Genomic DNA, 108,924 nt, shown 5'->3' with positions numbered 1-108,924 from the left:
TCGAGGTGCTCCGGGGTCACTGCGACGACCTCGGCACCGACTACGACGCGATCGAGAAGACCATGCTCTTCCAGGGTCCCTCGGTCGAGGACCCGGACGCGTTCCTGAAATCGATGGAGGAGTACGCAGCTCTCGGCATCACGCTCGTCGGGCTGATGCCCACGCCGTACGTCGACCCGGTGCCGTGGACCACCTCGCTCGTCGACCTGGTGCCGCGATTGAAGGAGATCTGAGCCCCACCGTGCGCGGCACGCCGTGTTTTCGTTTGATTAGGTATCGAATGGGTCGGCTACCTAGTATTTCCGAGTCTTGCGTCTCAATTCTCGGGGAGTGCGTGCGTGAGGATCCGGAAGAGCGTCTCGGCGCTGAGCATCACTACCTCGGTGGCGATCGTCGGTGCCGTTCTCGGCAGCTCGATGAGCCCTGCCACCGCGGCGGCCACGTCGCTGAACCCGATGAGCGTCAACGGTGGCTTCACGATCGTCACGACCGCCGACGCCACCCTCGGCAACTCTGAGCTGGAAGGGTCGGTGGCCGTTGGCGGTGACGTACGTTTCCCCAACGGCACCTACCCGATCATCCACACCTCGGGCCTGACGCCTCCGGACTATGACATCCCGGTCATCGACGGGGATCCCACCCGCCTGCTGACCGGCGGCACCTTCGTCCCCGGCGACAACGGCGAGGTCACCGTCGACTCCCGTGGCTACGTCGATGCCGCCCAGCGGGGGTTCGTCAAGATCGGCGACCTCGCCGACCTGCAGGTCACCGAGCGCGGCGCCGGCGCGGTCTGGATCGCCGACGGCCCCTCCGGCACCCAGCAGGGCATCTACGACCCCAACCAGCCCTACAACGGTGGCGAGCCCGGCTCCCGTGTCGGTGCTCCGGGGGCGTACGACGCCTACTTCGCCGGCCTGGAGATCTCTTCCGACGAGGCCACCGAGTGCCTGGCCGGCCTCACCCCTGTCGAGAGCGACCAGGTGCACGTGAGCACGCTCGCGCCGGGCGGCAACGCCGCCGAGATGACCGTCGACATCGAGGCGGGCAAGACCAACGTCCTCGAGATCCCGTACGCCCAGCTCAGCACCTTCAGCGTGCTGCGCACCACCGGTGCGCCGCTCGCGGCCGACACCCCGCTGGTCGTCCGCGTCGTCGGTGCTCCCGACGGTGCCACGATCGACCTGCCGCAGTTCGCCGGCACCGAGAGCCCCAGCGCCGACCAGCCCAACCCGATCGCGCCGTACGTCCTCTACGACTTCTCGTCCTACCCCGAGGGCACCGCGCTCACCATCGGTGGCGACACCCTGGTCTCGGGCTCCGTCTACGCCCCCGGCCTCGACCTGACCGTCGACGTCGGCACCCCCGTCGAGGGCCAGATCTTCACCGACACCCTCACCACCGGCGGCGGCGAGATCCACCACTACCTGTTCCTCGGCGACGTGGACTGCGGCTCCACGGTCGAGCCGACCCCGACCGAGTCTCCGTCCGAGTCGCCGACTGAATCCCCGTCCGAGTCGCCAACAGAATCGCCCTCGGAATCGCCGTCCGAGTCCCCGTCGGAGACTCCCTCCGAGTCCCCGAGCGAGACGCCCTCGGAGTCGCCGTCGGAGACTCCCTCCGAGTCCCCGAGCGAAGCCGTCCCTTCGACACCGGGACCGTCACCGGAGACGACGCCGAGCGGTGCGACGCTTCCCGACACCGGTGGTCCGTTCAGCGTGCCCGTGGTGATGAGCGGCGTCGCGTTGCTGGCTCTCGGCCTGCTGCTGATGCTGCACGCCCGCCGCGAGCGCAGCTGACCGCGGTCACGCGCGGCGCAGCGTCGCGGCGATGACCGCGCGGGTCTCGGCAGGGTCGATGACGTCGTCGATCTCGAACATCCGGGCGGCGTTGAGGGCGCTGGCCTGCTTGCGGTACTCCTCGGTGAGCACGGCGACGCGCTCCTCCCGCTCGGCCTCCGGCATCTCGGCGAGCTCGGCGGCCAGGGAGAGGCGTACCGCACCCTCCAGACCCATCGGGCCGAGGTGGGCGTCGGGCCAGGCGACGGTGAGCAGCGGGCGATGGGTGCTGCCGCCGAGCATCGCCTGTGCGCCGAGCCCGTAGCCGCGGCGCAGGATCACCCCGACCAGCGGGGTCGAGAGCTGGGCACCGGCGACGACCATCCGCGAGGCGTGCCGGACCAGGCCGCCGCGTTCGGCCTCGGGGCCGACCATGAACCCCGGGGTGTCGACCAGCGAGACCACCGGGAGGCCCCAGCGTTCGCAGAGCGCGAGGAAGTCGGCGGCCTTGAGGGACGCGTCGCTGGTGAGCGCTCCGGCGAGATGCGTCGACTGGTTGGCGATCACCCCGACCGCGATCCCGTCGATCCGCGCCAGCGCGGTCACCAGCTCGGGGGCATACGCCTCGCGGAGCCAGGTGACCGAGTCGATGTCGGCGAGCGCCTCGACCACCGGTCGTACGTCGAAGGCCTCGCGGTCGTTGCGGGGGAGGAGCGTCCGCAGGTCGGCCTGGTCGAGGGCCTCGCCGCCCTCGGCGGCCGGCTCGAGGTAGGAGAGGATGGTACGTACGGCCTCGACGGCGCCCGCCTCGTCCTCGACGAGCAGGTCGATGACGCCGTTGGCGGTCTGGTCCTTGACCGGACCGATCTCCTCGGGCGCGAAGCTCCCGAGCCCGCCTCCCGCGATCATCGCCGGCCCGGCCATCCCGAGGTTGGCGTCCGGGGTGGCGATGCGGAGATCCGCACAGCCGGCGAGGACCGCGTTGCCGGCGAAGCAACGTCCGGAGACCACGGCGATCCGCGGCACCATGCCCTCCAGCTCTCCCCAGAGCGCGAACGAACCGACATCGAGCGCGGAGACCAGTGGGATGTCCGTGTCGCCGGGACGGCCGCCGCCGCCCTCGGTGAAGAAGACGGCCGGCAGCCGCATCCGCCCGATGACCTCGATCAGCCGGTCGGACTTGCGATGCCCGCGCATGCCCTGCGTGCCGGCCATCACCAGGTAGTCGTAGGACAGCACCGCGCAGGGCGTGCCGGCGACGGTCGCCGTCCCGCCGATGATGCCGTCGGCGGGCGTCTCGACGACGAGGTCGGCCAGGTCACGGCGCCGTTCCTGGGCCGCGGTGATGAACCTCCCGTACTCGACGAACGAGCCGGGATCGACCAGGTCGGCGATGTTCTCCCGGGCCGTACGCCGCCCCTTGGCGTGCCAGCGGGCGACCTTGTCGGATCGCGCCGCGTCCGTGGTCAGGAAGCGGCGCGCGTGCAGCTCGGTCAGTCCGGTGGCGGGTGCGTCGTCGGTCACGGAGCACATGGTGCCACGTACGTTCGAGGCGTCAGGGGGTGACGATCGCGAACTCGGGATCGGGTGCCTCCAGGACCTCCAGCAGCTGCTGGAGCACACCGACGTCGCCGGTGTGCTCGATCCCGTCGAGCCGCCGCGCGCCGAGCAGCCCGGCGAGCTGGGGACGGGTGAGCCTCAGGGTGAGGCCGGCTGCCGGGTCCGGGGCGCCGTCGCGCCGGTGCACGAGCACACCGTTGTGCAGCCGGGCGTGCCACCAGCCTCCCTCGGAGGTGTCGTCGTGGTCGAGCAGATGCCAGTCGATGCGAAGGTCGAGGTCCCACGCCCTGGGCCCGTCGACCCGGATGGCGAGGGAGTCCAGCAGCTGGGAGACCGAGAGTGCGGCGAGCAGACCACGGCCGCCGCCGCGCGGGGCCGCCTTCGGTCCGTCGACGAGCTCTCGGGCGCCGGTCAGGTAGATGTTGCGCCAGGTGGCGTTCTCCGCCCCCTGCCCGAGCCTGGTGTACGCCGCCGCCAGGAGCTCACGGGCCGACTGCTCGCCCGGATAGGCGAAGACGACGTGGTTGAGCAGCGTCACCGCGAACCGCAGGTCATCGGTCTCCCCGGTCGCGACGATCTCGCGGGCCCGGGCCACCGCGGCACCGGCGCCGCCGAGCAGCCGCACCCAGCGGGTCGCCTCCTCCCGGGGCGGCAGCTCCCACAGGTGCGCCGGGTTGGCGTCGTACCAGCCCAGATAGCGCTGGTAGATCCCCTTCACGTTGTGGCTCAGGGACCCGTAGTAGCCGCGCGTCGACGGCTGCGCGTCGAGCACCGGCGGCAGGACCAGCTCCTCGGCGATCTCCTTCGGCGTCAGGCCGCGGTTGATGAGACGTACGGTCTGGTCGTGCAGGTAGGCGTAGACGTCGCGCTGCCCGGCGAGGAAGGCCTCGATCCGCTCGGCACCCCAGGTCGGCCAGTGATGGGTCGCGAACGCCACGTCGACCCGGGAGCCGAAGAGCGAGATCGCCTCGGTCAGGTAGCGCGCCCACAGCCGGGCGTCGCGCACCTCGGCGCCACGCAGGGTGACGATGTTGTGCAGGGAGTGGACGGCGTTCTCGGCCAGGAGCAGCGCCCGCCGCCCGGGGAGGTAGATGTTCATCTCCGCCGGTGCCTCGCTGCCCGGCGTCAGCTGGAACTCCATCTCGACCCCGTCGACGACGCGCGTCTCTCCGGTGCGGGTGATGGAGTCCGTCGGCGCGGCCAGCCCGATGGTGCCGGACGCGAGCCGCGGACCGAGGCCACAGCCGACGTGTCCCTCCGGCGCGATGGGCAGCATGCTGCCGTACATGAAGCCCGAGCGTCGGCCCATCGCCGGACCGACGTAGACGTTCTCCGAGACCGCGTGCTCCAAGAACCCCTCCGGCGCCAGGACGGGTACGTCACCAGCGGCCGCCGCGAGCACGGCGGCGATCCCGCCGAAGTGATCGGCGTGCGGGTGGGTGAGCACCACCCCCGTCACCGGCCGGTCCCCGCGATGCTCGCGATAGAGCCCGAGGGCGGCGGCCGCGGTCTCGGCCGTGGTGAGGGTGTCGATGACGACGATCCCGCGCTCGCCCTCGATGATCGTGAGGTTGGCGAGGTCGAGGCCACGGACCTGGTAGATGCCGTCGGTCACCTCGAAGAGGCCCTGCAGCGAGGTGAGCCGGCTGTGCTGCCACAGCCCGGGATGGACGGTGGCCGGGGCCGCGGAGTCGAGGAACGCGTCGGCGTCCGCATCGAAGGCGACGCTGCCGTCGGCCCTGGCCACGACGCCGGGCTTCAGCGCGGCGACGAACCCGCGGTGGGCGTCGGCCGCTTCCTGATCGAAGTCGGTCATCATGCCCCCAGCGACTTAACGAGATCGCGGATGACGCCGTTGCGCTGGATCTCGGAGGAGCCGGTCAGCACTCGGAACATCCGCAGCCGCCGCCAGATCACCTCGATCTCCGCGCCCCGGACCATCCCGGCCTTGCCGTGCAGCTGCAGCGCCGCGTCCGCGATCTCGAAGGACCGCTCGGCCACGAACAGCTTGCACATGAACGACTCGATCCGCGGGCGTTTCCCGGCATCGAGGTCGGCCAGGGCGTCGTAGGTCATCGACCGAGCGGCGTAGTAGTCGGTGGCCATGTCGGCGAGCCGGTGCTGGATCGCCTGCTTCTCCAGCAGCAGCCCGTCGAAGACGGTGCGGTGCGCCGCGAAGTCGAGGGCCAGCGCGAGCGCCCGGCGGGCAGCGCCGAGCGCGGTCGGGCAGTGCAGGAGCCGGTTGGCGGTCACCCGGCCGAGCGCGATCCGAAGCCCCTGGCCGACCTCGCCGAGCAGGTTCTCCTGTGGCACGAAGCAGTCCTCGAGCACGACGTCGCTCTCGATGTTCTGCCCCGAGAGCGGCAGCTCTCCGGGCAGCACCCGGCAGCCGGGGGAGTCCAGGTCGACGAAGAACGCGGCGTACGACTCCTCCTCGCCTGCCATGCGCGCCACCAGGATCGCGAAGTCGGCGAAGGTGCCGCCGGTGCTGAACACCTTGCGCCCGCTGACCAGGAAGCCGCCCGGTGTGGGGGTCGCGGTGGTCCGCATCCGGCGTACGTCGGAGCCGGCGTCGTCCTCGGTCATCGAGAAGCAGCAGGCGCGCTCACCACGGACGACCGGCATCAGGTACTTCTCGATCTGATGTTCGCTCGCGTGTTCGAAGATCGCGCCGACGCGGAGCGGTCCACCCATGTCGCCGAGCACGCTGGTGGCGAGCTGGCGGCCGGAGGCGCCGATCTCCTCCTTGAGCGCGGCCAGCTCGGTGAAGCTCAGGCCCTGCCCGCCGAGCGACTCGGGCAGGTGGATGCCGTAGAAGCCGAGCTCGCGGCTGCGTTGCCAGACCGGTTCCAGCATCGAGCGGTCCAGCGGCGTCTCCGGGCCCAGGCCGAGGCCGCGCTCGTAGTCGGCGAGCTCGCCCTCGAGGTAGTCGCGCAGCCGGGTGACCAGCTCGTCCAGGCGCGGGTTGTCGGGGTAGGACGGGGTGAGGGAGAAGGTCATCTCAGCCGACCTTCCGCTCGGTGCCCGCCCAGTCGCGCTCGCGCAGCGCCCGCCGGTCGATCTTGCCGTTGCGGTTGAGCGGGAGCGCGTCGGCGAACTCGATGATCCGCGGCACCTTCACCCCCGAGAGACGGGTGCGGCAGAAGTCGCGCAGCTCCTCCTCGGTGATGGTCTCGGTCGCGCCGGGGGTGAGGCAGACGTACGCCTTCACCGTCTCGCCCCACTTCTCGCTGGGCACGCCGACGACGCAGGCCTCGCTGACCGCCGGGTGCTCGTAGAGGACGGCCTCGACCTCGGAGCAGTAGACGTTGTAGCCGCCGGAGATGATCATGTCCTTCTTCCGGTCCACGATGAAGACGAACCCGTCCTCCCGGATCCGACCGAGATCCCCGGTGTGCACCCAGCCGTCGCGGAAGGTCTCGGCCGTGGCCTCGGGTGCGTGGAAGTACTCCCGGACACAGTCCGGGCCGCGCGCGACGATCTCGCCGATCTCGCCGGCCGGCAGCGGGCGGTGGTCGTCGTCGATCACGATCACCTCGGTGTCGTAGACCGGACGCCCGCAGGAGAGCAGCAGCTCCGGGTCCGACTCGATGCCGCGCACGACGTCCTCGGAGCTGAGGAAGGTGATCGCGCTGGTGGTCTCACCCTGTCCGTAGCCCTGGTTGACCACCGGGCCGAACGCCTCGACGGCCTCGCGCAGCCGCACCGGGCTGACCGGGGCACCACCGACGGTGAGGCTCTGCAGCGCGGACAGGTCGCGATCGCGCAGCGTCGGTGAGGCGAGGACGAGGTTGAGCATGACCGGCACGACGAAGGTGTGGGTCACCCGCTCTCGCTCCAGCGTGTCGAGGTAGGCCTCGACCTCGAAGGCCGGCAGCACGACCACGGCCGCGCCGCGGAAGAAGCAGCCGAGGATCACCATGCCGCTGGCGTGGGTGATCGGGCCGGGGGCGAGGTAGACGGCCTCGGCGGAGAGTGAACCGTAGGGATTCATCGCCAGCTTGCGCATGTTGGCCAGCCGGTTGCCGACGGTCTGGACCGCCGCCTTCAGCGTGCCGGTGGATCCGGAGGTGAAGTTGAGGACGGCCGGTGCGTCCTCGTCGACGTCGACGGCGACCGGGTCGGCGGAGCCTTCGGCGAGCAGGGCGTCGTACGCCGTCGTGCCGGTGTCCGCGGTCGCGCCGTTGTCGAGGTCGACCACGAGGCAGTCCAGGCTGTGGGCGTCGACGATCTTGCGGACCAGCTCGAGGTGGGCGCCGCCGGTGAAGACGATCCTCACGGCGGCGTCGAGAAGCACGTGCTCGACCTCGGCGGCCGCCAGCCGGGCGCTGATCGGGACCCGGAGCGCACCCGCCTTGCAGATCGCCATCTCCGCGACCACCAGCTCGCCACGGTTGGTGGCGAGGGTGGCGACGGGTGTGCCGGGGGCACAGCCGCGGGCGATGAGGGCGGCCGCGAGCCGGTTGGTGTCGTCCTCGAGCTGGCGGTAGGTCCATCGGTCGGTGCCGGAGACCAGGGCGGTGGCGTCGGGGGTGAAGGTCGCGGTGCGGGTGAGATAGCTGCCGAGATTCACGGATGCCCTCCTGGTTGTCGGGGTCGCTGCTGTGAGCGCGGTCACCCGAGATAATAGACAGAGTGTCCAGAAACAGTCCAGCCGTTCGGGAAAGTGCTACAACAGTGCGCATGACGGTGGTAGAGGACCGGCGCAGCCGGCGAACGCGAGGAGCGCTCCGTGATGCGCTCGTCTCCCTGGTGCTCGAGCGTGGCTACGCCGCGGTGACGGTGGAGGACATCGTTGCCGCGGCCGATGTGGGCAGGGCGACCTTCTACACGCACTTCAAGGACAAGGAGGCGCTCTATGACCACGTGGTCTCCTCGGTGCTCCTGGACCTGAAGGAGCGGCTGGCCGAGGTGCTGGCTCCGGAGGATGCCGGATTCACCGGGGAGCCGGTGGCCGAGGTCTTCCGGCATGCGACCGAGCAGCCCGACGCGTACCGGATGATCCTGCGGGGCGAGGGAGACGGCCGCGGTCTACGGGCGTTCGAGGACGCCTGGAGCGCCACCGCCTTCGAGATCTTCACGGCCCGGGTCAAGGCCAATGCCGTGCGCCCGCGGGTCGATCTCCAGGTGCTGGCCCGCGCCTGGGTCGGCGAGCAGATGGCGGTCCTGCTGTGGTGGCTCGATGCTCCCGACCCCCGGCCGGCGACCGACCAGGTCGTCGAGACGCTCGTCGAGCTCTCGCGTCGGGGTCGCTTCTGGGCGACGGGATTCGACCCGGACGGGAGCTGATCGGACACGGTGTCTTGTGTGGCGCGGGTCACTGAGTTTACAGTCGGACGCGACGACCGTTACTAGACGCTCTGTCTAACATCTTGAAGGGCGGATCTCCCGTGTCCTACCGCACCCTGCTCACCGAGTACCCAGTCGGAGCACGCCGTCGCGTGCTGCTGGCTGTCGTCGTGCTCGCCCTGTTCATCTCGGCATTCGAGGGCCAGCTCGCTCCCGTTCTGCCGTTGCTGCTCGACGACCTCGGGATGTCGCTCAAGACGTACGGCCTCATCACGGCCGCGTCGCTGGTCTTCGGCGCGCTCGCCGGCTACCTCGGCGGCGAGCTCGCCGACCGCGTCGGCCGGGTGAGGATCCTGGTCCCGTTCATGTTCCTCTCTGCCGCCGCCTGCCTGTTCATGGCGACCGCGGACTCGGTGGGTCACTTCGCGCTCGCCAGGATCGCGCTCGCCTTCGTCGAGGGCGTCGCCGTCGCCGGCACCCAGCCGCTGATCCGCGACTTCACGCCGCGGATGGGTCGAGCGCAGGCGTTCGCGTTCTGGAGCTGGGGCTCGGTCGGTGCCAACTTCTTCGCCGCCGCCGTGGCCTCGGCGACGCTGGGCGTCTTCGGCAACCAGTGGCGCTCCCAGCTGTTCATCATGGCCGGGGCCGCTCTGGTCGGAGCCGTCGTGATCGCCCTGACCCTGCGCGACCTCGCCCCGGAGGTCCGGCGCGCCGTACGCGTCACCGAGCGCGACTCCCACACCGTCGAGGTGCCGCCGGGCGGGAAGGGCCTGGGTCTCCTTCTCGCGCGCCGTGCCTTCTGGACCCATGTGCTGGCGATGTCGTTCCTCTATGTCCTGCTGGCCACCATGAACGCCTACGCCCAGACGATGCTCGTCCAGCAGTTCGGGGTCTCGGTGCGCGCCGCCTCGGCGATGACGATGGCGTTCTGGCTGAGCAACCTCGCGTTGAGCCTGGTCTTCGCCCGCCTCTCCGACCGTACGCAGCGACGCAAGGCCTTCATGGTCGGCGGCGGCATCGCCGCGGCGATCTTCCTCGGCGCCTTCCTGGTGCTCATGGGCCGGGGGAGCGAGGCCTCCTCGAGCGCGGTGGTCGTCCTGTTCATCGGCATCGGTGTCGCCCTGGCCGCGACCTTCGGGCCGTGGATGGCGAGCTTCTCCGAGCATGTCGAGGAGGTGCACCCCGACATCCAGGGTCGCGCCTTCGGGCTCAACCACCTGCTCAACCGCACCTTCATCCTGGCCACGGTGCTCTTCGCGCCGCGCGTGGTCGAGGCGACCGGCGGCTGGGAGCGCTGGATGACGATCGCCTGGGTGGCGACGGTGCTCTTCGCGGTCACCGCGGCGCTCGTCCCCGGCGTCACCGGTCGCCACTTCCGGACCGACGCGGACGCCGAGGCCGTCGCGCAGCCTGCGTCGTGAGCCCCGCGCCCCGCGGCCGGGTCGACAGCTGGCTCTACAGCGAGACCGAGGAGCCCGACGTCAGGTTCACCCTGGCGAACGAGCGTACGTTCCTCGCCTGGATCCGCACTTCGCTGGCGTTCCTCGCGGTCGCCGTCGCCGTCGACACCCTGAAGGTCGGCGGCGGCACGGCGCTGGCCGTGCTCGCTCCGCTCAGCCTCGCACTCCTCGCGGCCGGCTGCGCGGCCTGGTCCTGGTGGAGCTGGGTGCGCAGCGAGCGCGCGATCCGCCGCAGCGCCGCCCTCCCGACCCGCCGGGCACCGCTTCCCCTGGTGTTCGGCGTGCTCGGCTCGGTCGCGCTCGTCTCGCTGGCACTGCTGGTGTGAGCGGGGGAGACCCGGGGCTGCAGCCCGAGCGGACCGAGCTCGCCTGGCGGCGTACGCATCTCGCCCTGGTGGTCGCCGCCCTCGTCGTGGTCCGACACCCGCTGGCGGGCGATCACCTGGGCCTGCGGGTCGGCTCGGCGGCGCTGGTCGCCGCGCTGGCCGTGGTCTTGCTCGTCGGACGCCGCCGCGTGGGGGTGACCGCGGTCGTCACCGGAGCTCTCGCGGTGATCGAGATGCTCGGGATCGTCCCTTGAATTCGTCGCCACGTAGGCGTAAGCATGATTACATGCTTACAAACGAGTTGCGCGGGTGGTTCAGCGGACGGCTGCCCGATGGTGTGTACGACGAGATCGTCGATGTGGTGGTCGACCGCGAGGAGATCACCGTCGTCGGACGGATCAAGGAGCCGAAGACCGCCGAGGGCGCTTCGGACGAAGAGCGAGCAGCAGCCAACGAGGGTCGGGCGAGCGAGTTTCGCGAGCGCACCCGCGAGGACCGGATGGCCGTCGCGCGGCAGGCGGAGCGACGGTTCGACCGGAAGGTCTCCTGGGGCGTGGAGGTCGGGGGAGAGCGGCACATGTTCACCACCGTCTCCGCGCCGGTGATGACCCGACTGCGTCAGCCCGAGCGTGCGGTCCTCGATCTGCTCGTCTCCGGCGGTGTCGCCCGGAGCCGCAGCGATGCGCTCGGCTGGTGCGTCAAGCTCGTCCAGCAGCACTCGAGCGAGTGGCTCGCCGAGCTCCAGCAGTCGCTGGTCAACGTCGAGCGCGTGCGTGCGAACGGCCCCGACAAGAGCTGAGGCTGCCGGCCGTCCACGCTCGGCGTCGGCTCAGCCGCGGGCGCGCTCCTGAAGGGCCTCGATGATCGTCGGGCAGATGTCGGTCTCATAGAGCCACTCGATGCTCTGGATGCCGCCCGGACTGTCGGCGTTGATCTCGAGCACCTTGTCGCCGACCACGTCGATCCCGACGAAGAACAACCCGTCGGCCGCGAGCTTGGGAGCCATCGTGTCGACGATGTTCTTCTCTCGAGCGCCGATCTCGAGCAGTTCCATCCGCCCGCCCTTGCTGATGTTGGCGCGCGGGTCGTTGCCCTGAGAGATGCGTCGGAACGCGGCGTACGCCCCATCGACCTCGATCAGCTTGCCGTCGAGCAAGAAGATCCGAGAGTCGCCCTCCTCGCCGCCCTGCACGAACTCCTGGGCGATCGCATAGCCGTCGGCGAAGACCGCTTCGATGATCTGGGCCAGGTTGGTCTCGTTCTCGTCCTTGACGACGAAGACGTTGCGTCCCTTGCCGCCGTAGAGGGGCTTGACCACGGACTTGCCCACGTCGGCGACGAACCGTCTGATCGCCCCGGCGTCGCGAGTGACGAGGGAGCGCGGCCGAATACTCTGGGGGAACTCCTCGAGATAGAGCTTGCTCGTCGCGCGGCTCAGCGTCACCGGGTCATTGACCACCGTGACACCGCGAGCGGCCAGCATCTGCCCGAAGACGGTGCCGAGCGGGCCGGCCCACGGTCGCTCCTGCATATCGGTGGCCTCTTCGTTGCGCAGGAACAAGGCATCCAGGGAGTCCATCACCAGGTGCTCCGCATCGCGTTCCTTGATCCGGGCCAGGAAGGTCTCGAGTGTGTCGTCGTCCATGAACTCGGCCCGGCGCGCACGGGCGAGGAGCTGCTGAGTCGTGTCGAACTCGACATCGCCCGCGCCGACGTACCAGACCTCGTGCGAACCCTGGGCGGCCGCCCTCGCGAGTCGTGTGGTCGCCATCTCGGGGTGTTCGACGGCGATCTCGTTGACGAAGAACGCAAGCTTCATCTCTCTCCATCTCCTTCATTGAGGTCGGTGACCTGCATGCCGCCGGCCATCCGGTCGAGGCGCTCCCGCGCGCCGGGCACCTCGAGCCACCGCGGGCGCACCCACGGTGGCTCGAGTACGCCGCGGTCGAGCAGGTCCTGCACCAGGTCGACGTGGTCCAGCGCGAGCTTGCCGACCAGGAGCACGTCGAGGTCGATGCCCGAGGCAACGGCCTCGAGGATGCGGCTGATCCCGCGCAGGTAGATCGCGTCTCGCACCATCCCGCCGGCGACGATGACTCGGACCGCCACCGACCATGCGGTCTGCCGGGGGATCCGGTGTCTGCTCTCCAAGGTGTCGAAGATCTCCATGAAGGTCGCGCCGGTGAGCAGGAGATCGACGGCGATGACCCGCGCCGCCAGCACCCGCAGCCGCCGCGGGTCCAGCCCGCCGGTGACGTACTCGGCGATCAGGGCCAAGCCCTCCTGGGTCTCGTCGTAGCCGGGGAGGCCGACGGTCAGCATCTTCAGCGGCTGTCGCGCGCCGTTCTGGTAGGTGACGACATGCGTACCGACCTCGTGATGAAGCAGCGGCTCGACCCGGTCGGCGCGGAAGCTCGCCGCCTCCGGGATCAGCAGCTGCCCCGAGGACACCATCAGCTCGGAGACGTCCTCGCGCACCTCGACAGCGACAGGAAATTCGGGGTACGCCGCCCGATAGTGCTCCAGCTCGCCGCGTGCCGCGTCAGCGAAAGCCCCCGACGTCACGTTCCCGCGAGCCGGGGCCGGCGGCTCGATGTCGGCGAGCAGTTGCTCGGCCGACGCCACGAGGCTGGGGGACGGGTCGCCGAAGAGCTGCCGCGACCCGTGCACGAACTTGGTCGTGTCACGGTCCTCCAGGGCGGTGATCTGGCGCGCTATCTCATCTCGCTTGGCCCGGAACAAGGCGTGCAGGGCAGGGTCGGCGACGTCCTCGACCTCGAGGTTGTACAGGTCGCGTCGTACCAGGTCAGGGTCGAAATCGAGCTCGCGGAGCCGCAGCGTCGGCGCTACGGTGAAGTCGCTCCGCTTGAAGTCGTCCCACGCCTCCGCTGCGTTGAGCGGGGTGAGGTTCAGCAGCAGGTCGACCTGGCGCTCGATCTCGGTGAGCCGGGCGTCGATGCCGAGAGCGGGCGCCATCTCTTGAGTCGAAGCAGTCATACCCGAGCGGGTACCCAGATCCCGAGACGATCATCCCTGCTCAGATCCGTCGGCGGCGCTCAGGGTGTCGATCGCGAGCAGCGCCAGTGCCGCTGCTTGGTCGCCGAGCACGCTGTCGTCGAAGGCGGCGTCAGGGGAGTGGTTGGGCGCGGCCGCTTCGCTCGGGGCGGCGCCCAGCAGGACCATCGTGGTCGGGACCTGCTGGCTGACGAAGGAGAAGTCCTCGGCACCCATCGTCGGCCGAGGCACCTCGACCACCCGCGGCCCGAAGGCGTTACGGAGCGTCGCCATCGCCCGCCGGGCGGTCGTCTCGTCGTTGACGACGCTCGGGTAGCCGGTGTCGAGCGCGACCCTCGCGACCAGCCCGTGCGCCGACGCGATGCCCTCGACCAACTGGGGGAGCTCCTCCTCGATCCTGGACAAAGTGTTCGGTTCGACGGTGCGTACGGTTCCGGTCATCTGCACCGACTCGGGGATCACGTTGTCGATGCCCGTGCCCGCCGTCAGGTTGGTCACAGAGATGACGACCGGGTCGAAGGAGTCGAAACGGCGTGCGGTGTAGGTCTGCAGTGCCAGCACGATCTCGGCCGCGATCGGAACGGGATCGCGGGTTTCGTGCGGCCGGGACCCATGCCCGCCGCGACCCGCGAGGTCGATCCTCAGGTGCGTCGAGCTCGCCGTCACCGTGCCGGGCCGGGTGAGGAAGACCCCACGAGGCGCGTTGCCGACGTGGATCGCGTACGCCGCGACCGGCCGGCTGCCGGCGGCGTCGAGCACACCCTCCTCGATCATCAGCCGGGCGCCGCCGTGACCCTCCTCGCCCGGCTGGAACATCAGCACGACGCTTCCGGCCAGCTCGGAGCGGTGCTCGGCGAGCAGCCGTGCTGCGCCGACCAGCCCGGCCACATGCAGATCGTGACCACAGGCGTGCATCGCACCGTTGGTCGAACGGTAGGAGACCTCGACCGCCTCGGTGATCGGGAGTGCATCCATGTCGGCACGGAGCAGGACGGCCGGCCCCGGCCGCCCACCGCGCAGAACCGCGGTCACCGACGACAGCGACCGCCCCTCGGTGATCTCCAGGTCCAGACCGGACAGCGCCTCGAGCACCCGGCGCTGGGTCCGGGGCAGGTGCAGACCGAGCTCGGGCTCGGCGTGGATGCTCCGCCGGAGCTCGACCAGATCGGGTGCGAGCGCGTCGGACGAGGCCATGATCTGTGCCCGAAGAGCACTGTTGCTGGACACCATGTCCAGAAAAGTATCAGACGACGGTGGCGCCCGTCAGCGCCCAACCGATCACCATGCGGTCCGGATGACCGGCCGTCGGACAGGATGGGCGCATGGACTCTGAGAGTGCGCGGCGCTCGGCCGCCTTCGTCGGAATGGCCACACTGCCGATCGGGGCGGCGATCCTTCTCAAACCGGAGTGGGTGGGGCGCTCGCTCAAGCTCGGCGACCATCCGGTGGCGCTGCGGGTGATCGGCGCCGCCGACCTGGCGCTCGTGCCCGGGCTGCTGGCAGGTCGGCGCAGGCTGCCGTGGATGGTGGCCCGCGCCGGGCTCAACGTGGCGATCGCGGCGTACTGCGCCCATCTCGCGCGCAGCGAGGGCACCGTCGCGCCCAAGATCGCGGCATCCGCGCTGGTGTTCGCGACGGCTGCCGACACCCGGACGATCCTCGCCCTGCACCAGGACGAGAATCGTCCCTAGGGCGCGATGTTCTGGTTGTGGCTGAACAGGTTTCCCGGGTCGTAGGCCCGCTTGACCTTCTTGAGCCGCTCGTAGTTGCTGCCGTAGGTGTCGGTGACGCGACCCTGGTCGTCCTCGGACATGAAGTTCACGTATCCGCCGGCCTCGGAGTGCGGCGTGAGGGCGGCGGCGTAGTCGCGGACCCACGCGATGTGGGCGGCGTCCTCCGAAGCGTCCGGCCACGCCGAGACGATGACGGTCGAGAACGTGGCGTGACGGTAGGAGAACGCGGTGTCCGTCGCGCCGACCCGGGAAGCAGCACCGTTGATCGGGTACAGGTGCATCGTCGAGCTCGCGTTCGGCGCCTTCGGGCCGTGGGCCAGGTGCACGTCGATCGCCTCGTCGGTCAGCTCGGTGACGTAGTTGCCCTTCCAGTAGCTGCGTACGCCGCGGGGGAACAGGTCGTCGAAGGCGCTGTTGAGCCAGGGGTACGGCATGGGCGCGACCATCTCGCCGACGCGCGGCGCGAGGTCGCGGAACGGCTGCATCGCCGCCTCGCCCTCCTCGACCGGTCCGCTCCAGTGGACGACGGCGACACAGAACGTGTCGCCGTGGCGCTCTTCGGGCAGGAAGGGGAGGGGAGGGGCCACCTGAAACGCCGGGAAGCCGCCACAGCGCTCGTCGGCCTCGGTGACCCAGGTGCGAAAGTGGCGCAGCAGGTCGCCGGCGTGCTCCAGCTCGTAGAAGAAGAGCCCGACCACCGGCTGGTCCACGGGATGCAGGTCGAACTCGAAGGTGGTGACGACCCCGAAGTTCCCGCTGCCTCCGCGCAGCGCCCAGAACAGGTCGGGGTTCTCGGACTCGCTGGCATGGCGCAGCTGCCCGTCTGCGGTGACGACGTCGGCCGAGCGAAGGTTGTCGATCGAGAGCCCGAAACCGCGCGTGAGGTAGCCGATGCCGCCGCCGAGCGTCAGACCGGCGACGCCGGTCGTCGACACGATCCCGCCGGGCGTGGCGAGGCCGTGCGCATGGGTGGCTTCGTTGAGGTCGGCGAGCGTCGCACCACCGCCCACACGAGCAGTTCGTGCGTCGGCGTCGACCTCGACGGTACGCATGGGGGACAGGTCGATGACCACGCCGTCATCGATCGTTCCGAAACCTGGCGCGCTGTGCCCGCCGCCGCGTACGGCCAGCGGGAGGCCGTTGTCGCGTGCGAAGTTCACGGCAGCGCTGACGTCGGCGGCGTCCTCGGCCAGCACGACAGCGGCCGGACGGCGGTCGATCATCCCGTTCCAGACCGCTCGAGCGGTCTCGTAGTCGGAGTCGTCAGGCGTGACGACCCGACCTCGTACGTGTTCTCTGAGTTCGTTGATGGTTGTCATGAATCCAGCGTCATCTGCCGCATTCGCAGCAGCCCATCCTGATGCGCCACGTCATCGAGTTCCGGTACACGGCTCCGCAAGCCGGAGACCACCCGGGTCGTCCCGGTTGCCCAGTCGTCCGATGATCGCGTTCGCGACCAGGAGGGCGGCGAGGCCGATTCCGGCCGAGCTCAAGATCCCGAGCGCCGGCGTCAGCACCGCGACAGCACACAGACACACCGCGGTGCCCGAGATCGACGCGAGCGTGCCCTGGGTCAGGGAGACGGCGTACGCAGGCCCCTGCGCGGCGTGAACGGCCGGACTCATCACCATGAGGATGGTCGGCAACGACGCGAGCGCACCCGCAAGCGTGGATCCGACGTGCGGTTCGATCGCTGACATCGCCACCACCGTGACGCCCGCCATAGCCATCCTGACGAGGACGTCGGCGCGCGTGGCGGGCGCGGCGGGGGACTGCGAGGGCTGAGGCGGCCAGGTGGCGAGCCCGACCACGGCAGCCGACCACACCAGGAGCACCACGATCAACGGGGCATCGAGCATCAGGGTAGTCAGTCCTGCGGTGGCCGCGGCAGCGAGTGCGACGAGCATCGAGGCAAGCGAACCCAGTCGAGGTGCCGTACGCGCATAGGCGATGCAGAACAGGGCGCAGACGAGTTGCCCGCTGAGGGCACCAGCGGCCGCGTCACCGGCAGCGGTGGCACCGCTGCCCATCCAGATCACGAGCATGAAGGGCAACGACGTGGTCGGCAGGCCGATGAAGAAGCCGCCGCGACGAGGCCCGAGACGGCCGGCGAGCCACGATGCGAGGAAGACGATGGCGGGTGCCAGGAACACCTTGACGAGGAGGAGGGGAGTCACACCTGCGACGCTAGGTGTGGTTTCGGTTCGTTTGGCTCGGACTTCCTGGCGGGATCCGTGCCTGCGCCTAGGTTTCCTCAGTGGATTCCGGAATCAGCCCCGGAAACCTAGGATCGAGCCATGGTGTCGCTCGATCGCATCGACAAGATGCTTCTGACCACGCTGGCCAAGGACGGCCGTGCCACCTATGCCGAGCTGGCTCACCAGGTGCACCTGTCGGCCAACTCGGTCGCGGAACGTGTACGCCGCTTGCGAAGGGAAGGGGTCATCCAGCATTTCGGGGTGACTCTCGACCCGGTCGCGCTCGGGAAGCCTCTGGGAGTCCTGAGCGACATCAAGCTGCGTGAAGGCGTCGAGCGCGTTGCCTTCGCAGAGAGCCTGGCTGCGGTCCCGCAGGTGATCGGCGCGCTGCGCCTGACCGGCGAGAACGACTACCAGCTCCACATCGTCGCGGCCGACACCGCCGAGCTCGAGGCGGTGATCGACCGTCTCAAGCGTGACTTCGGGGTAGCGGCGGTCAATTCACGCCTGATCCTGCGCGAGGTGCCGGTCGACGTCACCCAGGTGCTCGGCAGCTGAGTTCTGCCTGACTTGACATAATGTGCATTATCGGCGACTAAGGAAGAAGCGGCGATACCGGTCCTGAGGCCGTTACAGTGCGTTCCTGTGGCAAAGAACTTCGACCCGGTTGCGCATAACCGTGTCGCCTGGGACGGGCTGGTCGACAACGACAACGAATGGTCTCGGCCGGTCGGCCCTGAGGTCGTCTCCCGGGCCCGTGACGGCGACTGGTCCGTGGTGCTCATCGGTCACGAGCCGATGCCACGCGACTGGCTGCCTGCAGAGCTCGCCGGCGTCCGCGTGCTCTGTCTGGCCTCCGGAGGCGGTCAGCAGGGCCCGGTCCTCGCGGCCGCCGGCGCGATGGTGACCGTGTTCGACAACTCGCCCAAGCAGCTGGCCCGTGATGACGAGGTGGCCGCTCGCGACGGGCTGGAGATTCGCACCGTGCTCGGCGACATGCGTGACCTCGGCGTCTTCGCCGACGGCGACTTCGATGTCATCGTCAACCCCGTCTCGAACGTGTTCTGCCCGGACCTGGCGCCGGTGTGGAACGAGGCGTTCCGCGTGCTGCGTCCTGGTGGAGCGCTCCTGACGGGATTCATGAACCCGGATGTCTACCTCTTCGACGAGCTGGCGCTGGACCGGCAGGAGCTGGTGGTGCGTCACCGGCTCCCGTTCAGCTCGCTCGACCTCTCCGAGGCCGACCGGATGAGCGCCTACGGGGACGGCCCGATCGAGTACAGCCACTCGCTGACCGAACAGATCGGCGGACAGCTGGCCGCAGGGTTCATCCTGACCCACCTGACCGAGGCGCCGCACCACGCAGACGTCACCGCCCAGCACCTCTCGGCCTACATCGCCACCCGGGCGGTCAAGCCACCCGTCGCCTCGCCGGCTCACTGAGGTCTCGGGACCGCCGTCTCCCGCAGCACCTCGCGGGCCGGTGAGAGCAGCACGGCATCACGCGTGTCGGCGGCGGTCGCCTTGACGTAGATCCCGGTCGTCTTGAGATCTTCGTGACCGAGCAGCCCCTGCACGGCCGGCACCGGTACGCCGGAACGGATCAGTCCCTTGGCAGCGCTGTGCCGAAATGCGTGCGCCGCCTCGCCAGGCTGCTTCGGCACGCCGGCGAGGCGGATCCAGGTCTCGACCAGATGGTTGAGCGCGCCCGGGCGCAGCTGTTTGCCTGAGGTCAGCACGAACAGGCTGTCGGCCATGTCGCGAGCGCCGAAACGAGCCTCCAGCTCGGCCAGGTAGACGTCGACCGCGTCGACCGCCTCGGGCGGCAACGGCAGGTTGCGCTGCTTGTCGCCCTTGCCGATGACCCGCACCAGGGTCTCGCCGTCGGGCTCGCGCCGGAGGGAGCCGACGGTGAGACCGCACAGCTCCGCGGCGCGTACGCCCGTGGTGACCAGCACCGCGAAGATCGCCCGGTCACGGGCCGGCCAGCGACGCCGGTCGGTGCCTTCCCGCGGCGTCGAGGCGACGCGCGCCAGCCGGCGCAGCTCGTCGACGCTCCAGCCAGCAGGCAGCCGGCTGGGCCGCTCGGGTGCCTCGATACGCAGCGTGGGATCCACCAGCAGGTGTCCCTCGAGCTGCAGCCAGTGGGTGAAGAGCCGCAACGTGCCGACGCGGCGCTGACAGGTCGCCGCGGCCGAGCTCTCCCGCAGCGACCTGTAGGCGATGCGTACGTTCTGGTCGGTCAGCGCCGAGATCGGGACCAGCGCCAGCACGTCGGCATCACGGTCGCCGCCCGCGTCGACATGCAGCTGTCGGGCCCAGGCGGTGATGTCCTGCCGGTAGGCGTTGCGGGACTTGTCGTTGAGCCCGCGGCGCGTGAGTGTGGCCCGGTCGGTCAGGAAGTCCTCGACCACATCGCCGAACATCACACCATCCTCAGGTACGCTCACATCCCCCGATATTACAGTCTTTTCGAACATTTCTGCGATAGGGGGTACTATCGCGGAAATTGCACGAGGTGGCAGACTCCAGCCGTGCCCGACACCGCTGTGACTCACCGCACCGAGAACGTCAACGGGATCGACCTGCACTGGGTGGAGTCCGGGCCGGCAGACGGCCGGCTCGTGATCCTGGTGCACGGGTTTCCGGAGTCCTGGTACTCCTGGCGCCACCAGATCGCCGCGCTCGCCGATGCGGGCTACCGCGCGGTCGCGATCGACGTGCGTGGATACGGCGGCTCCTCGAGACCGCGCGCCGTCGAGGACTACCGGATGCTGCGCCACGTCGGCGACAACGTCGGCCTGGTGCATGCTCTGGGCGCGGAGACCGCCACCATCGTCGGACACGACTGGGGCGCTCCCATCGCCTGGACAACGGCGCAGCTGCGGCCCGACGTCTTCACCGCTGTGGCCGGTCTGTCGGTGCCGTTCAGTCCCTCCGGGCGCCGTCGGCCGACCGAGGCGATGGCTCAGGCCGGCGGTGACGACGAGGACTTCTACATCTCCTACTTCCAGGCCCCGGGTGTCGTCGAGGCCGAGATCCTGCCCGACGTACGCCGCTGGCTGCTGGGCATCTACTACTCGATCTCGGGCGAGGGCGTGCTCGCCGCCGGTAGGGGTCCGCGCGGGGCGCTCGGGCTGGTGCCACGCGGCGACCGGCTCTCCGACCAGTTCGTCTACCCCGCCGAGATGCCTGAGTGGCTGACCGAGGCCGACGTCGACTTCTACGCGGGTGAGTTCGCCGACTCGGACTTCTTCGGTCCGCTCGCGCGTTACCGCAACATCGACCGCGACTGGGAGGATCTCGCGGCCTTCAGCGACGTGCCCATCACCGTGCCGTCGCTCTTCGTCGCCGGCGAGTACGACGGCCCCGCGATCACCGGTCGCCGTCAGATCGAACGCTTCGACGAAACCCTGCCCGGACTCACGAGGTCGGTGGTCCTCCCCCGGTGTGGACACTGGGTCCAGCAGGAGCGCCCCGAGGAGACCAACCGGCTCCTGCTCGAGTTCCTCGCAACAGGTGGTCGACGGTAGTTCGTCGGCTCGTTCCAGGCGATCGACCGGGCGATCATCAACCCCTGGCTCAGCGGAGCGTTCCAACGAGGAGCAGGACCACGGCGAGCAGCGGGACGACTCCCTGCTTGAGCGCGGCACCTCGCTTGTCGGGCGAGGAGAGGAACAGGACCGTCGCGGCTGCGGCCATGGACCCGGCGCCCGCGAACACCAGCGCCGCACCCGCGGCGTCCGAGCCGGCGGCGACCAGGACGATGCCGACCGCCGTGACGATCGCCAGGAACAGGTTGTAGAAGCCCTGGTTGTAGGCGAGCTCCTTGGTCGCCTCGGCCTCCTGGGCGCTCGTCCCGAAGACGGCGCGCGTCTTGGCACTCGTCCAGGTCACCGACTCCATCACGAAGATGTAGACGTGCACCAACGCAGCGAGTCCGGCGAGCACCAACGCCACAACGACCATCATGGGCTGAGAGTAACCGGCTCGGAAGCAGTTGACGCGCACCCTCCCCGAGACGGCTCCGTGGTGGCAGGATCGTCGCCATGACCGCCGTACGACCTCATCGGCTGATGCAGATGAGCGGACGCGACCCGAACGAGGTCGGCCGCTCCGCCACTCCCCTGGAGCTGCTGTTCGATCTCGCCTTCGTCGTCGCGTTCGCGCAGGCCGGCGACGCGTTCGCCCATCTGGTCGCCGAGGAGCACCTGGCGTCCGCGATCGGTGGCTTCCTGTTCACCGCGGTCGCGATCTGCTGGGCATGGATCAACTTCGCCTGGTTCGCCTCCGGGTTCGACACCGACGACTGGGTGTTCCGCTCCCTCACCATCGTGCAGATGGGCGGCGCCATCGTCGTGGCTCTGGGCGTCGCGCCGCTGTTCGAGTCGATCGAGCACGGCGGCGTCCTCGACAACAGCGTCCTGGTCGCGGGCTACGTCGTGATGCGGGTCGCGATGGTCGCGCAGTGGCTCCGAGCCGCGTCGCAGTCCCCCGTCTACCGCCGCACCGCGCTCACCTACGCCGGCTCGATCCTCGTGGCTCAGATCGGCTGGGTGATCCTCGCGGTCGCGCAGACGAGCTCGGTGGTCCTGGTGGTGCTCGCGGCGGTCGTCTTCTACGGCATCGAGATGATCGGCCCGGTCTACGCCAAACGCCGATGGGGCATGCCGTGGAACGCCGAGCACATCGCCGAGCGCTACGGGCTGCTGCTCATCATCACGCTGGGAGAGGTCATCCTCGGCACGGTCGCTGCGGTGGCCTCGGCCGTCGAGAACGTCGGCTGGTCGCAGGAGTCGATCCTCCTCGTCGTCGCCGGGACCCTGTTGGCGTTCGGGATCTGGTGGGACTACTACATCGTTCCGTTCGCCCGCTTCATCGAGCGGCATCGGGACCGGGCCTGGATCTTCGGCTACGGGCACATCCTCATCTTCGCCTCGGTGGCGGCCTTCGGTGGTGGCATCCACGTGGCGGCGTACGTGGTCGAGGGTGAGGCGAGCATCGGCGTGCTCGGCGCGGTGCTCGCGGTCGCGATCCCGCTGGCGATCTTCACGATCGCCTACTTCGGCATCTACTCCGCGCTGATGCGGCGCGTCGACGTGCTGCACGTCAACCTGGCCGTCGGCATGCTCGGGGTACTTGTCCTCGCGGTCGTCGCGGCCGCGAGCGGCGTCTCTCTCGGCTGGTCGCTGCTGATCGCCGCAGCCGCGCCGTACGTGACGGTCGTCGTCTACGAGACCTGGGGCTATCGGCACGTGGCCGCCGACGTCGAGGCCGTCTGAGCGGACGGCCGGTCAACGCCTCCTGGCAGCGCAGGCGATGCAGGTGCGTGCCACGGGTCGGGCCTCGAGGCGTCCCTCGCCGATCGGCTCACCGCAGATCTCGCAGATCCCGTAGGTGCCCTGGGCCAGCCGATCCAGGGCGGCCTCGACCTCGTCGAGATGGCGACGGGCCTGGCGTACGAGTGCCTGGAGCTGGGAGCGCTCGAAGGCGATCGTGGCGCCCTCGGGATCGTGCTCGTCATCGGCGTTGGTGTCGCGCGAGGCCGCGACGACGGCATCGAAGTCGTGGGTGAGGTCGGCGAGCCGGGCGAGCGTCTGCCGGCGTTCGGTCTCCAGGCGTTCCCGCGTCCGGTCCTTCATTCGAAGACCGACCAGCAGATGTCGTTGCGGATCCGCTGATCGTCGAGGACGAGGTCGCGGACGGGGCCCGGGAGCTGCTCGCGCTGCCAGCGGCACTCCCGGCGTCCGGCCTCCATGGCCTCCGCGGGCGGGGCGGCGTCGCGTACGGCCTTGATGGCGTACGCAGCCGCGCCCAGGTCGTGGGCGGCGACATGGGCGACCACGCCGGCCTGCCCGGCGGCGTAGGCGGCATTGCGGGCGGCTCCGCGCAACGGCCGGGCCGCGCCCATGGCGTGACCGCCGAGCGCACGAGCCTGCATCATCTTGAGCTCCCCGCGGGTCCAGGCCCGTGCCGCCTCGATGGCCTCCCGCGGCCGCGGGTCCTCCGGGCACTCCGCCTCGAAGAACGGGAGGACGTGCTCGGCACAGGTGGCCGCCCACAGCGCGAGCAGCCGGTGGTCGGTGTCGGTGAGCGTCCCGCCGCGCCGGACCGTGATCAGGCGCGGGTCGCGCTCCTTGGCCAGGATCATCGTTCTCCTCGGTTCATCGGGTGGTCCGGTCCGGGGCCGTCGGGGTGGGTGAGGTCGTAGGCGGCCGATACCTTCTTCGGTACGCAGAGCCGCCAGGCGTCGACGACGAACTCGCACGCCTCGATCGGGTCGAGCTCGCCCAGGCGCGACTCGACCCAGTTGAACCGCATCTCGGACTCCCGGGGCAGGTGGAACTTCTCCGGTGCGCCGGCGACCAGCGCCGCCCGCTCCTCCTTCGGGAAGCCGAAGCCCATCTCGGTCTCGTCCAGGGAGAAGGCGACGTAGACGATCGAGCCGACCCGGAACTTCAGCCGGCCGCGTACGAACACCTCGTAGGACCGCTCGAGGCTGGAGCCGAGCCACCGGACATCTTCCACGGTTGCCATGCTCCGGAGCGTACCCAGGTCTCCCTGGCGACAAGACCTCCTGCGCGCGGGCAGCGGCGTTGGTTACCCGTCAGTTAAATCCCTCCGCTCATGGACAAATCTGCGGTCATTACATTCCCGTGCAACGAAATTTGGTGTTGAGTCAGCGTTCGAAATCCGGGTCTCATACCCCGTGGGCTCGGACCGAGTGAGAGGACCCTCATCGCATGACGTTGAACCGTTCAGCTCGCATCGCAGCCACGGCCATTAGCCTGGCGCTCGGTGCCGCGTTGCTGGCCATGACCGCCGTCCCGGCAGCGGCGTGGGCACCCCAGGAGTCGGAGGCCGCCTGCCTCGAGCCCGCCGGCCATGACGAGGCCGACGCCGCCCGAGGCGGCTCCGGCGGAGACCACCGCGACATCTCCGCGGCGGAGCAGCAGCGCATCGAGGCCCGCACTGCGGCGATCCTGGCCAAGAAGGCCAGCGCCGCGCGCACCGCGGCCACCGTTCCCGTCTACATCCACAAGATGCTCGGCACGGACGGTTCCGGCGACGTGACCCAAGCACAGATCGACGCACAGATCGCCGAGCTCAACCAGGACTTCGCAGGTCAGGAGCTGGCCGGCACGGCTGCCGACACCGGTTTCACGTTCACGCTCGCCGGCGTCGACACCTACTACAACAACCAGTGGCACAAGGACCGCCAGTCGACGAGCTACCGCACCCAGACCCGCCTGGGCGGCAAGAACGCGCTCAACATCTGGCTCGTCGACTTCGGTTACCTCGGCATCGCGACGTTCCCCTGGGACTACGCGCGCAACCCGGGCATCGACGGTATCCGCGTGCAGTACAGCTCGCTTCCCGGCGGCTCGGCCACCAACTACGACCAGGGCAAGACGGCGACGCACGAGGCCGGCCACTGGTTCGGGCTCTACCACACCTTCCAGGGTGGCTGCACCACGACCAACGACGAGGTCGCCGACACCCCGGCTCAGGCCAGCTCGACCTCGGGCTGCCCCGCCGGCCGTGACTCCTGCAGCCTCCCCGGCCTCGACCCGATCCACAACTACATGGACTACAGCTACGACAGCTGCTACAACCAGTTCACTCCGGGTCAGAGCACCCGGATGGACCAGATGTGGGCGGCGTACCGAGCCTGATCATCCGGGCCTGATCACCTGGCTTGATCTGCACCGCTGCTCGCCTGGCGCGTCCGACGTGACTCGCTAGGCGAGCAGCTGCCCTGTCCGGAGCGTCATCATGTCCCCATGGCGACGAAGACGGATCTGAAGAAGACGCTCGACGGCTACCGGGCGCGGGCGGGCGAGTTCCGCGTCCTCGAGGTACCGCCACTCCCCTACCTGATGGTCGACGGGCACGGTGATCCCAACGACGCCCAGGAGTACGCCGACGCGCTCGCGGCGCTCTATCCGGTGGCGTACACGCTGAAGTTCGCCAGCAAGAAGGACGGCCGCGACTATGTGGTGCCGCCGCTGGAGGCGCTGTGGTGGGCCGAGGACATGGACGCGTTCACCCGGGCGCGGGACAAGTCGCAGTGGGACTGGACCGCGATGATCATGACGCCGGACTGGATCACCGCACAGATGTTCGACGAGGCGGTCTCGAAGGTCGGTGAGAAGGACCGCCCGGCGAGCCTGGGCAAGGTGCGCCTGGAGACGCTCGCGGAAGGCACCTGCGTGCAGACGCTGCACATCGGGCCGTACGACGACGAGGGCCCGGTCCTCGCCGAGATGCACGAGCGGTTCATCCCCGAGAACGGGCTGCGGATGACCGGGAAGCACCACGAGATCTACCTGGGTGATCCGCGGCGCGTGGAGCCCGCGAAGCTCCGCACGATCCTGCGCCAGCCGGTCGTCTCGTAGGGCGGCGAATCTCGGTGTACAAGTGTGGACTGAAACTCTTGTCACCGTGACCGCGCTCACATTACTCTTCAGTAACTCGGGACGACGCGGTCCCGCTTACGTGAGGAGAGTCCCCCATGGCTCAGCACGCATCGAGCATCTTCGTGAAGCACCCCGTACGCACGTTGGCGACCGCGCTGGCCGTCGCCGCCGTCATGCCCGCAGTCCTGGCCGCGCCGGCCGAGGCAGCCGACCAGAGCACTGCCGTCGTCTCCCGTGGCGTCGAGATCCCGGAGTTCTACAACCCGCCGGCCGACCTCCCCGAGGCGGACGGTGAGCTCGTCCGCACCGAGCCGCTCCCCCTCGGCGTCGGCCTCTCGATCCCGGGCGTCGGCTCGCTGCCCGGCACCGCCACCCGGGTGATGTACAAGACGACCGACAACAACGGCGCCCCCGCCGCGGTGACCGGCGCCTACATCGAGCCGTTCGCGGCCTGGAGGGGTGCCGGCGACCGTCCGTTCGTGGTCGTCGCGCCCGGCACCATGGGGCAGGGCGACCAGTGCTCGGCCTCGCTCGGTCTGGAGCGTCCGATCCTCTTCAACGGCAAGACCGTCTCGGTGGGCTACGAGGACATCGGGATCTACCGGCTCCTGGCGCGCGGGGTCGCGGTGATGGTCACCGACTACGTCGGCCTCGGCGCCACCGACCGGCTCCACACCTACGTCGACCGCGTCGACGGAGGCCACGCCGTCCTCGATGCCGCGCGGGCAGCGCGCGCGGTCCCGGACGCATCGGTGACCGCCGGCTCGCGGGTCGCGCTCTACGGCTACAGCCAGGGCGGCGGCGCGACCGGGTCGGCCTCCGAGCTCGCCGCGACGTACGCTCCCGAGATCAAGCTCGTCGGCGCCTACGTCGGTGCACCGCCTGCGGATCTGCGGGCGACGGCGCAGGGCATCGACGGGTCCGCCCTGGTGGCGGCGCTGGGCTGGACCATCAACGGGCTGGCGCAGTCCGACCCGGAGCTGCAGCCGATCCTCGACGAGAACCTCAATGCCAGGGGGAAGGCGGCGCTCGCGGACCTGTCGACGGCGTGCGTCGCGGACGGCATCATCAGCTACCCCTTCCAGCGCAGCAACAGCTGGACCACGACCGGCGAGAGCCTCGACGACATCATCGAGCGCGAACCCACGGTGGAGGCGATCATCACCGAGCAGAAGCTCGGAAACCTGGCACCGCGGATCCCGGTGAGGCTGGCCACCGGCACCCAGGACGACATCGTCCCCCACCGGCAGGCCCGTCAGCTCGCCGTCGACTGGTGCCGCCAAGGCGCCAAGGTGACCTACCAGGCGGTCGTCCTGCCCAACCTCGGCGACGGGCTGATCACCAACCACATCACGCCGCTCCTGGCCGACCAGACCGCGGCGATCAACTGGATCACCGACCGTGTCGGGGGTGTCGCGGCCGGCTCGAACTGCTCGACGATGCCGCTTCAGCCCTGAGCTGGGCGTAGCCGCACGGACAGGCAGGTGACGCAGCCTTCGAGCTTCTCGAACTCGGAGATGTCGACCGGCACGACCGTGTAGCCGCGCTCCTCGAAGATCGCTCGGCTCAGCGGAGCCGAGGCAGCCATCAGCAGCGTACGTTCGTCGAGGACGACCACGTGGGAGCCCGACTCCTCCGGGACCGGCAGGAACCGGGCTCCCCACACGCTCGGGTCGTCGACCAGCGGCTCGTGGCCGATGACGGTGCCGTCGGGGAGCGCGGTGACGGCCGACTTGAGGTGGAGCACCTTCGAGACGGGGACGGCGAGCACGTCGGCGCCGAGGGGGCCGAGCAGTGCCCGGAGCTGGGCGATCCCCTCGGCGTTCGTACGCCCGCCCTCCCCCACCCACACGGTGTCGCCGTGCTTGAGCACGTCGCCGCCGTCGAGCGTCCCGGGCGCCTCGATGTGGGCGATCCGGTAGCCCCGCGCCCGGACGGCGTCCTCGGCCGCGACGATCTCCGGGCGCCGTTCCAGCGCTCCCGGGCGGCTGATCACGGCCAGGTCCGCGAAGACCACCATCGTGTCCTCGACGAAGACCGAGTCCGGGCAGTCGTCGGCGGGATCGACCTCGTGCGTCGTCCAGCCCGCCGAGCGCATCGCGGCGACGTACGCCGCCCACTGCTCGTGGGCGAGGCCGACGTCGACCGGGCTCCGCTCGATGTGGGTGACGAGCCCGTCGGCGAGACGGGGCGAGGGGCGGCGTACGAGAGCGTGCATGGGTGCAGTATCCCTACCCGATCCAGAACCGGAGCTCGTTCCCGAGCTGTTCGTCGGCCACGCCGCCGTTCCTCTCGATCACCCGCCGCGACGCGTCGTTGTCCGGGGCACAGGTGAGCAGGGCGCGCGAGATGCCATGCTCACGGGCCTTCTCGAGGCCCTGCCCGAGCATGCGGGTCGCGTGGCCCTGGCGCCGCCAAGGCGCGACGACGTGGTAGCCGATGTGTCCGCCGTCGGCGGCGAGCTCGGGCGTCAGAGCGTGGCGCACGACGAGGGTGCCGAGATAGTGCTCCCCGGAGACGTACCAGTAGACCGTCGACATCACCTCCCAGCGCTCCTTGTCGTGGTCCCCGGCGGCGACGAACGCGTCGAAGTCCTCGCTGGCCGGCCCGAGCCAGTCGGTGTCGGTGCCGCGGAGGAGACAGTCGGCCTGCTCGCCGGTGAGGTAGGAGGTGCGTACGGCCGTCGTCGGACGGACCAGGCGAGGTGGTTCGCTCAGGGTGATCATCGCCGGTCAGACAACCACATGACCTGCACCGAACGCACCAGGTTTTGAACGGGGTGCGGGCTAGATTGAGGCCATGAGCGAGCACGAGGGACGCGAGATGTTCGAGCCGGAGTCATGGGAGGAGCGCTACGCCGGTGAGGAGAAGGTCTGGAGCGGCAACCCGAACCCCCAGCTCGTCGCCGAGGTCTCGGCACTGACGCCGGGCACGGCGCTCGATGTCGGCTGCGGCGAGGGTGGAGACGTCATCTGGCTCGCGCAGCAGGGCTGGACGGTGACCGGGGCCGACTTCTCGGCCAACGGGCTGGCCCGGGCGAGGCGGCATGCCGAGGAGGCCGGGGTGGCGGAGCGTACGTCCTGGTGGCAGGTCGACGCCCGCACCTTCGACGCCGAGGGCCGGGAGTTCGACCTGGTGACGTGCCATTTCCTGCACACGCCCGACGGGAGCATGGTCGAGGTCGCCGGACGGCTGGCCACCGCGGTCGCGCCCGGAGGTCACCTGCTCGTCGTCGGCCACGCGCCCTCGGAGGTCTTCGAGCACCACAACCACCACGACGCGATGTTCGTCGCCGCCGACCTGCTCCCCGGGCTGCCCGACGGCTTCGAGCCCGTCGTCGTCGAGCAGCGACCTCGCTCCGTCGTCCGTGACGGCGTCCAGGTCGACATCGACGACTCGACCCTGCTCGCCCGCCGCGTGAGCTAGCCCGCGCTGGCCTGGTCAGGAGACGGTCCGGATACGGTCAGGAGGCGGGATCGAGGTCAGGAAAGGACCAGGTGCCGTCGAGGATCTCCGGTCGGGGTCGGTACATGCGGACGTAGTTCCAGCCCTCCTGGATCGGAAGGGGGTTCACGTCCCTGCTGTCACCACCGAAGGTCACGGTGATCGACCCGTCGGCGTTCTTCTCGCCGGAGACGCTGTTGAGGTTGTAGGCGCCGAGGTCGTTCGGGTGAAGGTAGCCGTCGGGGCCGTAGACGGTGATGGACCAGAAGGCATCCACGGGCACATCCTTGGCGGTGATCGTGTACCGACCGACGGGCAGACCCGGTTCCCGGCTCTCGTAGTAGGCCTCCTGCTTCGGCAGGCCTCCCCAACCGCCGGCGGTGCCGACGAAGTGGGCGTGCGGATCGGTGTCCTCTTTGGTGCCGAACATGTCGTGGCTGCCGCCAAAGCCCTGGGATGCTTCAGCCAAGGCCGCGGTTCGCACCGCTGTGAACGACTCCTCGTCGTAGGCGGGCAGGTCGAGCGGTTCGCTCGCCCGTGCCGTCAGGGTGAACCCGTCTTGGATCCGGTGAGCCCGAGCTACGTCCTCGGGGTCGGTGGTGTCGACCAGCACCCGCGCCGCCAACAGCACGTACGAGGTGTCGAACTCGCCGGTGGTCAGCTCGTACTCCCCCGGCTCGGCAAAGACCCGGTTGATGTAGTGGTCCTGGTTCACGACCATCACCGTCAGGTACCGATCACCGGCATCGGGGACGGTCAGGGTCGCGCCGGCGGAGATGTTCGCGACGGCCATGCTGTACAACGTGTCTCGGTTCATCCGGATCACCGTCTGCTGGTCGAGCGCGGCTGGCGCACGGTTGTGCCTCCACAGGTTCACCCCACCTGCCTGCGCCTGAAGCCCCGCGAGCATCCGATTGCTCTCGGCCCTGACGAAGTTGTCCTCGGTCACGGTGATCATTCAGGCCTCCATCTGCGAGCGGATGTGCGCGAGCAGAAATCATCGGCTTCGCCGAGCCGATCACCATCACCCGACGCGGGTGACCTCCGCACGTCCTGGGACCTGGTTCTGGGCCGCAGTCCTGACCCGCTCGGTGGGGTTCAGTCCAAGCAGAAGACGTTTCCTTCGGGGTCTTCCATCACGATGAAGCCGTGGCTCATCGGCGGGTCGGGCTCGAAGCGGCGGACACGGGTCGCTCCGAGAGCGACGACGCGCTCGCACTCGGCCTCGAGCGCGGCCATCCGTTCCTCGCCCTGCAGCCCGGGCGCGGCGCGGACGTCGAGGTGGACGCGGTTCTTGGCGGTCTTCGGCTCCGGCACGAGCTGGAAGAAGACGCGCGGGCCGGAGCCTGCGGGATCCTCGATCGCCGAGGTGTTGTTGCGCTGGTCCTCCGGCACCCCGACGCGAGCGAGGAACTCCTCCCAGGCGTCCAGCGGGTCGCTGCCCTCGGGGACCTCGACTCCCGGCGGGCCAGGATGGACGTAGCCGAGCACGTCACGCCAGAAGGTCGAGAGTGCGCGTGGGTCGTGTGCGTCGAAGGTGACCTGGAAGGTGCGGATCTCGAGTGCCATGGCTCCACGATGGCACCGAATCAGGACGGTCGGCGTCCGCTATCGGCGGTGGGTCGGCACGTGCAGACCGAGGCCGCGGCGCTCCTCCATCCGCAGGGCGATCAGCGGGACCACGATCGCGGCGGCGACGACGTGCGTCAGACACAGGACGCCGACGAAGGCCAGGTCGAACTCGAAGAACGGCAGCACATCGGGGACCAGCGAGAGCCCGGTGAGCACGATCATGGTGATCTGGAAGGTCGAGCGGGGCATCGCGGCGACCCGGATCATCACCTCGGCGATGATGATCCCGATCAGCGAGCAGTAGACGGTGAGCATGGGGAACGCCAGGAGCGGTACGTCACCCACACTGCTCCCGAAGTCGACCCCGGCCACCTGGGCGACCCCGGCGATCAGCGTCGTGGCGACCGCGGCGATGGCGGTGGCCACCAGCCCACGCGGCCATACCGGCGCCGGGCGCTCCCGCACCGGCGTCAGCTCCACCGCCGGCCCGGCCGGACGGGCCCAAGCCGTGTGCTCGGACTCCCCCGGCGTACGCCTGTGCTCGGGAAGGTAGAGGGTCATCGTGGCGGCTCCTTCGTCGATGCTGCAACCAACGCACACTAAGTGCGCCGCTCACGGTTGACCGCATCCAGATGGCCGCAAACGAGGGTGATTCATGCCACCCGTGCCGTCCCGGGCGTGCGATCAGACCGGCGGTGCGGCGGCGTACTCCTCCGCGGTCACGGGCGTCATCCAGTGCACGACGGGGTGGTCGTCGTCGCCCTCGTTGATGGCGACGTGGACCATCAGCCGGTTCGGGGCGGCGCCGTGCCAGTGCTCCTCGTCGGCCTCGAAGAGCACTCGGTCCCCGGGCCGGATGACCTCGATCGGACCACCCCGGCGCTGGCACAGACCGACGCCCTCGGTCACGAAGACGGTCTGGCTCAGCGGGTGCCGGTGCCAGTGGGTCCGGGCGCCGGGCATGAAGTGCACCAGGCTCGCGGTGAGCCGGGAGGGTGCCGGCGCGGCGGCGACCTGGTCGACGTAGACGTCGCCCGTGAACCAGTCGGCGGGCCCCTTGAAGGTGTCGATCGAGCTGCGAGTGATCTGCATGGCTGTCCTCTTCTCCTCAGTCCGTTCAGTCCGTGGTGAGCAGGACCTTGGTGGCCTGCCGCTTGTCCATGGCGGCGTACGCCTCGGCGGCCGCCTCGAGCGGGAGGGTCAGGTCGAAGACCTCGCCGGCGTCGATCTCGTCGTTCATGATCTGCGCGACCAGGTCGGGCAGGAAGCGGCGGACCGGAGCCGGACCGCCGTGCAGGTGCACGCCGGAGAAGAACAGCTCCAGGCCGTCGAGGGAGACGTCGTGGGAGACCCCGACGTAGCCGACATGACCACCGGGGCGGGTGGCCCGGATCGCCTGGTTCATCGACTCCTGGGTGCCGACGGCCTCGATCACCGAGTGAGCGCCCAGCCCATCGGTGAGCTCCTTGATCCTCTCGACACCCGCATCACCGCGCTCCTCGACGATGTCGGTCGCGCCGTAGCGGCGGGCCAGCGCCTGGCGGTCGGCGTGCCGGCTCATCGCGATGACCCGCTCGGCGCCGAGCTGCTTGGCTGCCAGGATCCCGAGGAGCCCGACCGCCCCGTCACCGACCACGGCGACGGTCTTGCCCGGACCGGCCTCGGCGGCAACAGCGGCGAACCAGCCCGTGCCGAGCACGTCGGAGGCGGCCAGCAGGCTCTTGGCCTGCCTCTCGGTCGGGGTGCCGGGAACCACGACCAGGGTGCCGTCGGCCAGCGGGATCCGCGCCTTCTCGGCCTGTGTGCCGATCGAGCCCATGATCACCGCGTGCACGCAGCGGCTCTGGTAGCCGGCCCGGCAGATCTCACAGGTGTTGTCGGAGGCGAAGAACGACCCGACGACGAAGTCGCCGACCTTCACGCTCGTCACCTCCGCGCCGATCTCCTCGACCACGCCGACGTACTCGTGACCCATCGGCGCCGGCCACGCCGCGTCCTCCTGGCCGCGGTAGGGCCACAGGTCCGAGCCGCAGACACAGGCCGCGGTGACCCTGATGACGGCGTCGGTCGGCAGCTCGATCCTCGGGTCCACACGCTCATCGACACGTACGTCGCCGGGGCCGTGCATCACTACTCCACGCATGTTTGATTCCTCATCGAAGCTTGTCGTGGGACATTCCCACCTCCACCAGTAAAGGCCTCGCGACCCGATCGCGGGAGTCACTGTCGAGGGGTGCACCAGGAGGGCACCCCTCGACGGGAAAGTGCCGCTTATCCTGGGGGAATGGACAACCGAGCAGAGGTACGCGAGTTCCTCACGACCCGCCGGGCGAAGGTCTCGCCCCAGGCCGCCGGGCTCCCTCCGGGCCCCAACCGTCGTGTGCCGGGGCTGCGTCGCTCGGAGGTCGCGCTGCTCGCCGGCGTCAGCGTGGAGTACTACGCCCGGCTCGAGCGCGGCGCGCTCGGCGGCGCCTCCGCCTCCGTGCTCGACGCCATCGCCGGCGCCCTCCAGCTCGACGACACCGAGCGCGCCCATCTCCTCGACCTCGCCCGCGCCGCCGACGGGATCCCCACCTCGGCCCGCGCCCGGCGACGCCCCACCAAGCCCGCTCCCCCGCGTCCTTCGCTGCAGTGGGCGCTCGACGCGATCACCGAGGGTGTGGCCTTCGTGCGCGACAGCCATCAGAACCTGCTCGCCACCAACCCGCTCGGGCGGGCCTTCTACACACCGCTGATCGGCGACGGCGGCCGCACCCCCAACCTGGCCCGCTTCCAGTTCCTCGACCCGGCGTCGCGCGACTTCTACCCCGACTGGGACCTCTTCGCCCAGATGTGTGTCGCGATCATGCGCGCCGAGGCGGCCCGCGACCCTCACGACCGGGTCTTCCAGGACCTCGTCGGTGAGCTCTCCACCCGCAGCGACACCTTCCGCCGGCTGTGGGGTGCCCACGACGTACGCCAGCACGGCGCGGGCACCAAACGCTTCCATCACCCCGAGGTCGGCGAGGTCACCCTCGCCTACGAGGAGCTGAGCGTCACCGCCGAGCCCGGCCAGGTGCTGATGGTCTACACCGCCGAGCCCGGCTCCCCGTCGGCCGAGCGGCTCAAGCTGCTCGCCTCGTGGGGCGCCGAGCTCCCTGCGTACGCCGTGGGCCAGGGCTGAGGATCACGCCCCGACGTACGCCGCCAGGTGCTCGCCGGTCAGCGTCGACCTCTTCGCGACGAGCTCGGCGGGCGTGCCTTCGAAGACGACCAGGCCGCCGTCGTGACCGGCGCCCGGGCCGAGGTCGATGATCCAGTCGGCGTGCGCCATGACTGCCTGGTGGTGCTCGATCACGATCACCGACTTGCCGGCGTCGACCAGCTTGTCCAGCAGCGCCAGCAGGTTGTCGACATCGGCGAGATGGAGGCCGGTGGTCGGCTCGTCGAGGACGTACGTCCCGCCCTTCTCCCCCAGGTGCATGGCCAGCTTGATCCGCTGCCGCTCGCCGCCGGAGAGGGTGTTGAGGGGCTGGCCGAGCTTGAGGTAGCCGAGGCCGACGTCGGCCATCCGCTCGAGGATCTTGGCGGCCGCGGGCACCTTCGACTCGCCGTCGGAGAAGAACTCCAGCGCCTTGGCGACCGAGAGGTCGAGGACCTCGGCGATGTTGAGCCCGCCGAGACGGTATTCGAGCACCAGCGCCTGGAACCGCTTGCCGCCGCAGTCCTCACAGGGTGAGGCGACGGTCTCCATGAACCCGAGCTCGGTGTAGATCATCCCGTTGCCCTTGCAGGTCGGGCACGCCCCCTCGGAGTTGGCCGAGAAGAGCGCCGGCTTGACCCCGTTGGCCTTGGCGAAGGCCTTGCGGATGGGCTCGAGGAGGCCGGTGTAGGTCGCCGGGTTGCTGCGCCGCGACCCCTTGATCGCGCTCTGGTCGACGAACTCCACGTCCTCGCTCGCGGGGATGGAGCCGTGGATGAGAGAGGACTTCCCGGACCCGGCCACGCCGGTGACGACCGTCAGCACCCCGAGCGGGACGTCCACGTCGACGTTGCGGAGGTTGTGGGAGGTCGCCCCTCGGATCTCCAGCTGCCCCTTCGGCACCCGGACCGTCTCCTTCAGCGACGCGCGGTGCCCGAGGTGGCGCCCGGTCAGGGTGTCGGCCTCGGCGAGCCCTGCGTAGGTGCCCTCGAAGCAGATCGTGCCGCCGTCGCTGCCGGCACCGGGGCCGAGGTCGACGACGTGGTCGGCGATCGCGATGGTCTCCGGCTTGTGCTCGACGACCAGGACGGTGTTGCCCTTGTCGCGCAGGTCGAGGAGGAGCTTGTTCATCCGCTGGATGTCGTGCGGGTGCAGGCCGACGGTCGGCTCGTCGAAGACGTAGGTCACGTCGGTCAGCGCGGAGCCGAGGTGACGGACCATCTTCGTACGCTGCGCCTCACCGCCGCTCAGCGTGCCCGAGGGCCGGTCGAGGGAGAGGTAGCCGAGACCGATCTCGACGAACGAGTCGAACAGGTGCAGCAGCCCGGCGACCAACGGCGCCACGCCCGGGTCGTCGATGGTCCGCAGCCAGTCGGCGGCGTCGGTGACCTGCATCGCGCACACGTCCGCGATCGACTTGCCGCGGATCTTCGAGGAGAGCGCCGACTCGTTGAGCCGGGTCCCGCCACAGGCCGGGCACGGCTTGAAGACCGCCGCCGCTTCCACGAACTTCTTGATGTGGGGCTGCAGCGCCTCGACGTCCTTGCTGAACATCGACTTGCGGATCTTCGGGATCAGGCCTTCGTAGGTCGCGTTGATGCCCTCGAGCTTGATCTTGCGCGGCTCGGCGTAGAGCAGGTCGTGGCGCTGCTCCTCGGTCAGGTCCTTGATCGGGACCTCCGGCGGGACGACGACCTTGAAGGCGGCCACCATCCAGCCGTCGGCGGTGTAGCCGGGGACCAGGATCGCCCCGTCGACCAGCGACTTCGACTCGTCGATGATGACCGCGAGGTCGAGGTCGGAGATCGTCCCGCGCCCCTCGCACTCGGCGCACATGCCGCCGAGGTAGACCGCGTCCTTGACGATCGTCTTCTCACCCTTGGGCCCGGTCATCACCCCGCTCGCGCGGGTGGTGGGGATGTTGAAGGAGAACGCCGTCGGACCGCCGATGTAGGGCTCGCCCAGCCGGCTGAACAGCGAGCGCAGCATCGCGTAGGCGTCGGTGACCGTGCCGAGCGTCGAGCGCGGGTTGGCGCCGAGCCGCTCCTGGTCGACCAGGATGGCGGTGGTCAGCCCCTCCATCGCGTCGACCTCCGGCCGCGGCAGGCTGGGCATGAACCCCTGGATGAAAGTCGAGTACGTCTCGTCGATCAGCCGGCGCGACTCCGCCGCGATCGTGCCGAAGACCAGCGACGACTTCCCCGACCCCGACACCCCGGTGAACACCGAGAGCCGGCGCTTGGGGATCTCGACCGAGACGTCCTTGAGGTTGTTCTGCCGGGCCCCCTGGACTCGGATCAGGTCGTGAGTGTCTGCGCTGTTGGGCTCGTTCGAGCCGGCGTCCGTCATGCCGATGAGGCTAGTCGGAGGCGTGAATCCAGGCCTGCACATTTCCGACTCACTTGACCTGCTGCAGCCGGATCGTGTTGCCGGCCGGGTCGCGGAAGGAGCAGTCCCGCATGCCCCAGTCCTGGTCGGTCGGCTCCGACATGATCTCGCCGCCGCTGGCCTCGATACCGGCCTGGATCTTCTCGAAGGCGGCGTCGACGTCGGGCGAGGAGAGCATCAGGCTGGCGAAGGTGCCCTTGGCCATCATCTCCTGGATGACGCGGCCCTCCTCCTCGCTGATGTTCGGGTCGGCGAGGGGCGGGTAGAGCACGACGCTCACGCCGGGCTGGGCCGGCGGCCCGATCGTGAGCCAGCGCATCGCCTCGTACCCGACGTCCTTCCGCACCTCGAAGCCCAGCAGGTCGCGGTAGAACCTCAGCGAGGCCTCGGGGTCGGTGTGCGGAAGGTAGCTGTGGCAGATGTTGATGTCCATGGACCTCAACCTATGTAGGGGTCCGGCACCTTCGCTTCTTCATTCCTGATCGAACTGCGCCGGACCGGCCGGGTGACCTGTTTGGAGACGCACGGCGGGATCCCGCCGCCACCGGAGGTGGCCTTGTCCCGATAGACGCTCGGCGACATCCCGACGAGCTCGCTGAACCGGGTCGAGAACGTCCCCAGCGACCCGAAGCCGACCGCGAAGCAGATGTCGGTGACGCTGAGGTCGCCGCGCCGCAGCAGGGTCATGGCCCGCTCCACCCGGCGGGTCATCAGGTAGGAGTAGGGCGGCTCGCCGTAGGCCTTGCGGAACTCCCTGCTCAGGTGGCCGGCCGACATGTGTACGCCGCGCGCCAGCGCCTCCACGTCCAGCGGCTGCGCGTACTCCCGGTCGATCCGGTCCTTGACCTGCCGCAGCAGCTTGAGGTCGCGCAGGCGCTGCTCCTGGCTCTGCCCACCACTGGCCTTCGTCGTCACCCTTGGATCTTCGCATGTCGAGGCAGCCCATTTTGGGGAAGCCGGAACTCGTCGCGACAGCGATGTCGAAATCGCGTGCTGCCATTCGTGGAGTAGGTGAAGGAACAGAACACGGATAGGAGAAAGTCATGTGGGACACAGCTCAGCACTCTGAGAAGACCAACGTACGCAGCTTCCCGATGTCGCACTTCCTGCCGTGCCCGCGGTGTGGCCACGAGGTGCACACCTACCTCGCCTGCAGCGACACCTGCGGCTGTGCCCCCGTCGTGATGCCCGGCAGCGTCCCGCTGGCCGCCTGAGCCGGGCTAGATCCTCAGACCCGACTCGATCGCGAAGACGACGAGCTGGGCGCGGTCGCGGGCATGCAGCTTCACCATCGCGCGCGAGACGTGCGTGCGGACCGTGTCCGGGCTGACCACGAGCTCGGCGGCGATCTCGGCGTTGGAGCGGCCGGTGGCCACCCAGGCGACCATCTCCCGCTCCCGCTCGGTCAGGTCACCGAGACGAGGATGCGGGTTGGCGGCCCGGCGAGAGGATCCGAACTCCTCGATCACCCGCTTGGTGACCGTCGGGGCGAGGAGCGAGCCGCCGTCGGCGACGACCCGGATCGCGTCGAGCAGCGCGACCGGCTCGGCATCCTTGAGGAGGAAGCCGCTGGCTCCCAGCCGCAGCGCCTCGAAGACGTACTCGTCGAGCTCGAAGGTCGTCAGCATCACCACGCGTACGTCCTTCAGCGAAGGATCGCGAGTCACCTGCTCCAGCATCCCGAGCCCGTCGAGGACCGGCATCCGGATGTCGCAGAGCACGACGTCGGGGTGGGTGCGGCGCAGCATCGGCAGCGCCGCGCTGCCGTCGGAGGCCTCGCCGACGACCTCGAGATCGGGTTCGGCGCCGATCATGGTCGCCAGGCCCATCCGGACCAGGGGCTGGTCATCGACCAGAGCAACCTTGATCAACTCAGTGCTGCTCATGCCAGCCCCTCCGCGCCACCCGCCGAGGACCCAGAAAGCGGGATGGAAGCCCGCAGCCGGAAGCCCCGTACCTCCGGCCCCGCCTCTAGGGTGCCCCCAAGTGCCTCGACGCGCGACCGCATTCCCACAATTCCCATCCCGGAGCGCCTTTCTTTGCTCGGCATGTCCGATCCCCGCCCGTCGTCGCGGACCGTCACGACCAGCTCTTCGCCGGACGAGGCGACGACCGACACCTCTGCCCGCGACGCGCCGGCATGGCGCAGCACGTTGGTGAGCCCCTCCTGGACCACGGCGTACGCCGCCCGCTCCACCGCCGCCGGCACCGAGTCCGCCTCGAGACGGAGGGAGACCTCCAGTCCGCCGGTGCGCACCCGCTCGACCAGGGCAGGCAGGTCGGCGAGCCCGTGCTCCGGCGCGCGCGGCGCCGACCCGGAGCCGGCCTCGGTCTCGGTCAGCCGGGCCAGCTGCCGGCGCAGCAGGTCGAGCGACTCCTTGCTCTCGGCACGGATGGCCTCCAGGTTGCGGCGGGCGGCCTCCGGATCGCGGTCGAGCACGTGCAGCGCGGCGCCGGCCTGCATCGCGATCACCGCCAGTCCGTGCCCGACGCCGTCGTGCAGGTCGGTGGCCATCCTGACCCGTTCGTCGCTGACCGCACGGCGCCGGCGCTGGGCGCGGGCCTCGTTGCGGGAGCGCAGCGCCGTCGCGATCGCGCCGCAGGCGGCGATGAGCGCCACCTGGCCGAAGGCCTGCCACAGCGAGAGGTCGCCCTCCGGACCGCCGCCGGGCCCCCAGGGGCCGCGGCCCCCGTCGAACCTCGGGCTCTCCGCGGGGTTCAGCACGATCCCGGTGGCCACGAGGGCCGCACCCACCGCAGCCCAGCCGACCCACCGGCGCGGGGCCAGCGACCACGCGGCCGCGAAGGTGACCGCAGGCAGCGCCATGAAGACCGGGCCGTCGGCGTAGCCCAGGGTGAAGTAGACGCCGACACAGAGCCCGCTGACCGCGAGCGCCCACCCGGGTGGCTCCCGCAGCAGCACCGGAAGGACGGCGACGACCGCGAGCAACGCGGGCAGCACGGCCGGCCCCCGGGTGTCGGCCTGGGCGTTGCTGCCCAGCGAGCCGACCAGCACCACCACGACGACCAGCCACGGCAGCCAATGGCGACGGATCCGGGACATGGACATGACCCTAGTTCGCGCGGGCGCCCGAGGCGTACGACAAAACCGGCCGGCCGCCTACGCAGATCTGCGTAACCCGGAGCCGCCACGGTGCCGATGCCGACCAGGGGGCGGCCACGAGAGCGTGAGAGGCATGAAGGAACTCGTGGTTGAGACCGACGGGCTGACCAAGCGGTACGGCGACAGGCTCGCCGTCGACCGGGTCAGCATGACCGTCGTGCGTGGCGAGGTGTACGGCTTCCTCGGCCCCAACGGGGCCGGCAAGACCACCACCTTGCGGATGATGCTCGGCCTGATCCGGCCCACCGCCGGATCGGTCAGCGTCCTGGGTCGTCCCGCCGGGCGGCCCGAGGTCACTGCCCGCATCGGCGCCCTGATCGAGGGCCCCGGCTTCTACCCCTACCTGAACGGCCGCGACAACCTGCGCACGATGGCGCGCTACCAGGGGCTGCCGAGCACCGAGGTCGACCGGGTGCTCGAGATGGTCGACCTCACCGACCGGGCGAAGGACGCCTTCAAGGGCTACTCCCTCGGGATGAAGCAGCGCCTCGGCGTCGCCGCCGCGATGCTCGGCTCCCCCGACCTGCTCGTGCTCGACGAGCCCACCAACGGCCTCGACCCGGCCGGCATGGCCGACATGCGGGCCTTGGTCGTCGCGCTCGCCGAGGCCGGCCAGACGGTCATCCTCTCGAGCCACATCCTGGCCGAGGTGCAGGAGATCTGCGACCGCGTCGGAGTCATCAACCAGGGCCGGCTGCTGCGCGAGTCCACCGTCGCCGACCTGCGTGGCGGCGCGACCCTCCGGGTCCGGGCCACTCCCGAGGACGCCGCCCTGGCGGCCCTGATGCGGATGGCCGGGGACGAGGGCGTACGCCGCATCGGCCACGAGACGCTCGAGGTCGATCTGCCCGCGACGGCGGCCCCGGAGGTCGTACGCCATCTGGTCGCCCACTCCATCGATGTCCACGAGGTCACCGTCGCGGAGCGTTCCCTGGAGGACGTCTTCTTCGAGATGACCGGCAACAAGGAGCTCGTGTCATGACTGCTCTCATCAACAGCACCCGGGCCGAGATGCTGCGTCTGCGCAAGTGGTCGGCGATCTGGGTGATCGTCGGCGCCTGGCTGGCGCTCTCGCTCTCCTTCGGGTACGTCTTCAACTACGTCGCCTACAAGACCGGCGACGACAACTTCGCCGGTGACGGTGCCAGCAACGCCCAGCTGCTGGCCGAGCTGATGCCGAGCGCGATCCCCGACGTCATCGTCAGCGGTCTGCCGATGTTCGGTGGCGCCCTGGCGATGGTGGTCGGCGCGCTGGTGGCCGGCAACGGGTTCGGCTGGGGCACCTGGAAGACCGTCCTCACCCAGGGGCCGAGCCGGCTCGCTGCCGTCGGCGGCTCGCTCGCCGCGGTCACGGCTTTCATCTTCGCGATGATGACCGCGACCCTGGCTCTGTGCATCGGCGTATCGGTGGCGATCGCCGCCACCGAGGGGCAGGCGATCGACATGCCCGCACTGAGCGACCTGGCCCAGTCCTTCGGTGCCGGGTTCCTGGTGCTGGAGATGTGGGCGCTGCTCGGCTTCCTGGTCGGCGTGCTGGCCAAGGGCCCGGCGCTCGCGGTCGGCCTGGGCCTGGTCTGGTCGCTGGTGGTCGAGAACCTGCTGCGCGGTGTCGGCAGTCTTCTCGCCGGCGTCGAGACCGTCACCGAGGCCCTTCCGGGCACCGCCGGCGGCTCGCTCGTCGGTGCGATCATCGGCGGCCCCAACGGGACACCGGGAGTCCTCGACGCGATCTCCGGCGAGCGCGCGCTGATCACCGTCGCGGCGTACGTCCTGGTCGCGGCCGTCGCCGCGGTGGTCGTGATGAGGCGGCGCGACCTCGCCTGACCTCGGGAAACATGCCTCTAGCACACGCCGGGACGGGTCCGTGACACGTCTCGGCGTGTGACCGACAATGCGAGTGTGATCCTCGTTAAGTCTACTGTTTTGGTGGACAACAACCAGGCTGTCCGTTCTCAACGTCGAGACTCTCCCGTCTAGAAGAGGTTCCCACCCGTGTCCTCCAACACGCCCGAGCCCACCCCGCTCATCGAGGCTCCCAAGTCCAAGCTCCCGCTGATCATCGGGATCGTCGTCGTCGCCGTCGTGATCGGCGGCCTCGCGTTCTTCCTCACCCGCGACGACGACTCCGGCAGCGACCTGACCAAGGTCACCATCGGTGTCGTCGGTGCCGACGACCCCTACTGGAAGACCTATCAGGACGCCGCTCGTGAGGAGGGCATCGACCTCGAGGTCAAGAACTTCGGGGACTACAACCAGCCCAACCCGGCGCTGTCCGAGGGCGAGCTGGACCTCAACCAGTTCCAGCACATCATCTTCCTGGCCGACTACAACGTCCAGAACGACGACGACCTGGTCGCGCTCGGCTCGACCGCGACCTACCCCCTGGGGCTCTACTCCTCGAAGTACAAGAGCCTCGACGAGATCAAGGCCGGCGAGACCGTGATCGTCCCCGACGACGAGACCAACCAGGCCCGCGGCCTGGTGCTGCTCCAGTCCAAGGGCCTGGTCGAGCTCACCGACGGCGGCACCCCGTTCAGCACCATCAAGGAGGTCGACCCCTCCTCCAAGGTGAAGATCAAGGCCGTCCAGGCCGCGATCACCCCCTCGTCGCTCCCCGACGTCGCCGCCGCGATCATCAACAACGACTTCGTCGAGGACGCGGGCCTGAAGTTCTCCGACGCCCTGGCCACCGACGACCCGTCCGACCCCAAGGCGCTGCCCTACGTCAACATCTTCGCCGCTCGCGCCGACGACGCCGACAACCCGACGTATAAGAAGCTCGTCAAGATCTTCCAGGACACCAAGGCCGTCCAGGACGGCGTCTACGAGACCTCCGGCGACACCGCCGAGCTCGTCAAGATCCCGGTCGAGGACCTGCAGAAGTCGCTCGAGGACACCGAGAAGCAGGTCGAGGAGCGTCAGTGACGCAATCGGCCACCGTTGCGGAGCCGCTGGTGCGGCTCCGCAACGTCACCAAGACCTATCCGGCGGCCAGGGGCCGCAGCGAGGTCCGCGCGGTCGACGACGTCTCCCTGGACGTCGCCGCCGGTGACGTCCAGGCGATCGTCGGCTACTCCGGTGCCGGCAAGTCCACCCTGGTCCGGCTGCTCAACGGCCTCGAGCCCGCCACCTCGGGCTCCATCCAGGTCGGCGGCATCGAGCTCGTCGGCCTGCACGAGCGTCAGCTGCGGCCGATCCGGCTGGGTATCGGGATGATCTTCCAGCAGTTCAACCTCTTCGAGTCGCGTACGGTCTGGGGCAACCTGGCCTACCCGCTGCAGATCGCCGGCGTCGCCAAGGCCGAGCAGCAGCGCCGGATCTCCGAGCTGCTCCACTTCGTCGGACTCCCCGACAAGGCCCACACCTACCCGCGCAACCTCTCGGGCGGACAGAAGCAGCGCGTCGGCATCGCCCGCGCGCTGACCACCAACCCCTCGCTGCTGCTCGCCGACGAGGCCACCAGCGCGCTCGACCCGGAGACCACCCATGAGGTGCTGCGGCTGCTGAAGCGGGTCAACGAGGAGTTCGGCACCACCATCGTGGCGATCACCCACGAGATGGAGGTCGTGCGCGAGCTCGCCGACCATGTCGCGGTCATGGAGAGCGGTCGAGTGGTCGAGTCCGGCGCCGTCTACGACGTCTTCTCGGCGCCGCGACAGCCCGTGACCCGGCGCTTCGTCGGCACCGTCGTCGACGACGAGCCCGCTCCCGAAACCCTGGCCACGCTGCGAGCTCGTCATCCCGGCCGGTTCGTGAAGGTCGAGCTGCGCGAGGGCGGTCCCCGGCAGACCGACATCTTCGCGGTCCTCCACGAGCGCGGGATCGCCTTCGAGCTCGTCTTCGGCGGCATCGAGGAGATCCGGGGTGCCACCTTCGGCAACCTCACCCTCTCCCTCGACGGGCCCGCGGCATCGGTCGACGAGGCCGTCCGCGAGCTGGCCGCACTGGTCACCACCAAGGAGGTGGCATGAGGACCGACACCCGGCTCCCCGAGCTGTGGGGCGACATCTGGTACGCCACCGGCGAGACCTTGCTGATGGTCGTGTGGACGGTGCTCGTCGGCGGCCTGCTGGGCCTGCTGCTGGGCCTCGGTCTCTACCTGACCCGCAAGGGCGGCCTCTTCCCGAACCGCCCCGTCTCGGCGGTGCTGAACCTGCTGGTCAACTTCTTCCGGCCGATCCCGTTCATCATCTTCATCGCGGCCGTCCAGCCGGCCGCACGGCTCGTGGTCGGCACCGGGATCGGCACGCCGGCGGTGATCTTCTCGCTGATCCTCGCCTCGATGTTCGGCATCGCCCGGATCACGGAGCAGAACCTCATCACCGTTCCTCCCGGGGTCATCGAGGCGGCCCGCTCCATGGGCGCCTCCCGGATCCGGATCGCGGCGACCGTGCTCGTCCCCGAGGCGCTCGCCCCGGTGATCCTCGGCTTCACCTTCGCGTTCGTGGCGATCGTGGACATGTCGGCCGTCGCGGGTCTGGTCGCCGGCGGCGGACTGGGCGCGTTCGCACAGACCTTCGGCTACCGGCAGTACGACCCCGCCGTCACCTGGGTCTGCGTGATCATCCTGGTCGCGATCGTGCAGGTGGTGCAGTTCGCCGGCAACGCGCTGGCCGCACGCATCCTGAGCCGCTGACCTGAGCCGCTGGCCTCAGGCGCGAGCCAGGATCTCGCCGTGGAGGACGGAGAACCATCCGTACTCCGCCTCGGCCCACGACCGCCACCCGCCCGCGACCCGGGCGAGGTCGGCGGTCGTGGCGTCTCCGGAGTCGACCAGCTGGCGGGCGACCGCCGAGTCGGTGAACCGGTCGGCCCACAGCCCGCCCCACCACGCCCGGTCCTCGGGGGCGGAGAAGCACCAGGTGCTCGAGGTGGCCTCTATGTCGTCGAACCCGGCCGCGCGCGCCCAGGAGACCAGTCGGCGGCCCGCGTCGGGCTCGCCCCGGTTGGCCCGCGCGGCGCGCCGGTAGAGCCGCAGCCACTCGGTCAGCTCGGCCGACTCCGGCCACCAGACGAAGGCCGCGTAGTCGCTGTCGCGCACGGCCACGATGCCCCCGGGCTTCGTCACCCGCCGCATCTCCCGCAGCGCCTGCACCGGGTCCGCCACGTGCTGCAGCACCTGATGGGCGTGGACGACGTCGTACGACGCGTCCTCGATGCTCAGCGCATGCACGTCCTCGACCCGGAAGTCGACGTTCGTGACTCCCTCGGTCGTGGCGGCCCGGCGGGAGAGCTCGAGCTCCGGCTCCCCGATCTCCGTGGCGGTCACGTGAGCGACCCGGCCGGCCAGATCGAGCGTGATCGTCCCCGGGCCGGCACCCACGTCGAGCAGCCGCTGCTCAGGGCTCAGTCGCGGCAACAGGTACGCCGCGGAGTTCTCCGCCGTACGCCACCGGTGCGAGCGCAGGACCGACTCGTGATGGCCGTGGGTGTAGGTCGACATGCATCGACTCTACGCTCGGAATCCCGAAAAGTGAGACGCAAATCTCGTTATACGGACAAGCGCGGAAGTGCCCGGTCGGCGCAGCCGAGGCGTCGCCGGCCCCAGAGAACGCCGCCCAGCAGACCGCCGAGAAGAAGCGTGTTGAGCACGATCACCACGCCGGTCTCGAACGGTGCCGCGCCACCGCCCGGCCGCGCGTCCTCAGGCGCCACCTCGTGGCGGTCGAAGACGGCCTGGCCGTGGTCGGAGGCGCGCGGCCCGTCGGCCCACGCCGACGAGCTCAGCGCCGCGGAGGCGACGACGACAGCAACCATCCCGGCGAGCAGAATCCGCACGGTGCGACTCATCATGCTCCGAGCGTGCGCGCCGGTCCCGTCAGGAACCCGACGCACACCGTCCCTACCGGCAACAAGCCGGTGAACAGTCGGAGCAGGTTTCCGCGCGCGGCTCTCCGGTCAGGCTCGGGCGAAGTCGTTGCTGATGTCGAAGAACCACACCGTCGAGTCGGTGCACACGATCCGGTCGAGCTTGCCGACCGCGACCTGCGAACGCGGCGTCTTGCCCGAGGCCAGCACGACGTCGTAGGCGTCGCTGGTCCGCAGCACCGACCACGGCTCGGACTCGGTGCCCTCTCCGGTGCTGATGATGCTGTCGAGGGCCGACTGGGCCAGGATCGACTCGCGTTGAGCCTGCTCGAGGTTGCCGAGGCCGCGCTGGGCATCGGCAAGGGCGGCGTGGGCCGACGGGCTGAAGATCGCGCCGGGCATCAGCCCATGGACGGCGGCGATCGCGCCGGCGTAGTCGCCGACCGACATCATCGGGGCGATCATCTCGGTGATCTCGAGATCGGGCCGGAAGTTCGGAGCTTCCAGGATCGCCTCACGCAGGGCTCTCAGCGACTCCGGGCCCGGGTCGCGAAGGTAGAGGTCAAGCAGCTCAGCGTACGTAGCCAACAGGGGTCCCCCTTGAAGAACGGTCGCCCTGCACGGTAGCCAATAGCATGGCCACGCGGGGCGGTTGACAACGATTATGCGCCCTTTTGTGACTCGGAAGTTGCGCGGCCCCCACCCTCGCGATCTGCGGCTACCGCCAGCCGAGGTCGGGGGCGACGTGGGTCAGGATGCTCTCCAGGGCATGTGCGTTGTAGTCGACGCCGAGCTGGTTCGGCACCGTCAGAAGCAGCGTGTCGGCGGCCTGGATCGCCTCGTCCGCGGCGAGCTCCTTCACCAGGACGTCGGGCTCGGCGGCGTACGAACGCCCGAAGATCGCGCGGGTCTGGTCGTCGATGTTGCCGATCTGGTCCTTGGTCTGCCGGTCGAGGCCGAAGTAGCGCCGGTCCTCGTCGTTGACGAGGGCGAAGATGGAGCGCGAGACCGAGACGCGCGGCTCACGCTCGTGGCCGGCCTCCTTCCAGGCTTCACGGAAGGCCTCGATCTGCTCACGCTGCTGGATGTGGAACGGCTTGCCGTTCTCATCGGTCTTCAGCGTCGAGCTCTGCAGGTTCATGCCGAGCCCCGCGGCCCAGCGCGCGGTCGCCAGCGAGCTCGAACCCCACCAGATCCGCTCGCGCAGGGTCTCGGAGTAGGGCTCGATCCGGAGCTTGCCCGGCGGGTTCGGGAACATCGGCCGCGGGTTGGGCTCGGCGAACTGCGCGCCCTCGATGATCTTGAGGTACGTCTCGGTGTGCGCGCGGGCCATGTCGGCCTCGGAGGCGTTCTCCCCGGGGTCGTAGCCGAAGTAGCGCCAGCCGTCGATGACCTGCTCGGGTGAGCCGCGGCTGATCCCGAGCTGCAGGCGCTCGCCGGAGATCAGGTCGGCCGCCGCCGAGTCCTCGGCCATGTAGAGGGGGTTCTCGTAGCGCATGTCGATGACACCGGTGCCGATCTCGATCTTCGAGGTGCGGGCGCCGACTGCGGACAGCAGTGGGAAGGGCGAGGCGTACTGGCGGGCGAAGTGGTGGACCCGGAAGTACGCACCGTCGACCCCCAGCTCCTCGGCGGCGACCGCCAGCTCGATCCCCTGGATCAGCGCGTCCCGTGCCGACTGCGTCTGCGAGTAGGGCGACGGTGTCCAGTGGCCGAAAGACAAGAATCCGATGTTCTTCACGACTAGTAGAACTCTCAACGGTCTCCCGGGATTCCCGGAGAGGGTCCCGGGACCAGGCCCGCCCGGGTCAGCCAGGACGGCCGGGACCTTCGCCTCTGAGTGTTCTGCACTCCGGAACCGGCCCCGAACTGACACCACCTTGTCGGTGGTGACCTGCAGGTCTGCGTTCTGTTTTCATTCCGTCAACACGCGAGAGCGCGTTCGCACGCGCTGTAAAGCAGACGCCTACACGGCATCAACAGGAGCCCCTTATGAGTTTATCTATCGGTCGACCGAATAATCATATCGGTCGACTGACCAGGGAAAACAATGTCTCGGCGTGTTGTCCGAGCTCTTCCGAAGTCGCGGATTATCGTGTTACATATCAGGCAGCTTCACCCGATAAAGACCGACCAACATTCTCTGGGGGATGAATTCATTATGTGGGACACCGTTGAGGTGCAGAGCTTCACGCTTTCTCACGACATGCCGTGCCGCGACTGCGGGCACGCACGTCATCGCTTCTTGCCGTGTGACTCCGACTGCGACTGCCGCGCCCACGAGGTCGCGGAGCTACTGGAGGTCGCCGGCGCTCGCTGAACGACCTGGCGTCAGCTGTCTCGGGCGTCCAGAAACGGTGGCCATCGCATCGCGGTGGCCACCGTTCTTGTGTTCGAAAGCCAGCGACGGCAACAAAAAGTGAGTGGCGGAAGTAGATCGTCCGCAACCGGGCCGATGATCGTGTCATGGACATCGTTCTCGTACCCGGCCTCTGGCTGGACGCCTCCTCATGGGACCTCGTCGTCCCCCGTCTGACCGACGCCGGCCACACCCCGCGGCCGCTCACCCTGCCCGGCCTGGAGTCGGCCGAGACGGACCGGTCCGACGTGCACGTCGCCGATCAGGTCGCCGCAGTCGTGGCCGCCATCGACGAGTCGGCCGCGCCGGTGATCCTCGTCGGGCACTCGATGGGCTGTGCGGTGGCCGGGGCCGCCCTCGACGCCCGCGTCGACAAGGTCGCCGCCGTGGTCTACGTCGGCGGCTGGCCGGCGGAGCCGGGCATGATCCCGGCCAAGAACTTCCCCACCGACGGCGCCGACCTGCCGCCGGTGCCGTGGGAGGAGTTCGACGAGGCCGACGTCCGCGACCTGGACCGCGCCACGTTCGAGGCGCTGCTGCGGCCCTCCCCCGCCAACCTGACCTCCGAGCCGTTCGAGCTCGGCGACGAGCGCCGCTACTCGGTGCCGGCCGTGTTCGTCTGCCCCGAATACACCGCAGCCGACCTGAAGGAGTGGATCGCCGACGGCACCGAGTCGGTCGCCGCCATCCCGAAGCACAAGGACACGACCTTCGTGGACCTGCCCACCGGACACTGGCCGCAGCTGACCAAGCCGGCCGAGCTCGCAGCCATCATCGGGCGAGCCGGAGCGTAGGTGAGCGTCGGGTAGCGTCGAGAGCGTGCGCACTCGGCTCGCTACCCTGACCACCGCCACAGCCCTGGCGCTCGTCGCCGGCTGTGGCGGTGAGCCGTCCTCGGAACCTGCCGGAAGCCCGTCGGCGTCCTCGTCCGTCCCGTCCCCGACGACGGGTCCGCTCGACGATCCGTCGGTCCCGCTGGCCGAGCGGCTCACCCAGGCGATGGCGACGGTCGCCGCCGGCGAGGCAGGAGCCGAGGACGTACGTGAGGCCGCGCTGTTCGAGCAGACGACCGCCCGCGACCTCGCCCGTGGGTCGAAGGCGAAGGCTGGTGCCGTGCTGGGCGCGCTCGACCGTGGCGACCGCGCGCAGCTCGAGGCGGACATCGCCGCGGCGCGCGAGCTCTTGGTGATGACCGACCCCCAGCCGGAGCTCCCGGACTGGCGGATCCTGACACCGCCGAGCCCGGAGGAGCTGCGCCCGCTCTATCGCAGGGCGCAACAGAAGACCGGGACGCCGTGGGAGTACCTCGCCGCCGTCCACCTGGTCGAGACCCGCATGGGCCGCATCCGTGGCACGAGCACGGCGGGTGCCCAGGGCCCGATGCAGTTCCTGCCCTCGACCTTTGCCCAGTACGGCGCGGGCGGCGACATCAACGACCCCGCCGACGCGATCATGGCGGCCGGCCGCATGCTCGCCAACAACGGCGCTCCCGGCGACATGGCCGGCGCGCTGTGGTCCTACAACCACTCCGACCGCTACGTGGCGGCCGTCAGCGCCTACGCCGAGCAGATGAAGCGCTCCCCTGCTGCGTACGACCTCTACTGGCACTGGCAGGTCCTCTACCGCCACCAGGACGGCACCATGCTCCTGCCCGAGGGCTATCCCCAGAAGAAGGCCGTACGCATCGCCGGATGACCCGTCGAGGCGCCGCCGGCCTCGGCTCAGTAGGGGCGCTCGACGGCGTACTGGACGAGGCGGACGTCCTCGCCCCGGTAGGTGTCGGTGCCGTGGCGGCCGGTCTCGATGAAGCCGGTCGCGTCGAAGAGCTTCTTGGCGCGCGTGTTGGTCTCGTGCAGCTCGGCCCAGATCCGGGTCAGGTCGAGGACGGAGAAGCCGTAGGTGAGCGCCGTCTTGATGGCTCGCTGACCCAGGCCGTGGCCCCACCGTGAGCTGGGGCCGATGGCGATACCGAGCTCGCGGGTATCGGGGGCCAGGCCATGGAGATCGGCATAGCCGACGACCTGCTCGTCGATCTCCACCGCGAGCCTGATGAGCTCGGGCGGCGGGGCATCGATCAACCGGCGCCAGTGGCGGAGGTGACCGTCGCGGTCGCGCTCCGGCCAGCCGTTGGCGATCCGGAACTCCTCATCGTGTGCCCAGTCGGCGAAGACGTGTTCGTCACCTGGTGACAGCGGGCGCAGGCGCATGGTGTCGGTGCGGGGCATCGAACGAGTGTCTCAGATGAGTACGACACGCCCGATGCCCCGTCCGGGATCGCCGGGATCAGTAGGTGAGCTGCACCTTGGTCGCGAGCCGCTCGTCCATGAGGCGGTAGCCCTCGGCGGCCTCGGCGAACGGCAGCGCCTTGTCGAAGACCAGACCGGGGTTGATCGTCCCCTCCAGGGTGAGGCGCAGGAGGTCGGGAAGGTAGCGACGTACGGGCGCCATCCCGCCCTTGAGGCCCACGTTGGTGCGGAAGAGCGCGTTGACCGGGAGGCTGACGTCGTGCGGGACGCCGACGAACCCGACGGTCGCACCCGGGCGGGCCACCTTGGAGGCCGTCTTGAAGGACTGGTCGGTGCCCACGCACTCCAGGACGTAGTCGGCACCGACGCCGCCGGTGAGCTCGCGTACGGCCGCCTCGCCCTCCTTGCCGCGGGCGGCGACGATGTCGGTGGCGCCGAACTTCTTGGCGATCTCCTGGCGGGCCTCGTGGCGCGACATCGCCACGACCCGCTCGGCGCCGAGCTGGGCAGCCGCCAGCACGCCGCACAGGCCGACCGCGCCATCACCGACGACGACCGCGGTGCCGCCCTGGGGGCCGGAGCCGAGGCCGGACATGACCGCGGCGTGCCAGCCGGTGGCCATCACGTCGGTGAGCGCGAGCAGGTCGGGGTACATCGACGGGTCGGGCGTCTCCTCGAGCTTGACCAGCGAGCCGTCGGCCTGGTTGACCAGGGCGTACTCGCTCTGTCCGCTGACCGTGAAGCCGAGGTTCACGCAGACCGACTGGACCCCGGCCAGGCAGTGCGGACAGGTGTTGTCGCAGTGGTCGAAGGGGACGATCACGAAGTCGCCGGTCTTGAAGTCGCGTACGTCGGCACCGACCTCCTCGATCACGCCGATGCACTCGTGACCGATGGTGCGGGGCTCCTCGATGTCGCCGTTGGAGCCGCGGTAGTTCCACAGATCGGAGCCGCAGATGCAGGAGCCCACGATCTTGACGATTGCGTCGGTGGGCTTCGTCAGAGCAGGATCGGGTACCTGGGTGAAGCGGATGTCGCCCACCCCATGGATAGTCGTCGCGCGCATGGTGGCATCCTGTCACCCGGCGTACGAGATGTTGCACACGGTGGCCTTTGCAGCCACCCAGCAACAGTCATGAAACGAAACGCCGACACTTCGCGGGGAATCCAGGCTTATCTCATATATGAGTTACGGTGGTGCACCATGACCGACGGATACAAAGGTCGTATCGGGAATCTGATTCGCGATGCGCGCAAGCACAAGGGCCTCACCCAGGCACAGCTCGCCGACCTTCTCAACACCAGTCAGAGCGCGATCAACCGCATCGAGCAGGGGCAACAGAACCTCTCCCTCGAGATGATCGCCCGGGTGGGTGCCGCTCTGGACTCCTCCCTCGTCGACATCGGCGCCGGCCCGACGCACCTGCGCGTCACCGGCCCGACGAAGCTCTCGGGTGAGATCACGGTCAAGACCTCGAAGAACGCCGGGGTCGCTCTCCTGGTCGGCTCGCTCCTCAACCGGGGCCGGACGACGCTGCGCAAGGTGGCGCGCATCGAAGAGGTCAACCGGATCATCGAGGTGCTCAACTCGATCGGCGTGCAGACCCGCTGGCTCAACGACGACAACGACCTCGAGATCGTGCCGCCGAAGGAGCTGCGCCTGGACGCCGTGGACGAGGCCGCCGCGCGCCGTACGCGTTCGGTGATCATGTTCCTCGGTCCGCTGCTGCACCGCCTGGACACCTTCGAGCTGCCCTACGCCGGCGGCTGCAACCTCGGCACCCGCACCGTCGAGCCGCACCTCTCGGCGCTGCGCCCCTTCGGCCTCGAGGTCAAGGCCACCGACGGCGCCTACCACGCGAGCGTCAACCGGGAGATCCAGCCGGGCCGCCCGATCGTGCTGACCGAGCGTGGCGACACCGTCACCGAGAACGCCCTGATGGCCGCCGCGCTGCACCCGGGCACCACGGTGATCCGCAACGCGTCGTCCAACTACATGGTCCAGGACCTCTGCTTCTACCTGCAGAAGCTGGGCGTCGAGGTCGAGGGCATCGGCACCACCACGCTGCGCGTCACCGGCCGTGAGGTCATCGACGTCGACGTCGACTACGCGCCGAGCGAGGACCCGATCGAGGCGATGTCGCTGCTGACCGCCGCGATCGTGACCGACTCCGAGATCACCATCAAGCGCGTCCCGATCGAGTTCATGGAGATCGAGCTGGCGACGCTGGAGGAGATGGGCTTCAACTACACCCTCTCCGAGGAGTACCTGGCGCTCAACGGCAAGACCCGCCTGGTCGACATCACCACCAAGCACTCGGTCCTGCACGCGCCGCTGGACAAGATCCACCCGCTCCCGTTCCCGGGCCTCAACATCGACAACCTGCCGTTCTTCGCCGCGATCGCCGCGGTGGCGCAGGGTCAGACGCTGCTGCACGACTGGGTCTACGAGAACCGGGCGATCTACCTGACCGAGCTCAACAAGCTCGGCGGCAACGTCACGCTCATGGACCCGCACCGGGTGATGATCGAGGGGCCGACCCACTTCTCCGGCACCGAGATCGTCTGCCCGCCGGCGCTGCGTCCCGCCGTCGTCGTCCTGCTCGCGATGCTCGCCTCGAAGGGCACCTCGGTGCTCCGTTCGACCTACGTCATCGCCCGCGGCTACGAGGACCTCGCCGAGCGGCTCAACCAGCTCGGCGCGAACATCACCGCCTTCCGCGACATCTGAGCAGAGATCCCACCGAGTCGGCTCATCTTGACCGACTCCCTCGCCGAGTCGGCGCGTCATGACGCGCCGACTCGGCGTGATTTTCGGTCAGGACGAGCCGACTCGCGGAGGTTGTCGGGTCGTGGGCGACATCTGAGTCTGCGGGCTCATGTGATCCGGTGCGCACGGGTGGTTAGATGCTGCCCGTGAAGGAGCAGCAGCGACGCGTACGCGCCTATGCGCACCGTGGTGGAGCGCTCCATCCCGACCTGATCGGGATGGAGAACACCATGGAGGCGTTCCGGCATGCGGTGGCGCTCGGCTACACCCATCTCGAGACCGACGTGCACGTCACCCGCGACGGTGTGCTCCTCGCCTTCCACGACGAGGCGCTCGACCGGGTGACCGACGTCAGCGGCCTGATCGCGGAGATGACGTACGCCGAGGTGCAGGCGGCCCGCATCGGCGGCCGGCACGGAGTGCCGACCCTGGCCCAGCTCTTCGAGGCGTTCCCCGGGGTCACCTTCAACATCGACCTCAAGTCCGACGGCGCGGTCGGGGCGCTGGCCGAGCTCCTCGCGGCAACCGACCACGAGGACGAGGTCATCGTCGGCTCGTTCTCGGCCCGCCGGATCAAGGAGTTCCGACGACTGACCAAGGGGCGCGTGCGAACCTCGGCGAACCCTCGCGAGGTGCTGGCCTACGTGCTCGCCCCCACCACGGGCATCGCCCGGCGGCTCGCCGGCGGACGGTTCGACGCCTTCCAGATCCCGCACCGCCAGCGCCTCATCGGCCGGCTGTCGGTCCGGGTGGCATCGCGGGGGCTGGTGCGCCGGGCCCACAAGGCCGGCAAGGAGGTCCACGTCTGGACCATCGACGACCCGGCCGAGATGAAGCGGCTGCTCGAGCGTGACGTCGACGGACTGATGACCGACCGCACCGACGTACTGAAAGCGTTCCTGGAAGAGCGTGGCCTGTGGGAGGCTGTGCCGTCTCGGGTCGAGCCCGTCGACGAGGCCGAATCCGAAGAGAGTGGCGAGGAGCCCGAGAAGTGACCACATCAGCCGGGATCGGCGACTTCAGGCCGGTCGAGCGAGCGCGGGAGCAGAAGGGCTGGTTCTTCACCGACTGGGCCGTCTCCGCCTTCCAGACGACGGTCGCAGGCGTGCTGTTCGCGCCCTACCTGATCGAGATCGCGAAGGCCGCCGCCGTCGACAACCGCATCGACGTGCTCGGGCTCTCGATCGCGCCCGGCGCGCTGCCGTCGTACGTCATCACCTTCTCCACCCTCCTCTCGGCACTGATCTACCCGCTCGTGGGCGCGATCGCCGACCGCACCTCGCGCAAGCCGGACCTGATGGCCGGGTTCGCCTGGGCCGGCGCGCTCTGTGCGGCGCTGTTGTTCTTCATGACCGGGGACAACTGGTGGTTCGGATCGATCATGTTCATCATCGCCAACCTGTGCGCGGGTGCGGCGGTGGTGGTCAGCGACTCGATCCTGCCGCTGATCTCGACCGAGGACGAGCGCGACCGGGTCTCCTCGATCGGCTGGGCCTATGGGTACGCCGGTGGGGGGCTGCTGCTCGCGGTCAACTTCCTCATGGTGACCTTCGCCGATCCGCTCGGGCTCGGCACGGCGCTGGCGGTGCGGCTCTCGATGCTCTCGGCCGCGCTGTGGTGGGCGGGGTTCATCATCATCCCGTGGCGCCGGATCCGTCGACGCGAGCCTGCCGACGTCGAGGACGTCTCCGGCGGCGTGGTGGCGCGCTCCTTCGGCCAGCTGTTCGTGACGCTCAAGGAGCTGCCGCAGTATCCGGTCGCGCTGACCTTCCTGCTGGCCTACCTCTTCTTCAACGACGGCATCCAGACCGTGATCAGCTCGGCATCGACCTACGGGGTCGAGGAGCTCGGGTTCGAGACCGGCACGATGCTCGGCATCTACCTGCTGGTGCAGTTCGTCGCCGTCGGTGGGGCCATCTTCTTCGGCAGGCTGGCGAAGAGCTTCGGCGCCAAGCGGGTGATCCTCGGCGGCCTGGTCGGCTGGATGGTCATCGTCGTCGGGGCCTACTTCGTGCCGGAGCGGACCCTGGTGCCGCTCCTGGTCGTCGCGGTCGGGATCGGTCTGGTCATGGGCGGCACGCAGGCGCTGGCGCGGTCCTACTTCTCGCTGTTCATCCCGGCGGGCAAGGAGGCGGAGTACTTCAGCCTCTACCACGCCATGGACCGCGGCACCTCCTGGCTCGGCACGCTGGTCTTCGGACTCGTCTACCAGCTCACCGACTCCTACCGGCCGGCGATCCTCGCGCTGATCGCCTTCTTCGTCCTCGGTGGCGGGCTGCTCGCGCTGGTGAACACCGCGAAGGGCATCGAGCAGGCGGGCAACCGAGCGCCTCAGCGGGTCTAGGAACGGGCTCGGCGGCTGGCGGTTTCAAGACATCGGCCGCTCAGGACTTTCTCAGAGAGATCCGCAGGTCAGGCGGGCCCTGTGTCGAACAACACGGCGAGGATCACGACAATTCACGGAATCATCACCTCCTCTGTACCGTTGACGGTGTGAAGAGGCCTGACCGGCCTGCGTCATGAGTCCGCAGGCCGCCTCGCTCTTCAGCTCATTCAACGGGGGACGATCGACTCAGGAGGTGCTTCATGGCCGAGCGCACGTTGCGCGGCGCCCGACTGGGCGGACAAAGTTTTGAGGACGAACGCGGCATCGAGTTCGCGGGCCGTCAACAGGTGGCCTACCGCTGCCCGCAGGGTCACGACTTCGAGATCACGATGTCGGACGAGGCCGAGGTTCCGGCCATCTGGGAGTGCCCGCGCTGCGGGATGGAGGCTCTCAACCTCTCCGGTGCCAAGCCGGAGGAGAAGGCCGAGAAGCCTGCGCGTACGCACTGGGACATGCTCCTGGAGCGGCGCTCGGAGAAGGAGCTCGAGGACATCCTCAAGGAGCGCCTCGACCTGCTTCGCGGTGGCGAGATCGGCCCGGCTCACCTGCACCGCAAGGGACCGGGCAAGAAGAAGGCCAACGCCTGACTTCTGACAGACCCAGATACGCCGAAGGCGGCCTTCCACTCAGGAAGGCCGCCTTCGGCGTATCTCAAGCCAGGTTGTCCTTGTCGATGACCTCACCGGTGACGATGTCGTCGTTGCGGGGCCGAGCACCCGGGCCGAACGTGGAGGGCATCGTCGCCGTGACCAGGCGCTTCTGCACGACCGTGGCCAGGATGCGGCGGAAGAACGGCCGGGTGAACGGCAGGATCAGCACGATGCCGAAGATGTCGGTCACGAATCCGGGGCTGAGCATCATCGCGCCACCGAGCAGGATCAGCGCGCCGTCCGCGATCTCGTTCGACGGGAGCTTGCCGGTGGAGAGCGCCGTCGTCAGCGCGGTCCAGGCTCGCGACCCCTCGCGGCGCATCAGCCAGGCACCGAAGATCGAGTCGGCGATCAGCAGCAGGATCGTCCACCACACGCCGATCACCTGGCCCACCTGGATGAGCACGAACAGCTCGGCCAGCGGCATCACCAGGAACAGCAGCACCAGCACCCAGGAGAACCGGCGGCGTCGCGTGGTCGTCATCGCCGGCCTCCCGCGAGCCGGTCCAGGCCGAATCGGCGCAGCAGGCGGAGCAGCTGTTCGCGGCGTTCGGCCAGGCCCCATCGGGTCACCCGGCGCATCGACTCGGCGGCGACGGCGGGGCTCATCTTCGACTCACCCCGGACCCGCTCGATGAACTGGATCGGGACCTCCTTGACCGTGAGACCGGCCCGCAGCGTACGCGTCACCATCTCGGTCTGGAAGACGTAGCCGGTGGACTCGACGCTGTTCAGCTGGAGCTTCTCCAGCGTCGTACGCCGGAAGAGGCGGAAGCCCGCGGTGGCGTCGTGGACGCCGATGCCGAGCAGGAGCCGGACGTAGAAGTTGCCGCCGACCGACAGCAGGCGCCGCGACAGCGGCCAGTTGACCACCGAGCCGCCGCGGATCCAGCGGGCGCCGATCACCAGGTCGGCGGAGGTCAGCGCCTCGAGCAGCAGGTGGAGCTCCTCGGGCTGGTGGGAGCCGTCGGCGTCCATCTCCCCCACCACGTCGTAGCCCTGGTCGAGGGCCCAGCCGAACCCGTGCAGGTACGCCGCCCCCAGCCCGGCCTTCTCGGTGCGGTGCAGCACGTGGATCTGGCCGTCGTTGTCGGCCAGCTCGTTGGCGATCGTGCCGGTGCCGTCGGGTGAGCCGTCATCGACGATCAGCACATCGACGCGCGGCTGCGCCTTGCGGAGCCGCCCGACGATCCAGGCGAGGTTGTCCGCCTCGTTGTAGGTCGGGATGACCATCACCGCCCGACCGATCTCGGTCCAGGGTGGAAGCTGCTCGTTCGTCACGTACGCCGGCCTTGTCAAGGAATGGGGGTGGAGATCACAGGATATCCGCCCGGCGGTTGATCCCAAGATCCCGATCGAGCCTGACAGCGTGACGGCGAGGCGATCGCAGACAGACAGAGCGCGGGAGGAGCAAGACGTTCTTCGGGCCGTTCCGATCCCTGCTGGCGGCAGGGGGACGATCGTTGTCTAAGGGCGCCTTGGCCCTCCCGCGTTGCCCTCGCGGCCGTTGACCGCACCCACGAAAACGCATCGAAGGCATGCCTGGCTCGACACCCCCCGACCCGATTCGTCGAGCGCCGGTCCGCCGACCGCAACTCTGCATGGGCGAACGTTGCCACCATCACCCGCTGGCTCTCCGGAAGTCAACACGGCGCTGACCTGCGGAAACAGATGTTTTCGCAGGTCAGCAACAGCCTGCCGAGCGCGAGAAAGTGAAGATTTCTCGAGGAACCTCGGCGTGTCGTCTTCGCGTACGCGTTACGGCGCTCAGGGAACGACGACGGTGCCTCGTGCGGAGGTGGCGAGGATCGGCTCCGCCAGGATCTCGGCCGCCCCTGGACGGGCCTCGGTCGCGGCTCCGCGGGCCACAACGTACACCGCGAACTCCATCACCCGCGACCGGGTCCCGGCCCTGATCAGCTCGCAGGTGATCTCCAGGACGTCGCCGGCACGCACCGGCGCCTTGAACTGCACGTCGTCGTAGGAGGCGAACAGACCCTCGTCGCCGTCGGTGAGGATGCACATCTCGGTCGCGACATCGCCGAACAGCCCCAGGCTGTACGCGCCGTCGACCAGGTTCCCGGCGTAGTGGGCGTGGGAGTAGGGCACGTAGCGCCGGTGGACGACCCTGGTGCCGGTCTCGGGCGAGGACGAGGTCATGCGGCGGGTTCCTTCGAGGTGGTGCGGTGGACGAGATAGGAGGCGACCTCGGCAGGAGTGGTGCCGCGGCCGAAGATGCGGTCGACGCCGAGCTCGGCGGTCATCGACTCGTCGAATCGTGGACCACCGGCGACCAGGAGCGGCCGCTCCCCCGCCGGATAGGCCTCGCGGAACGCCGCCGACATCTCCCGGGTGTTGAGCAGGTGCGCGTCACGCTGGGTGACGACCTGGGAGACGAGCACGGCGTCGGCACGTCGGGTGACGGCGGCCTCGACGAGGGAGGGCACCGAGACCTGGGCGCCGAGGTTCACGACCTCGATCTCCTTGTAGTACTCCAGCCCCTTCTCCCCCGCGAACCCCTTGATGTTGAGGATCGCGTCGATCCCGACGGTGTGGGCGTCGGTGCCGATGCAGGCGCCGACGACGACCATCGGGCGCCGCAGCGTCTCCTTGATGACCGCGTTGGCCTCCTTCGGCGTGAGCAGCGGGAAGTCGCGCTCGACGACCTGCACCTTGTCGGTGTCGACGAGGTGGTTCACCTGCCCGTAGACGACGAAGAAGGTGAAGTCGTCGCCCATCGGCTTGGAGTGGACGACCATCGCCGGCTCCATGCCCATCTTGTTGGCCAGCTGCAGCGCGGCGCCGTCGGCGACCTTGCTGTGCTTGATCGGCAACGTGAAGGAGACCTGCACCATCCCGTCGCCGGTGGTGTCGCCGTACGGCCTGATGATGGTCACTTTCCCTCCAGGATGGCGCTAGCCGGGTTGTAGTACGCCTCGGACTTCTGGGCCACGCCCTCCAGGCCCTTGCCGGCGTCGGCGGGACGCTTCATCAGGCCGAAGGTGCCGTCCGCGATCGCGTCCAGGAGCCCGTTGGGCTCGTCGATGATCTTCCCGAGCAGGTCGATCGACTCCCCCAGGACCTCGCGCGCCCGGTTGGCGATGAACCCGTCGGGCGCCGGGTGGAAGTCCTCGCCGAGGCGTCCGGCCGCGTCCATGACGTACCGGACGTTCTGCAGGGCCAGGTCGCGGTCGGAGAGCCACGGCGTCACCACCGCCTCGGTCATCATCCCGACCAGCAGGATGCCCTGGTCGGTCATCGCGCCGGCCAGGTTGAAGAACCCGTCGAGCAGGTAGCCCTTGAAGATGTCGCCGGTCATGTGCCGGGTCGGCGGCATCCACTTCAGCGGAGCGTCGGGGAAGATCGTCTTCGCAAGCAGCGCGTGCGCGAGCTCGAGACGGAACGAGTCCGGTACGTCGGGGTTGATCTCGAAGGCGTGGCCCAGGCCGAGCTGCCAGTCCTCGAGGCCGGCCTCCTTGGCGAAGTACTCGTTGAGGAGCTGGCTGGTGGTGACGGTGTGCGCCGCCTCGACCGCGTCGGCGGTGGTGAGGTAGTTGTCCTCGCCGGTGTTGATGATGATCCCCGCCCGCGCGTGGATCTGGCGGGAGAGCCGCTGGTCGACGAACGTACGCACCGGGTTGATGTCGCGGAACAGGATCCCGTACATCGAGTCGTTGAGCATCATGTCGAGACGCTCCATGCCGGCCAGCGCGGCGATCTCGGGCATGCACAGCCCGCTCGCGTAGTTGGTCAGCCTGACGTAGCGGCCGAGCTCGCGGCTCGCCTCGTCGAGAGCGGCTCGCATGAGCCGGAAGTTCTCCTGGGTCGCGTACGTCCCGGCGAACCCCTCCCGGGTGGCGCCCTCGGGCACGTAGTCGAGGAGCGACTGGCCGGTCGAGCGGATCACCGCGATGATGTCGGCGCCCTCGCGGGCGGCCGCCTGCGCCTGCGGGATGTCCTCGTAGATGTCGCCGGTCGCGACGATCAGGTAGATCCACGGCTTGCGGGGTGCGTCGCCGATCTCGGTGATCATCCGCTCGCGGGCCACCCGGCTGGCGTCGAGCCGGGCGATGCCGACCCCGACCGCCTCGCGGGCGTGCTTCGCGGCCAGCTCGGCCTCGGCGCCCTCGGGCAGGTGGAAGGTGACCTGGCCGGCGGCGGCCTCCTCGGCGAGGCGGGCCAGGTCGTTGTCGTGGGCGGCCAGCGCCTGCCACACCGGCAGGGCGACGCCGTGCTCGAGCCCGATGTCGGCGCGGACCGCGTCGACCAGGTGGTTCACCCAGGGGGTGCCGTCCGGGTCGGCGCCGGAGAGGCCGGCCAGGCGCAGCATGGCGCGCTCGACGGCGACGGTCGTGTGCTTCGTGGCCATCTCGACGATCGGGTCGCCGACCTTCGCGGCGAGCGCGCGGGCCTGGGCGATGGTGCGTGGGTCCAGATCGAGTCTCACTGGGCCAGTCTCCCCTCGAACAGTGTCCGGACGCCTTGGTTCGCGCGGAGGAGATCCAGCGCATAGGCGGCATGGCCGGGGACGTAGCCGTTGCCTACGAGCATCGTGACGTCGGCGGCGAGGCCCTCGGCGCCGAGCGCGGCGGCCGGGAACGAGGTCGCCATCGAGAAGAAGATGACCGTGCCGCGGTCGGCGGTGGCGAGGATCGCACCGCCCTCGCAGCCGGGCACGTCCACGCAGACGACCGTGACGTCGGCAGGACCACCGGCCTTGGTGACCGCGTCGCGCAGCCCGACCGGGTTGCGGGCGTCGGCGACGACGACCTCGTCGGCGAGGTCCGCCTCACGGAGTCGCGACGCCTCGGCCTCGGTCGGGACGACGCCGATCAGGTGGCCGGCTCCGGCATCGCGGGCCGCGGCCAGTGACAGCGACCCGGACTTGCCGCCGCCACCGATCACGGCGACGACGCCGCCTGCGTAACGCTCGGCGACGACCCGTCGTGTCAGCGCCGGAGCGCCGCACACGTCCATCACCGACAGCGCGAGCTCGGGGGCCAGGTCGTCGGGCAGGACGGCTGCGATCGAGCGGCCGAAGAGGATGGCGTAGCCGTCGCACGGCACCTGCTCGGAGTCACCGCCCCAGCCGGCGAGACCGTCCTCGATCACCAACGGCGTCAGGGTCAGTGACACCAGGGTGGCGACGCGATCGCCCACCGCGAGTCCCAGAGGCGACTCGGGGCCGACCTCCTCGACGACACCGACGAGCATGCCGCCCGACCCGGTCACCGGGTTCTGCATCTTGCCGCGCTCGGCGACGATGTCGAGCACCTCGCGGCGTACGGCCTCTCCGTCGCCGTCGTGGGCCGACTCGAGCTGCCGGAACGAGGCGGCGTCCAGGTTCAGTCGCTCCACCCGGATCCGCACCTCGTCGGGCCACAAGGTCGTGCGGGTGTCGAGTCTGCGGGCTGCCTGGGGCAGCGGCAACGAGCCGTCCACCGGCTCATCCAGCACCCGGTGCAGGCCTGTCGGGTCAGAAGTGGTCATCGTCGTACGCCTCCTTGCGTCCATCTCACGGCGGACCCTACCAGCGGTCGATGGAAGAATTGCGGCCTAGGCTTGCAACTACCGGAGGATCTCCCGCTATGGTGGAGAACATGACGGCAACCATCGAGCCCACGACTAGAGACGGACAGCCCTACGCCTATCAGCGCGTCGAGCTGGTCGAGCCCGACTGGACCCGGTTCCCGGGGTGGGCCGACGTGACCGAGGAGCAGTGGCGCGACGTGCAGTGGCAGCGGGTCAACTGCCTCAAGAACGTCCGCCAGCTGCGCGCCCTGATGGGCGATCTTCTCGAGGAGCGGTTCTACGCCGACCTCGAGCGCGACATGGCCGAGCGGGCGACCATGTCGATGCTGGTGCCGCCGCAGATGGTCAACACGATGGTGCCCTCGGGCGCGGACGCGGGTGAGGAGTTCACCGCGGCGTTCTACGCAGACCCGATCCGCCACTACATGATCCCGGTCTTCTCCGACCGCCGCACCGACTGGCCGTCCCACCCGCAGGCGAGCCGCGACTCGCTGCACGAGCACGACATGTGGGTCGCCGAGGGGCTGACCCACCGCTACCCGACGAAGGTGCTCGCCGAGCTGCTCTCCACCTGCCCGCAGTACTGCGGGCACTGCACCCGGATGGACCTGGTCGGCAACTCCACCCCGGTCATCGACAAGCTCAAGCTCACCGGCAAGCCGGTCGACCGCCACGAGGTGATGCTCGACTACCTCCGCAACACCCCGCAGGTGCGCGACGTGGTCGTCTCCGGCGGCGACGTCGCCAACCTCCCCTGGCCGCGGCTGGAGGACTTCCTCACCAAGCTGATGGCGATCGACAACATCCGTGACATCCGGCTGGCCACCAAGGGCCTGATCGGCCTCCCCCAGCACTGGCTCCAGGAGCCGCTGCTGGAGGGAATGAACCGGGTGACCACGATCGCCCGCGAGCGCGGCGTCTCCCTCGCCATCCACACCCACGCCAACCACGCCAACTCGGTCACTCCGCTGGTCGCCGAGGCGTCCAAGGCGCTGCTGGCGGCCGGGGTGCGCGACGTACGCAACCAGGGAGTGCTGCTGGCCGGGGTGAACGCCGACAGCCACAGCCTGCTCGACCTGAGCTTCCGCCTGCTCGACGGCGCGCAGATCATGCCCTACTACTTCTACATGTGCGACATGATCCCGTTCAGCGAGCACTGGCGCGTCTCGGTCGCCGAGGCGCAGCGGATGCAGCACGACATCATGGGCTACCTGCCCGGGTTCGCCACCCCGCGCATCGTGTGCGACGTACCCTTCGTCGGCAAGCGCTGGGTCCACCAGATCGCTGACTACGACACCGAGCGCGGCATCTCCTACTGGACCAAGAACTACCGCACCTCGATCGAGGCATCGGACGCCGAGGCACTGACCAGGACGTACGAGTACTACGACCCGATCCACACCCTGCCCGAGTCAGGCCAGGAGTGGTGGCGCACGCACGGCAAGTGACCGTCAGAGACTGAGACCCGGTGCCCGGCGCCGGGTCTCAGTGCGTCATGGTCGGGCGGTTCTCGTAGTAGGTGTACATCGCGATCGTGGTGCGCGTGGACACGTTGGCGACCGAGCGGATCCGGCCGAGCAGCTCCTCGAGCGCCTCGGGCGTGGCGACCCGCACCTTGAGCATGTAGGACTCCACGCCTGCGATCGACCAGCAGGCCTCCACCTCGTGAAGGTCCGCGACCCGCTCGGGGGTGTCGTCGGGCTGGGAGGGGTCCATGGGCTGCACCGCGACGAACGCGGTCAGCGGCACGCCGATCGCGGCGTAGTTGACGGTGGCACCGTAGCCGGTGATGAGACCACGCTGCTCGAGCCGCTTGACTCGCTGGTGCACAGCCGAGGTCGACAGGCCGGTCGCCTTGCCCAGGTCGGTGTAGGACATCCGGCCGTCCTCCGCAAGGAGCTGGAGGATTTTACGGTCGGTGGCCTCGATCTCAGGTGCAGTCACGGCGACAGCGTACCCACAACAGCAATATCTCCGCCGGAACGTCCAGAAAAGTAGTTGATGTCGAAAGATTTCCGGCGATGTCGACGGGTGGAGAGCCTCAGGACGGCCAGCCGGCGAGCACCCGGAGCTCGCCATCACCGTTCGCGGAGGGCTGGACGACCGACAGCAGCCGTCCGTCGCGGGCCTCGTCGGGGACGGCGTTCATCGCCTCGCCGGTGGCCAGGTGCGGATCGGCGGAGACGACCACCCGGCCGTGCGAGTTGATCAGCGTCGCGCCGATCTGGCGCAGGCCGGGCAGCAGCATCGTCTCCAGCGTCTCGACCGAGGTGTCGGCGCCGGCGACGCCGACCATCCGGCCGTCCGCGTAGACCGGCAGCGTCGTGGTCATGACGTACTCGTCGGCGCAGACGAAGTCGACGTAGGGGCCGGCGAGGTTGAGCGCTCCGGTGCGCTGCGGGACCCGGAACCACGGCTGGCGGGTGTAGTCGATGGCCTCGCCTGTCGCCGGCACCTCGGCGTCACCGAGGAAGTCGCGCCCCGCCCCCTGCCACCAGGCCAGGTAGAGGCGCCGGTCGACGAGCGCGTCCGGTGCGACGACGAACCCGCCTCCCAGCAGGCTCGGGTCCCGGAGGAACGCCAGCGTGCCGGTCTCGACCTGCGCGATCAGCTCGTCCGAGGTGACCGGTCCCACGGCGAAGAGGGCGCCGACCTCGGCACGCACCCGCTCGAGCTCGGTGAGGATGGAACCGAAGTGCTGCTCGATCCGGACGGCGCAGTCGGCCGACACATCGGTGTTCACGGTCGTACCACCTCATGGATCTCGGTCAGACGTTCAACGGCGTGGGTCACGTGGTCGCGGACGCTCGCGCGCGCCGCGGCGACGTCGCCCGTCGCCAATGCGGCGACGAGCGCCCGGTGCCGCACGGCGGACGCCTCACGGAAGTCCGACTCGCTCAGCGGCACTCGCAGCAAGGTACCGAAGTCGCCCTCCTGTCGCACGACCTCCCGGGTGAGTCGCGCCGACTGGGTCAGTGCCGCCACGGAGAGATAGAGCTCGCTCTCGGCGTCGCGCCACCGTCCCAGGTCGTCCTCGCCCAGCGGGACCAGCAGATCCTGGAGGTCCTCGACCTCGTCGGGGGCGGCTCGTTCGGCGGCGAGCTCAGCGCAGCCGGTCAGCACGACCAGATAGAGGCTCGCCCGGTCGCGCAGCTCCACACGCGACATGGTCGCGAGCCGCCCCTTCACGATATCGCCCGGATCCGGAGCGCGTACGAAGGAGCCACCGCCCCGGCCCCGGGTCGTCACCACCAGGCCCTGCGCGCGCAGCGAGACCAGGGCCTCCCGGGCGGTCACGGTCGCCACTCCCAGCATCTGGGCGAGCTCGATCTCGCTCGGCAGGCGGTCGCCGTCGGCGAGCACGCCGGAGCGGATCGCCTCCGCCAGCCGGTTCTCGACACGTACGGCTCTGCCTTCGTCGCCGATCGGCGCGAAGATCGCCGACCGGGCACGCGAGCTGATCGCGCGGGCGTTGGCCACGATCGGGCTCCTCCTTCGAGTGGGTTTACAAAGAACTTACGCAGAGACCCTTTAAAATCTAAGATCTGGTTCCATATGATTCAACAATGGGACCGACCGAATCTCCGCAGATCCAGCTCGAAGCTGTGACCAAGGCGTACGGCGACGTGCTGGCTGTCGACGCCCTCGACCTGACCATCGGCGACGGTGAGTTCTTCTCGATGCTCGGGCCCTCCGGCTCCGGGAAGACGACGGTGCTGCGGCTGATCGCGGGCTTCGAGCACGCCGACTCCGGCACCATCCGCCTCGGCAGCGAGGACGTGACCGCCCTGGCGCCCTTCGACCGCGACGTCACCACCGTCTTCCAGGACTACGCCCTCTTCCCGCACTTCAACGTGCTCGACAACGTCGCCTACGGCCTGCGTGTGCGCGGCGTCCCGAAGGCGGAGCGCGCCTCGCGAGCACGCGAGGCGCTGGAGATGGTCCGCCTCGGCCACGTCGCGAACCGGAAGCCGACCGAGCTCTCCGGCGGGCAGCGGCAGCGGGTGGCGCTGGCTCGCGCCATCGTCGTACGTCCTCGGGTGCTCCTCCTCGACGAGCCGCTCGGCGCGCTCGACCTCAAGCTCCGCGAGCAGATGCAGGTCGAGCTCAAGCAGATCCAGCGCGAGCTGGGGATCACCTTCGTCTTCGTCACCCACGACCAGGAGGAGGCGCTCACCCTCAGCGACCGGATCGCGGTCTTCGACAGCGGCCGGATCGTGCAGCTGGGCACGCCCAAGGAGATCTACGAGCGGCCCACCTCCCAGTACGTCGCCGACTTCGTCGGCACCTCCAACGTCTTCGACGAGCAGGCGGCCAAGCGGATGCTGAAGATGGACGGCGCCTTCGCGCTGCGGCCCGAGAAGATCCTGCTCTCCCCGGAGACCGCGGGCGCTCCGATCGGCGCGATGACCGCCGCCGGGGTGATCACCGAGTCGATCTACATCGGCACCGGCCATCGCGTCCACATCGAGCTCGAGGACGGCACCAGGCTGGTCGCCCTCGAGCAGAGCCGCGGTGCCCTGCATCCCGACGCCGCCGAACCAGAGTCTCGGGGCGACCGCGTGGTCGCCTCCTGGTCGCCGGGCGACCTGGTCCCCCTGGGCACCGATTCGTCCCGTGCCGTGCAACACCGATGAGCGAGAACACCAGAGAGGTCTGACCATGCGCAACATCCCAACCAGAGTCGCCGCTGCCCGCACCCTTGGCGGAGCGATCGCGGCGCTGTCCCTGATCACGCTCTCCGCCTGTGGCGGCGACAGCGGATCCGAGTCGACCGGAGCGGTCGAGGAGCTCGGCGAGAACGAGGGCGAGGTCTCGATCCTGGCCTGGCCCGGCTACGTCGAGGACGGCTCGACCGACCCGGAGGTCGACTGGGTCTCCAGCTTCGAGGAGGAGACCGGCTGTCAGGTCACCGCCAAGGTCTACGGCACCTCCGACGAGGCCTTCAACCTGGCCAAGTCGGGCGAGTACGACGTCGTCGCCGCCTCCGGCGACCTCACCCTCCGCATGATCGCGGCGGGCGAGGCGGCCGAGGTCAACACCGACCTGATCCCCAACTACGAGGGCATCTACGACTTCCTCAAGGACCGCGAGTGGAACACCGTTGACGGGAAGAACTACGGCATCCCGCACGGCTACGGCGCCAACCTGCTGATGTACAACACCGAGGACGTCACCCCCGCCCCGACCTCGTGGAAGGCGGTCTTCGAGGACGCGCCGAAGCACAAGGGCCAGGTCACCGCCTACGACTCCCCGATCTACATCGCCGACGCCGCCGTCTACCTGATGGCGCACCAGCCCGACCTGGGCATCGAGAACCCCTACTCGCTCGACGAGAAGCAGCTCGCCGCGGCCGTGGACCTGCTCAAGGACCAGCGGACCTCCGTCGGTGAGTACTGGTCCGACTACACCAAGACCCAGGCCTCCTTCGAGACCGGCGACACCGTGGTCGGCACCACCTGGCAGGTGATCGCCAACCTGATCGACCCGAAGAAGGCCTCGGTCGAGGCGATCCTGCCCTCGGAGGGCGCGACCGGGTGGAACGACACCTGGATGATCTCCTCGAAGGCGAAGTCGCCCAACTGCGCCTACGCCTGGCTCGACCACATCTCCGACCCGGAGACCAACGCCCAGGCGACGGAGTACTTCGGCGAGGCCCCCAACTCCGACAAGGCCTGCGAGTTCGCCTCCGAGGGCCACTGCGAGACCTTCCACGCCGGCGATGAGGAGTACGCCAAGCAGATCTGGTTCTGGAACACCCCGATCGAGAAGTGCCTCGACGGCCGGACCGACGTGAAGTGCACCGACTACCAGGACTGGACCAAGGCCTGGGCAGAGATCAAGGGGTGACCTTGAGCTCTGTCAGCAGCACGCTCAGCAGGAGGCCGGGGATCCGCCTCGGCCTCCTGCTGGCCGCACCCCTCACCTGGCTGGTGCTCGTCTACGTCGTCGCGCTCGCCGCTCTGCTGGTGACGGCCTTCTGGACGATCGACTCCTTCACCAACGAGCTCGAGCGCACCTTCACCCTCGACAACATCCGAGAGATCACCGGCCAGGCGCTCTACCGGACCGTCACGCTGCGCACCATCGGCGTGGCCCTGCTGGTGACGCTGATCGACTGCGCGATCGCGCTGCCGGTCGGCTTCTACATGGCCAAGGTCGCCTCCCGGCGCTCGCGCCACCTGCTGGTGATCGCCTTCCTGATGCCGCTGTGGGCGTCCTACCTCGTCAAGGCGCTGGCCTGGCGCTCGCTGCTCTCGAACGGCGGCCTGCTGGACTGGGCCGGTGGCCTGGTCGGTCTCGGTTCACCGGGATTCGGCTTCACCGCGATCGTGCTCACCCAGGCGTACATCTGGCTTCCGTACGTCATCCTCCCGGTCTACGCGGCCTACGAACGCGTCCCGGACTCGCTGCTCGACGCCGCCGGCGACCTCGGCGCCCGGCCGGCGCTGACCTTCCGCACCGTGGTGTTCCCGCTGGTGGTGCCGGGACTGGTCGCGGGCTCGATCTTCTCGTTCTCGCTGACCATGGGCGACTACATCACGGTCAACATCGTCGGCGGCGCCAACCAGATGCTCGGCAACCTCGTCTTCATCAACTCGGGGTCCAACCTGCCGCTGGCCGCCGCGATCGCGCTGATCCCGATCGTCGTGATCATGATCTACCTGGCGTTGGTACGCCGCACCGGAGCTCTGGAGAACCTATGACCATCTCGAGATCGACCCGGCGCCTGCTGGCCGCAGTGACCGGCCTGGTGCTCGCCATGCTCTACGCACCGCTCGCCCTGGTGGTGGTGAACTCGTTCAACACCTCCCAGGCGCTGACCTGGCCGCCCAGCGGCTTCACCACCCAGTGGTGGCAGCGGGCGGCGGTCAACCCGGGAGCACACGACGCGATCCTCACCTCGCTGACGGTGGCCGCCTGCGCGACGGTGACGGCTCTCGTCCTCGGCACGCTGCTCGGCCTGGCGATGCAGCGCTACTCCTTCTTCGGGAAGCAGTCCGTCAACCTGCTGGTGGTGCTCCCGATCGCCCTCCCCGGCATCGTCACCGGGATCGCGCTGTCCAACGCGTTCTCGTCGATCCTCGGCGTACGCCTGGGGTTCTTCACCCTCGTGGTGGCCCACGCGACCTTCTGCATCGTGACCGTCTTCAACAACGTGCAGGCGCGGTTGGGGCGGATGGGCGGCAACCTCGAGGAGGCCTCGGCCGACCTGGGGGCGGGGATGTGGACGACGTTCCGGCTGGTCACGCTCCCCCAGCTGCGCTCGGCGCTGTTGGCCGGCGGGCTGCTGGCGTTCGCGCTCAGCTTCGACGAGATCATCGTGACGACGTTCGCGGCCGGGCCGGGTGTCACCACGCTGCCGGTCTGGATCCTGACCAACCTGTTCCGGCCCGGTCAGGCGCCGATCGTCAACGTGGTCGCGGTCGTGATGATCGTCGTCTCGGTCGCACCGATCTGGCTCGCCCAGCGGCTCTCCTCCGACCCGGCGGAGACGACGAGGGCGATTCACTAGGACCGCCCTCCGCCTGAGCGGATAATGTGCTCAGCGTGGCTGAACCTCGAATGCTCCTGCTGGACACCGCGTCGCTCTACTTCCGGGCCTACTTCGGCGTGCCCGACATCCGCGCCGAGGACGGCACCCCGGTCAACGCCGTCCGCGGGCTGTTGGAGTTCATCTCCCGGCTGGTCAACGACTACTCCCCCACCGACCTGGTGTGCTGCTGGGACAACGACTGGCGCCCGCAGTGGCGGGTCGACCTGATCCCGTCCTACAAGGCGCACCGGGTCGTCGAAGAGGTCGAGACCGCCCCGGACGTCGAGGAGGTCCCCGACCCGCTGCAGGTCCAGGTGCCGATCATCCGCGAGGTGCTCGCCGCGGCCGGGATCCGGGTCATCGGCGCCGACGGCTACGAGGCCGACGACGTGATCGGCACCCTCGCGACCGGCGCCGGGATGCCGGTCGACGTCGTCACCGGCGACCGCGACCTCTTTCAGCTGGTCGACGACGCTGCCGGCGTACGCATCCTCTACCCGACCCGGGGCGTGAGCGATCCGGATCTGGTCGATGAGAAGTGGGTGCTCGCCAAGTACGGCATCAGCGCCGCGCAGTACGCCGACTTCGCCACCATGCGCGGCGACACCTCCGACGGGCTGCCGGGCGTGAAGGGCGTCGGTGAGAAGACCGCGGCCAAGCTGCTCGAGCAGTACGGGGACCTGGAGGGGATCATCGCCGCGGTCGCCGACCCGACCACCCCGATCACGAAGGCGCAGCGGCAGAAGTTCGTCGACGCGGCCGGCTATCTGGCGGTCGCGCCGAAGGTCGTGGCCGTGGCCCGGGACATCCCGCTGGACCGCAGCGGCACCGCCCTGCCCGGGGCTCCGGCTGACCCGGAACGCCTGCACGAGCTGGCCGCGACGTACAACCTCGCCTCCCCCGTCGCCCGCCTGGAAGCCGCTCTCGCGCGGGAGTGACGCAGGTCTCCACAACTCGGTGAAGAAAGTTCGTCGAAACGGCATCATCCGCCGCGTACGTCTCCGTCTCCTTGGCAAGACCACGAACAAGGAGCGGACGAATGAGCGACATCAAGCACCCGGCAGTGCAGCACGACATCAAGATCTCCTGCCTCGACCCGTGGGGCCGCACGGTGGACGTGCCGACCACCCTCGGCTACCGCGAGAACGACCCGTACGCAGTGAGCCTGACCTTCCACTCCGGCGCCGGTGACGTCGAGTGGGTCGTGTCCCGCACGCTGATGCTCCAGGGCCTGGCCGCCCCCGCCGGTGAGGGCGACGTGAAGATCTATCCCAGCATCGACGAGGACGCCAAGGCCGTCGCCGTCTTCGACTTCAGCTCCCCCGACGGTCGCCTGATCGCGACCGCCGACTCCAGCGAGGTGCAGACGTTCCTCGGCAAGTCCTTCGCGGCCGTCCCGGTCGGCGCCGAGAGCCAGCACCTGGATCTCGACGCGCTGGTCGCGGACCTGCTGGGCAGCTCCTTCGACGCTGAGTAGGCACTCCGCCCGCCTGCTCATTCGTTCACGAACCCTCCCGTCCCGGATTTCCGGGGCTGGAGGGTTCGTGCTTTTCGCTGGCCAGAAGTGTTCGCTCGCCGTTGCCACATCAACTGTGGTAGTGATGTGCGTCACCCGCACCCCCTCGGAGGTCACAGTGCTGCCAGCTTTCCTTTCTCGCGAGCGAACGGTGGCCGGTCCCGGCTTCAGTCGCTGGCTCATCCCACCCGCCGCCCTCGCCGTCCACCTCTGTATCGGCCAGGTGTACGCCACCAGCGTCTACAAGACCGCCCTGGTCGAACACTTCGACTCCAGCCAGACCGCGATCGGGCTGATCTTCTCGATCGCGATCGTGATGCTCGGTCTCTCGGCCGCGGTGATGGGCACCTGGGTCGACCGCAACGGACCACGAGCGGCGATGACCGCGGCCGCGGTCTTCTGGGCGTCCGGCTTCTTCGTCGGCGCCCTCGGCATCGGCACCGGCCAGCTGTGGCTGGTCTACCTCGGCTACGGCGTCATCGGCGGCATCGGTCTCGGGATCGGCTACATCTCCCCCGTCTCCACGCTGATCAAGTGGTTCCCGGACCGGCCCGGGCTGGCCACGGGCATGGCGATCATGGGCTTCGGCGGTGGCGCGATGATCGCCAGCCCGCTGAGCGGCCGGCTGCTGTCGCTCTACGACCCGTCCTACACCGGTGACGCCAGCACCGTGCCCGACGGTCACGCGGTGATGATGCTCTTCCTCACCCTCGGCGTGATCTACCTGGTCTTCATGTCCTTCGGTGCCGCCACCGTCCGCGTCCCACCGGAGGGCTGGACACCGGCAGGCTGGGACCCGGCCAGCGTGAAGGAGAAGAAGCTCGTCACCACGGCCAGCGTCTCGGCCAACAACGCGATCAGGACCCGCTCGTTCTGGCTGGTGTGGATCGTCCTGTTCTGCAACGTCACCGCCGGGATCGGCATCCTCGAGCAGGCGGCCCCGATGATCCAGGACTTCTTCCGCACCGACGGTGTCTCCTCGGTCAGCGCGGCCGCGGCCGGTGGCTTCGTCGGGCTGCTCTCGATCGCTAACATGAGCGGCCGGTTCATCTGGTCCTCGACCTCCGACGTCATCGGCCGCAAGCCGATCTACATGATGTATCTCGGGGTCGGACTGGTGCTCTATCTCCTGCTGGCCACCGTCGGGGACACCTCGATGGCGCTGTTCGTGCTGCTCGCCGTGGTGATCCTGTCCTTCTACGGCGGCGGCTTCGCGACCGTCCCCGCCTACCTGCGCGACCTCTTCGGCACGTTCCAGGTCGGCGCCATCCACGGCCGGCTGCTGACCGCCTGGTCGGCTGCCGGCATCGCCGGACCGCTCATCATCAACGCCTTCCTCGACGCCCAGGGCGAACCCGGCACGCTCACCGCCGCGGCCTACCAGCCGGCGCTGCTGACCATGGTCGGTGTCCTCGCGGTCGGCTTCCTCGCCAACCTGCTGGTGCACCAGGTCCCCGACAGGTTCCACGAGCCGAAGACGGCCGGATCCACCGAGACCGAGAGGAGTGCAGCATGAGAGCCAGGATCGCTGGTGCCTGGGCCCTGGTCGGGATCCCGCTGGCCTACGGCGTCATCGAGACGCTGCGCCGCGCGGCGCAGCTCTTCACCGGCTGAGCCCTGTCCGCAGCCCTGCGGCGGCCCCTCAGAGGCCGAGCAGGCTCGGCTCGTTCGTACGCCACGCCTCCTGCGCCGCCCGGGTGATCGGGCCGTGCGGGAGGGTGCGCGTGCCCCACTCGGTCACAGCCTGGACGTCGCGCAGGCTGGAGGTGAGGAAGACCTCCGTGGCGTACTCCTCGACCTCGGCCAGCGGCTCGTCGGTCTCCTCGGCCCCGAACCACTCCAGCACCAGGGCGCGGGTGATCCCGGCCAGCGGGCCGCTGGAGAGCGTCGGGGTCTTCAGCGTGCCGTCGAGCACGTAGAAGATGTTGCTCCCGGTGCCCTCGCACAGGTCGCCCACGGTGTTGGCGAAGATCGCCTCGGTCGCCCCGTGCTCGCGGGCCTCGGCCAGGGCGATGACGTTCTCGGCGTACGACGTCGTCTTCAGGCCGGTCGTCGCGCCGTGCTCGTTGCGGCGCCACGGCACACTGACGACCTTGGTCTCGTCCGAGGTGGGCTCCGCGTCCTCGAGGCCGATGATGACCGTCGGTGGCACTTCCACGCGGCCGGAGCCGAACGGCGCCGGCCCGCCCGTGACCGTGATCCGCAGACGTCCGTACGCCGTCGGCGCCGCGCCCAGCACGGCCTCCACACCCTTGGTGATGAACGAGCGGTCGAGGGCCGGCAGGCCGAGCCCGCTCGCGGAGCGCTCGAGGCGGTCGAGGTGGAGCGCGAGCGCGAACGGCTGGTCCTTGATCACCTTGAGCGTCTCGAAGACGCCGTCGCCGACCACCAGACCGTGGTCTCGGATGGAGACCGCCGGGGCGGCCGGGTTGTCGAGAAGCTGACCATCGATCCACGCGCGCATACGGCAACTCTAAGACGTCCCTGGTCAGAGCCCGGAACGCCTGTCCGCGCGGCGGGCGAGGTTTCGGGCGAATGACACGAAGGTGACCCCCGATTTGTCCCCCGACACCGGCTCCGTTAATGTTCTTCTCGTCGCCAAGGGCACGGGAAACCGGGCCGGAAGCACAAGCGGACGTAGCTCAGTTGGTAGAGCGCAACCTTGCCAAGGTTGAGGTCGCGAGTTCGAGCCTCGTCGTCCGCTCGGAGTAGGTCTCCACCGGAGGCATTGCCTCCAGCGGTGGGTTGGCCGAGAGGCGAGGCAACGGACTGCAAATCCGTGTACACGGGTTCAAATCCCGTACCCACCTCGAAGCACCACCCTGATATAAACTGAACAACCCCGGACGATTGGCGCAGCGGTAGCGCGCTTCCTTGACACGGAAGAGGTCACTGGTTCAAACCCAGTATCGTCCACCACAGAATCGGCCCCTGACCTGCGGAAACGCAGATCAGGGGTCGGTTCAATTTCACCGTGTCGAATGAGTGTTCGACGCTGCCTGACAAAGTGCCTGACTGACAATGCGCCTCTCTGTTAACAACTGGTTCCCCCGGTTCGCGCCGGCCAGGGACACGGTGGTCCGGCGGTTGGCGCAGGAGCCGTTCGGTTGGCGGCCCACGGTGTTGGATGTCAGCCTCCGCCGATACCGTTGTAACGCCGCCTCCGACGACCCGGAACGCGGACCGACGACGCGCCGCGAGCCGTCAGTCGCCGACGCTGCCGTCGATCATCTCGCGCAGGATGTCCGCGTGGCCCGCGTGCCGGGCGGTCTCCACGATCACGTGCAGGTACATCCACGTCAGCTCCCTGCCCCGCGGTGTGGTGACGGCGTAGTCGAGGCTGTGCTGGGCGGCGATCTCGCGGGAGCGGTCGCACTCCGCCTGGTAGGCGGCGATGACGTCGTCGAGCTTCTCGTTCGGCTCCAGCCGCAGGTCGGCCTCCGGGTCTGCGTCGGTCCACGGCGGCGTGGGCAGCTCCGCGGCGGGGATCTGCCCGATCTGCTGGGCGAACCCGCCCAGTTCCACCCACCGCAGGTGTTTGATCAGGCCGCCGAGGTTGGTGCCGGTCGGCACCGGGCTGCGCCGGGCGTCGTCCTCCGACACCCCGCGGGCCTTGCGCACGACGGCGTCGCGCAGGTAATCCAAGTACGTCCCGAGCTGTTCGCGCTCGCCGGCGGCGACCACGCTGCCGAGGATCTCACCGGGTCTAGTCATGGCCCGAACGTAACACTCCGGCCGACCCTCGCGCCGGGGCTATTTTGGGCTCGTCGCAGTCGCAGTTGAGGGTGTAGTCCGGTCGGCGTGTCGGTGGCCGGGTAGGGGTCGAGGTCTCCCAAAGGATGGAGGTGACTATGCCGTCGAGACAGCCGGCTTTGCGACCCCAACTCTTTTTGGTCTCGCCCTCAGGGGATGGTCAGCTTCTGGCCGACGCGAAGAACGTCCGGGTCGCGCCCGATGACGGCGCGGTTCGCGTTGTAGATCTTTCGCCACTTCGAGGCGTTGCCGTAGAACTTCACCGAGATCTTGGCGAGCGTGTCACCCCGCGCCACCGTGTAGCGCTTTCGCCCGGGCTGAGCGGCGCGCGGCGCGGGCGGACGGACGGCCGCGGGACACCGCGGCAGCAGGCGGCACTGCAGCGCCAGGACGTAGATCTCGTCTGCGGCGGTCGTGCTCTCGGTGACCGGCGCGCCGCCGGGCATCGCCTCGACCGGCGGGTCGACGGCGCGCACATGGAGCTCCGGAGTCCGCACCGAGGAGAACACGTCGCCGACGCGCAGGCGACTCCTCAGCAGGGCGCCGGTGCGCGCGGAGACGGCGGCCGGGGGCGGCTTCTCGACCGCGACCTCGGGGGTGGCCCGGATCGCCTTCCACACAGACGGGTCGTCGAGGACTGTGACCCGCGGCTGTGCCGCGGCCGGCTCGGGCGCAGCGGACCGGAGCGTGTGGAACTGCGCGTTCTTCATCAACCGTAGGTTCGGCAGGAACGCGAGGTCGACCTTCGGCGCGGCCTCGCCGGCGTCGGTCCTGACCTGCACGGTGATGTTGCGGGCCAGCACCAGCCCGGTGACGTACGCCGTGCACTCCCCCTTCGGTGGCGAGCCGCCGTCCGACAGCAGCCGGCCCGGTTCGCGGAACCGCCAGCCGGTGGAGGCGAAGAGCTGTGGGCTGAACCAGGGACGGGAGACGGTGATGTAGGAGTACTCGAAGGACACTCGCTCGATGCCCGCGTCACCGCTGCTTCCGAGCCTGGTGCGCAGCTCGGCCGGCGCCGACTCGGCGAGGAGGGCCAGCTCGTCGGCGGTCACGGTGATCCGCGGCCAGGCGACGTCCGCGACGTCGGTCGGCACGTAGCCGCTCGGGACGTAGGAGAGCCCGTCCACCGACGTACGGAAGAAGATCTCGGGTAGGTCCGGGTCGAAGAGCTTGCGGAAGCCGGCCCACGCCACCTGGGGCGAGTCCGAACCGAGGTCTCGAAGCACCCGCCGCGCCTCGTCGACCTCGGTCCGCGCCCCGGGGCCCTTCCACGCCGCGGCGGCGGACTCGACCGCCGTTCGCAGCGCGGGCTCGTCGGCAGCCCAGGCGCTCTGCACGGCCGGGTCGGCCGACGCGATCGACGCCTCGCCCTTGCGGTTGTTGTACTCCATCGCGGCCGCGAGGTAGGCGTCGCGATAGCGCTCGTAGGCGATGACCTTCTTGCTCGGTCCGGCGGTCCCGCCGGTGGTGTCGTACAGCAGGTCGAACGCGTGGTCGTAGGCCTTCTGCTGCTGCGGGGTCCGTGAGCCTTCGAGCACCTCGGCCTCGGCGAGGATCTCGCCGTACACGTCCCACAGGCGGGTGCCCTCGGGCTGCCACAACGGGCCGGACGGTATCTCGTTGACGAGGAGCGAGAACTGGGCGTGCGCGCTCGCGCCCTCACCGAACGGATCGGCCACCAGGGCCCGCAGGCTGGTCGCCTTCAGCCCGATGGGGGCCAGCGGGAAGGCCTGGTACTCCCCCTTGTCGACGAAGACCTGGCCCATCTTCCCCGCCAGGCCGAGGACCACCTTCGCGTCGATGCCGGCCATGCTGCTGCCTCCTTGGAGCGTGGCCGGCTCGCGCCGTCGGCGACCCGGCCGTGCGGTCCGCTCAGACGAACTCGGCGTCGTCGAGCTCGTCGAGCGGGTTCGGCGCCTTGTCGAGCAGGTGGTTCACGAACCCGATGATCTGCATGCCGTTGACGCCGAGGGTCTCGCCGTCGTCGGTGGAGTCGAAGTCCTCGTGCTGGTCGGACCGCTTGTAGCTCCCCGAGAGCCGGAACGGTCCCCAGCCGACGCCGCCGCCGGCCTCCACCTCCGAGGCGGTCTTGTGGTACGCCGAACGGAACTCCTTCGACTTGATCTGGACGTTGCGGACGAAGATCGCCTGCGTGGCGTACCCGATGAACTCCCCCGTCGGCGGGCGGGCGCCGTCGGACGGCATCTGATCGAACATCCAGCCTTCTCCCTTGCGCAGGATCCAGCCGCGGTTGGCGAAGAACTCCGGGTAGAAGCCGGCTCGGACGACGAGTGCCTGGCAGAGCTCGAACGACATGCTGAACTCCTCGACCGCGTGGGTCTCGGTGAAGGACGAGCTCTTGCGGCCGCCGTTGGCGTCGAAGGAGAACAGCCCGAAGTTGAGGCCGCCGCCCGCCTTCCACGAGGTCTCGGTGTTGTCCTTGGCCCACTGGGTGCGGTTGTGGGTGACCCCGATCTGGGTCCAGCCGCCGGCGTTGGCCAGGTCGCCGGGGATCAACGTCGTGTACGGGAACGCGACCCCGACCTCCGGGGTCGAGATGAACGCCTGGTCGTAGCGCTCGAGGAGCGACTGCTTCCACAGCTTCAGGCTCCGCTGCGTCGTCTGGTTGATGAAGGCGTTGATGTCGTCGACCTCGTTGCGGTAGCCCCCGGTCACCCAGGCGTCGGCTGCCGCCTTGACCCTCAGGAAGTAGTTCTGCTGGTTGAGGATCCAGTCGGCGGAGGCCTGCTTGCCCTCCGGTCCGGTCGCCCCGGCGGCCGCCGCGCGCTTGCTGTTGTAGGCGGTCGCCGCGTCCAGGTACTTCGTCATGTGCTCGTTGTAGGCGTTTATCAGCGCCGACGGGACGGTCTTCTCCTCCTCGACGTCGGTGACCAGGTTCTTGACCGACTTCGTCTCGAACAGCTTGCCGCGGAGCCTGTCGAGCTTGGCCTGCTGCTCCTCGGTGAGCGGCTGGTCGACCACCTTGGAGAAGCGCAGGATCTGGCGGTAGATCTCGCTCAGGTGCTTCTCGGCGTCGGGTTTGTACATGCCCTCCTGCTTGTCGTTGCTGTAGGCCATGCTGACGTCCGGGACGAAGTCGAGCAGCTGGGCCAGGTTGTAGGCGTGCAGCACGCGCTTGTTCTGGGTCTCGGCGTCGGGGGCCGAGAAGATGCCCTGCGAGCAGAAGTCGAGGTCCTCGGCGCTGAAGGGCAGGCCCGGGGTGACCCAGGTGAAGAACGTGTCGTCGTCCGGCTTCACGTTGCCGTCGCCGCCCATCACGGTCTGGTAGATCTGCGCGGTCAGCGCGGTGCCGAGATCATTGAGTGGGAATGCCATGTCTGTCTCCTTGGGTGATGCCGCTCCGGAAGCGGAGGCCCGCGCGTGTGCTCTCGATGTGCAGGCCGGGCCAGTTGCCCTCGATCGGCCGCGGGTACCCCTCGAGCACGGTCCCGGCGGCGATGTCGTACGCGGTGTAGCCACTGCTCGCGTGGAAGAAGTCGGCGGTGCCGCCCGGCCACACGAGCACGGCGTCGATGCCGGTCTCGACGCCCGGCCATACCTCGCTGACCGGCGTCGGCGGGCCGTCGACCTCGTCCGCGATCAGGTCGTACCTGAGGCACTCGGTGTCCTTGACGAAGTAGGCGACGTCACCGGGCCAGCGGACGGCTGCGTCGATGTCCGTCTCGAACACCCCGGGCCACATCGTCGCGATCGGCAGCGGGTAGCCGTCGGCCGCGCGGCCCGCCTCCCAGTCGTACTTGATGTACTGGTCGTCCTTGAAGAAGTAGACGTTGCCGTCTGGCCAGCACAGCGCCGCGTCGATGTCCTCGGTGAAGAGCCCGGTCCAGCTGTCCTCGATCCTCATCGGGTAGCCGGCGTCCACGGCATCGGCCGTCACGTCGTAACGGACGTAGCTGTCGTCGAGGAAGAAGTACGCCTTCTGCTTGTCCGGGGCGACGAACCCCGCCAGTCGGCTGGTGAGTCCCATATCTGATCCTGTGGAGTGCTACCCGCCGGACATCGCGGCGAGCTGAGGATCCACGATGTCGTCCCGGAGAGAGAGCCACTCGGAGGCGAGCTCTGTCTCGTGCGCTTCGATCCTGCGGCCGTTCATCTCCGGGTGCCGGGCGAAGAACAGCAGGTTGGTGAGCTCCTTGGAGTCCTGGACGCCCGCCTCGTACGCGATCATGACGGCGCCGGCGTCGTCGCCGTCGTTCACCAGCGAGACGAACCGGTCGGCCGAGTCGCCCAGGACGGCGAAGACCGCCGACGGCTCCTCGAGCGGCATCTCCGGTTCCGGGAGCGAGCCACCGCCGGCGACGAGCTCCTCGATCCTCGCGTAGACGTGGTCCCAGTCGAAGTACGGCTCGTCGCGCAGCGCGCCCGGATCCCAGCCGCCCCTCGGGTCGCACCGAGCGATCGGGGTGAGGTCCTCGTGACCGAGCAGCCGCGGTGTCCGCCACCACTGCTGGTCGCTCGGCCAGCCGTTGCGCTCGGCGATGTCGACCGCCAGCGCCGCCACCGTGTCGTGCTGGGCCTGGGTGAAGCGCAGGCCGGGACGCAGCGGCGTCGCGTCCGTGGTGAGGGGGCCGTCGTAGTGATACACGCACGGCACGCACTCGACGTGGATGTAGCAGGAGTTCGCCGTCCTGGTGCCCGGCAGCAGCTGCATCGGGTTGTCCTTGCCGGGCCAGCGGGCACGCCAGTGGCCGACCAGGACCGCCGGCAGGTCGGCCTCCCAGTCACCCCTCTCCACGGAGAGCTTCTGGTCCTTCGACGGATCATCCTTGTTGGACATCCCCACGCCGATGGCCTGCTCGCTCTCGTTGGCCATCTGGAGCAGCTCACCGCCCTCGGAACCGCCCCAGCCGTTCACGTAGTGGCAGCCGTGCGACTGCGAATAGTGGTCGACCGCCCGCTCGGTGTGGGAGATCCCCTGCTTGCGCGCACTCTCGGGAAGCCCGCTTCCGGTGGTGTGCACGACGAGCCCATAGACCCGCAGCTGCCAGTCCGCCGGTCTGTCCACGTCGTTCCACTGCTTCGACGCGGGGATCGCGAGCGGGGAGGTTCCGTCGTTGCTCATCGTCGTTCTCCATGGAGGTGCCCTAGCCATTGACACGCGATCCGACGGCCTCGCCGGCCGTGGTCGACAACCACTCGCGAACTCCGAGATTGGGACTCAAAACCAGGAAACAACAAAGGTCGACCGACGCATATCGCCCGTTCGAGGCAAAAGGCGATAGCCCAGTCTGATCACCGGATCGCCGACGTCCAGAAGCGCGATCCGGGCCCTTTGGCGAAAGCCGGTCACCCGGGCCGTACGCCTGCTCCGAGTCCCCGCTCGGTGGCCTCGAGGATCGCTCCCCACGGCAAGGTCTGGTCCGGCGGCAGCTGGCGGGGCGGGTGGAGCGGCCACAGGTCGGGGCCCTCGATGACCTGTACGCCGGCGGCGTGGAGCGCCGCCAGGTGGGAGGCCCAGGCGGGGTGCTCGGCGTGGGCGGCGTTGATGAGCGGGAAGAGCACGACGGGGACGCTCGTGAGGCTCTCGGTGACGACGGTGAGCGCCTGGTTGTCGGCCAGGCCGAGGGCGATCTTGGCGGTGCTGTTGAAGGTCGCCGGGGCCACGACGATGGCGTCGAGGCTGGCGGGGTGGGTGCGCGGCTCCCACGGGAGCCGGCTCGGTCCCCGCACGGGGAACCCAGTCAGCGCCTCGATGCGCTCGGCCTCGCCGTTCGCGCTCAGCCAGTTGAACGCAGTCGGCGTCAGGGTCACCGGCACCTCGTGGCCGGCGTGCACCAGCGGGGTGACCAGCTCGTCGCAGAGTTGCTCCACACCGCCGGCGGCGCAGGCGATGACTCCGATGATGGCCACCCCGCGAGGGTACGCGACCCAGCGGTCAGCCCATCTTGCCGGCGCCCGCCTTGATCGCCTCGCGGATCCGGACGTAGGTCCCGCAGCGACAGATGTTGCGGATCTCGTCGATGTCGGCGTCGGTGACCGAACGCCCCTCGGCGTGGGCCTTGTTGACGGTGGCGACGGCGGCCATGATCTGACCGGGCTGGCAGTAGCCGCACTGGGCGACGTCGGCGTCGAGCCAGGCCTCCTGCATGGGGTGCAGGTCCTTGCCGACCGAGCCGGCCAGCCCCTCGATGGTGGTGATCTCGTCGTCCTCCTCGAGGGCGCTGATCGGGGTGGCGCACGGGTTGAACGCCTTGCCGTTGATGTGCGACGTGCAGGCCTTGCAGACGTTGATGCCGCAGCCGTACTTGGGGCCACGCACGCCGAGGACGTCGCGCAGCACCCACAGCAGGCGCTCGCTGTCCTCGACGTCGACCGTGACCTTCTCCCCGTTGAGCGTGAAAGTGTAGTTGGGCATGGCGATCCCTTTCGATCGGTCTTCGGTCAGTAGGTGTGGCTGAGGCCGTCGGTCGGCGACGCGGGCACGGGCGGGACGAAGGACTTCACCTCGAAGCCGATCGGGTCGTGGTGGTTGATCGGGAAGGAGGTCGGGGTGGTCCCCGTGGCCCGGGCATAGGCACAGGCCACGGCGGCGAACGAGGCGGCGACGCCGGCCTCCCCCGCCCCGCCGGGAATGTCGGTGACCGGGTCCATCACGAAGACGCGTACGTCGGGCGGGGTGTTCCACTGGCGGGTGTAGAAGTAGTTGTCCCAGCTGGCCTCGAGGTAGTGGCCGTCCTCCAGGTGGGTGCTCGCGGTGAGAGCGAGCGCGATGCCGTCCATGATCCCGCCCTGCATCTGCGCCTCGACGCCCTTGGGGTTGATCACCTCGCCGCAGTCGATGGCGAAGGTGACCTTGGTGACGCGGGGGCCGGTGACGCCGTGGTAGACCTTGCGGTCGACGGTCTCGGGACGGCAGTCGATCTCGACGAGGCAGGCGGAGTAGCCCTTGTACTCCTGGTGGACCGCGATTCCCTGGGCCGTCCCGGCGGGCATCGACCTGCCCCAGCTGCCGGCGGCCGCCACCTGCTTGATGACGCGCCGCAGGCGGTCCTCCTTGGCGTACTTGAGCCGGAACTCGACCGGGCTCAGCCGCATCTTCTTGGCGACCTGGTCGATCGTGAGCTCGAGCGCCGTGCGTACGTCGGGTGAGTAGACGTTGCGGACCGCGCCGGAGTTGATGGCCCGGCTGGTCGTCTCCATGAGTCCCTGGGTGGTGACGCCGAAGTCGTACGGCACCTGCTGGGAGGTCACGAAGATGGTCTCGGAGACACCCAGGTTGCTCACCCCGGCCGGGAGCGAGATGGCCGTGGAGGTCAGGATCTCGCCGAAGCCGTGGCGGTAGTCGGTGGCGGTGCAGGTGTGCTGCTGCTCGACGGAGAGGATGTTGTCCCCCGCCCAGACCGTACGCACCCGGGACGTCGCCATCGGATGGTTGCGGCCCTGGCGCGGCTCGTCGGCGCGGTGCCACATGAGCCGGACCGGCGCCTGGCACTTCTGCGAGATCAGGGCGGCCTCCAGAGCGGCGTCCCAGAAGAGCTTGCGGCCGAAGGAGCCGCCGGACTCGACCACGTTGAAGGTCACCGCGGTCGGCGGCAGGCCGAGCTCGAGCGCGATGCTCTCGGCCGCCACGATCGGGGTCTTCGAGCCGGCCCAGATCGTGGCCTTGTCAGCGCGGACGTCGGCCACGGCGCAATTGGTCTCCAGGGGCGAGCCGCTGCGGGTGTAGAAGACGTAGTCGGTGTCGAGCGTCTTGACGTCGGCCGCGCCGAGGCCGCCGGTCAGCCCACCGGTCAGCCCACCCGCCACGCCGGTCACCGTGCCGAGGAGCTCCTCCACGTTCGGCACCGCCATCGGCCGCTGGATGCCGCGGAGCTCCTCGAGGACGTCCGCGTCCGAGCGGCCGCTCACGCTCCCGGGGTTCCACTCGACGTCGAGGGCACGGACGGCGTTGATGCACTGGCCGAACGTGCCGGCACGTACCGCCACGCCGGTGGGGATGGTGACGACATGCGTCACGCCCGGCATCGCCTCGACGTCCTTCCGGTTGCGCACCGAGCGCACGGTGCCGTTGTGCTCGGGGGCGCGACAGACCATCGCGGGCAGCGCGTCCGGGACGTCGAGGTCCATCGCGAACTGCTTCGTTCCGGTCACCGCGGCCAGGGCGTCCTTGCGGCGACGCGGGGTGCCGATGACCGCGAAGTCGGACTTCGGCTTGAGGTCGACGTCGACGACCTTCGTGACCAGGGCCGCGGCGGAGGTCGCGAGCTCGCCGTAGGAGATCGAGGCACCGCCGGGAGCGGTGATCACTCCCTCGTAGACGGAGAGGGTGTCATGGGGCTGCGCGAGCGCGATCGCCGCGGCGTCGAGCAGTGCGCCGCGGGCGATGGCCGCGGCCACGCGTACAGGCGTGTACATCGCGTGGATCGTGTTGGAGCCGCCGGTCATCTGGTTCCAGATCAGCTCCGGACGCGCCTTCGACAGCGTCACGTTCACCTTGCTGAGCGGCAGGTCGAGCTCCTCGGCGATCAGCATCGCGATCGAGGTGGTGATGCCCTGGCCGACCTCGGCGCGGGGCAGCTCGAAGGATGCGGTGCCGTCCTTGTCGACGACGACCTGGATCAGGTTGGCGGTGGGCCGTGCGGCATCGGTCAGCAGATCGTTGAGGTCGTAGAGATCGGCCGGCTGCGGCACCCCCGGGACGACGGCCGCGGCCGGGGAGCCGAGGCCGATCCCGAGCTGGGCGGCCCCGGTGACGGTGGCAGCCGCCAGCAGGTAGCCGACGAAGCGGCGGCGGCCGAGCTCGTGCTCGGCGAGGCCCGATACGGACAGGCCCGATGGCGTCTCGGGATGTGATGACAAGGCGGTTACCTCCGTGGGTCCGGTCAAGGTCCTGGTCACGCTATGTGCGCCGCGTCACACCTGTGTCGCCATGGAACGCCAACTTCGTTGACTTTCCGCGCCATCTCCCCCAAACGGCTCACACCGAGGTCAGAGCGTCTTTTCGCAGCGCGCCCGGCGTGACCCCGAAGCGCGATCTGAAGGTGCGGGCGAAGTGGGACGGGTCGGGAAATCCCCACCGGGCGGCGATCCACGCGGTCGAGTGCGCGGCATGGGCCGGGTCGAGCAAGGCGTCGCGGATCGCCATCAGCCGGAACTCCCGCAGATGGGCCATCGCGGAGCGCGGCTGGCTCTCGAAGAGCCGGTGCAGACTGCGCGGCGAGAGCCCATGTGCGGCCGCCACCGCATCGTGGCCGAGGTCCGGGTCGGAGGCGTGAGCCTCGACGTGGGCGATGATCCGGGCCCGGAGCGCCTCCCCCGGCTCGACCAGGTCGTCACCGCCGACCAGGCTCGAGAGCAGCTGGATGGCGGCCTCGCCCAGATGCGTCGCTCCCCCGGCCTGCGGTGTCTGGCGCACCGCGCTCCCCAGCAGATGCCCGAGGACGCCGGTCCTGCCGTCGAACGCGGTCCAGCCGTGCGACATCGACCGCTCGATCACGGCGTCCGAGACGGCCAGCGCCCGGCGCGGAAGCGTCATCGCGAGGCACTCCCAGGTCTCGTCGAAACGCAGCTCGTAGGGGCGGCTGGTGTCGTAGATCGCGATGTCCCCGGGCCTCAGCAGGAGCTCGGTGCCGCCCTGCCGGACGACGGACCGGCCGTGGCGCTGGAGGCACACCTTGAACGGCTCGTCGGGTACGTCGGCGAGGGAGCGGCGGGTGCGGCGTACGACCTGCGGGGTGCCGCCGACCCGGAACGCGTCGACCCGTCCCAGGCTCGCGTGCTCGATCGCTCCGGCCAACGGGCCGCGTGGCACGTGCTGACCGGGTGGCAGCCGCTCCGACTGCAGTCCCGCGAAGGCGTCCGCCAGCGCGGTCCGCCACCTCTCCGACACGTCGCCCGAGTCTCCATGCGTCATGCCGCGATACTGCGCACCTCGCACGCCGGCCGGTACCCCCGTACGAGGGCGCTCCGCGCCTCCTGCGTCAGGGCCCTCAGTCGATCAGGCCGGCCTCACGGGCCATCCGCACGGCGTGGACGCGGTTGTTGGCGTTGAGCTTGCGGGTGGCGCTCTTGAGGTAGGACTTCACCGTGCTCTCCACGATGCCGAGGGCCTCGGCGGCCTCGCGGTTGCTCCTCCCGAGCGCGACCTGGCGCAGGACGTCGACCTCGCGGGCGGCCAGACGTATGGCCGGAGCGAGCTGAGCCGGGGTCGCCCCCGGCGCGGCGGTGAGCCGTCGGACCATGGCCTCCAGACGGCCGCGGACCTCCGGGTCCACCACCTGACCGGCCAGGTCGGTCAGCTCGGCGGCCATCTCCCGACGCTCGACGAGATCGCGCTTCGCCGCGGCGTCGACCGGGCTCGGAGCGGGCGTGGGCGCCGGCGCCAGCCGGGAGAGGCGGTTGCGGACCTCGTCGTCGATCAGGATCTCGCGCTCGAGCGTACGGATCAGCGGACGCAGCCCGTCGAACCAGACGCCGCCGAGACCGAGCCGCGAGCGGGAGGCGAGGTAGATGAGCATCCTCGGGGCCCGGTCGACCAGGATCGGCAGGGCGGCGACGGTCTGGATCTGCTCCTGGGCGACGGCGGTGTCGTAGAGATGGGTGATCCCGCGAGCCGTGTAGTAGTGGTCGACGGAGCCGGGCTGGCGGGTCTGCAGGGTCTTCCCGCCCAGGCCCTCTCCGTTGACGACCCGAAGACCGCGCAGCGAGACGCCCTTCGCACCGTAGGTCGCGGTGATGTCGATGGCGGTGCCGTCACCGCGCACCGGACCACCGAAGGCGATGTCGAGCCCCGACGCCGACCGGAACGAGGCCAGCGTCTGGGCGATCCGGGACCCGTCGTACGGCGCCTCGGGGGCGATCGTGGTGGTGCTCATGACGTTGAGCGTAAGTGACGACGATCACAGGCAACAAGAGGCACACCCCCTCCTTCGAGGGCACTCTTCCGGGGGTATCGGCCACAAGGTGGCGGTCCCACACTCGGTTCACCAATCCGAGTAGGAGGCACGATCATGGCCCAAATCGCGGCTAACCGAGCCGAGGTCGACGGGCGCACCATGCGCCGCGTCGCGACGGCGTCACTGACCGGCACCACCATCGAGTTCTACGACTTCCTCATCTACGGACTCGCCGCCGCCTTGGTGTTCAACGCCATCTTCTTCCCATCCATGGGCGGCCCCGAGGGCACCCTGGCCTCGATCGCGACCTTCGGTGTCGCGTTCGTCTTCCGGCCGCTCGGCGCGATCCTCTTCGGTCACTACGGCGACCGGATCGGCCGCAAGGCCACCCTGATCACCACGCTGCTGATCATGGGCACCTCGACGTTCGCGATCGGCCTCATCCCGAGCGTGGAGTCCATCGGCAAGAGCGCCGTGGTGATCCTGGTGCTGCTGCGCGCGCTGCAGGGCATCGCGCTCGGCGGCGAATGGGCCGGCGCGGCGCTCCTCACCACGGAGTACGCCGCCCACGGCCAGCGCGGGCGCTACAGCATGTTCCCGCAGCTCGGTCCCAGCCTGGGCCTGATCATCGCCGCCGGCGCCATGCTCACCACGTTCCGGCTGATGGAGCCCGACGCGTTCGCGGCCTGGGGCTGGCGGATCCCGTTCCTGGCCAGCGCCGTCCTGGTCGGCGTCGGTCTCTGGGTCCGGCTCAACGTCGCCGAGACCCCGTCGTTCAAGAAGCTGCAGTCGGCGGGCAGCCGCAGCACGCTGCCGTTCCTGGGCTGCATCCGGGACCAGTGGCGTCAGGTGCTGCTCGGTGGGGGCATCATGGCGATCGTCTTCGGCGCCTTCTACACCGGCGCGAGCTTCATGGTCGCCCACGCGGTCGGCACGCTCGGCCTGAGCATGACCCAGGCGCTGCTCGGGGTCATCGTCGCGGCGTTCGCGATGAGCGTGACGGTCATCGCCTCCGCGTGGCTCTCCGACGTCCTGGGTCGCCGCGCCGTCCTGCTCCTGGGGGCCGCCTTCGGCATCGTGGCCGGGCCGCTGGCCTTCGGGGTCATGGAGCCGGGCAGCTTCGCGAGCTTCGCCCTCGGCAACAGCCTGCTGCTGTGCGTACTCGGCCTCAACTACGGCCCGATCGCGGCGTTCCTGCCCGAGATGTTCCAGGCGAAGTACCGCTACACCGGCGCCGGTCTGGGCTACAACATCGCCGGCATCCTGGGCGGCGCCGTCCCGCTCGTCATCGCCGAGGACCTGCTGGCCCGGTGGGGCACCGACGGGATCGCGTACTTCCTCACCGCGCTGGCGCTGCTGAGCGTCGCGTGCCTGCTGGTCGCCAAGGAGACCAGCAGGGTGGAGCTCGACGCGGAGCCCGTACCCGCCTGATCCGGCCCCGCTCACCCTCCTTCGGGGGTGTGGCAGCCACCACGGTCTCGGTCATGCTCGCGGCATGACCGAGACCTCATCCATCACCGCGTCGTCGGCTCGTGGCGACATCGACGTTCCGCTGCTCGAGGAGACGATCGGGGCCAACTTCGAGCGCACCGTCGCCCGCCACGGAGACCGTGAGGCGCTCGTCGAGATCGCCACCGGACGACGCTGGACCTACGCCGAGCTGGACGCCGACGTGGACGCCCTCGCCGTCGGCCTCCGCAAGGCCGGCATCGGCAAGGGTGACCGCGTCGGCATCTGGGCTCCGAACTGCGCCGAGTGGACGATGGTCCAGTTCGCCACGGCAAAGATCGGCGCGATCCTGGTCAACATCAACCCCGCCTACCGCACCCACGAGCTCGCCTACGCGCTCAACCAGTCGGGCGTACGGCTGCTGATCAGCGCGACGGCGTTCAAGACCAGCGACTACGTCTCCCTCGTCGCTGAGGTGGCGAGCGACTGCGGCGCGCTGGAGCAGACCGTCTTCCTGGGTACGCCGGAGTGGGACGCGCTGCTCGCGGCCGGCCGTGGAGAGCGGCTGGCCGACCACGTCGACTACCCGCTGACCCCGGACGACGCCATCAACATCCAGTACACCTCCGGGACCACGGGCTTCCCGAAGGGCGCGACCCTGTCACACCGCAACATCTTGAACAACGGCTTCTTCGTCACCGAGACGATCCACTTCACCGAGCGGGACCGGCTCTGCATCCCGGTGCCCTTCTACCACTGCTTCGGCATGGTGATGGCCAACCTCGGCTGCACCACCCACGGCGCGACCATGGTCATCCCGGGCCCCGGCTTCGACCCGGCGACGACACTGCAGACGGTGCAGGACGAGAGGTGCACGGCGCTGTACGGTGTACCGACGATGTTCATCGCGATGCAGGACGATCCGGGGTTCGCGTCCTACGACCTCTCCACGCTGCGCACCGGGATCATGGCCGGCGCGCTGTGCCCGATCGAGGTCATGAAGCGGTGTGTCAGCGAGATGCACATGAGCGAGGTCGCGATCGCGTACGGCATGACCGAGACCTCGCCGGTCTCCTGCCAGACCCGCACCGACGACGACCTCGAGCGGCGCACCGAGACGATCGGCCGGGCCGCGCCGCACGTCGGGATCAAGATCGTCGACCCGGCCACCGGCGAGGTGGTCCCCCGCGGCACGGCGGGCGAGTTCTGCACCCGCGGCTACTCGGTGATGCTGGGCTACTGGGACGACGAGACGAAGACCGCCGACGCGATCGACGCCGACGGCTGGATGCACACCGGCGACCTGGCCGTCATGCGCGAGGACGGCTACTGCGTGGTGGTCGGGAGGATCAAGGACATGGTCATCCGCGGCGGCGAGAACATCTACCCCCGCGAGATCGAGGAGTTCCTCTTCACCCACCCCGACATCGCCGAGGCCCAGGTCGTGGGCGTCCCCGACGAGAGGTACGGCGAGGAGCTCTGCGCCTGGATCCGGATGCGCCCCGGCGCCGAGCCGCTGGACGCCGAGGCCGTGCGTGCCTTCGCCAGCGGCAGGCTCGCGCACTACAAGGCACCGCGCTACGTCCTGCTGGTCGAGGAGTTCCCGATGACGGTGACCGGGAAGGTCCGCAAGATCGACATGCGCGAGCAGAGCGTCGCCCTGCTCGGCCTGCGAGCCGCCGAATGACCTACTGGCACCGGACCGGTCCGCACACCTTCACCCCGACCGCGCATGTCGGCGGGGCGTGGGACCCGGACACCCAGCACATCTCCACCCTGCTGGGCGTGCTCGCGCACGAGGTCGAGCGCGACCGCGACAGCCGCCGTGACGACGGGCTCCAGGTCACCCGGTTCAGCTACGACATCCTCGGCACGATCCCGCTCGAGCCCGTCGACGTGGAGGTCACCGTGCTCCGGGCCGGGCGCACCATCGAGCTCGTCGAGGCGCGGGCGAGCCACGGCGGCCGGCCGGTCGTGCTGCTCCGTGCCTGGCTGACCACCGCCTATCCGACCGCCGAGCTCGAGGGCACCCACCACGCGCCGATGCCGGCGCCGGACGACGTACCGGTGTGGGACATGAGCTCGCTGTGGCCCGGAGGCTTCATCGCCTCGGTCGAGGTGCGGCGCCACCACCTCGGTCCGGGGCGGGCCCAGACCTGGGTGCGTACGCCGCATCCCATCGTCGCCGACGAGGAGGTCAGCCGGCTGGCGCAGGTCGCCGGGCTGCTCGACATCACCAACGGCGTCGCCGTCCGCGTCGACCCGAAGGCGGTCGCCTTCCCCAACCTCGACCTGACCGCGCACCTCTTCCGCGTCCCGGTGCAGGGCTGGCTGGGGCTCGACACGACGGTCTCGTTCGGTCCCGACGGAGCCGGCGTGACCACCACCGTGCTCCACGACGAGAAGAGCGCCATCGGCGTCAGTACGCAGTGTCTGACCGTTCGCCCGTGAGGCGGCTCAGCCGGCGGCGGTCGCCATCGTGACCGAGGCGGTCGATCGGTTCGCACGCCGCCGTTCGGCGACGAGGACGACGAGCGCGACGCCGACGGCCAGGGCGTAGAAACCGGTCGCGACGTCGAAGACGGTCGAGTAGCCGTGGGCCTGGGTGAGGGGGCCCGGGGCGGCGTCGTGGTGCACGGCGCTGCCGTACACGACGGTGAGGAGGGCCAGCCCGATCGAGCCACCGATCTGGTGGGCGGTGTTGACCAGACCGGAGGCCGCGCCGGCGTCGTCCGGATCGACCTCGGACATCCCGAAGTCGGTGAGGAGGATGATCGCGATGCCCTGGCCGATGCCCAGCACGAGCAGCGGCGCCAGGATCCAGGCCACGGTGGTCGTGCTGTCGATCCGGCTGAGCCAGGCCATCCCGATCGCGGCGGTGACCAGGGACGTCAGCAGCAGCGCCGGCTTGCTGACCCGCGGTGCGGCCCAGCGCACGACGTACACCATGGCGAAGAACATGCCGGTCATCGGGATGTAGACGAGCCCGGTCGCGAGCGGACTGAGGCCGAGGACGTTCTGGAGGTACTGGGAGAGGAAGTAGAACGTCGAGAACATCGCGCCGACGATCAGGATTCGGCCGGCATAGGCCCCCGAGCGCTGCGCGCTGAGGAAGAGCCGGAGCGGCACGATCGGCTGGGCTGCCCGCAGCTCGACGAGGACGAAGGCGACCAGCAGGACGACCGCGGCGGCCAGCGGGAGCAGGGTCCGGGTGCTGGTCCAGCCGATGTCGGCGGCCTCGACCAGCCCGTAGACCAGGGCCGACATCCCGAGGGTGACGGTGAGTGCTCCGAGCACGTCGACGCGGCCGGGCCGGCGCTCGGTCTCGGGCAGGAAGCGCGGTGAGAGCGCGAGGATCAGCATCCCGATCGGGACGTTGACCAGGAGGCCCCAGCGCCAGGAGAGGTATTCGGTGAAGACGCCTCCGACGATGATCCCGACGCTGGCCCCGGCGCCGATGACCGCGCTGTAGATCGCGATGGCGCGGGTGCGCTCGCCGGGTTCGGGGAAGGTCGTGATCAGGAGCGCCAGCGTCGAGGGGATCGCGAGCGCTGCCGCGACCCCCTGCAGCGCACGCGCCGCGATGAGGAGTCCGGCCGACGGCGCCAGCCCGGCCAGCAGCGAGGCCGCGGTGAACAGCGCCGTGCCGGCGATGAACACGTGGCGCCGGCCGAGCAGGTCGCCTGCCCGCGCGCCGAGCAGCAGGAGGCCTCCGAAGGCGAGGACGTAGGCGTTCTGGATCCACGACAACGAGGAGTCGGTGAATCCGAGCTCAGTCTTGATGTGGGTGAGCGCCGTGGTCACGATCGAGGCGTCGAGGGTCATCATCAGCTGGCAGCCGAGGATCACCGTGAGAACGACCGCCCGGTGACGGGCACCGGTGCGCGGGGGTGTCGGGGACATGTGCACTCTTTCTAAGTAACTAACGAGTTGGTTGTTTTCAGTGAAACACTGATGCCCGGAAAACACAACTAACTAGTTACTTGCTTTAGAGTGGGCGCATGGCCAGAGACTCCGAGGCGACCCGCGCGCGCATCCTCGACGCCGCCGAGGCCGAGTTCGCTGCGTACGGCATCGCCGGCTCGCGCGTCGACCGGATCGCGGAGACGGCGCTGGCGAACAAGGCGCTGATCTACAAGTACTTCGGCACCAAGGACGAGCTCTTCGACGCCGTCTTCGCCCACCGGGTCCTCGCCTTCGTCGACGAGGTCGAGTTCGACGCGACCGATCTGCCCGGCTACGCCGGGCGGTCCTTCGATCTCTACGAGCGCTTCCCCACGACGCTTCGGCTGACCACGTGGTACCAGCTCGAGCGTCCCCAGGGGAAGCTCCCGGCGATCGTCGCCTCCAACGACGCGAAGCTGGCCAAGATCGAGGAGGCGCAACGTGCCGGGAAGCTGACGACCGCGTACTCGCCTCTCGAGCTGCTCACCGAGGTTCGTGCGCTGGCGATGAGCTGGCACCTGCACACCCCCGAGCTGGCCCTGGTGCGCCGGCCGAGCCGCTCCCGATGCCGCGAGATCGTCGTCGAGAGCGTCCGGCGCCTGGTGGATCAGGACTGACGGGAGAAGAAGTCCTCGTAGCGGTGCTCGCCGGCCGGCCGCTGGTCGACGACGTCCTGCTCCCGGGCGCGGAGCTCGACGCGCCGGATCTTGCCCGAGATGGTCTTGGGCAGGTCGAAGAACTCCAGGCGCCGCACGCGCAGGTAGGGCGGCAGGTGGTCGCGGGCGAACTCGAGGATGGCCCGGGCGGTCTCGGCGGTCGGCTCGTGGCCGGCGGTGAGCGAGACGTACGCCTTGGGGACGGCCAGCCGCACCGGGTCCGGGGCGGGCACGACCGCCGCCTCGGCCACCGCGGGGTGCTCGATCAGGACCGACTCCAGCTCGAAGGGCGAGACCTTGTAGTCGGAGGCCTTGAAGACGTCGTCGGTGCGGCCGACATAGGTGATGTAACCCTCCTCGTCGCGGCTGGCGACGTCACCGGTGTGGAAGAAGCCACCGCGCATCGCGTCGGCGGTGCGCTTCTCGTCGTCGCGGTAGGCGGTCATCAGCGTGGCCGGCTGCTGCGACAGGTCGAGGCACAGCTCGCCCTCGCCCGGCCCCTCGATCACGGTCTCCTCGATCGGGTCGACGAGCACGACCGGGACACCGGGCAGCGGCCGGCCCATCGACCCCGGACGTACCGGCTGGCCCGGGCTGTTGGCGACCGTCGCGGTCATCTCGGTCTGACCGAACCCGTCCCGGATGGTCAGGCCCCAGGCCTGCTGGACCTGGCTGATCACCTCGGGGTTGAGCGGCTCGCCGGCACTGATCGCCTCGCGCAGCGAACCGCAGCCGCCGCTGAGGTCGGCCTGGATGAGCATCCGCCACACGGTCGGCGGGGCGCACATGCTGGTCACGTGCTCCTCGCGGATCCGCTGCAGCAGCGTGGCCGCCTCGAAGCGCGTGTAGTTGAGGACGAAGACGGTCGCTCCCGCGAGCCAGGGCGCGAAGAAGTTCGACCAGGCGTGCTTGGCCCACCCGGGGCTGGAGATGTTCATGTGGACGTCGCCGGGGCGCAGGCCGAGCCAGTACATCGTCGACAGGTGCCCGACCGGGTAGGTGTAGTGGGTGTGCTCGACCAGCTTCGGACGGCTCGTGGTGCCGCTGGTGAAGTAGAGGAGCAGCGCGTCGGTGGTGGCGTTGCCGGGGTGCTCGACCGGCTCCTGGGCCTCTGCGGCAGCTGCGGCGTAGTCGTGCCAGCCCTCCCGCTCCCCCACCCTGAGCCCGACGCTGATCCGCACGTAGTCGCCGGGGACCTCGTCGAACTTGTCGGCATCCTCGGCGTTGCAGACCACGGCCTTCGCCCGGCCCCGGGCGAGGCGGTCGACCAGCTCGGCGGTGCCGACCGCCGTCGTCGTCGGCATCAGGACCGCGCCGATCTTCATCGCCGCGAGCATCGTCTCCCACAGCTCGACCTGGTTGCCGAGCATGACGACCACGCTGTCGCCGGAGCCGACGCCGAGCCGCAACAGATGGCGCGCCACCGCGTCCGAGCGACGCGCCAGCTCGTCGAAGGAGTACGCCGCCCGCGACCCGTCCGACTCGGAGATGACCAGCCCCGGAGCCTCGTTTCCCCGAGCCATCGGGTCGAACCAGTCGTGAGCGAAGTTGAAGCTCGCCCCGACGTCGGGCCAGCGGAAGGTGTCGAGCGCCGCTGCGTAGTCGAGACGCTGAGCGATCAGCGCGTCCCGGGCGGTGAGCAGGGCGTCGGTCGAGGTCGATCCAGTCATGGCGGTCATCATGGTCGCGGACACCGACCCCGCCCTACCCCCGGAAGAGGGGGCTAGAGCGACAGTCCACCGACGATCACGGTCGGCTCGACCTCGACGGGGAAGTTCACGCTGCTCGCGATGAAGCAGTCCAGGTGGGCCTGGTGGTGGGCGGAGGTGGCAGCCTCGATCATCGCGGCGTCCGCGACGGTGACGACCGGGTGCAGCACGGCGCGGGTGAACCGCCCACCGGTCCCCTGCGTCTCCATGGTGGCGGTCGCGGCATCGTGGTAGTCGAGGACGACCACGCCCACCGTCACCGCCTGGTGCAGGTAGGAGAGCATGTGGCACTGCGCCAGCGAGGTCAGCAGCAGCTGCTCGGGGTTGTGCCTGCTCGCGTCGCCGCGGAAGGTCGGGTCGGCGGAGCCGAGGATGTCGGGCAGGCCCTCGATGCGTACGACGTGGTCCCGGGCGTAGTCGCGGTAGCCGCTCGTCCCGGTGCCACGGTTGCCCGTCCACTCCACCGAGACCGTGTAGTCGTGGGTCAGTGCCATGCGCACACGCTAGCGGCCGTCCGAGCCCGGCGCGTATGTGTGGCGCCCGGCTCGGTTACCGCTCGCAGGGACCGCCCGTCCGATCGACAGGAGGAAACCAGGATGTCCTCGAACCTCACCGAACCCGCTGGTCGCACCGGGCCGGGCTGGTGGCGTTCCGCCGTCGTCTACCAGGTCTACCCGCGCAGCTTCGCCGATGGGAACGGTGACGGGGTCGGCGACCTCCGCGGGATCCGCGAGCGGCTCGACCACCTCGAGTGGCTCGGGGTCGACGTGCTGTGGATCTCGCCGGTCTACCCCTCACCGATGGCCGACAACGGCTACGACGTCAGCGACTACCACGACGTCGACCCGACGTACGGCACGCTCGCCGAGCTCGACGCCCTGATCGCCGACCTCCACTCACGCGGGATGAAGCTGGTGATGGATCTCGTCGCCAACCACACCTCGGACGAGCACCCCTGGTTCGTGGAGTCGAGCTCGAGCCCCGAGAGCCCCAAGCGCGACTGGTACTGGTGGCGCGACGAGCCCAACAACTGGGGCTCGTTCTTCTCCGGGCCCGCCTGGACCTACAGCGAGGGCAGGGCCGCCTACTACCTGCACCTGTTCACGAAGAAGCAGCCGGACCTGAACTGGGAGAACCCGGAGGTGCGGCAGGCGGTCTACGGGGTGCTGCGCTGGTGGCTGGACCGTGGTGTCGACGGCTTCCGCATGGATGTGGTGAACCTGATCTCCAAGGACCCCGAGCTCCCGGATGCGCCGGTCCTCCCCGGGCAGCGCTACGGCAACATGCGGCGGTCGGTGATCGACGGGCCGCGCGTCCACGAGTTCCTCGCCGAGATGCACCGGGAGGTCTTCGACCGCTACGACCGCGACCTGCTGCTCGTCGGGGAGACCGGCGAGACGACGGTCGAGGAGGGCCGCCGGTATACCGATCCGGCGCGTCGCGAGCTCGACATGGTCCTGCACTACGAGCATGTCGAGATCGATCACGGCACCTTCAAGTGGGACGTACGCCCCTTCGACCTCGGTCGCCTCCGTGATCGGCTCGCGGCCTGGCAGACGGGGCTCGCGGACGTGGGCTGGAACAGCCTCTATTGGGACAACCACGACCAGCCGAGGGTCGTGTCGCGCTACGGCGACGACGGCCGCTGGCGAACCGAGTCGGCCAAGCTGCTCGCGACGGTCCTGCACCTGCAGCGGGGCACCCCGTTCGTCTACCAGGGCGACGAGATCGGCATGACGAACCACCCGTTCGGCTCGATCGAGGAGTTCGACGACGTGGAGGCGGTGAACTACTACCACGAGGCGGTCGCCGCCGGCCTCGAGCCCGAGGACGTGATGCGCTCGCTGCGGGCGATGTCACGCGACAACGCGCGTACGCCGATGCAGTGGGACGCCTCCCCCGCCGCCGGCTTCACCACCGGCACGCCGTGGCTCGCGGTCAACCCGAACTACCCCGAGGTCAACGTCGCCGCGCAGGTCGACGACCCGGACTCGGTGCTCTCCCACTACCGCCGGCTGATCCGGCTGCGGCACGAGGACCCGGTCGTGGTCGAGGGCGACTTCTCCCTGCTGACCGACAGCCATCCGCAGATCTTCGCCTTCCGCCGCCGCCACCCGAGCGGGGAGCTGGTCGTGATCGCCAACTTCAGCAGCACCAAGGCCGACCTGGGCGACCTCGTCGAGGAGTGCCGGGGCGAGCTCGTGCTCGGCAGCGGCGACGGCCCGGTGATGGCCCCGTGGGAGGCGCGGGTCCTGCGCCGCTGAGCCGCGCTCAGTCGTCGCCGAGCAACCAGACCGCGGTGTCCGGCGGCAGCTCGGAGCCGACCGGCTCGCCGCTGCAGATCACGACGTCGCCCCGAGGAAGCGGCGTGGGCACCGCGCCGCAGTTGAGGACGACGCTCAGCCGGCCACGTCGAAAGGCGATCACGTCCTCGGGCGCATCGAGGAACCTGACCTCCTCCTCGCCGCCGCGGGCGTGGCGGCGGCGGGCCGCCAGCGCCGACCGGTAGAGCTCGAGCGTCGAGCCCGGCCGGCCGGTCTGCGCAGCCACGCTCAGGTCCGCCCACTGGACCGGCTGCGGCAACCAGGGCTGTCCCTCGCCGGGGCCGAAGCCGAACGGCGGCGCGTCGCCGCTCCACGGCAGCGGCACCCGGCAGCCATCGCGGCCGTTCCCGCCTTCCGCCCACGGGTCCGTCTGGTGTTCCGGGGGCAGCGCCACGTGCGGGAGCCCGAGCTCCTCGCCCTGGTAGAGGCACGCCGACCCCGGCAGCGCCAGCATCGTCAGCGTCGCCGCGCGAGCGCGGGCCAGCGCCTGCGCCCCGTCGCCGTAGCGCGTGCGGTGGCGTACGGCGTCGTGATTGGAGAGGACCCACGTCGGCCAGGCCTCGGAGAGGCTCAGCGCCTCCAGGGTGGACACGATCGCGTCGGTGAACTCGCGCGCGGACCAGTGTGCCTGCAGCCACCGGAAGTTGAACGCCTGCTCGAACTCGTCGCTGCGCAGGTAGCCGCGCAGGTTGGCCGGGCCCTGGGTCCACGCCTCGGCGATCAGCATCCGATCACCCGGGTAGGCCGCGACCAGATCGTGCCAGTCCCGGTAGACGTCGTGGACGTCCGGGTGGTCCCACATCGGGTCGTCCTCGATGCCCTCGTCGTACATCACCGCCGGGTCGGAGTTGGGTGAGCGCCCCTCCGGGAGGTGCTGGTCGCGCAGGGTCTTGACCAGGCCGTGCGCGGCGTCGACGCGGAAACCGTCGACGCCGCGGTCCAGCCACCACCGCAGCACGGAGCGGAACTCCGCGGCCACCTCGGGGTGGCGCCAGTTGAGGTCGGGCTCCTCCTTGTCGAACATGTGGAGATACCACTGCCCGTCCTCGACCCGGGTCCACGCCGGCTGGCCGAACACGGACCTCCAGTTGGTCGGCGGCTCCTCGCCGCCGGCCCCTCGGCCGTCGCGGAAGAGGTAGCGATCGCGCTCCGGCGAGCCCGGGCCGGCCGCGAGCGCCTCGAGGAACCACGGGTGGCTCGAGGAGGTGTGGTTGGGGATCAGGTCGATGATCACCTTCAGGCCGATCTCGTGCGCCTTCGCGATCAGGTCCTCGGCATCGGAGAGGGTCCCGAAGAGGGGGTCCACGCCGCGGGGGTCGACGACGTCGTACCCGTAGTCGATCTGCGGCGAGGGATAGAACGGCGAGAGCCAGATCGCATCCACGCCGAGGCCGGCCAGATGGTCCAGCCGCGAGGTGATGCCGGCGAGATCGCCGGTGCCGTCCCCGTCCGCATCGGCGAACGAGCGCGGATAGATCTGGTACGTCACGGCCTCACGCCACCACGGAGAATCCACGAGAGCCTCGGTAACCGGATACCGCTCGGGTCATGCGACGGCCGGGCCCGCGACTCGTCTCAGTGGTCGTGGTCGGCAGGGTGGAGCTGGGGCCCGCTCACGCCGCAGTGCACACAGGTCTCGATGTGCACCCGGTGCTCGTCGGGCTCGGCTGCGGCCGCGAGCGGGCGGCGGACGAACGCCGCGGCGAGCGCCGCGCCGAGGACCAGGAGCCCGGCGTTGATGATCATCGCCGTGCCGTAGCCCTCGTCGAAGGTCTGCGGGTTGGTGTAGTCGTCGCCGGCGATCCCGACCGCCGCCGGGACGACCGCGACGGCCAGCAGCCCGGCGGTGCGGGCGACCGCGTTGTTGACGCCCGAGGCGATGCCGGCATGCCGGTCGTCCGCGGCGTCGAGCACGGTGGCGGTCAGCGGCGAGACCAGCAGCGTGAGCCCGACGGCGAAGAGCAGGACGGGCGCCAGCACGTCGGCGACGTACGACGCCTGGGGGCCGATCCGCCCCATCCAGAGTGCGCCGGCGGCCGCGAGCAGCGGCCCCAGGGTCATCGGCAGCCGTGGCCCGATGCGCTGCGCCAGCGCGCCCGAACGGGACGAGAAGAGCAGCATCACCGCCGTCACCGGCAGCAGGGCCGAGCCAGCGGCGAGGGGCGACCACCCACTGACGATCTGGAGCTGGAGGACGAGCAGCACGAAGATCACCCCGAGCGCGGCGTAGACGAGCAGCGTGACGGCGTTGGCCGCGCTGAACTGAGGATTGCGGAACAGCTCGAGCGGGACCAACGGATGGGGCGAGCGGGCCTCGACGAGGACGAAGGCGACCAGGCATGCGACACCGGCCGCGACGCCGGCCGCCACGGTGCCGGCGAAGCCCGCCTCTCCCGCCCGGGTCAGTCCGAAGGTGAGCGCTCCGAGGCCGGCTGCGGCCAGCAGCGTGCCGGTCACGTCGATCCCGCCGGCGGCGTCCGGGTCCCGGCTCTCCGGGACGTGGCGCAACGCCACGATGACGATGAGCACCGCGACCGGGACGTTGATGAGGAACACCAGCCGCCAGTCGATCTCGACGAGCCAGCCGCCGACGAGCGGTCCGACCGCGGCCGCGACGCCGCTGAGACCCGACCAGGCCCCCACGGCTGCGGGCCGGTCGTCGACGTGGAACGACGCGGCGATGATCGCCAGGCTCCCCGGCGTCAGCAGCGCGCCGCCGACACCCTGCAGTCCCCGCGCGGCGATCAGCAGCTCGATGTCAGGAGCCAGCCCGCACAGCAGCGACGCTACGGCGAACCAGACCACGCCGATGAGGAACACCCGGCGCCGCCCGAAGCGGTCGCCGAGGGAACCGCCGAGGAGGATCAGCGCCGCGAGGCTCAGCGTGTAGGCGTTGACCGTCCACTGCAGCCCGGAGAAGCCCGCGTCGAGATCCTCCCCGATGCGGCCGAGGGCGACGTTGACGACGGTCGAGTCGAGCAACGCCAGGCCGGATCCCAGCACCGTCGTCGCCAGCACCCAGCGGCCGCGGGCCGTACCCAGCCGGAGAGGAGCCCGATCGCTCGCAGATTCCTGCATGATCGGGCTCCTTCTCTCGGCGGCATGACGCGGTGCCAGCAGTATCCCAGTCAGGCGCCCGGCGTCTTCTTGTTCAGGGCTGCTCCGCCACCCACGTACGCAGCCCGGGACCGTGCTGGTCGAGGGTGGGCGGCGCCGCGTGGTCGGTGGGCGTCACCTCCGCCCCGTCGGTGAAGAACCGCAGCGGCGGCCCGGGGAGGGTCAGCTGGCCGAGCGTGGAGTGGTCGACGTCGATCAGCAGACCCTGGCTGGCGGTCTGCTCCCAGGCGTAGACCTCGTCCAGCGAGCGCACCTTGCCGGCCGGGACGCCGGCCTCGGCGAGCTTGGCGAGCAGCTCCTCGGCTGGCCAGGGCGCGAAGAGCGCCTCGACGAGCTCGACGACCTTCTCCCGGTTGGCCGCGCGCTCCGGATTGGTGGCCATCCCCGCGAGGTCGGGCGAGATGTCGAAGGCGGTGCAGAACCTCCGCCACAGCCCCTCGCTCCCGACCGCGATCTGCACGGTCCCGTCGGCGCAGCGGAACAGGCCGTAGGGCGAGATGCTCGGGTGATGGTTGCCCTGCGCGCGGCCGACCTCGCCGGCCACGGTCCAGCGGGTGCCCTGGAAACCGTGGACGCCGACGACGGCGGAGAGCAGCGAGGTGCGGACGACGGTGCCGCGGCCGGTGCGGTCGCGCTCGTGGAGAGCGGCCAGGACGCCGTAGGCGCCGTACATCCCGGCGAGCAGGTCGGCGATGGGCGTGCCGACCCGCTGGGGATCGTCGGGTCCCGATCCGGTCAGCGACATCAGCCCGGCCTCACCCTGCGCGATCTGGTCGTAACCGGACCGTCCACCCTCGGGGCCGTCGTGGCCGAACCCGGTGATCGAGAGCACGACGAGGCGCGGGTTGCGGGCCTGGAGCTCGTCGATGCCGAGCCCGAGCCGGTCCAGCACGCCCGTGCGGAAGTTCTCGACGAGCACGTCGGCCCGGTCGACCAGGCGCAGCAGGACGTCCTTGTCGTCGGTGTCCTTGAGGTCGAGGGTGATCGACTCCTTGTTGCGGTTGGCCGAGAGGAAGTACGTCGCCTCCCGCTGCCCCTCCTCCCCCACGAACGGCGGGCCCCAGCCCCGGGTGTCGTCGCCGTGCCCGGGCGCCTCGACCTTGATCACGCGGGCACCGAGGTCGCCCATCATCATCGCGGCGTGCGGCCCGGCCAGGGCGCGGGAGAGGTCGAGGACGACGACGTCGTCGAGCGGTCCACGCATGCCCGTCACCAGCCCGGGAGGACCATGGTGGCCCAGACCAGGAGGGGACCGACGAGCACCACGAGGACGCTGTAGCCGAGGATCTGCTTGTAGTAGCGCTCCTCGGTGATGGTCTCGGGCCGGTTGGCCAGCATCAGCGCGCCGTTGGTGGAGAACGGGCTCACGTCGACGATCGTCGAGGAGATCGCCAGCGCGGCCACGAACATGGCGGCGGAGATCCCGCCCTCGGCGATCAGCGGCACCGAGATCGGGATGATGATCGGGAGCAGCGCCGTCGAGGAGGCGAACGCGGAGACGACCGCCCCGACGTAGCAGAGGATGAGCGCGCCGATGGTCGCGACGCCCAGGCCGGCCGCCCAGCCGCCCACGAACTCCGGCGCTCCGGCGGTGTTCAGGATCGTGGCGTACGTCGAGACGCCGGCGACCAGGAGGACCGTCGGCCAGGCGATCTGGCGGATGGCGTCCTTGTGCTGGCTCGGGGACAGCGCCGCGAGGACGGTCGCCGCGGTGATCGAGGCGAAGCCGATGTTCTTGTCGAAGAACAGGGCGACGGCGGCGACGATGACGAAGGCGGCCAGGGTGAGGACCTGCTCGGTGCGGATGCCGGGCTTGGTCCCCGTCGGGGCGAGGGTGCCGTAGCCGCGGGCCGGGACGGTCACGCCGCCCTCGTTCAGCTCACCCGGTACGCCGGCGGCGGCGCTGGCCGCCTCGTCGGGGTCGAGCCGCATGCCCATCAGCGCTCGCCCGCCGAGGGCGAAGAACAGGATGGTCGCCATGATCAGGTTGACCACCAGGCTGGCCAGGAAGACCGTCATCTCGCTGGCGGGCAGGCCGTTGTCGACCATGACCGAGTTGGTGATCGTGCCGTAGATGCTGATCGGCGAGAAGCCGCCGCCCTGGGCACCGTGCACGACGAACATGCCCATCATCAGCGCGTTGATCTTGTAGCGGCCCGCGAACCCGAGCGCGACCGGGCCGATGATCGCGCAGGCCGCCGGGCTGGCGGCTCCCATGGCGGTCAGCAGCGCGGTCACACCGAACATCACCCACGGGATCAGGGCGACCCTTCCGCCCACCGCGCGTACGGCACTGCTGACGATCAGGTCGACCGTGCCGTTGTTCCTCGCGATCGCGAACAGATAGGTCACTCCTATCAGCGTCAGGATCAGGTCGGCACTGACTCCGGCCAGGATCTCCTTCTCGTCGAGGTTCAGCGCGAACATCCCGACCAGCCACGCCGCGACGTAGGCCAGCGCTCCCATGTTGATCGGCAGCAACGTGCCGGCCACGAACAAGGCGACCAACGCGATGATCGCCACCCATTCCGGTCCCATCGGACTTCCCTTCTGTATGGCCCCCGTCTGGCACCTGTGTGACTCGCATCACGCTCGGCTCAGTGGCCTAGCCAATAGGACAATCGGGCGAACGTCAATACCCTGTAGCCATGAGTGAGTCCGCGCGCTTTCCACGTCCGCTGCAGCGAACCCGCCTGTACGAGCAGGTCGCGGAGCAGATCACGGCCTGGATCTCGGAGAACGACCTGAAGGCCGGCGACCGGCTGCCGCCGGAGCGACAGCTCGCCACCAGCCTCGGCGTCAGTCGGGCGACCCTCAGCCAGGCCCTGGTCGCGCTCGAGGTCATCGGCGTCGTCGCGGTGCGCCACGGCGACGGGACGGTGCTGACCGACAAGCCGCGGGTCGAGCGCATCACCGACGCGATCCGGGCGCACGCGGAGCGGATCCCTGACGTCATCGAGGCGCGTGACGCGCTGGAGACGAAGATCGCCGCGCTGGCCGCGCGGCGGCGTACGCAGGAGGACCTGGACCGCATCGACGCGGCGTTGAAGGCGATGGACGAGGACATCGCCGGCGGCGGGCGCGGCGTCCACGGCGACGAGCTCTTCCACCGGGCGGTGACCCAGGCCGCCCACTCCCCTCTGCTCGAGCAGATGATGTCCGAGATCAGCGAGCTGATCCGCGAGACCCGCATCGAGTCGCTCTCCCAGCCCGACCGCCCCAAGACCTCGCTCGCCGGCCACCAGAAGATCGCCGACGCGATCGCTGCGGGTGACGCCGAGGCCGCCGCGGCCGCGATGCACGGCCACGTCATGCTCGTCAGTGACGTCGCGCTGCTCCGCGACTGATGACCTGGCTGGATCAGCTCGTGGTGCTCGCCGCGGGCCTGGGCGCGGGCATCCTCACCTCGACCGTCGGCGTCGCCTCCCTGCTCAGCTTCCCCGTCCTCGTCGCGGTCGGCCTCCCGCCGGTGGTGGCCAACACGTCCAACACGGTCGGGATGACGCCGGCCGGGCTCAGCGGCTCCTTCGGCTACCGGCGCGAGCTGGCCGAGCATCCGGGGGTGACCGCCGCGGTGCTGATCACTGCGGGCTGCGGCAGCGTGGCCGGATCCTTGTTGCTGCTCTGGTTGCCGGGATCGATCTTCGAGGCGGTCGTGCCGTGGCTGATCCTGGGCACCTGCGTACTCGTGGGGGTGCAGCCGCGGCTCAGCCGTTTCCTGCGCCAGCACGCCGCCGACGAGGAGCCGCGGGTGCGGATCTCGGGGCTCACCAAGGTGTTCGCGACGCTGACCGGCGTCTACGGCGGCTACTTCGGCGCCGGGTCCGGGGTGATGATGATGGCCGTGCTCGGGCTCGGGACCGACCTGGAGTTCCGTACGGTCAACGCGCTCAAGACGTTCGCGGTGATGGCCTCGAACGTGGTCGCCACGGTGATCTTCCTGGCCATCGCCGACCTCGACTGGCTGGCCGTCGGGCTGCTCGCAGCAGGCTCGGTCGTGGGCGGGTACGTCGGGTCGCACATCGGCCGGCGGCTGCCGGCCACGGTCCTGCGCTCACTGATCGTCGTCGTCGGGGTCGGCGCGGCGACGCTGATGCTGGTGCGCTGAGGTCCCGCGCCTCGCACGGCGTCAGAACGGAGGCTTCCCGGTCCCGGAGACCCGGAACCGTCCCCAGGGATCGATGTCGGAGAGCCGCCCCTCGGCCTCGCCGTGGTCGGTGCGGACGGTGACGGTCTGCCCGTTGCGTACGCCGTCGAGGGCCGTGGCGACCCGGCCGTACCAGTGGAAGTGGCCGTCGATCGGCTGGAAGACGCCGCGCAGCGCGACGTCGGCCTCCCAGGTGCCGTGCTCGGACTCCAGGCGCGCGGGCCCGTCGTAGAGGTGCTGGGGCTCGTGCTCGCTCATCGGGGGCTCTTTCGCAGCGGGGTGACGATCTCGGGGCGGTCCAGGGCGTTCAGGTCGACGCCGTACTCGGCGGTGGTGCCCGCCAGCGCGTTCCAGACGAACTCGCTGAGATAGCGGGTGAACGCGGCGCGGGACATGGTGCGCCGGTCGAGCCACCACTGGCCCGCCGACTCCCCGATCCCGACCAGGCTGTGGGCCCACGGCTCGGCGCCGGCGGCATCGACGCCGAGGCGGCCGAAGGTGTCGCCGAGCAGGCGCGCGAAGGTCGCCGCGATGAGCTGCTTGCCGTCCGCGAGCGGGTCGGTGCCGCCGGTGTGCTGGCGCACCAGGAGCAGATAGACATTGGGGTGGCCGGCGATGGTCTCGGCGTACGCCGCGACCCCGGCCTCGACACGCTCGCGGGTCGGCGCCGGGGCGAGCACGGCGTCGACCACCGCGTCGAGGATCTGCCGCGCGGCCCACATCCCCACCGCGGCGTGCAGCTCGGCCTTGTCGGCGAAGTAGCGGTAGAGCACGGGCTTGCTGACCCCGGCCTCCGCGGCGATGTCGGCGATCGAGACCTCGGCGCCGACCGAGTCGACGGCGCGTACGGCAGCCGCGACCAGCTCTGCCCGCCTCGTCTCGCGGTGGGAGTCCCAGCGCGAGGAGCGACCGTCGTCCTTGACGTTCCGTGTCATGTCCTGCACTCTAGCAACTACCCGTAACTCTCGGTAACACATAGTTCAGCAGGGAGAAGAATGACCATCGCCGACCCGACCTCCGACCGGCTCCTGCGCTCCACCGCGCGTCAGTCCTACGACCCGGAGGTCGACCTCGACTGGGACGCCGCGCCCGTCGAGGGGCTGTGGTGGATGCAGCCCGAGCGCGTCTCCCTCTACGGCACCCCGACCTGGGACCGGCTCAGTCAGGAGCAGCAGATCGAGCTCTCCCGGCACGAGGTGGCCAGCATCATGAGCGTCGGGCTGTGGTTCGAGGTGCTGCTGATGCAGCTGCTGCTCCGCGAGGTCTACGGGGCCGACCCGCGCACCGCGCGGACCCAGTACGCACTGACCGAGATCGGCGACGAGACCCGGCACTCGGTGATGTTCGGCCGGGCGATCGCGGCGATGGGTGCACCGGCGTACGGCCCCCGGCCCGCCGTCCTTCGCGTCGGCAAGTTCGCTCCCCTGCTGCACGGACCCAGCGTCTTCTCCGCGACCCTGGTGGGCGAGGAGCCGCTCGACCGGTGGCAGCGCGAGCTGATGAAGGACGAGCGCTGCCAGCCGCTGACCCGGATGGCCTCCCGCATCCACGTCACCGAGGAGGCTCGCCACGTCACCTTCGCCCGCGAGGAGCTCGCCGCGGCGATGTCGCAGAAGATCGGGCGTACGCAGCTCCGGCTCCACCAGAACCTCACCGCCCGCTCGGCCTATGTGATGGCCCGCTCGCTGGTCCACCCGGACTGTTACGCGGCCGTCGGCCTCGACCCGATGGCCGCCCGTCGCGAGGCGCTCGGCAACGAGCACTACCGCGCCACTCTGGCCTGGATGGGCGAGAAGATGATGCCGTACCTCACCGAGCACGGGCTGGTCTCCGACAAGGACCGCAAGCTCTGGCGGGCCTCGTTCCTGGTGCCGCGCGACTGAGGGGACCCCTCAGAGCACGGCGAGGCGGTCGACCAGCAGCTCCAGCCTCTTCTCCGCGTCCTCAGGCAGCAGTCGCCTCGACCGGCCCAGGGTGGCGATCCCGTGCAGGGACGCCCAGAACACCTCGGTGAACACCTCCGGGCCGACGCCGTCGCCGGCGACCTCGCTCAGGGTCTCCATCAGTGCCGCGAAGGCGTCCTTCAGCTGCTCGGGGGTGTCCTCCTGTGCGTACGCCAGGCCGCCGTCGAGCTGGAACAGCGCGTCGTAGACCGCCGGGTTGCGGTCGGCGAAGTCGAGATAGGCATGCGCGAGTGCGGCGACGCGCTCGCGCGGTCCGGAGGCGGCCGAGGTGGCCGCCCGCATCGCCGCGGCCATCTCGGCGGCGCCCTCGAGCGCCACGGCGCCGATGATCTCGCGCTTGCCGCGGAAATGGCTGTAGAGGACGGGCTGGCTGTATTCGATCCGCTCGGCGAGCCGGCGCGTGGTCACCGCGTCCCAGCCCTGCTGCTCGGCGAGCTCACGGGCGGTCGCCACGATCAGGCGCTCTCGGTCTGCTCGCTCGCGCTGCTTGCGCTCCTGTACCGACATGACCCGAATGCTAGCACTGCTAGACATTCGAGCAATAGCACTGCTAGCGTTGAACCTCGTCCTAGCAATGCTAGATATCTGAAGGATCAGCATGTTCAGCACACTCGAGGTAGTCACCACCGTGGTCGTCGGCCTGATGGTGGGGGTCGAGTTCTCGGTCGCCTTCATCATGAGCCGGATCCTCAACGCGCTCCCCGAGGACGCCGGCCAGCTCGGCCATGCTCACGGGGGCCGGATGCTCGGCGCCGTGATGCCGGTCTGGTACATCGGCTCGCTCGCCCTCGTGGGCATCTGGGCCGTCGCCGGGTGGCAGCACCGCGGCACCGCGCTCGTCGTCACCGCCGGCGCGCTGCTGGCCCTCAGCGTGGTCATGTCGGTGCTGCTGCTCGTTCCGATCAACAACCGGAACAAGCAGTGGACCCCCGAGAACCGGCCCGAGGACTGGAGGTCCCAGCTGAACCGCTGGGAACGCTGGCACTACCTCCGCGTCGCCGTCATCGTCGCCGCCTTCGCGCTCCTGGTCACCGCCCTCACCTGAGCACCCTTCCGAACTCCACAAGGAGAAGCACCATGTCACTGAAGACCGTCAACACCATCCTCGCCACCGCCGTCACCCTGTTCGCCTTCTACCTCGGGTTCTCCTTCATCCTGAGTCCCGAGACGACCGCTCCCGGCGTCGGTCTGCCCACCTGGCCCGAGGGCGACGGCGGCGGGTTCCTCGTCATGAAGGGCATCCGGGAGCTCTCGATGGGCCTGATGACCGGGATCCTGCTGGTGACCGGCCACCGCCGCGCCCTGGGCCTGGTCCTGCTGATGGAGGCCGTCGCCCCGTTCGGCGACATGATCAACGTGCTGACCCACCACGGCACCGTCGCCGCCGCTCTCGGCATCCACGGCTTCACCGCGGTGGTGATCGCGATCAGCGGCCTGCTGATCCTCTGGGAGAACCGCAAGGCCGCTGACGTCTCTGTTCCAGTCTCCGACAGGCTGGCTGTCTGACACACGGTGCGTCGATCGACTTGGCACGGCAGTGGGCGTCTGATGCGGGTCGGTCGGCGTTGAGACTCCAGATCCGCGATCGCGTATCGATTCATCTCCGGTGGACGATATGGAGGGTCGGTCAGATCGAGTCTGTTGCTGGTGAACGAAGATTTGTTCACCAGCAACAGGCCTACCTATGCACGAGGGGGCAAGTCCCCGGCCGCTGCCTCAATAGGGCGTGACCCACTGACGAAGCCAGCGCGCCGGCGGCGAGACCTGGGACTATGCAGATGGCGCTCGTCACAACGCCCTCGAGCCCGGAAGACGCGCTACGGACATCGCATGGTCGGAAGACTGCGCGCCAACTGCCGCCCACTCTTCGATGGGCACACCGGACCATCCCGGAGTCTCCCGCCGCACATCGACGAGGCCAACACAAAAGGACAGAATTCGGACGGGGTTCGCAATTACCTCAACCGCAGCCAAGATCAACATCATCCCCAGTCCGACCACAACTGAGCCCAAGACCGATGCCGGACGGGGAAGCCAGTCATCGACGACCTCTTCGAGCACCTCGTCATACGGGCGCTCGTAATCCACGTGTTCAGTGATAACGAAGGCAATGGCGACCAACAGAGCTAGAACCAAAACCAGTACGAGCGGTCGCCACGTCAAGCCGACGAGAGTCACCGCCGCATGCTGAAGCCGAGTAAGCATGCCGTAAATCGAGGTGGGATGGGCCTCAAGGCTCACCAGGGTGATCAGCCAGAACGTAACGACGGCCGGACGATAACGCTGTGTGACAAGCTCGATGCAGTAGTCGACGCCATTCCAGCCCCTAGCGAAGGCAGCACAGATCGGCAGGGCGGTCAGGACAAGAATGGAGACGAGTGCAAGATTGTTGGGGTGAACAAGAATGATCAACTGTCGCCCCTCGTCTACCTGTGACCCGAGCCCCGTAATCCACGGAGTTCTAGCGAGTGCCGTCGTCGGTCGTTCGGTGAACCAGACAGCGGCGATACATAACGTCGATATGGGCCAGCCGAGCCACGAATACAGGGACCCTAATATCTGTACCGGGTCTTTGAGGAATTCCACAAGCGAGGCAATCATCGATGATCCAGGCATCTCAACACTCCGGTCGATAGTGATTCCTGACCAATCGAGGGTGACGGACAGATCGCCCGATGTGGCGGCCGACACGCAGGGATCACTCGAACGCGTGTTCGCTCGTAGCGAACATCATTCACAGTCCAAGCATCTTGTGGTTGGATCCCTCTCGCGCCGTCAGCGGAAGGCGGACTCCCCGGTGAGCGCCTGCCCGATGATGAGCTGGTGGACCTCGCTGGTGCCCTCGTACGTCAGCACCGACTCGAGGTTGTTGGCGTGGCGCAGGATCGGGTATTCGAGCGTGACACCGGCGGCGGCGAGGATGGTGCGGCACTCGCGGGCGATGGCGATGGCCTCGCGGACGTTGTTGAGCTTGCCGAGCGAGACCTGCTCGGAGCGCAGCGTGCCCTCGTCCTTGAGCCGGCCCAGATGCAGCGCCAGCAACATCGCCTTGCCGAGCTCGAGGGTCATGTCGGCCAGCTTCGTCTGGGTGATCTGGTAGCCGGCCAGGGGCTTGTCGTAGATCTCGCGGGAGGCGGCGTACGCGATGGCGGACTCGAGGCAGTCACGGGCCGCGCCGACGGCGCCGAAGACGATGCCGAACCGGGCCTCGTTGAGACAGGACAGCGGCCCCTTCAAGCCCCTGACCTCGGGGAACGCGGCAGATTCGGGGAGGCGTACGTCGTCGAGGACGATCTCGCCGGTGACCGAGGCCCGCAGCGAGAGCTTCTGCTTGATCACCGGTGCGGAGAAGCCCGGGGTGTCGGTCGGGACGACGAACCCGCGGATCCCCTTGCCGTTCTCGCCCTCGTCGGTCTGGGCCCAGACGACCGCGACGTCGGCGACCGGGGCGTTGGTGATCCACATCTTGGTGCCGGACAGGATCCAGTCGCCCGAGGCGTCACGGCGCGCCCGCGTGCGCATCCCGGCGGGGTTCGAGCCGAAGTCGGGCTCGGTGAGACCGAAGCACCCGATCGCCTCGCCCGCGGCCATCCGCGGCAGCCACTCCTGCTTCTGCTCCTCGCTGCCCCACTTCCAGATCGCGAACATCGCCAGCGACCCCTGCACCGAGACCAGGGAGCGGATCCCGGAGTCGGCGGCCTCGAGCTCGAGGCAGGCCAGGCCATACGCCGTGGCGCTGGTGCCCGCGCAGCCGTAGCCCTCCAGGTGCATGCCGAGGACACCGAGCCTGCCGAGCTCGGGGGCCAGCTCCTTGACCGGGACCGAACCCGCCTCGAACCAGTCGGCGAGGTGCGGCTTGATCTCCTTCTCCGCGAAGGATCTCACCGTGTCGCGGATCGCGCGGTCCTCATCGCCGATGAGGGCCTCGGTGCCGAAGAGCTCGAGCGGGGTCTGGGGCATGGGGAGTCTCCTTGGATGTCGATCGAGGACGCCCGCCGATTGTGTCACCCGTCACGGATACTCGTTTGAACCGTTCGCGGCAGAGCTCCGTAGTAGGGGTGAAGGCCGGCATCGGGTCAGCCTCCAGGCGAGAGGAAACGGCGTGCGGACACGTACGAAAGCAGCAGTCGGAGCCGGCGCGGCAGTGGTCGTGGTCGGCGGGGTCGCGGCGATCTTCGGACCCGGCTGGTACGCGGACCGCGCCGAGGATGCGGCCGCGGACGAGCCGAGCCTGAGCGCGTCGGCGGCACCCGCGGACGGCGCCGACAGCAGCGGGACCTGGACCGTCTCGGACGGCTCCTACGCCGGCTACCGCCTCGAGGAGGTGCTCCAGGGCGAGGACGTCACCGTCACCGGCCGCACCGAGGACGTGACCGGCCAGGTCACCATCGCCGACGGCCAGGTCACCGAGGCGAACATCGAGGTGGAGGTGGCCACGATCGCCACCGACTCCGGCAACCGGGACGGCTACTTCCGCGACAACGCGGTCGAGGCCGAGAAGTTCCCGACCGCCACCTTCGAGCTGACCGAGCCCGCCACCCTCGAGGAGGGCGCCACCGAGGTCGAGCTCGTCGGTGACCTCACCGTGCACGGCGAGACCAGGTCGGTGACCGTGGACGCCGAGGTCGGCGGTGACGGCGCCAGCAGCCTGCAGGTGGTCGGGAGCGTGCCGATCACGTTCGCCGACTTCGGCGTCGAGGCGCCGAACCTCGGTT

113 protein-coding genes and 3 tRNA genes (2 of these 116 cut by a window edge) are annotated in these 108,924 nt (G+C 69.4%); 52 read left to right on the top strand and 64 right to left on the bottom strand.

Annotation, left to right across the window (positions count from 1 at the left end; translation table 11 throughout):
* Both ACZ6WN_RS15545 and ACZ6WN_RS15540 read left to right on the top strand, forming a co-directional pair.
* A protein-coding gene (locus ACZ6WN_RS15545; protein ID WP_465865738.1) for an LLM class F420-dependent oxidoreductase crosses the window boundary here: on the top strand, positions 1-233 show its 3' portion. Its footprint begins 646 nt before the window's first position; the window shows 233 of its 879 coding nt (coding positions 647-879); its start codon lies beyond the left edge, outside the window; the stop codon is at positions 231-233.
* Between the two features lie 105 nt (positions 234-338).
* Positions 339-1,796: a collagen-binding domain-containing protein gene (locus tag ACZ6WN_RS15540; protein ID WP_465865737.1), complete on the top strand. Its 1,458-nt coding sequence runs from the start codon at positions 339-341 to the stop codon at positions 1,794-1,796.
* 6 nt (positions 1,797-1,802) lie between these two features.
* Here ACZ6WN_RS15540 and ACZ6WN_RS15535 read toward each other — a convergent pair whose 3' ends face one another.
* Genes ACZ6WN_RS15535 through ACZ6WN_RS15520 form a run of 4 tightly spaced genes read right to left on the bottom strand, consistent with a single transcriptional unit; the run spans position 1,803 to position 7,908 of the window.
* On the bottom strand, positions 1,803-3,299 hold the full coding sequence (locus ACZ6WN_RS15535) for an acyl-CoA carboxylase subunit beta (protein ID WP_465865736.1): 1,497 nt from the start codon (positions 3,297-3,299) through the stop codon (positions 1,803-1,805).
* Between the two features lie 31 nt (positions 3,300-3,330).
* Positions 3,331-5,151 carry an alkyl/aryl-sulfatase gene (locus tag ACZ6WN_RS15530; RefSeq protein WP_465865735.1) on the bottom strand — a complete coding sequence of 607 codons (1,821 nt, stop codon included), beginning with the start codon at positions 5,149-5,151 and terminating at the stop codon, positions 3,331-3,333.
* Positions 5,151-6,335: an acyl-CoA dehydrogenase family protein gene (locus ACZ6WN_RS15525; protein WP_465865734.1), complete on the bottom strand. Its 1,185-nt coding sequence runs from the start codon at positions 6,333-6,335 to the stop codon at positions 5,151-5,153. The genes ACZ6WN_RS15530 and ACZ6WN_RS15525 overlap by 1 nt, the downstream gene beginning before the upstream one ends.
* Position 6,336: 1 nt before the next feature.
* Positions 6,337-7,908 carry a class I adenylate-forming enzyme family protein gene (locus ACZ6WN_RS15520; protein WP_465865733.1) on the bottom strand — a complete coding sequence of 524 codons (1,572 nt, stop codon included), beginning with the start codon at positions 7,906-7,908 and terminating at the stop codon, positions 6,337-6,339.
* A gap of 110 nt (positions 7,909-8,018) precedes the next feature.
* Between ACZ6WN_RS15520 and ACZ6WN_RS15515 the strand changes: the two genes are divergently transcribed.
* The 5 genes from ACZ6WN_RS15515 (at position 8,019) to ACZ6WN_RS15495 (ending at position 11,209) form a co-directional block, all read left to right on the top strand.
* The gene (locus tag ACZ6WN_RS15515; RefSeq protein WP_465865732.1) at positions 8,019-8,624 is read left to right on the top strand and encodes a TetR/AcrR family transcriptional regulator; all 606 of its coding nucleotides are present in this window, start codon (positions 8,019-8,021) and stop codon (positions 8,622-8,624) included.
* 101 nt (positions 8,625-8,725) lie between these two features.
* Positions 8,726-10,045 (top strand): MFS transporter, encoded by a 1,320-nt coding sequence (locus tag ACZ6WN_RS15510; protein ID WP_465865731.1) that lies wholly within the window; start codon positions 8,726-8,728, stop codon positions 10,043-10,045.
* A complete protein-coding gene (locus ACZ6WN_RS15505) occupies positions 10,042-10,410 on the top strand; it encodes a YidH family protein (protein WP_465865729.1) in 369 nt (122 codons plus the stop codon). Before ACZ6WN_RS15510 ends, ACZ6WN_RS15505 begins: the two co-directional genes overlap by 4 nt.
* Positions 10,407-10,664 carry a DUF202 domain-containing protein gene (locus ACZ6WN_RS15500; RefSeq protein WP_465865727.1) on the top strand — a complete coding sequence of 86 codons (258 nt, stop codon included), beginning with the start codon at positions 10,407-10,409 and terminating at the stop codon, positions 10,662-10,664. The genes ACZ6WN_RS15505 and ACZ6WN_RS15500 overlap by 4 nt, the downstream gene beginning before the upstream one ends.
* A 32-nt stretch (positions 10,665-10,696) precedes the next feature.
* Positions 10,697-11,209 carry a hypothetical protein gene (locus tag ACZ6WN_RS15495; RefSeq protein ID WP_465865726.1) on the top strand — a complete coding sequence of 171 codons (513 nt, stop codon included), beginning with the start codon at positions 10,697-10,699 and terminating at the stop codon, positions 11,207-11,209.
* A gap of 30 nt (positions 11,210-11,239) precedes the next feature.
* On the opposite strand, the gene ACZ6WN_RS15490 is transcribed toward ACZ6WN_RS15495, so the two are convergent.
* From ACZ6WN_RS15490 to ACZ6WN_RS15480, 3 genes are read right to left on the bottom strand one after another with little or no spacing between them, the layout of a single operon-like run.
* The gene (locus ACZ6WN_RS15490) at positions 11,240-12,229 is read right to left on the bottom strand and encodes an ATP-grasp domain-containing protein (protein WP_465865724.1); all 990 of its coding nucleotides are present in this window, start codon (positions 12,227-12,229) and stop codon (positions 11,240-11,242) included.
* A complete protein-coding gene (locus ACZ6WN_RS15485) occupies positions 12,226-13,386 on the bottom strand; it encodes a flavohemoglobin expression-modulating QEGLA motif protein (RefSeq protein WP_465865723.1) in 1,161 nt (386 codons plus the stop codon). The genes ACZ6WN_RS15490 and ACZ6WN_RS15485 overlap by 4 nt, the downstream gene beginning before the upstream one ends.
* Positions 13,387-13,437: 51 nt before the next feature.
* Positions 13,438-14,655 carry a M20 metallopeptidase family protein gene (locus ACZ6WN_RS15480; RefSeq protein WP_465865721.1) on the bottom strand — a complete coding sequence of 406 codons (1,218 nt, stop codon included), beginning with the start codon at positions 14,653-14,655 and terminating at the stop codon, positions 13,438-13,440.
* A 92-nt stretch (positions 14,656-14,747) separates the two neighbouring features.
* Here ACZ6WN_RS15480 and ACZ6WN_RS15475 point away from each other — a divergent pair, with 92 nt between their 5' ends.
* Entirely contained in the window at positions 14,748-15,116 is a 369-nt protein-coding gene (locus ACZ6WN_RS15475) for a hypothetical protein (RefSeq protein ID WP_465865719.1), read from the top strand.
* Here ACZ6WN_RS15475 and ACZ6WN_RS15470 read toward each other — a convergent pair.
* Together ACZ6WN_RS15470 and ACZ6WN_RS15465 are read right to left on the bottom strand one after the other, a co-directional pair.
* Positions 15,113-16,477, bottom strand: coding sequence for an FAD-binding oxidoreductase (locus tag ACZ6WN_RS15470; RefSeq protein ID WP_465865718.1), 1,365 nt, complete (start codon positions 16,475-16,477; stop codon positions 15,113-15,115). The two genes, ACZ6WN_RS15475 and ACZ6WN_RS15470, sit on opposite strands and share 4 nt — an antisense overlap.
* 51 nt (positions 16,478-16,528) lie before the next feature.
* Positions 16,529-17,335: a hypothetical protein gene (locus ACZ6WN_RS15465; RefSeq protein ID WP_465865717.1), complete on the bottom strand. Its 807-nt coding sequence runs from the start codon at positions 17,333-17,335 to the stop codon at positions 16,529-16,531.
* A gap of 120 nt (positions 17,336-17,455) precedes the next feature.
* Between ACZ6WN_RS15465 and ACZ6WN_RS15460 the strand changes: the two genes are divergently transcribed.
* Positions 17,456-17,914, top strand: coding sequence for an Lrp/AsnC family transcriptional regulator (locus ACZ6WN_RS15460; protein WP_465865715.1), 459 nt, complete (start codon positions 17,456-17,458; stop codon positions 17,912-17,914).
* A gap of 87 nt (positions 17,915-18,001) precedes the next feature.
* Positions 18,002-18,799 carry a class I SAM-dependent methyltransferase gene (locus tag ACZ6WN_RS15455; protein ID WP_465865713.1) on the top strand — a complete coding sequence of 266 codons (798 nt, stop codon included), beginning with the start codon at positions 18,002-18,004 and terminating at the stop codon, positions 18,797-18,799.
* On the opposite strand, the gene ACZ6WN_RS15450 is transcribed toward ACZ6WN_RS15455, so the two are convergent.
* The gene (locus ACZ6WN_RS15450) at positions 18,793-19,782 is read right to left on the bottom strand and encodes a tyrosine-type recombinase/integrase (RefSeq protein ID WP_465865711.1); all 990 of its coding nucleotides are present in this window, start codon (positions 19,780-19,782) and stop codon (positions 18,793-18,795) included. The genes ACZ6WN_RS15455 and ACZ6WN_RS15450 overlap by 7 nt on opposite strands.
* 108 nt (positions 19,783-19,890) lie before the next feature.
* Between ACZ6WN_RS15450 and ACZ6WN_RS15445 the strand changes: the two genes are divergently transcribed.
* Positions 19,891-20,889: an alpha/beta fold hydrolase gene (locus ACZ6WN_RS15445; protein WP_465865710.1), complete on the top strand. Its 999-nt coding sequence runs from the start codon at positions 19,891-19,893 to the stop codon at positions 20,887-20,889.
* 49 nt (positions 20,890-20,938) lie between these two features.
* Here ACZ6WN_RS15445 and ACZ6WN_RS15440 read toward each other — a convergent pair whose 3' ends face one another.
* The gene (locus tag ACZ6WN_RS15440; protein ID WP_465865708.1) at positions 20,939-21,328 is read right to left on the bottom strand and encodes a DUF1304 domain-containing protein; all 390 of its coding nucleotides are present in this window, start codon (positions 21,326-21,328) and stop codon (positions 20,939-20,941) included.
* 77 nt (positions 21,329-21,405) lie between these two features.
* On the opposite strand from ACZ6WN_RS15440, the gene ACZ6WN_RS15435 reads away from it, so the two are divergent.
* Positions 21,406-22,638: a low temperature requirement protein A gene (locus ACZ6WN_RS15435; protein ID WP_465865706.1), complete on the top strand. Its 1,233-nt coding sequence runs from the start codon at positions 21,406-21,408 to the stop codon at positions 22,636-22,638.
* A gap of 12 nt (positions 22,639-22,650) precedes the next feature.
* Here ACZ6WN_RS15435 and ACZ6WN_RS15430 read toward each other — a convergent pair whose 3' ends face one another.
* From ACZ6WN_RS15430 to ACZ6WN_RS15420, 3 genes are read right to left on the bottom strand one after another with little or no spacing between them, the layout of a single operon-like run.
* Positions 22,651-22,998 carry a TraR/DksA family transcriptional regulator gene (locus tag ACZ6WN_RS15430; RefSeq protein ID WP_465865705.1) on the bottom strand — a complete coding sequence of 116 codons (348 nt, stop codon included), beginning with the start codon at positions 22,996-22,998 and terminating at the stop codon, positions 22,651-22,653.
* Positions 22,995-23,507, bottom strand: coding sequence for a putative immunity protein (locus tag ACZ6WN_RS15425; RefSeq protein ID WP_465865703.1), 513 nt, complete (start codon positions 23,505-23,507; stop codon positions 22,995-22,997). The genes ACZ6WN_RS15430 and ACZ6WN_RS15425 overlap by 4 nt, the downstream gene beginning before the upstream one ends.
* Positions 23,504-23,893, bottom strand: coding sequence for an MmcQ/YjbR family DNA-binding protein (locus ACZ6WN_RS15420; protein WP_465865701.1), 390 nt, complete (start codon positions 23,891-23,893; stop codon positions 23,504-23,506). The genes ACZ6WN_RS15425 and ACZ6WN_RS15420 overlap by 4 nt, the downstream gene beginning before the upstream one ends.
* Before the next feature lie 206 nt (positions 23,894-24,099).
* On the opposite strand from ACZ6WN_RS15420, the gene ACZ6WN_RS15415 reads away from it, so the two are divergent.
* The 3 genes from ACZ6WN_RS15415 (at position 24,100) to ACZ6WN_RS15405 (ending at position 27,233) form a co-directional block, all read left to right on the top strand.
* Entirely contained in the window at positions 24,100-25,032 is a 933-nt protein-coding gene (locus ACZ6WN_RS15415) for a zinc metalloprotease (protein WP_465865699.1), read from the top strand.
* Positions 25,033-25,140: 108 nt separating this feature from the next.
* Positions 25,141-25,755 (top strand): GyrI-like domain-containing protein, encoded by a 615-nt coding sequence (locus tag ACZ6WN_RS15410; protein ID WP_465865697.1) that lies wholly within the window; start codon positions 25,141-25,143, stop codon positions 25,753-25,755.
* Positions 25,756-25,871: 116 nt separating this feature from the next.
* A complete protein-coding gene (locus ACZ6WN_RS15405; protein ID WP_465865695.1) occupies positions 25,872-27,233 on the top strand; it encodes an alpha/beta fold hydrolase in 1,362 nt (453 codons plus the stop codon).
* Here the strand turns inward: ACZ6WN_RS15405 and ddaH are convergent.
* Positions 27,224-27,994 carry a dimethylargininase gene (ddaH, locus tag ACZ6WN_RS15400; protein WP_465865693.1) on the bottom strand — a complete coding sequence of 257 codons (771 nt, stop codon included), beginning with the start codon at positions 27,992-27,994 and terminating at the stop codon, positions 27,224-27,226. The two genes, ACZ6WN_RS15405 and ddaH, sit on opposite strands and share 10 nt — an antisense overlap.
* Before the next feature lie 13 nt (positions 27,995-28,007).
* Positions 28,008-28,502, bottom strand: coding sequence for a GNAT family N-acetyltransferase (locus ACZ6WN_RS15395; protein WP_465865691.1), 495 nt, complete (start codon positions 28,500-28,502; stop codon positions 28,008-28,010).
* 73 nt (positions 28,503-28,575) lie between these two features.
* Between ACZ6WN_RS15395 and ACZ6WN_RS15390 the strand changes: the two genes are divergently transcribed.
* Entirely contained in the window at positions 28,576-29,202 is a 627-nt protein-coding gene (locus tag ACZ6WN_RS15390; RefSeq protein ID WP_465865689.1) for a class I SAM-dependent methyltransferase, read from the top strand.
* 37 nt (positions 29,203-29,239) lie between these two features.
* Here ACZ6WN_RS15390 and ACZ6WN_RS15385 read toward each other — a convergent pair whose 3' ends face one another.
* From ACZ6WN_RS15385 to ACZ6WN_RS15365, 5 genes are all read right to left on the bottom strand, one after another.
* Positions 29,240-30,178: a DUF1214 domain-containing protein gene (locus tag ACZ6WN_RS15385; protein ID WP_465865687.1), complete on the bottom strand. Its 939-nt coding sequence runs from the start codon at positions 30,176-30,178 to the stop codon at positions 29,240-29,242.
* Positions 30,179-30,318: 140 nt separating this feature from the next.
* A complete protein-coding gene (locus tag ACZ6WN_RS15380; RefSeq protein ID WP_465865686.1) occupies positions 30,319-30,789 on the bottom strand; it encodes a VOC family protein in 471 nt (156 codons plus the stop codon).
* 39 nt (positions 30,790-30,828) lie between these two features.
* On the bottom strand, positions 30,829-31,353 hold the full coding sequence (locus tag ACZ6WN_RS15375) for a DUF6069 family protein (protein ID WP_465865684.1): 525 nt from the start codon (positions 31,351-31,353) through the stop codon (positions 30,829-30,831).
* Between the two features lie 123 nt (positions 31,354-31,476).
* The gene (locus ACZ6WN_RS15370) at positions 31,477-31,884 is read right to left on the bottom strand and encodes a (R)-mandelonitrile lyase (protein WP_465865682.1); all 408 of its coding nucleotides are present in this window, start codon (positions 31,882-31,884) and stop codon (positions 31,477-31,479) included.
* 25 nt (positions 31,885-31,909) lie between these two features.
* Positions 31,910-32,935, bottom strand: a complete 1,026-nt coding sequence (locus tag ACZ6WN_RS15365; protein WP_465865680.1) for a zinc-dependent alcohol dehydrogenase family protein — start codon at positions 32,933-32,935, stop codon at positions 31,910-31,912.
* Positions 32,936-33,076: 141 nt separating this feature from the next.
* Between ACZ6WN_RS15365 and ACZ6WN_RS15360 the strand changes: the two genes are divergently transcribed.
* Positions 33,077-33,955, top strand: coding sequence for a helix-turn-helix domain-containing protein (locus ACZ6WN_RS15360; protein WP_465865678.1), 879 nt, complete (start codon positions 33,077-33,079; stop codon positions 33,953-33,955).
* Positions 33,956-33,958: 3 nt separating this feature from the next.
* On the opposite strand, the gene ACZ6WN_RS15355 is transcribed toward ACZ6WN_RS15360, so the two are convergent.
* From ACZ6WN_RS15355 to ACZ6WN_RS15345, 3 genes are read right to left on the bottom strand one after another with little or no spacing between them, the layout of a single operon-like run.
* Complete coding sequence (locus tag ACZ6WN_RS15355) at positions 33,959-36,322, bottom strand: ATP-binding cassette domain-containing protein (protein ID WP_465865676.1); 2,364 nt, start codon at positions 36,320-36,322, stop codon at positions 33,959-33,961.
* 49 nt (positions 36,323-36,371) lie between these two features.
* Complete coding sequence (locus ACZ6WN_RS15350; RefSeq protein WP_465865674.1) at positions 36,372-36,794, bottom strand: VOC family protein; 423 nt, start codon at positions 36,792-36,794, stop codon at positions 36,372-36,374.
* 5 nt (positions 36,795-36,799) lie between these two features.
* Positions 36,800-37,276, bottom strand: coding sequence for a helix-turn-helix transcriptional regulator (locus ACZ6WN_RS15345; RefSeq protein WP_465865672.1), 477 nt, complete (start codon positions 37,274-37,276; stop codon positions 36,800-36,802).
* A 128-nt stretch (positions 37,277-37,404) separates the two neighbouring features.
* On the opposite strand from ACZ6WN_RS15345, the gene ACZ6WN_RS15340 reads away from it, so the two are divergent.
* A complete protein-coding gene (locus ACZ6WN_RS15340; RefSeq protein WP_465865670.1) occupies positions 37,405-37,575 on the top strand; it encodes a hypothetical protein in 171 nt (56 codons plus the stop codon).
* Between the two features lie 6 nt (positions 37,576-37,581).
* Here the strand turns inward: ACZ6WN_RS15340 and ACZ6WN_RS15335 are convergent, their stop codons facing one another.
* Both ACZ6WN_RS15335 and ACZ6WN_RS15330 read right to left on the bottom strand, forming a co-directional pair.
* On the bottom strand, positions 37,582-38,247 hold the full coding sequence (locus ACZ6WN_RS15335) for a response regulator (protein ID WP_465865668.1): 666 nt from the start codon (positions 38,245-38,247) through the stop codon (positions 37,582-37,584).
* Positions 38,244-39,425 carry a sensor histidine kinase gene (locus ACZ6WN_RS15330; RefSeq protein WP_465865666.1) on the bottom strand — a complete coding sequence of 394 codons (1,182 nt, stop codon included), beginning with the start codon at positions 39,423-39,425 and terminating at the stop codon, positions 38,244-38,246. The genes ACZ6WN_RS15335 and ACZ6WN_RS15330 overlap by 4 nt, the downstream gene beginning before the upstream one ends.
* A gap of 133 nt (positions 39,426-39,558) precedes the next feature.
* Between ACZ6WN_RS15330 and ACZ6WN_RS15325 the strand changes: the two genes are divergently transcribed.
* The 5 genes from ACZ6WN_RS15325 (at position 39,559) to ACZ6WN_RS15305 (ending at position 44,121) form a co-directional block, all read left to right on the top strand.
* A complete protein-coding gene (locus tag ACZ6WN_RS15325) occupies positions 39,559-40,467 on the top strand; it encodes an ABC transporter ATP-binding protein (protein ID WP_465865664.1) in 909 nt (302 codons plus the stop codon).
* The gene (locus ACZ6WN_RS15320; protein ID WP_465865662.1) at positions 40,464-41,309 is read left to right on the top strand and encodes an ABC transporter permease; all 846 of its coding nucleotides are present in this window, start codon (positions 40,464-40,466) and stop codon (positions 41,307-41,309) included. Before ACZ6WN_RS15325 ends, ACZ6WN_RS15320 begins: the two co-directional genes overlap by 4 nt.
* Before the next feature lie 168 nt (positions 41,310-41,477).
* Positions 41,478-42,410, top strand: coding sequence for a MetQ/NlpA family ABC transporter substrate-binding protein (locus ACZ6WN_RS15315; RefSeq protein ID WP_465865660.1), 933 nt, complete (start codon positions 41,478-41,480; stop codon positions 42,408-42,410).
* Positions 42,407-43,456 carry a methionine ABC transporter ATP-binding protein gene (locus ACZ6WN_RS15310; protein WP_465865658.1) on the top strand — a complete coding sequence of 350 codons (1,050 nt, stop codon included), beginning with the start codon at positions 42,407-42,409 and terminating at the stop codon, positions 43,454-43,456. The genes ACZ6WN_RS15315 and ACZ6WN_RS15310 overlap by 4 nt, the downstream gene beginning before the upstream one ends.
* A complete protein-coding gene (locus ACZ6WN_RS15305) occupies positions 43,453-44,121 on the top strand; it encodes a methionine ABC transporter permease (protein ID WP_465865656.1) in 669 nt (222 codons plus the stop codon). Before ACZ6WN_RS15310 ends, ACZ6WN_RS15305 begins: the two co-directional genes overlap by 4 nt.
* A 15-nt stretch (positions 44,122-44,136) precedes the next feature.
* Here ACZ6WN_RS15305 and ACZ6WN_RS15300 read toward each other — a convergent pair whose 3' ends face one another.
* The 4 genes from ACZ6WN_RS15300 to ACZ6WN_RS15285 form a co-directional block, all read right to left on the bottom strand.
* On the bottom strand, positions 44,137-44,928 hold the full coding sequence (locus ACZ6WN_RS15300) for a class I SAM-dependent methyltransferase (RefSeq protein ID WP_465865654.1): 792 nt from the start codon (positions 44,926-44,928) through the stop codon (positions 44,137-44,139).
* A gap of 47 nt (positions 44,929-44,975) precedes the next feature.
* Positions 44,976-45,278, bottom strand: coding sequence for a hypothetical protein (locus ACZ6WN_RS15295; RefSeq protein WP_465865653.1), 303 nt, complete (start codon positions 45,276-45,278; stop codon positions 44,976-44,978).
* A 105-nt stretch (positions 45,279-45,383) separates the two neighbouring features.
* Positions 45,384-45,881, bottom strand: a complete 498-nt coding sequence (locus ACZ6WN_RS15290; RefSeq protein ID WP_465865651.1) for a DUF4919 domain-containing protein — start codon at positions 45,879-45,881, stop codon at positions 45,384-45,386.
* Positions 45,882-46,011: 130 nt separating this feature from the next.
* A complete protein-coding gene (locus ACZ6WN_RS15285; protein WP_465865649.1) occupies positions 46,012-47,016 on the bottom strand; it encodes an LLM class flavin-dependent oxidoreductase in 1,005 nt (334 codons plus the stop codon).
* A gap of 743 nt (positions 47,017-47,759) precedes the next feature.
* On the opposite strand from ACZ6WN_RS15285, the gene ACZ6WN_RS15280 reads away from it, so the two are divergent.
* Together ACZ6WN_RS15280 and ACZ6WN_RS15275 are read left to right on the top strand one after the other, a co-directional pair.
* Positions 47,760-48,446, top strand: a complete 687-nt coding sequence (locus ACZ6WN_RS15280) for an alpha/beta fold hydrolase (RefSeq protein ID WP_465865647.1) — start codon at positions 47,760-47,762, stop codon at positions 48,444-48,446.
* A 25-nt stretch (positions 48,447-48,471) separates the two neighbouring features.
* A complete protein-coding gene (locus ACZ6WN_RS15275) occupies positions 48,472-49,347 on the top strand; it encodes a lytic transglycosylase domain-containing protein (protein WP_465865645.1) in 876 nt (291 codons plus the stop codon).
* 26 nt (positions 49,348-49,373) lie between these two features.
* Here the strand turns inward: ACZ6WN_RS15275 and ACZ6WN_RS15270 are convergent, their stop codons facing one another.
* Together ACZ6WN_RS15270 and ACZ6WN_RS15265 are read right to left on the bottom strand one after the other, a co-directional pair.
* Positions 49,374-49,877, bottom strand: a complete 504-nt coding sequence (locus ACZ6WN_RS15270) for a GNAT family N-acetyltransferase (RefSeq protein ID WP_465865643.1) — start codon at positions 49,875-49,877, stop codon at positions 49,374-49,376.
* A gap of 58 nt (positions 49,878-49,935) precedes the next feature.
* On the bottom strand, positions 49,936-50,964 hold the full coding sequence (locus ACZ6WN_RS15265; RefSeq protein ID WP_465865641.1) for a zinc-dependent alcohol dehydrogenase family protein: 1,029 nt from the start codon (positions 50,962-50,964) through the stop codon (positions 49,936-49,938).
* A gap of 138 nt (positions 50,965-51,102) precedes the next feature.
* Here ACZ6WN_RS15265 and ACZ6WN_RS15260 point away from each other — a divergent pair, with 138 nt between their 5' ends.
* From ACZ6WN_RS15260 to ACZ6WN_RS15245, 4 genes are all read left to right on the top strand, one after another.
* Positions 51,103-52,629, top strand: a complete 1,527-nt coding sequence (locus ACZ6WN_RS15260; protein WP_465865639.1) for a UDP-N-acetylglucosamine 1-carboxyvinyltransferase — start codon at positions 51,103-51,105, stop codon at positions 52,627-52,629.
* Positions 52,630-52,805: 176 nt separating this feature from the next.
* Positions 52,806-53,663: a glycerophosphodiester phosphodiesterase gene (locus tag ACZ6WN_RS15255; RefSeq protein ID WP_465865637.1), complete on the top strand. Its 858-nt coding sequence runs from the start codon at positions 52,806-52,808 to the stop codon at positions 53,661-53,663.
* Positions 53,660-55,012 (top strand): MFS transporter, encoded by a 1,353-nt coding sequence (locus ACZ6WN_RS15250; protein WP_465865635.1) that lies wholly within the window; start codon positions 53,660-53,662, stop codon positions 55,010-55,012. Before ACZ6WN_RS15255 ends, ACZ6WN_RS15250 begins: the two co-directional genes overlap by 4 nt.
* 242 nt (positions 55,013-55,254) lie before the next feature.
* A complete protein-coding gene (locus tag ACZ6WN_RS15245) occupies positions 55,255-55,641 on the top strand; it encodes an RNA polymerase-binding protein RbpA (RefSeq protein ID WP_008359714.1) in 387 nt (128 codons plus the stop codon).
* Positions 55,642-55,705: 64 nt separating this feature from the next.
* On the opposite strand, the gene ACZ6WN_RS15240 is transcribed toward ACZ6WN_RS15245, so the two are convergent.
* The 6 genes from ACZ6WN_RS15240 to kdd form a co-directional block, all read right to left on the bottom strand.
* Positions 55,706-56,188: an FxsA family protein gene (locus ACZ6WN_RS15240; RefSeq protein ID WP_465865633.1), complete on the bottom strand. Its 483-nt coding sequence runs from the start codon at positions 56,186-56,188 to the stop codon at positions 55,706-55,708.
* A complete protein-coding gene (locus ACZ6WN_RS15235) occupies positions 56,185-56,937 on the bottom strand; it encodes a polyprenol monophosphomannose synthase (protein WP_465865856.1) in 753 nt (250 codons plus the stop codon). The genes ACZ6WN_RS15240 and ACZ6WN_RS15235 overlap by 4 nt, the downstream gene beginning before the upstream one ends.
* Positions 56,938-57,471: 534 nt before the next feature.
* Positions 57,472-57,864 (bottom strand): 3-aminobutyryl-CoA ammonia lyase, encoded by a 393-nt coding sequence (gene kal / locus ACZ6WN_RS15230; protein ID WP_465865631.1) that lies wholly within the window; start codon positions 57,862-57,864, stop codon positions 57,472-57,474.
* Positions 57,861-58,601 carry a lysine 5,6-aminomutase subunit beta gene (gene kamE / locus ACZ6WN_RS15225; RefSeq protein WP_465865629.1) on the bottom strand — a complete coding sequence of 247 codons (741 nt, stop codon included), beginning with the start codon at positions 58,599-58,601 and terminating at the stop codon, positions 57,861-57,863. The genes kal and kamE overlap by 4 nt, the downstream gene beginning before the upstream one ends.
* Positions 58,598-60,151: a lysine 5,6-aminomutase subunit alpha gene (gene kamD, locus ACZ6WN_RS15220; protein WP_465865628.1), complete on the bottom strand. Its 1,554-nt coding sequence runs from the start codon at positions 60,149-60,151 to the stop codon at positions 58,598-58,600. The genes kamE and kamD overlap by 4 nt, the downstream gene beginning before the upstream one ends.
* A complete protein-coding gene (gene kdd, locus ACZ6WN_RS15215; RefSeq protein ID WP_465865626.1) occupies positions 60,148-61,194 on the bottom strand; it encodes an L-erythro-3,5-diaminohexanoate dehydrogenase in 1,047 nt (348 codons plus the stop codon). The genes kamD and kdd overlap by 4 nt, the downstream gene beginning before the upstream one ends.
* Before the next feature lie 110 nt (positions 61,195-61,304).
* Here kdd and ACZ6WN_RS15210 point away from each other — a divergent pair, with 110 nt between their 5' ends.
* Positions 61,305-62,684 (top strand): KamA family radical SAM protein, encoded by a 1,380-nt coding sequence (locus tag ACZ6WN_RS15210; RefSeq protein ID WP_465865624.1) that lies wholly within the window; start codon positions 61,305-61,307, stop codon positions 62,682-62,684.
* A 37-nt stretch (positions 62,685-62,721) separates the two neighbouring features.
* On the opposite strand, the gene ACZ6WN_RS15205 is transcribed toward ACZ6WN_RS15210, so the two are convergent.
* The 3 genes from ACZ6WN_RS15205 to ACZ6WN_RS15195 form a co-directional block, all read right to left on the bottom strand.
* Positions 62,722-63,180, bottom strand: a complete 459-nt coding sequence (locus tag ACZ6WN_RS15205; protein WP_465865622.1) for an Lrp/AsnC family transcriptional regulator — start codon at positions 63,178-63,180, stop codon at positions 62,722-62,724.
* Between the two features lie 97 nt (positions 63,181-63,277).
* Positions 63,278-63,979 carry a cache domain-containing protein gene (locus ACZ6WN_RS15200; RefSeq protein WP_465865620.1) on the bottom strand — a complete coding sequence of 234 codons (702 nt, stop codon included), beginning with the start codon at positions 63,977-63,979 and terminating at the stop codon, positions 63,278-63,280.
* On the bottom strand, positions 63,976-64,716 hold the full coding sequence (locus ACZ6WN_RS15195; protein ID WP_465865619.1) for a FadR/GntR family transcriptional regulator: 741 nt from the start codon (positions 64,714-64,716) through the stop codon (positions 63,976-63,978). Before ACZ6WN_RS15195 ends, ACZ6WN_RS15200 begins: the two co-directional genes overlap by 4 nt.
* Positions 64,717-64,802: 86 nt before the next feature.
* Here ACZ6WN_RS15195 and ACZ6WN_RS15190 point away from each other — a divergent pair, with 86 nt between their 5' ends.
* The 8 genes from ACZ6WN_RS15190 to ACZ6WN_RS15155 all read left to right on the top strand — a co-directional run bounded on the left by ACZ6WN_RS15190 (position 64,803) and on the right by ACZ6WN_RS15155 (position 71,903).
* Positions 64,803-65,873, top strand: coding sequence for an ABC transporter ATP-binding protein (locus ACZ6WN_RS15190; RefSeq protein ID WP_465865617.1), 1,071 nt, complete (start codon positions 64,803-64,805; stop codon positions 65,871-65,873).
* A 25-nt stretch (positions 65,874-65,898) separates the two neighbouring features.
* On the top strand, positions 65,899-67,086 hold the full coding sequence (locus ACZ6WN_RS15185) for an extracellular solute-binding protein (protein ID WP_465865615.1): 1,188 nt from the start codon (positions 65,899-65,901) through the stop codon (positions 67,084-67,086).
* Entirely contained in the window at positions 67,083-67,943 is an 861-nt protein-coding gene (locus ACZ6WN_RS15180) for an ABC transporter permease (protein WP_465865613.1), read from the top strand. The genes ACZ6WN_RS15185 and ACZ6WN_RS15180 overlap by 4 nt, the downstream gene beginning before the upstream one ends.
* A complete protein-coding gene (locus ACZ6WN_RS15175; RefSeq protein ID WP_465865611.1) occupies positions 67,940-68,752 on the top strand; it encodes an ABC transporter permease in 813 nt (270 codons plus the stop codon). Before ACZ6WN_RS15180 ends, ACZ6WN_RS15175 begins: the two co-directional genes overlap by 4 nt.
* Positions 68,753-68,802: 50 nt before the next feature.
* A complete protein-coding gene (locus ACZ6WN_RS15170) occupies positions 68,803-69,711 on the top strand; it encodes a 5'-3' exonuclease (RefSeq protein WP_465865855.1) in 909 nt (302 codons plus the stop codon).
* A gap of 101 nt (positions 69,712-69,812) precedes the next feature.
* A complete protein-coding gene (locus tag ACZ6WN_RS15165; RefSeq protein ID WP_465865609.1) occupies positions 69,813-70,250 on the top strand; it encodes an SsgA family sporulation/cell division regulator in 438 nt (145 codons plus the stop codon).
* Positions 70,251-70,512: 262 nt separating this feature from the next.
* A complete protein-coding gene (locus ACZ6WN_RS15160) occupies positions 70,513-71,805 on the top strand; it encodes an OFA family MFS transporter (RefSeq protein ID WP_465865608.1) in 1,293 nt (430 codons plus the stop codon).
* On the top strand, positions 71,802-71,903 hold the full coding sequence (locus ACZ6WN_RS15155; protein WP_465865606.1) for an MFS transporter small subunit: 102 nt from the start codon (positions 71,802-71,804) through the stop codon (positions 71,901-71,903). Before ACZ6WN_RS15160 ends, ACZ6WN_RS15155 begins: the two co-directional genes overlap by 4 nt.
* A 28-nt stretch (positions 71,904-71,931) precedes the next feature.
* Here ACZ6WN_RS15155 and ACZ6WN_RS15150 read toward each other — a convergent pair whose 3' ends face one another.
* Positions 71,932-72,753: an aminotransferase class IV gene (locus ACZ6WN_RS15150; RefSeq protein WP_465865605.1), complete on the bottom strand. Its 822-nt coding sequence runs from the start codon at positions 72,751-72,753 to the stop codon at positions 71,932-71,934.
* A 167-nt stretch (positions 72,754-72,920) separates the two neighbouring features.
* Between ACZ6WN_RS15150 and ACZ6WN_RS15145 the strand changes: the two genes are divergently transcribed.
* From ACZ6WN_RS15145 to ACZ6WN_RS15135, 3 genes are all read left to right on the top strand, one after another.
* Positions 72,921-72,993: transfer RNA gene (locus ACZ6WN_RS15145), tRNA-Gly, on the top strand.
* A 35-nt stretch (positions 72,994-73,028) separates the two neighbouring features.
* Positions 73,029-73,099: transfer RNA gene (locus ACZ6WN_RS15140), tRNA-Cys, on the top strand.
* A 34-nt stretch (positions 73,100-73,133) separates the two neighbouring features.
* Positions 73,134-73,208: transfer RNA gene (locus tag ACZ6WN_RS15135), tRNA-Val, on the top strand.
* A gap of 285 nt (positions 73,209-73,493) precedes the next feature.
* Here ACZ6WN_RS15135 and ACZ6WN_RS15130 read toward each other — a convergent pair.
* The 10 genes from ACZ6WN_RS15130 to ACZ6WN_RS15085 all read right to left on the bottom strand — a co-directional run bounded on the left by ACZ6WN_RS15130 (position 73,494) and on the right by ACZ6WN_RS15085 (position 84,877).
* Complete coding sequence (locus ACZ6WN_RS15130; protein WP_465865603.1) at positions 73,494-74,003, bottom strand: DinB family protein; 510 nt, start codon at positions 74,001-74,003, stop codon at positions 73,494-73,496.
* 188 nt (positions 74,004-74,191) lie between these two features.
* On the bottom strand, positions 74,192-75,853 hold the full coding sequence (locus ACZ6WN_RS15125; protein WP_465865602.1) for a LysM peptidoglycan-binding domain-containing protein: 1,662 nt from the start codon (positions 75,851-75,853) through the stop codon (positions 74,192-74,194).
* 61 nt (positions 75,854-75,914) lie between these two features.
* A complete protein-coding gene (locus tag ACZ6WN_RS15120) occupies positions 75,915-77,378 on the bottom strand; it encodes a hypothetical protein (protein ID WP_465865601.1) in 1,464 nt (487 codons plus the stop codon).
* Complete coding sequence (locus ACZ6WN_RS15115) at positions 77,359-78,030, bottom strand: hemopexin repeat-containing protein (protein ID WP_465865600.1); 672 nt, start codon at positions 78,028-78,030, stop codon at positions 77,359-77,361. Before ACZ6WN_RS15115 ends, ACZ6WN_RS15120 begins: the two co-directional genes overlap by 20 nt.
* 18 nt (positions 78,031-78,048) lie before the next feature.
* Positions 78,049-79,125, bottom strand: coding sequence for a peptidoglycan recognition protein family protein (locus ACZ6WN_RS15110; protein ID WP_465865599.1), 1,077 nt, complete (start codon positions 79,123-79,125; stop codon positions 78,049-78,051).
* Positions 79,126-79,349: 224 nt separating this feature from the next.
* Positions 79,350-79,913, bottom strand: coding sequence for a flavoprotein (locus tag ACZ6WN_RS15105; protein ID WP_465865597.1), 564 nt, complete (start codon positions 79,911-79,913; stop codon positions 79,350-79,352).
* A 25-nt stretch (positions 79,914-79,938) separates the two neighbouring features.
* A complete protein-coding gene (locus ACZ6WN_RS15100) occupies positions 79,939-80,418 on the bottom strand; it encodes a (2Fe-2S)-binding protein (protein ID WP_465865596.1) in 480 nt (159 codons plus the stop codon).
* Positions 80,419-80,444: 26 nt separating this feature from the next.
* Positions 80,445-82,862: a molybdopterin cofactor-binding domain-containing protein gene (locus ACZ6WN_RS15095; protein ID WP_465865594.1), complete on the bottom strand. Its 2,418-nt coding sequence runs from the start codon at positions 82,860-82,862 to the stop codon at positions 80,445-80,447.
* Between the two features lie 118 nt (positions 82,863-82,980).
* A complete protein-coding gene (locus tag ACZ6WN_RS15090) occupies positions 82,981-83,916 on the bottom strand; it encodes an AraC-like ligand-binding domain-containing protein (RefSeq protein WP_465865592.1) in 936 nt (311 codons plus the stop codon).
* Between the two features lie 76 nt (positions 83,917-83,992).
* Positions 83,993-84,877, bottom strand: coding sequence for a helix-turn-helix transcriptional regulator (locus tag ACZ6WN_RS15085; protein ID WP_465865591.1), 885 nt, complete (start codon positions 84,875-84,877; stop codon positions 83,993-83,995).
* 135 nt (positions 84,878-85,012) lie between these two features.
* Here ACZ6WN_RS15085 and ACZ6WN_RS15080 point away from each other — a divergent pair, with 135 nt between their 5' ends.
* The 3 genes from ACZ6WN_RS15080 to ACZ6WN_RS15070 all read left to right on the top strand — a co-directional run bounded on the left by ACZ6WN_RS15080 (position 85,013) and on the right by ACZ6WN_RS15070 (position 88,798).
* A complete protein-coding gene (locus ACZ6WN_RS15080) occupies positions 85,013-86,329 on the top strand; it encodes an MFS transporter (protein ID WP_465865590.1) in 1,317 nt (438 codons plus the stop codon).
* A 64-nt stretch (positions 86,330-86,393) separates the two neighbouring features.
* On the top strand, positions 86,394-88,034 hold the full coding sequence (locus ACZ6WN_RS15075) for an AMP-binding protein (protein WP_465865589.1): 1,641 nt from the start codon (positions 86,394-86,396) through the stop codon (positions 88,032-88,034).
* Positions 88,031-88,798 (top strand): thioesterase family protein, encoded by a 768-nt coding sequence (locus ACZ6WN_RS15070; protein ID WP_465865588.1) that lies wholly within the window; start codon positions 88,031-88,033, stop codon positions 88,796-88,798. Before ACZ6WN_RS15075 ends, ACZ6WN_RS15070 begins: the two co-directional genes overlap by 4 nt.
* Before the next feature lie 6 nt (positions 88,799-88,804).
* Here the strand turns inward: ACZ6WN_RS15070 and ACZ6WN_RS15065 are convergent, their stop codons facing one another.
* Entirely contained in the window at positions 88,805-90,250 is a 1,446-nt protein-coding gene (locus tag ACZ6WN_RS15065; protein WP_465865586.1) for an MFS transporter, read from the bottom strand.
* A 98-nt stretch (positions 90,251-90,348) separates the two neighbouring features.
* On the opposite strand from ACZ6WN_RS15065, the gene ACZ6WN_RS15060 reads away from it, so the two are divergent.
* The gene (locus tag ACZ6WN_RS15060; RefSeq protein WP_465865585.1) at positions 90,349-90,909 is read left to right on the top strand and encodes a TetR/AcrR family transcriptional regulator; all 561 of its coding nucleotides are present in this window, start codon (positions 90,349-90,351) and stop codon (positions 90,907-90,909) included.
* On the opposite strand, the gene ACZ6WN_RS15055 is transcribed toward ACZ6WN_RS15060, so the two are convergent.
* Positions 90,900-92,618, bottom strand: coding sequence for an AMP-binding protein (locus tag ACZ6WN_RS15055; protein WP_465865584.1), 1,719 nt, complete (start codon positions 92,616-92,618; stop codon positions 90,900-90,902). The two genes, ACZ6WN_RS15060 and ACZ6WN_RS15055, sit on opposite strands and share 10 nt — an antisense overlap.
* A 53-nt stretch (positions 92,619-92,671) precedes the next feature.
* Complete coding sequence (locus ACZ6WN_RS15050) at positions 92,672-93,151, bottom strand: OsmC family protein (RefSeq protein ID WP_465865583.1); 480 nt, start codon at positions 93,149-93,151, stop codon at positions 92,672-92,674.
* A gap of 102 nt (positions 93,152-93,253) precedes the next feature.
* On the opposite strand from ACZ6WN_RS15050, the gene ACZ6WN_RS15045 reads away from it, so the two are divergent.
* Positions 93,254-94,921 (top strand): alpha-glucosidase, encoded by a 1,668-nt coding sequence (locus ACZ6WN_RS15045; RefSeq protein WP_465865581.1) that lies wholly within the window; start codon positions 93,254-93,256, stop codon positions 94,919-94,921.
* A gap of 7 nt (positions 94,922-94,928) precedes the next feature.
* Here the strand turns inward: ACZ6WN_RS15045 and ACZ6WN_RS15040 are convergent, their stop codons facing one another.
* From ACZ6WN_RS15040 to ACZ6WN_RS15025, 4 genes are all read right to left on the bottom strand, one after another.
* Positions 94,929-96,470 carry a glycoside hydrolase family 13 protein gene (locus ACZ6WN_RS15040; RefSeq protein ID WP_465865580.1) on the bottom strand — a complete coding sequence of 514 codons (1,542 nt, stop codon included), beginning with the start codon at positions 96,468-96,470 and terminating at the stop codon, positions 94,929-94,931.
* Positions 96,471-96,556: 86 nt separating this feature from the next.
* Positions 96,557-98,059, bottom strand: coding sequence for an MFS transporter (locus ACZ6WN_RS15035; protein WP_465865578.1), 1,503 nt, complete (start codon positions 98,057-98,059; stop codon positions 96,557-96,559).
* Positions 98,060-98,132: 73 nt separating this feature from the next.
* Positions 98,133-99,302, bottom strand: a complete 1,170-nt coding sequence (locus ACZ6WN_RS15030; protein ID WP_465865577.1) for a CaiB/BaiF CoA transferase family protein — start codon at positions 99,300-99,302, stop codon at positions 98,133-98,135.
* Positions 99,303-99,307: 5 nt separating this feature from the next.
* Positions 99,308-100,636, bottom strand: a complete 1,329-nt coding sequence (locus tag ACZ6WN_RS15025) for an SLC13 family permease (protein WP_465865576.1) — start codon at positions 100,634-100,636, stop codon at positions 99,308-99,310.
* 110 nt (positions 100,637-100,746) lie between these two features.
* Between ACZ6WN_RS15025 and ACZ6WN_RS15020 the strand changes: the two genes are divergently transcribed.
* Positions 100,747-101,445: a FadR/GntR family transcriptional regulator gene (locus ACZ6WN_RS15020; RefSeq protein ID WP_465865575.1), complete on the top strand. Its 699-nt coding sequence runs from the start codon at positions 100,747-100,749 to the stop codon at positions 101,443-101,445.
* On the top strand, positions 101,445-102,206 hold the full coding sequence (locus ACZ6WN_RS15015) for a sulfite exporter TauE/SafE family protein (RefSeq protein ID WP_465865574.1): 762 nt from the start codon (positions 101,445-101,447) through the stop codon (positions 102,204-102,206). Before ACZ6WN_RS15020 ends, ACZ6WN_RS15015 begins: the two co-directional genes overlap by 1 nt.
* A 21-nt stretch (positions 102,207-102,227) precedes the next feature.
* On the opposite strand, the gene ACZ6WN_RS15010 is transcribed toward ACZ6WN_RS15015, so the two are convergent.
* Both ACZ6WN_RS15010 and ACZ6WN_RS15005 read right to left on the bottom strand, forming a co-directional pair.
* Positions 102,228-102,503, bottom strand: a complete 276-nt coding sequence (locus ACZ6WN_RS15010) for a DUF4873 domain-containing protein (RefSeq protein WP_465865572.1) — start codon at positions 102,501-102,503, stop codon at positions 102,228-102,230.
* The gene (locus tag ACZ6WN_RS15005) at positions 102,500-103,180 is read right to left on the bottom strand and encodes a TetR/AcrR family transcriptional regulator (RefSeq protein WP_465865571.1); all 681 of its coding nucleotides are present in this window, start codon (positions 103,178-103,180) and stop codon (positions 102,500-102,502) included. Before ACZ6WN_RS15005 ends, ACZ6WN_RS15010 begins: the two co-directional genes overlap by 4 nt.
* Positions 103,181-103,240: 60 nt before the next feature.
* Here ACZ6WN_RS15005 and ACZ6WN_RS15000 point away from each other — a divergent pair, with 60 nt between their 5' ends.
* A complete protein-coding gene (locus ACZ6WN_RS15000) occupies positions 103,241-104,128 on the top strand; it encodes an AurF N-oxygenase family protein (protein WP_465865569.1) in 888 nt (295 codons plus the stop codon).
* 9 nt (positions 104,129-104,137) lie between these two features.
* Here the strand turns inward: ACZ6WN_RS15000 and ACZ6WN_RS14995 are convergent, their stop codons facing one another.
* Positions 104,138-104,716, bottom strand: a complete 579-nt coding sequence (locus tag ACZ6WN_RS14995; protein ID WP_465865568.1) for a TetR/AcrR family transcriptional regulator — start codon at positions 104,714-104,716, stop codon at positions 104,138-104,140.
* A 91-nt stretch (positions 104,717-104,807) separates the two neighbouring features.
* Here ACZ6WN_RS14995 and ACZ6WN_RS14990 point away from each other — a divergent pair, with 91 nt between their 5' ends.
* Positions 104,808-105,254, top strand: coding sequence for an anthrone oxygenase family protein (locus tag ACZ6WN_RS14990; protein WP_465865566.1), 447 nt, complete (start codon positions 104,808-104,810; stop codon positions 105,252-105,254).
* A gap of 32 nt (positions 105,255-105,286) precedes the next feature.
* Complete coding sequence (locus ACZ6WN_RS14985; protein WP_465865565.1) at positions 105,287-105,715, top strand: DUF4267 domain-containing protein; 429 nt, start codon at positions 105,287-105,289, stop codon at positions 105,713-105,715.
* A gap of 282 nt (positions 105,716-105,997) precedes the next feature.
* On the opposite strand, the gene ACZ6WN_RS14980 is transcribed toward ACZ6WN_RS14985, so the two are convergent.
* Complete coding sequence (locus ACZ6WN_RS14980) at positions 105,998-106,900, bottom strand: hypothetical protein (protein ID WP_465865563.1); 903 nt, start codon at positions 106,898-106,900, stop codon at positions 105,998-106,000.
* Positions 106,901-106,984: 84 nt separating this feature from the next.
* Positions 106,985-108,169 (bottom strand): acyl-CoA dehydrogenase family protein, encoded by a 1,185-nt coding sequence (locus tag ACZ6WN_RS14975; RefSeq protein WP_465865561.1) that lies wholly within the window; start codon positions 108,167-108,169, stop codon positions 106,985-106,987.
* 142 nt (positions 108,170-108,311) lie between these two features.
* On the opposite strand from ACZ6WN_RS14975, the gene ACZ6WN_RS14970 reads away from it, so the two are divergent.
* Positions 108,312-108,924, top strand: the 5' portion of a protein-coding gene (locus tag ACZ6WN_RS14970) for a YceI family protein (protein WP_465865560.1). 59 nt of this gene lie beyond the right edge of the window; only the first 613 of its 672 coding nucleotides appear in the window; the start codon lies at positions 108,312-108,314; the stop codon falls past the right edge of the window.

It is taken from the genome of Nocardioides sp. NPDC054178, assembly GCF_055585005.1.
This window is presented reverse-complemented; position numbering and strand designations above follow the sequence as displayed.

Excerpts from the sequence above, each read along its gene's own strand:
- ACZ6WN_RS15530 (WP_465865735.1), bottom strand. The coding sequence starts at position 5,151 with ATGACCGACTTCGATCAGGAAGCGGCCGACGCCCACCGCGGGTTCGTC.
- ACZ6WN_RS15525 (WP_465865734.1), bottom strand. The coding sequence starts at position 6,335 with ATGACCTTCTCCCTCACCCCGTCCTACCCCGACAACCCGCGCCTGGAC.
- ACZ6WN_RS15515 (WP_465865732.1), top strand. The coding sequence starts at position 8,019 with ATGACGGTGGTAGAGGACCGGCGCAGCCGGCGAACGCGAGGAGCGCTC.
- ACZ6WN_RS15495 (WP_465865726.1), top strand. The coding sequence starts at position 10,697 with ATGCTTACAAACGAGTTGCGCGGGTGGTTCAGCGGACGGCTGCCCGAT.
- ACZ6WN_RS15490 (WP_465865724.1), bottom strand. The coding sequence starts at position 12,229 with ATGAAGCTTGCGTTCTTCGTCAACGAGATCGCCGTCGAACACCCCGAG.
- ACZ6WN_RS15485 (WP_465865723.1), bottom strand. The coding sequence starts at position 13,386 with ATGGCGCCCGCTCTCGGCATCGACGCCCGGCTCACCGAGATCGAGCGC.
- ACZ6WN_RS15480 (WP_465865721.1), bottom strand. The coding sequence starts at position 14,655 with ATGGTGTCCAGCAACAGTGCTCTTCGGGCACAGATCATGGCCTCGTCC.
- ACZ6WN_RS15475 (WP_465865719.1), top strand. The coding sequence starts at position 14,748 with ATGGACTCTGAGAGTGCGCGGCGCTCGGCCGCCTTCGTCGGAATGGCC.
- ACZ6WN_RS15470 (WP_465865718.1), bottom strand. The coding sequence starts at position 16,477 with ATGACAACCATCAACGAACTCAGAGAACACGTACGAGGTCGGGTCGTC.
- ACZ6WN_RS15460 (WP_465865715.1), top strand. The coding sequence starts at position 17,456 with ATGGTGTCGCTCGATCGCATCGACAAGATGCTTCTGACCACGCTGGCC.
- ACZ6WN_RS15450 (WP_465865711.1), bottom strand. The coding sequence starts at position 19,782 with ATGTTCGGCGATGTGGTCGAGGACTTCCTGACCGACCGGGCCACACTC.
- ACZ6WN_RS15440 (WP_465865708.1), bottom strand. The coding sequence starts at position 21,328 with ATGATGGTCGTTGTGGCGTTGGTGCTCGCCGGACTCGCTGCGTTGGTG.
- ACZ6WN_RS15435 (WP_465865706.1), top strand. The coding sequence starts at position 21,406 with ATGACCGCCGTACGACCTCATCGGCTGATGCAGATGAGCGGACGCGAC.
- ACZ6WN_RS15430 (WP_465865705.1), bottom strand. The coding sequence starts at position 22,998 with ATGAAGGACCGGACGCGGGAACGCCTGGAGACCGAACGCCGGCAGACG.
- ACZ6WN_RS15425 (WP_465865703.1), bottom strand. The coding sequence starts at position 23,507 with ATGATCCTGGCCAAGGAGCGCGACCCGCGCCTGATCACGGTCCGGCGC.
- ACZ6WN_RS15420 (WP_465865701.1), bottom strand. The coding sequence starts at position 23,893 with ATGGCAACCGTGGAAGATGTCCGGTGGCTCGGCTCCAGCCTCGAGCGG.
- ACZ6WN_RS15415 (WP_465865699.1), top strand. The coding sequence starts at position 24,100 with ATGACGTTGAACCGTTCAGCTCGCATCGCAGCCACGGCCATTAGCCTG.
- ACZ6WN_RS15410 (WP_465865697.1), top strand. The coding sequence starts at position 25,141 with ATGGCGACGAAGACGGATCTGAAGAAGACGCTCGACGGCTACCGGGCG.
- ACZ6WN_RS15405 (WP_465865695.1), top strand. The coding sequence starts at position 25,872 with ATGGCTCAGCACGCATCGAGCATCTTCGTGAAGCACCCCGTACGCACG.
- ddaH (WP_465865693.1), bottom strand. The coding sequence starts at position 27,994 with ATGCACGCTCTCGTACGCCGCCCCTCGCCCCGTCTCGCCGACGGGCTC.
- ACZ6WN_RS15395 (WP_465865691.1), bottom strand. The coding sequence starts at position 28,502 with ATGATCACCCTGAGCGAACCACCTCGCCTGGTCCGTCCGACGACGGCC.
- ACZ6WN_RS15390 (WP_465865689.1), top strand. The coding sequence starts at position 28,576 with ATGAGCGAGCACGAGGGACGCGAGATGTTCGAGCCGGAGTCATGGGAG.
- ACZ6WN_RS15385 (WP_465865687.1), bottom strand. The coding sequence starts at position 30,178 with ATGATCACCGTGACCGAGGACAACTTCGTCAGGGCCGAGAGCAATCGG.
- ACZ6WN_RS15380 (WP_465865686.1), bottom strand. The coding sequence starts at position 30,789 with ATGGCACTCGAGATCCGCACCTTCCAGGTCACCTTCGACGCACACGAC.
- ACZ6WN_RS15375 (WP_465865684.1), bottom strand. The coding sequence starts at position 31,353 with ATGACCCTCTACCTTCCCGAGCACAGGCGTACGCCGGGGGAGTCCGAG.
- ACZ6WN_RS15370 (WP_465865682.1), bottom strand. The coding sequence starts at position 31,884 with ATGCAGATCACTCGCAGCTCGATCGACACCTTCAAGGGGCCCGCCGAC.
- ACZ6WN_RS15365 (WP_465865680.1), bottom strand. The coding sequence starts at position 32,935 with ATGCGTGGAGTAGTGATGCACGGCCCCGGCGACGTACGTGTCGATGAG.
- ACZ6WN_RS15360 (WP_465865678.1), top strand. The coding sequence starts at position 33,077 with ATGGACAACCGAGCAGAGGTACGCGAGTTCCTCACGACCCGCCGGGCG.
- ACZ6WN_RS15355 (WP_465865676.1), bottom strand. The coding sequence starts at position 36,322 with ATGACGGACGCCGGCTCGAACGAGCCCAACAGCGCAGACACTCACGAC.
- ACZ6WN_RS15350 (WP_465865674.1), bottom strand. The coding sequence starts at position 36,794 with ATGGACATCAACATCTGCCACAGCTACCTTCCGCACACCGACCCCGAG.
- ACZ6WN_RS15340 (WP_465865670.1), top strand. The coding sequence starts at position 37,405 with ATGTGGGACACAGCTCAGCACTCTGAGAAGACCAACGTACGCAGCTTC.
- ACZ6WN_RS15335 (WP_465865668.1), bottom strand. The coding sequence starts at position 38,247 with ATGAGCAGCACTGAGTTGATCAAGGTTGCTCTGGTCGATGACCAGCCC.
- ACZ6WN_RS15330 (WP_465865666.1), bottom strand. The coding sequence starts at position 39,425 with ATGTCCCGGATCCGTCGCCATTGGCTGCCGTGGCTGGTCGTCGTGGTG.
- ACZ6WN_RS15325 (WP_465865664.1), top strand. The coding sequence starts at position 39,559 with ATGAAGGAACTCGTGGTTGAGACCGACGGGCTGACCAAGCGGTACGGC.
- ACZ6WN_RS15320 (WP_465865662.1), top strand. The coding sequence starts at position 40,464 with ATGACTGCTCTCATCAACAGCACCCGGGCCGAGATGCTGCGTCTGCGC.
- ACZ6WN_RS15305 (WP_465865656.1), top strand. The coding sequence starts at position 43,453 with ATGAGGACCGACACCCGGCTCCCCGAGCTGTGGGGCGACATCTGGTAC.
- ACZ6WN_RS15300 (WP_465865654.1), bottom strand. The coding sequence starts at position 44,928 with ATGTCGACCTACACCCACGGCCATCACGAGTCGGTCCTGCGCTCGCAC.
- ACZ6WN_RS15295 (WP_465865653.1), bottom strand. The coding sequence starts at position 45,278 with ATGATGAGTCGCACCGTGCGGATTCTGCTCGCCGGGATGGTTGCTGTC.
- ACZ6WN_RS15280 (WP_465865647.1), top strand. The coding sequence starts at position 47,760 with ATGGACATCGTTCTCGTACCCGGCCTCTGGCTGGACGCCTCCTCATGG.
- ACZ6WN_RS15270 (WP_465865643.1), bottom strand. The coding sequence starts at position 49,877 with ATGCCCCGCACCGACACCATGCGCCTGCGCCCGCTGTCACCAGGTGAC.
- ACZ6WN_RS15265 (WP_465865641.1), bottom strand. The coding sequence starts at position 50,964 with ATGCGCGCGACGACTATCCATGGGGTGGGCGACATCCGCTTCACCCAG.
- ACZ6WN_RS15260 (WP_465865639.1), top strand. The coding sequence starts at position 51,103 with ATGACCGACGGATACAAAGGTCGTATCGGGAATCTGATTCGCGATGCG.
- ACZ6WN_RS15255 (WP_465865637.1), top strand. The coding sequence starts at position 52,806 with ATGCTGCCCGTGAAGGAGCAGCAGCGACGCGTACGCGCCTATGCGCAC.
- ACZ6WN_RS15245 (WP_008359714.1), top strand. The coding sequence starts at position 55,255 with ATGGCCGAGCGCACGTTGCGCGGCGCCCGACTGGGCGGACAAAGTTTT.
- ACZ6WN_RS15240 (WP_465865633.1), bottom strand. The coding sequence starts at position 56,188 with ATGACGACCACGCGACGCCGCCGGTTCTCCTGGGTGCTGGTGCTGCTG.
- ACZ6WN_RS15235 (WP_465865856.1), bottom strand. The coding sequence starts at position 56,937 with ATGGTCATCCCGACCTACAACGAGGCGGACAACCTCGCCTGGATCGTC.
- kal (WP_465865631.1), bottom strand. The coding sequence starts at position 57,864 with ATGACCTCGTCCTCGCCCGAGACCGGCACCAGGGTCGTCCACCGGCGC.
- kdd (WP_465865626.1), bottom strand. The coding sequence starts at position 61,194 with ATGACCACTTCTGACCCGACAGGCCTGCACCGGGTGCTGGATGAGCCG.
- ACZ6WN_RS15210 (WP_465865624.1), top strand. The coding sequence starts at position 61,305 with ATGACGGCAACCATCGAGCCCACGACTAGAGACGGACAGCCCTACGCC.
- ACZ6WN_RS15190 (WP_465865617.1), top strand. The coding sequence starts at position 64,803 with ATGGGACCGACCGAATCTCCGCAGATCCAGCTCGAAGCTGTGACCAAG.
- ACZ6WN_RS15185 (WP_465865615.1), top strand. The coding sequence starts at position 65,899 with ATGCGCAACATCCCAACCAGAGTCGCCGCTGCCCGCACCCTTGGCGGA.
- ACZ6WN_RS15175 (WP_465865611.1), top strand. The coding sequence starts at position 67,940 with ATGACCATCTCGAGATCGACCCGGCGCCTGCTGGCCGCAGTGACCGGC.
- ACZ6WN_RS15170 (WP_465865855.1), top strand. The coding sequence starts at position 68,803 with ATGCTCCTGCTGGACACCGCGTCGCTCTACTTCCGGGCCTACTTCGGC.
- ACZ6WN_RS15165 (WP_465865609.1), top strand. The coding sequence starts at position 69,813 with ATGAGCGACATCAAGCACCCGGCAGTGCAGCACGACATCAAGATCTCC.
- ACZ6WN_RS15155 (WP_465865606.1), top strand. The coding sequence starts at position 71,802 with ATGAGAGCCAGGATCGCTGGTGCCTGGGCCCTGGTCGGGATCCCGCTG.
- ACZ6WN_RS15150 (WP_465865605.1), bottom strand. The coding sequence starts at position 72,753 with ATGCGCGCGTGGATCGATGGTCAGCTTCTCGACAACCCGGCCGCCCCG.
- ACZ6WN_RS15130 (WP_465865603.1), bottom strand. The coding sequence starts at position 74,003 with ATGACTAGACCCGGTGAGATCCTCGGCAGCGTGGTCGCCGCCGGCGAG.
- ACZ6WN_RS15125 (WP_465865602.1), bottom strand. The coding sequence starts at position 75,853 with ATGGCCGGCATCGACGCGAAGGTGGTCCTCGGCCTGGCGGGGAAGATG.
- ACZ6WN_RS15120 (WP_465865601.1), bottom strand. The coding sequence starts at position 77,378 with ATGGCATTCCCACTCAATGATCTCGGCACCGCGCTGACCGCGCAGATC.
- ACZ6WN_RS15115 (WP_465865600.1), bottom strand. The coding sequence starts at position 78,030 with ATGGGACTCACCAGCCGACTGGCGGGGTTCGTCGCCCCGGACAAGCAG.
- ACZ6WN_RS15110 (WP_465865599.1), bottom strand. The coding sequence starts at position 79,125 with ATGAGCAACGACGGAACCTCCCCGCTCGCGATCCCCGCGTCGAAGCAG.
- ACZ6WN_RS15100 (WP_465865596.1), bottom strand. The coding sequence starts at position 80,418 with ATGCCCAACTACACTTTCACGCTCAACGGGGAGAAGGTCACGGTCGAC.
- ACZ6WN_RS15090 (WP_465865592.1), bottom strand. The coding sequence starts at position 83,916 with ATGACGCATGGAGACTCGGGCGACGTGTCGGAGAGGTGGCGGACCGCG.
- ACZ6WN_RS15085 (WP_465865591.1), bottom strand. The coding sequence starts at position 84,877 with ATGAGCACCACCACGATCGCCCCCGAGGCGCCGTACGACGGGTCCCGG.
- ACZ6WN_RS15080 (WP_465865590.1), top strand. The coding sequence starts at position 85,013 with ATGGCCCAAATCGCGGCTAACCGAGCCGAGGTCGACGGGCGCACCATG.
- ACZ6WN_RS15075 (WP_465865589.1), top strand. The coding sequence starts at position 86,394 with ATGACCGAGACCTCATCCATCACCGCGTCGTCGGCTCGTGGCGACATC.
- ACZ6WN_RS15070 (WP_465865588.1), top strand. The coding sequence starts at position 88,031 with ATGACCTACTGGCACCGGACCGGTCCGCACACCTTCACCCCGACCGCG.
- ACZ6WN_RS15065 (WP_465865586.1), bottom strand. The coding sequence starts at position 90,250 with ATGTCCCCGACACCCCCGCGCACCGGTGCCCGTCACCGGGCGGTCGTT.
- ACZ6WN_RS15060 (WP_465865585.1), top strand. The coding sequence starts at position 90,349 with ATGGCCAGAGACTCCGAGGCGACCCGCGCGCGCATCCTCGACGCCGCC.
- ACZ6WN_RS15055 (WP_465865584.1), bottom strand. The coding sequence starts at position 92,618 with ATGACTGGATCGACCTCGACCGACGCCCTGCTCACCGCCCGGGACGCG.
- ACZ6WN_RS15050 (WP_465865583.1), bottom strand. The coding sequence starts at position 93,151 with ATGGCACTGACCCACGACTACACGGTCTCGGTGGAGTGGACGGGCAAC.
- ACZ6WN_RS15045 (WP_465865581.1), top strand. The coding sequence starts at position 93,254 with ATGTCCTCGAACCTCACCGAACCCGCTGGTCGCACCGGGCCGGGCTGG.
- ACZ6WN_RS15035 (WP_465865578.1), bottom strand. The coding sequence starts at position 98,059 with ATGCAGGAATCTGCGAGCGATCGGGCTCCTCTCCGGCTGGGTACGGCC.
- ACZ6WN_RS15030 (WP_465865577.1), bottom strand. The coding sequence starts at position 99,302 with ATGCGTGGACCGCTCGACGACGTCGTCGTCCTCGACCTCTCCCGCGCC.
- ACZ6WN_RS15025 (WP_465865576.1), bottom strand. The coding sequence starts at position 100,636 with ATGGGACCGGAATGGGTGGCGATCATCGCGTTGGTCGCCTTGTTCGTG.
- ACZ6WN_RS15020 (WP_465865575.1), top strand. The coding sequence starts at position 100,747 with ATGAGTGAGTCCGCGCGCTTTCCACGTCCGCTGCAGCGAACCCGCCTG.
- ACZ6WN_RS15015 (WP_465865574.1), top strand. The coding sequence starts at position 101,445 with ATGACCTGGCTGGATCAGCTCGTGGTGCTCGCCGCGGGCCTGGGCGCG.
- ACZ6WN_RS15010 (WP_465865572.1), bottom strand. The coding sequence starts at position 102,503 with ATGAGCGAGCACGAGCCCCAGCACCTCTACGACGGGCCCGCGCGCCTG.
- ACZ6WN_RS15005 (WP_465865571.1), bottom strand. The coding sequence starts at position 103,180 with ATGACACGGAACGTCAAGGACGACGGTCGCTCCTCGCGCTGGGACTCC.
- ACZ6WN_RS15000 (WP_465865569.1), top strand. The coding sequence starts at position 103,241 with ATGACCATCGCCGACCCGACCTCCGACCGGCTCCTGCGCTCCACCGCG.
- ACZ6WN_RS14995 (WP_465865568.1), bottom strand. The coding sequence starts at position 104,716 with ATGTCGGTACAGGAGCGCAAGCAGCGCGAGCGAGCAGACCGAGAGCGC.
- ACZ6WN_RS14990 (WP_465865566.1), top strand. The coding sequence starts at position 104,808 with ATGTTCAGCACACTCGAGGTAGTCACCACCGTGGTCGTCGGCCTGATG.
- ACZ6WN_RS14985 (WP_465865565.1), top strand. The coding sequence starts at position 105,287 with ATGTCACTGAAGACCGTCAACACCATCCTCGCCACCGCCGTCACCCTG.
- ACZ6WN_RS14975 (WP_465865561.1), bottom strand. The coding sequence starts at position 108,169 with ATGCCCCAGACCCCGCTCGAGCTCTTCGGCACCGAGGCCCTCATCGGC.